The 95250-nt window shown below is 47.4% G+C and carries 71 protein-coding genes and 1 other RNA gene; 46 read left to right on the plus strand and 26 right to left on the minus strand.

The window, feature by feature from the left end:
• The 4 genes from L3C95_RS32525 to L3C95_RS32540 all read left to right on the plus strand — a co-directional run.
• Positions 1-1473 (plus strand): T9SS type A sorting domain-containing protein (locus tag L3C95_RS32525; protein ID WP_236394901.1); only part of this gene is annotated, 1473 nt, incomplete at its 5' end.
• 410 nt (positions 1474-1883) lie between these two features.
• Positions 1884-6971, plus strand: a complete 5088-nt coding sequence (locus L3C95_RS32530; RefSeq protein ID WP_236394891.1) for a gliding motility-associated C-terminal domain-containing protein — start codon at positions 1884-1886, stop codon at positions 6969-6971.
• 38 nt (positions 6972-7009) lie between these two features.
• Positions 7010-8008: a type IX secretion system membrane protein PorP/SprF gene (locus L3C95_RS32535; RefSeq protein WP_236394889.1), complete on the plus strand. Its 999-nt coding sequence runs from the start codon at positions 7010-7012 to the stop codon at positions 8006-8008.
• A gap of 15 nt (positions 8009-8023) precedes the next feature.
• A complete protein-coding gene (locus tag L3C95_RS32540) occupies positions 8024-9865 on the plus strand; it encodes an OmpA family protein (protein ID WP_236394887.1) in 1842 nt (613 codons plus the stop codon).
• On the opposite strand, the gene L3C95_RS32545 is transcribed toward L3C95_RS32540, so the two are convergent.
• Complete coding sequence (locus L3C95_RS32545) at positions 9856-11205, minus strand: sigma-54-dependent transcriptional regulator (RefSeq protein ID WP_236394895.1); 1350 nt, start codon at positions 11203-11205, stop codon at positions 9856-9858. The two genes, L3C95_RS32540 and L3C95_RS32545, sit on opposite strands and share 10 nt — an antisense overlap.
• A 98-nt stretch (positions 11206-11303) precedes the next feature.
• On the opposite strand from L3C95_RS32545, the gene L3C95_RS32550 reads away from it, so the two are divergent.
• From L3C95_RS32550 to L3C95_RS32565, 4 genes are all read left to right on the plus strand, one after another.
• On the plus strand, positions 11304-11987 hold the full coding sequence (locus tag L3C95_RS32550; protein WP_236394884.1) for a hypothetical protein: 684 nt from the start codon (positions 11304-11306) through the stop codon (positions 11985-11987).
• Between the two features lie 499 nt (positions 11988-12486).
• Entirely contained in the window at positions 12487-13713 is a 1227-nt protein-coding gene (locus L3C95_RS32555) for an acyltransferase family protein (RefSeq protein WP_236394883.1), read from the plus strand.
• Positions 13714-13728: 15 nt separating this feature from the next.
• The gene (locus tag L3C95_RS32560; protein ID WP_236394881.1) at positions 13729-14814 is read left to right on the plus strand and encodes a sensor histidine kinase; all 1086 of its coding nucleotides are present in this window, start codon (positions 13729-13731) and stop codon (positions 14812-14814) included.
• On the plus strand, positions 14786-15493 hold the full coding sequence (locus L3C95_RS32565; protein ID WP_236394878.1) for a LytR/AlgR family response regulator transcription factor: 708 nt from the start codon (positions 14786-14788) through the stop codon (positions 15491-15493). Before L3C95_RS32560 ends, L3C95_RS32565 begins: the two co-directional genes overlap by 29 nt.
• A 158-nt stretch (positions 15494-15651) precedes the next feature.
• On the opposite strand, the gene L3C95_RS32570 is transcribed toward L3C95_RS32565, so the two are convergent.
• Positions 15652-17115, minus strand: a complete 1464-nt coding sequence (locus L3C95_RS32570) for a S8 family peptidase (protein WP_236394876.1) — start codon at positions 17113-17115, stop codon at positions 15652-15654.
• 438 nt (positions 17116-17553) lie between these two features.
• Between L3C95_RS32570 and L3C95_RS32575 the strand changes: the two genes are divergently transcribed.
• The 6 genes from L3C95_RS32575 (at position 17554) to L3C95_RS32600 (ending at position 27963) form a co-directional block, all read left to right on the plus strand.
• The gene (locus L3C95_RS32575; protein WP_317207727.1) at positions 17554-18753 is read left to right on the plus strand and encodes a GTP-binding protein; all 1200 of its coding nucleotides are present in this window, start codon (positions 17554-17556) and stop codon (positions 18751-18753) included.
• 133 nt (positions 18754-18886) lie between these two features.
• On the plus strand, positions 18887-19492 hold the full coding sequence (locus tag L3C95_RS32580) for an RNA polymerase sigma factor (RefSeq protein WP_236394874.1): 606 nt from the start codon (positions 18887-18889) through the stop codon (positions 19490-19492).
• 15 nt (positions 19493-19507) lie between these two features.
• Positions 19508-20479 (plus strand): FecR family protein, encoded by a 972-nt coding sequence (locus L3C95_RS32585; protein WP_236394873.1) that lies wholly within the window; start codon positions 19508-19510, stop codon positions 20477-20479.
• Positions 20470-24024 (plus strand): SusC/RagA family TonB-linked outer membrane protein, encoded by a 3555-nt coding sequence (locus tag L3C95_RS32590; RefSeq protein ID WP_236394871.1) that lies wholly within the window; start codon positions 20470-20472, stop codon positions 24022-24024. The genes L3C95_RS32585 and L3C95_RS32590 overlap by 10 nt, the downstream gene beginning before the upstream one ends.
• Before the next feature lie 25 nt (positions 24025-24049).
• Positions 24050-25579 (plus strand): RagB/SusD family nutrient uptake outer membrane protein, encoded by a 1530-nt coding sequence (locus tag L3C95_RS32595; protein WP_236394869.1) that lies wholly within the window; start codon positions 24050-24052, stop codon positions 25577-25579.
• A gap of 662 nt (positions 25580-26241) precedes the next feature.
• Positions 26242-27963 carry a CocE/NonD family hydrolase gene (locus L3C95_RS32600; protein ID WP_236394867.1) on the plus strand — a complete coding sequence of 574 codons (1722 nt, stop codon included), beginning with the start codon at positions 26242-26244 and terminating at the stop codon, positions 27961-27963.
• 207 nt (positions 27964-28170) lie between these two features.
• Here L3C95_RS32600 and L3C95_RS32605 read toward each other — a convergent pair whose 3' ends face one another.
• A complete protein-coding gene (locus L3C95_RS32605) occupies positions 28171-28305 on the minus strand; it encodes an alanyl-tRNA synthetase (RefSeq protein WP_236394865.1) in 135 nt (44 codons plus the stop codon).
• Positions 28306-28452: 147 nt separating this feature from the next.
• Here L3C95_RS32605 and L3C95_RS32610 point away from each other — a divergent pair, with 147 nt between their 5' ends.
• The 4 genes from L3C95_RS32610 (at position 28453) to L3C95_RS32625 (ending at position 34476) form a co-directional block, all read left to right on the plus strand.
• Entirely contained in the window at positions 28453-29055 is a 603-nt protein-coding gene (locus L3C95_RS32610; protein ID WP_236394864.1) for a phospholipid scramblase-related protein, read from the plus strand.
• A gap of 148 nt (positions 29056-29203) precedes the next feature.
• Positions 29204-29800: a chemotaxis protein CheB gene (locus L3C95_RS32615; protein WP_236394862.1), complete on the plus strand. Its 597-nt coding sequence runs from the start codon at positions 29204-29206 to the stop codon at positions 29798-29800.
• A gap of 78 nt (positions 29801-29878) precedes the next feature.
• Positions 29879-33787, plus strand: a complete 3909-nt coding sequence (locus L3C95_RS32620) for a CheR family methyltransferase (RefSeq protein ID WP_236394860.1) — start codon at positions 29879-29881, stop codon at positions 33785-33787.
• Positions 33788-34014: 227 nt separating this feature from the next.
• Positions 34015-34476, plus strand: a complete 462-nt coding sequence (locus L3C95_RS32625) for a carbohydrate-binding protein (RefSeq protein ID WP_236394858.1) — start codon at positions 34015-34017, stop codon at positions 34474-34476.
• A 931-nt stretch (positions 34477-35407) separates the two neighbouring features.
• Here L3C95_RS32625 and L3C95_RS32630 read toward each other — a convergent pair.
• Positions 35408-35929 (minus strand): hypothetical protein, encoded by a 522-nt coding sequence (locus L3C95_RS32630; RefSeq protein WP_236394857.1) that lies wholly within the window; start codon positions 35927-35929, stop codon positions 35408-35410.
• A 427-nt stretch (positions 35930-36356) separates the two neighbouring features.
• Between L3C95_RS32630 and L3C95_RS32635 the strand changes: the two genes are divergently transcribed.
• Both L3C95_RS32635 and L3C95_RS32640 read left to right on the plus strand, forming a co-directional pair.
• Positions 36357-39617 (plus strand): SusC/RagA family TonB-linked outer membrane protein, encoded by a 3261-nt coding sequence (locus L3C95_RS32635; protein WP_236394855.1) that lies wholly within the window; start codon positions 36357-36359, stop codon positions 39615-39617.
• An 11-nt stretch (positions 39618-39628) separates the two neighbouring features.
• Entirely contained in the window at positions 39629-41476 is a 1848-nt protein-coding gene (locus tag L3C95_RS32640; protein ID WP_236394853.1) for a RagB/SusD family nutrient uptake outer membrane protein, read from the plus strand.
• Positions 41477-41785: 309 nt separating this feature from the next.
• Here the strand turns inward: L3C95_RS32640 and L3C95_RS32645 are convergent, their stop codons facing one another.
• Complete coding sequence (locus tag L3C95_RS32645) at positions 41786-43012, minus strand: NADH:flavin oxidoreductase (protein WP_236394851.1); 1227 nt, start codon at positions 43010-43012, stop codon at positions 41786-41788.
• A 496-nt stretch (positions 43013-43508) separates the two neighbouring features.
• On the opposite strand from L3C95_RS32645, the gene L3C95_RS32650 reads away from it, so the two are divergent.
• Positions 43509-44024: a hypothetical protein gene (locus tag L3C95_RS32650; RefSeq protein WP_236394850.1), complete on the plus strand. Its 516-nt coding sequence runs from the start codon at positions 43509-43511 to the stop codon at positions 44022-44024.
• A 112-nt stretch (positions 44025-44136) separates the two neighbouring features.
• Here the strand turns inward: L3C95_RS32650 and L3C95_RS32655 are convergent, their stop codons facing one another.
• Complete coding sequence (locus L3C95_RS32655) at positions 44137-44739, minus strand: Crp/Fnr family transcriptional regulator (protein WP_236394848.1); 603 nt, start codon at positions 44737-44739, stop codon at positions 44137-44139.
• A 149-nt stretch (positions 44740-44888) separates the two neighbouring features.
• Between L3C95_RS32655 and L3C95_RS32660 the strand changes: the two genes are divergently transcribed.
• The 11 genes from L3C95_RS32660 (at position 44889) to L3C95_RS32710 (ending at position 56708) form a co-directional block, all read left to right on the plus strand.
• Entirely contained in the window at positions 44889-46184 is a 1296-nt protein-coding gene (locus tag L3C95_RS32660) for a PQQ-dependent sugar dehydrogenase (RefSeq protein ID WP_236394846.1), read from the plus strand.
• Between the two features lie 2 nt (positions 46185-46186).
• Positions 46187-46660 (plus strand): c-type cytochrome, encoded by a 474-nt coding sequence (locus tag L3C95_RS32665; protein WP_236394844.1) that lies wholly within the window; start codon positions 46187-46189, stop codon positions 46658-46660.
• A 109-nt stretch (positions 46661-46769) separates the two neighbouring features.
• Entirely contained in the window at positions 46770-47705 is a 936-nt protein-coding gene (locus tag L3C95_RS32670) for a bifunctional helix-turn-helix transcriptional regulator/GNAT family N-acetyltransferase (RefSeq protein ID WP_236394842.1), read from the plus strand.
• 361 nt (positions 47706-48066) lie between these two features.
• The gene (locus L3C95_RS32675; protein WP_236394839.1) at positions 48067-49908 is read left to right on the plus strand and encodes a glycoside hydrolase family 76 protein; all 1842 of its coding nucleotides are present in this window, start codon (positions 48067-48069) and stop codon (positions 49906-49908) included.
• Positions 49909-50136: 228 nt separating this feature from the next.
• Complete coding sequence (locus L3C95_RS32680; RefSeq protein ID WP_236394838.1) at positions 50137-51318, plus strand: CapA family protein; 1182 nt, start codon at positions 50137-50139, stop codon at positions 51316-51318.
• Between the two features lie 12 nt (positions 51319-51330).
• Complete coding sequence (locus tag L3C95_RS35175) at positions 51331-52026, plus strand: C40 family peptidase (RefSeq protein ID WP_236394836.1); 696 nt, start codon at positions 51331-51333, stop codon at positions 52024-52026.
• 272 nt (positions 52027-52298) lie between these two features.
• A complete protein-coding gene (locus L3C95_RS32690) occupies positions 52299-53936 on the plus strand; it encodes an acyl-CoA carboxylase subunit beta (RefSeq protein ID WP_236394834.1) in 1638 nt (545 codons plus the stop codon).
• 33 nt (positions 53937-53969) lie between these two features.
• On the plus strand, positions 53970-54422 hold the full coding sequence (gene rnhA, locus L3C95_RS32695; protein WP_236394832.1) for a ribonuclease HI: 453 nt from the start codon (positions 53970-53972) through the stop codon (positions 54420-54422).
• Between the two features lie 196 nt (positions 54423-54618).
• Positions 54619-55173: a YceI family protein gene (locus L3C95_RS32700; protein WP_236394830.1), complete on the plus strand. Its 555-nt coding sequence runs from the start codon at positions 54619-54621 to the stop codon at positions 55171-55173.
• Between the two features lie 40 nt (positions 55174-55213).
• On the plus strand, positions 55214-56242 hold the full coding sequence (locus L3C95_RS32705) for an LLM class flavin-dependent oxidoreductase (RefSeq protein ID WP_236394828.1): 1029 nt from the start codon (positions 55214-55216) through the stop codon (positions 56240-56242).
• Positions 56243-56309: 67 nt separating this feature from the next.
• Positions 56310-56708, plus strand: a complete 399-nt coding sequence (locus L3C95_RS32710; protein WP_236394826.1) for a hypothetical protein — start codon at positions 56310-56312, stop codon at positions 56706-56708.
• Here the strand turns inward: L3C95_RS32710 and L3C95_RS32715 are convergent.
• Positions 56705-59116 (minus strand): ABC transporter permease, encoded by a 2412-nt coding sequence (locus tag L3C95_RS32715; RefSeq protein ID WP_236394824.1) that lies wholly within the window; start codon positions 59114-59116, stop codon positions 56705-56707. The two genes, L3C95_RS32710 and L3C95_RS32715, sit on opposite strands and share 4 nt — an antisense overlap.
• Before the next feature lie 183 nt (positions 59117-59299).
• Here L3C95_RS32715 and L3C95_RS32720 point away from each other — a divergent pair, with 183 nt between their 5' ends.
• On the plus strand, positions 59300-59941 hold the full coding sequence (locus L3C95_RS32720) for an START domain-containing protein (RefSeq protein ID WP_236394822.1): 642 nt from the start codon (positions 59300-59302) through the stop codon (positions 59939-59941).
• Between the two features lie 11 nt (positions 59942-59952).
• On the opposite strand, the gene L3C95_RS32725 is transcribed toward L3C95_RS32720, so the two are convergent.
• From L3C95_RS32725 to L3C95_RS32755, 7 genes are all read right to left on the minus strand, one after another.
• Positions 59953-60447, minus strand: coding sequence for a hypothetical protein (locus tag L3C95_RS32725; protein WP_236394820.1), 495 nt, complete (start codon positions 60445-60447; stop codon positions 59953-59955).
• 532 nt (positions 60448-60979) lie between these two features.
• Positions 60980-62116 carry a hypothetical protein gene (locus L3C95_RS32730; protein WP_236394818.1) on the minus strand — a complete coding sequence of 379 codons (1137 nt, stop codon included), beginning with the start codon at positions 62114-62116 and terminating at the stop codon, positions 60980-60982.
• Between the two features lie 20 nt (positions 62117-62136).
• Entirely contained in the window at positions 62137-62577 is a 441-nt protein-coding gene (gene smpB / locus L3C95_RS32735) for an SsrA-binding protein SmpB (protein ID WP_236394816.1), read from the minus strand.
• A 110-nt stretch (positions 62578-62687) separates the two neighbouring features.
• Positions 62688-63536 (minus strand): acetyl-CoA carboxylase, carboxyltransferase subunit beta, encoded by an 849-nt coding sequence (gene accD / locus L3C95_RS32740; RefSeq protein ID WP_236394815.1) that lies wholly within the window; start codon positions 63534-63536, stop codon positions 62688-62690.
• Between the two features lie 209 nt (positions 63537-63745).
• Positions 63746-64813: a class II fructose-bisphosphate aldolase gene (gene fbaA, locus L3C95_RS32745; protein ID WP_236394813.1), complete on the minus strand. Its 1068-nt coding sequence runs from the start codon at positions 64811-64813 to the stop codon at positions 63746-63748.
• Positions 64814-65056: 243 nt separating this feature from the next.
• Positions 65057-65878 (minus strand): helical backbone metal receptor, encoded by an 822-nt coding sequence (locus L3C95_RS32750; RefSeq protein WP_236394811.1) that lies wholly within the window; start codon positions 65876-65878, stop codon positions 65057-65059.
• A 27-nt stretch (positions 65879-65905) separates the two neighbouring features.
• Entirely contained in the window at positions 65906-67264 is a 1359-nt protein-coding gene (locus L3C95_RS32755) for a pyridoxal-phosphate dependent enzyme (RefSeq protein ID WP_236394810.1), read from the minus strand.
• Positions 67265-67792: 528 nt separating this feature from the next.
• Between L3C95_RS32755 and bioD the strand changes: the two genes are divergently transcribed.
• From bioD to L3C95_RS32810, 11 genes are all read left to right on the plus strand, one after another.
• Entirely contained in the window at positions 67793-68419 is a 627-nt protein-coding gene (gene bioD / locus L3C95_RS32760) for a dethiobiotin synthase (protein ID WP_236394808.1), read from the plus strand.
• A gap of 11 nt (positions 68420-68430) precedes the next feature.
• Positions 68431-69012, plus strand: a complete 582-nt coding sequence (locus L3C95_RS32765; RefSeq protein ID WP_236394806.1) for a 5-formyltetrahydrofolate cyclo-ligase — start codon at positions 68431-68433, stop codon at positions 69010-69012.
• 2 nt (positions 69013-69014) lie between these two features.
• Positions 69015-70082, plus strand: a complete 1068-nt coding sequence (gene lpxK / locus L3C95_RS32770; RefSeq protein WP_236394804.1) for a tetraacyldisaccharide 4'-kinase — start codon at positions 69015-69017, stop codon at positions 70080-70082.
• 11 nt (positions 70083-70093) lie between these two features.
• Positions 70094-72226, plus strand: a complete 2133-nt coding sequence (rnr, locus tag L3C95_RS32775) for a ribonuclease R (protein WP_236394802.1) — start codon at positions 70094-70096, stop codon at positions 72224-72226.
• Positions 72227-72264: 38 nt separating this feature from the next.
• Positions 72265-73236, plus strand: coding sequence for a polyprenyl synthetase family protein (locus L3C95_RS32780; protein WP_236394800.1), 972 nt, complete (start codon positions 72265-72267; stop codon positions 73234-73236).
• Positions 73237-73325: 89 nt separating this feature from the next.
• Positions 73326-74975 carry an amino acid permease gene (locus L3C95_RS32785; RefSeq protein ID WP_236394799.1) on the plus strand — a complete coding sequence of 550 codons (1650 nt, stop codon included), beginning with the start codon at positions 73326-73328 and terminating at the stop codon, positions 74973-74975.
• A 109-nt stretch (positions 74976-75084) separates the two neighbouring features.
• Positions 75085-75537: a DoxX family protein gene (locus tag L3C95_RS32790; protein WP_236394797.1), complete on the plus strand. Its 453-nt coding sequence runs from the start codon at positions 75085-75087 to the stop codon at positions 75535-75537.
• A 94-nt stretch (positions 75538-75631) separates the two neighbouring features.
• Positions 75632-76660 (plus strand): Smr/MutS family protein, encoded by a 1029-nt coding sequence (locus L3C95_RS32795; protein WP_236394795.1) that lies wholly within the window; start codon positions 75632-75634, stop codon positions 76658-76660.
• Positions 76661-76694: 34 nt separating this feature from the next.
• An RNA gene (gene rnpB / locus L3C95_RS32800) (RNase P RNA component class A) lies at positions 76695-77085 on the plus strand.
• A gap of 64 nt (positions 77086-77149) precedes the next feature.
• Positions 77150-77557, plus strand: coding sequence for a DUF4870 domain-containing protein (locus L3C95_RS32805; RefSeq protein ID WP_236394793.1), 408 nt, complete (start codon positions 77150-77152; stop codon positions 77555-77557).
• Positions 77558-77746: 189 nt separating this feature from the next.
• Positions 77747-78376, plus strand: coding sequence for a hypothetical protein (locus tag L3C95_RS32810; RefSeq protein ID WP_236394792.1), 630 nt, complete (start codon positions 77747-77749; stop codon positions 78374-78376).
• Positions 78377-78378: 2 nt separating this feature from the next.
• On the opposite strand, the gene L3C95_RS32815 is transcribed toward L3C95_RS32810, so the two are convergent.
• The 11 genes from L3C95_RS32815 to panC all read right to left on the minus strand — a co-directional run bounded on the left by L3C95_RS32815 (position 78379) and on the right by panC (position 92660).
• Positions 78379-79239, minus strand: a complete 861-nt coding sequence (locus tag L3C95_RS32815) for a sigma-70 family RNA polymerase sigma factor (protein ID WP_236394790.1) — start codon at positions 79237-79239, stop codon at positions 78379-78381.
• 65 nt (positions 79240-79304) lie between these two features.
• On the minus strand, positions 79305-80981 hold the full coding sequence (locus L3C95_RS32820; protein WP_236394788.1) for a hypothetical protein: 1677 nt from the start codon (positions 80979-80981) through the stop codon (positions 79305-79307).
• Positions 80982-81178: 197 nt separating this feature from the next.
• Positions 81179-82882: a S8 family serine peptidase gene (locus tag L3C95_RS32825; protein WP_236394786.1), complete on the minus strand. Its 1704-nt coding sequence runs from the start codon at positions 82880-82882 to the stop codon at positions 81179-81181.
• Between the two features lie 634 nt (positions 82883-83516).
• On the minus strand, positions 83517-85046 hold the full coding sequence (locus L3C95_RS32830; RefSeq protein WP_236394784.1) for an aldehyde dehydrogenase family protein: 1530 nt from the start codon (positions 85044-85046) through the stop codon (positions 83517-83519).
• Positions 85047-85170: 124 nt separating this feature from the next.
• Positions 85171-86058 (minus strand): DUF1338 domain-containing protein, encoded by an 888-nt coding sequence (locus L3C95_RS32835; RefSeq protein WP_236394782.1) that lies wholly within the window; start codon positions 86056-86058, stop codon positions 85171-85173.
• Positions 86059-86067: 9 nt separating this feature from the next.
• Positions 86068-86883, minus strand: coding sequence for a 3-methyl-2-oxobutanoate hydroxymethyltransferase (gene panB / locus L3C95_RS32840; protein WP_236394780.1), 816 nt, complete (start codon positions 86881-86883; stop codon positions 86068-86070).
• A gap of 59 nt (positions 86884-86942) precedes the next feature.
• Positions 86943-87824 carry an exopolyphosphatase gene (locus L3C95_RS32845; RefSeq protein ID WP_236394778.1) on the minus strand — a complete coding sequence of 294 codons (882 nt, stop codon included), beginning with the start codon at positions 87822-87824 and terminating at the stop codon, positions 86943-86945.
• Positions 87825-87900: 76 nt separating this feature from the next.
• Positions 87901-90057, minus strand: coding sequence for a polyphosphate kinase 1 (ppk1, locus tag L3C95_RS32850; protein WP_236394776.1), 2157 nt, complete (start codon positions 90055-90057; stop codon positions 87901-87903).
• Between the two features lie 227 nt (positions 90058-90284).
• Positions 90285-91307 carry a lysylphosphatidylglycerol synthase transmembrane domain-containing protein gene (locus L3C95_RS32855; protein ID WP_236394774.1) on the minus strand — a complete coding sequence of 341 codons (1023 nt, stop codon included), beginning with the start codon at positions 91305-91307 and terminating at the stop codon, positions 90285-90287.
• A gap of 25 nt (positions 91308-91332) precedes the next feature.
• On the minus strand, positions 91333-91677 hold the full coding sequence (gene panD, locus L3C95_RS32860; protein ID WP_199658714.1) for an aspartate 1-decarboxylase: 345 nt from the start codon (positions 91675-91677) through the stop codon (positions 91333-91335).
• A gap of 125 nt (positions 91678-91802) precedes the next feature.
• Positions 91803-92660: a pantoate--beta-alanine ligase gene (gene panC / locus L3C95_RS32865; RefSeq protein WP_236394772.1), complete on the minus strand. Its 858-nt coding sequence runs from the start codon at positions 92658-92660 to the stop codon at positions 91803-91805.
• A 109-nt stretch (positions 92661-92769) separates the two neighbouring features.
• On the opposite strand from panC, the gene L3C95_RS32870 reads away from it, so the two are divergent.
• Together L3C95_RS32870 and metK are read left to right on the plus strand one after the other, a co-directional pair.
• Positions 92770-93588, plus strand: coding sequence for a glycogen/starch synthase (locus L3C95_RS32870; RefSeq protein WP_236394770.1), 819 nt, complete (start codon positions 92770-92772; stop codon positions 93586-93588).
• A 179-nt stretch (positions 93589-93767) separates the two neighbouring features.
• Positions 93768-95021 (plus strand): methionine adenosyltransferase, encoded by a 1254-nt coding sequence (metK, locus tag L3C95_RS32875; RefSeq protein WP_236394768.1) that lies wholly within the window; start codon positions 93768-93770, stop codon positions 95019-95021.
• Here metK and L3C95_RS32880 read toward each other — a convergent pair.
• A partial coding sequence (locus tag L3C95_RS32880; protein ID WP_236394903.1) for a hypothetical protein occupies positions 94985-95250 on the minus strand: 266 nt, incomplete at its 5' end. The genes metK and L3C95_RS32880 overlap by 37 nt on opposite strands.

The raw sequence follows: 95250 nt of genomic DNA on the forward strand, positions 1-95250 counted from the left end.
CTGACCTGTGATAGGACAAGCATTAACTTAACGGCGTCATCTACTACAGTTGGTACCACCTTCACATGGACAGGTAGAACTGCAGGTCAGAACCCGATAAGTGTGACTGCTCCTGGTAAGTACTATGTGACCGCGACAACTGCTAATGGTTGCTCCAGCATAGATAGTGTAACTGTAGCTCAGGATATCAACAAACCAAACCTGACCATCGCTACACCGCAGGTACTGACATGTGACCTGAAGAGTATAAACTTAACCGCATCATCTGGTACGCCAAACACTACCATCACCTGGACAGGGTTTGCAGCTGGTCAGAATCCGGTAAGCGTAAATACTTATGGCAAATACTATGTAACCGCTACAGCTGCGAATGGTTGCTTTAAGAAGGATAGCGTAACAGTTATACAGAACATTACACTCCCTGCCGATGTACAGGCCAGCAACGACGGACCGCTGATTTGTACAAAGACGATGGTGAAGATTACAGGTAACACTACTACCGGAAATGTTTCTTACGCGTGGACCGGACCTGGTAATTTCAGTGTAACTACCAAAGATGCGAATGTAAATACGAAAGGTACCTATTCGTTGAAGGTTACCAACAATGCGAATGGATGTTATGTTACTACTTCCACAACAGTAGATCAGAACATTACACCTCCTGCAAACGTACAGGTAAGTAACGACGGGCCGCTGACCTGTGATAATGACATCGTTACACTGCAAGGCAGATCCGATCTCGGAGGCGCTACCTACCAATGGACCGGACCTGGAGTCAATAACGAATCGACAGCAACGATTTTTGTTACAAAACCCGGTACATATACACTGTTGGTAACAAATCCAGGCAACGGCTGCTTCGTCTCTACGAAAACAGAGGTAAAAGAAGATAAGAAACGGCCGGATGCAATTATTAATGCACCTGCAGCAATGCCTGAACCGCTGACCGAAGACGTGATCACAGCACAGACAGTTGTGAACGCAACGTATGCATGGACACTGACTTCGCCTGATGGTAGCTGGCAGATGATAGATGGCGATAAAGCCGCAACGCTGATATATCAGTCTGGTAATGCAGGTGTCAACGGAACATTTGAGCTCATCGTAACAGATAGAGGCAATGGATGTCAGAACACCGCACGACTGACGTTGACGGCAGTACCTGCTACCAATACTATGGCTTTAGCAGCGAAAGCCCCGAAAGCCCCGCCAGTGGAATACAAAACTTATCCTAACCCGTTTGTCGATAAAGCGTTCATCACGTTCAAGTCGCCGGTAAACGGAAAAGTGACAGTAGAGATCTATAACGCCCTCCAGGGACATATGGAGAAACTGTTATTCAATCAGCAGGTACGATCGGGAGAAACGTACAAGTTGACATTGGACGGCGGGACGCTGCCAGCAGGTGTACACTTCTGTGTCATAAAAGCTAACGGAATCACATATACGAGCAGGCTGTTACTCGTCAGATAAAATTATAACAGCCGGATATTTATTCTCTTGCATGCTTTGGACGCTTTCCTTTACAGGAGAGCGTTTGAAGCATGTGAGAAAATTGTCCATAATAGTATTTTATAGATGAGTTTTATTTCTTATTGTTAAGTAATTATATTATTTTTATATTAATAACAATAACAGCGAATAACCATCAGTTTTACACCTATAATACCCTTAATCTATGCACAACTTTACAAGTACCTGTATCCTGTTGACTTGCCTGCTGCCAGGTAAGGTTAGCGTTTTATAGACAAACTCATAGTAGCACCCAATGTTTGTCTGAAATAAATATTAACACTACGTATATTCTGTTACGTGATAGATGCTGATCATCCTGTCTGACCAGGATGCATGCTGCATACTATACGTTAAACTGCTGTTGCCTTATGTATCAGATATCTGGTTCTAACAACACTTGCCTGCCTGTATATTCGCGGCGGCTGCTTCCCCTGTTTATAAAGAAATGGTACAGTGCCGTAATACTATTGGCATTAAGTACACTCTTAGGTGGTTGGCTATTAGCCATGAATCGTCCGCCCGATGACAGAAAGATGAAACAACCAGCCGTCGCGCTTCCAAAAATGGCAGACGGTGTGGACATATTCGATGTGGCACGCGCCGAGGAAGGAGGCGGTCATGGTACTATTGCCTTTAGAATGCTGAATGGGGCAGTGGCGCCGGTTGACATAGAGATCATTTATACCATCAATGCCACAGTGACAAACGCCGCCATCGATGGTGTAGACATTTCCACCTTACAGACCACTATTATATTGCCTGCAGGACAAACAGAAGTGCTGCTGGATATTGCTGCTATAGATGATTCATTTATTGAAGGTGATGAGAACCTTGAAATTACAATGACATCAGCCCAGGGAACGGATGGTGTTGATTACCTGACACCACACCGCGGACTTACCACCACCGTCATAGATAATGATAACCGCATCAGCATTGAGAGAGTGAACAACGGACAGGAATTGGGTAGCGGTAACGCAAGTGACGGAAACTTCCTCATCAGTTTACCGCCGTCTCTTACATTCAATGAAGATATCCATGTGAAATATGCCATAGGCGGTACCACTACTGCTACTGGTGGCCCTGGCGCCACGTATGACTATAATAATACCACGCTGACAGGAGATGTAGTATTGCCTGCTAATACCAACAGCCTGACACTGCCGGTCAGGGTGAACGATGACCAGCTGGTGGAAGGAAATGAAATAGTGGAGATGACAATTCAGGACAACAGTTTCTCGGCGGTATCCAATATAAAATTCTCCTTTAATCCAACGAAGAAGACAGCCACTGTTCTCATTGAAGACGATGATATCAATGTCCCTATTGGCGTGCAGAGTACTGCCAACGGGAAAGAGCCTGGCGGCACTGGTAATGACGGTAGTTTCACAGTAGGCTGGCCAAACGGATATGCTGCTGCCGTAAGTGTGCTGGTGAGATATACAATAACCGGTACGGCAACAAATGGCGCGGACTATAATACGATCACGCTGACAAAAACAATTCTTGCAGGCACCAGCAATGTAACGATACCGGTAACAGTAAAGGATGACGCGACTATAGAGGGACCGGAAACCGTGATCCTGACTATCACTACCTTAACGGGTTTGTCAGGTCTGACAATAGGCAGCAGTAATAATCCAGGTACAGTTACAATAGCGGATAATGATGTGAAAGCATCGCAGCAATGGAAGAGCGCCAGCTATCCTGGTGCTGCTACCGGAGCTCCCGTGAAGGCGGGAGAGCTGATCACCTATACGGTGCATGTCCGCAATACAGGGAATGTTAATCTTACCAATGTAATCATCACTGATAATATCCCCGCCAATACACAGTTTGTTAGTGCGGATGGCGGTATAGTGCCTGACGGCACCGGTAAACTCACCTGGACAATCCCTGCGATAGCTGCAGGCGTAACAAATGAGGTCCGCCGTTTTACAGTAAGAGTGGCGAACGACCTGACGGGTGTTACTAATATTACAAATACCGCATCAGTGGACAATGGCGATGGCACGGGCGGTCATCCAACGACGCAGCCTGATCCAAACAATCCTGATAATCCGCATCCTACTCCTGACCCAAATATTCCATCTACAGACGTACCTGTTGATGGCGGCGGTAATAAATCCGCTAACTGGAAGAGCGCCAGCTACACAGGTTCCGGTGCTGCCGGAAAAGTGAAGTCAGGCGATCTTATTACTTATACTATACATGTACGCAACACCGGTCATATAACGATTCCCAGTGTTGTCATCAAGGATAATATACCAGCGTACACTGTATTTGTAAGCGCAGATGGTGGTGTTGTTCCCGATGCTACGGGTAAACTCACCTGGACCCTTACAAACATTCCTGTAGGTGCCGCTGATGTGACCCGCAGTTTTGTGGTAAGAGTGGCAAATGATCTGACTGGGGCAACCAGCATTATCAATACTGCTGGTGTTGATAATGGTGATGGCACCGGTGAACATCCAAGTACGCCACCCGATCCTAATAACCCGAATAATCCCCATCCGAGCCCTGATCCGAACGATCCTTCCACTGAAGTGCCCGTTGATCTGATTAAGAAATCTGCTAACTGGAAAAGTGCCAGTTACACGGGCACCGGCACAAATGGTAAGGTGAAGACAGGTGACGAGATCACATACACTATCCATATCCGCAATACCGGCAACGTGACGCTGACAAATGTATTGATCAGCGATATGATGCCTGCATATACCACCTTTGTGAGTGCCGACGGTGGTATAGTACCTGATGCTACCGGGAAACTCAGCTGGACGATCCCGACTATTGCAGTTGGCGCTGCCGATGTAGTGCGCAGCTTCACGGTAAGGGTAGCGGCTGATCTTACTGGTGCTACCACTATCGTCAATACAGCAGACGTAGATAATGGCGATGGCACCGGTGGGCATCCTACTACGCCGCCTGATCCGAACAATCCAAACGACCCACATCCGAACCCTGATCCGAACGATCCTTCTACAGAGGTACCGGTGGATAATAACAAGAGCTCTGCCAACTGGAAGAGCGCAACCTATACAGGTACCGGCGTCGGGGGAAAAGTAAAGGCAGGAGATGAGATCACCTACTTCATACATATCCGCAATACAGGTAACGAAGCGCTCACGAATGTGAACATCAGCGATCTGATCCCTGCTTATACTTCTTTTATCAGTGCAGATGGCGGTATCGTGCCTGATGCGGCGGGCAAACTAAGCTGGGTCATTCAGAGTATCGCCGTGGGCGCACCGGATGTTGTGCGTAGTTTCAAGGTGAGGGTGGTGAACGATCTGACCGGCGTTACCAGTATCGTCAATACAGCTGATGTAGACAACGGCGACGGCACAGGCGATCATCCTACCACGCCGCCTGATCCCAACGATCCTAATAACCCGCATCCGACTCCTGACCCGAATGAACCATCCACAGATATTCCGGCAGATGATGGCGGCAATAGATCTGTTAACTGGAAGAGCGCCAGCTACACTGGTTCCGGCACAAATGGAAAGGTAAGAACCGGAGATATTATCACCTATACAGTGCACGTCCGTAATACAGGTCATATCACGCTGGCAAGTGTCATCGTCACAGATAAGATCCCTGCCTATACGGAGTTTGTAAGCGCTGATGGCGGTATCGTACCGGATGCTACCGGTAAACTCACCTGGACCCTTACCAACATCCCGGTGGGTGGCGCAGATGTGACCCGCAGTTTTGTCGTAAGAGTGGCTACTGACCTCACAGGCGCTACCAGCATTATCAATACGGCCGGTATAGATAACGGAGACGGATCGGGTGAACATCCTAGTACACCACCAGACCCCAACGATCCTAACAATCCGCATCCGAACCCTGATCCAAACGATCCGTCCACAGAAGTGCCGGTTGAACAGGATAAACGTTCCGTGAACTGGAAGAGTGCGGCTTACACAGGTACAGGTATGAACGGTATGGTAAAGGCGGGCGATGAGATCACTTACACTGTTCACGTGCGTAATACCGGTAATGTGAAACTGGAGAATGTGCTGATCTCTGATCTTATTCCTGCTTATACGGCATTCATCAGTGCAGACGGTGGTATTACACCTGACGGCAACGGTAAACTTACCTGGACGATCCCTGAAGTTTTATTGGGCGCAGATGCTGTGCGTAGCTTCAAGGTACGGGTGGTAAACGATCTCACCGGTGCAGGATATATCACCAATACTGCGGATGTAGATAATGGTAATGGTACCGGTGGTCATCCTACCACACCATCTGATCCCAATGATCCTAATAACCCCCATCCGAATCCTGATCCGAATGATCCTTCTACGGAAGTGCCGGTAGATAATGGTAAGCACTCCGACAATTGGAAGAGCGCCAGCTATACCGGAACGGGAGCTAATGGAGGTGTTACAACCGGAGATGAGATCACCTATACCATTCATGTGAGGAACAGCGGCAATGCCACTTTGACGAACGTGGTGATCAGCGACGATATTCCTGCCTATACGGAATTTGTAAGTGCTGAGGAAGGTATAGTGCCTTCTGCCGGTAAACTGACCTGGACGATCGCGCAGATACCTGTTGGTGGCGCTGATGTTACCCGTTCATTTACGGTGAGAGTGGTGGAAGACCTGACAGGGGCAGTGAGTATTACCAATACTGCGGATGTAGATAATGGCAGTGGTAAAGGCAATGAGCCTACACACCCTGCCGATCCTAATGATCCGAATAACCCGATGCCCAATCCTCCGGCTGGTCCGTCGACAGATGTGAAGGTGGATACACTGGTGCGATTTGAAGCCTGGAAGGGAGTCGTTACCGCAAGCGGCGCAGATAAGGCTAGTCCGGGGGAAATACTGACCTATACCATCCACGTACGCAATACAGGCAACGTTAAGCTGCCGCTTATTACCGTGACGGATCCGGTACCTGCGCTCACTACTTTCGGGAGTGCCGGCGAGAATGGTGTCTTCAATGCAGGCAGCAACACGGTTACGTGGGAGGTCAGAGATATCGCTGTAGGCGCTGTTACAGACCTTACGTTTACCGTGAAGGTGGATGATAAGCTGGATTCCGGAGCGGTTATCACCAACACCGCTGTGGCATCTGACGGGAAGACAGATATACCTACATGGGGTTGCGATCCTCATGCGCCCGATTGCAGTGGTACACCGGGTACGGTTATAGGCACCCTGCCGGGAGGTGATCTTGAATTTGCGAATGCCATGAGTCCCAACGGGGATGGTAAGAATGAATACTTCGTGATCAGAGGATTGGAGAAATATCCGCCTGCTGCTTTATATGTATTCAATCGCTGGGGCAGTATGGTATACCAGTCGAAGGCATATCAGAATGACTGGTCGGCGAAGGGACTAAGTGAAGGCACTTATTATTATAAACTGGAGTTGAAATTAGCGGCAGGAATAAAATTATACAAAGGATGGATTGTGATAAAACGAAACTGATGAATAAGGACATTTTTTGTTTTACAAAACAAACAGTTATGTGCTTAAGAAAAGGACTGTTTACGGGTTTACTGATCATCGCCGGAATACACGCCGGCGCCCAGCAGAATGTGCAATTCAGCCAGTACGTATTTAATGGCCTGAGTGTAAATCCTGCCTATGCCGGGTATAAAGATGCCTGGTATCTTAACAATATCTACCGGCAGCAGTGGACAGGTTTTCCTGGTGCGCCGATCACTGCGGCAGTATCTTATGATGGTCCGTTTCGCCCGCTGAAAACAGGGGCAGGTGTAGGACTCGGGGTGCAGTTGATGGCAGATATGGCGGGACCACAAAAGTCATACTCTTTTTATGCTTCTTATGCCTACCGCATTCCGCTGGATGCGGAGCAGACACGCCGTTTATGCTTCGGTGTGGGAGCAGGGGTGACGCAGTATCATCTGGAAGGGAATACCCTGGCATACTTTGATGACGACGATCCCGTTTTCCCCGGAGGTGGGGTGAATGCCTATACACCCGATGCGAGGTTTGGCGTCTATTATCACGCGCCCTCATTTTATGTAGGGCTGTCAGTCATGGACCTGTTCAGCAGGTATACCAGTACTAAATATGCGTGGAAGGGATATAATTATCAGAATATCCGGAAGTCGCAGCATATCTACCTGACGACTGGTGTGATGCTGCCATTGTCCGAGCATCTGCAGTTGAAACCGTCTCTCATGATCAAGGATGATTTTAAGGGGCCTACCAACCTGGATGTAAATGCCATGTTGCTGATCGACCGGGTATTCTGGATCGGTGGTTCTTTCCGTACGGCCGTCCCTGTGTGGAAGAAACAATTGCCGGATGGACTGGAATCGCTGAACGCTGCGAGCGCCATTGTCGAATACTATATTGGAGGGAAATGGCGCGTAGGGTATGCTTATGATTTAAATATAAATGAACTGGCGGGAACACAGGGTGGATCGCATGAGATATCACTGGGTATTCTATTCCCGCAGAAGAAGTTTAGTACATCGAGTCCACGATATTTTTAAAAGGGGGGATTAAACATGTTACGTTGCAAGTTCGTTAAATTGATCATTTTACTTTGTTGCCCCGTGCTCTTATATGCACAGGAAGAGAAAAGCCTGATGGAATTGGGAGATGAGGCATTTATCCGGGAAGAATACGCCGTTGCGGTCAATCTGTATGGCAGGCTTGCAAATAAGAAAGGTAAAAGGGCGCCGCTTAAACTCCTGGAGAAGACAGCACAGTGTTACCGGGAAATGGCCCGCTTTGCAGAAGCAGGGTATTGGTATATGCGTATGATCGAGCATCCTGACTGCCCGTCTGCTGTTATGGCTGCATATGGTGAGATCCAGAAGAACCTGGGAGAATATGATACCGCCAGGTTATACCTGTCCCGTTTCAATCCTGCCAACGCAGATGAGACCCAGTGGAAGAATATGGCCATTGCGGGTTGTGACAGTGCACTGCTGTGGAAGAAAGATACGGTGGCAACCTATGCACTGGAAAATATCAGGGAACTGAGCACCGTAGGCGATGACTGGGTAAGCGGGGTGATGAAAGAGGGGCTTTTGCTTGAATCCAACGGGTACCGCAAAATGGCCCTGACGACAGGATCAGAGCGGAATCCTGACATGGACCCGAGGGTGAATCAACCTTACTTTAAACCATACCTTTTCAGGGAATATGCCCCGGGTAGCAGGGCAAATACCTTTCTGGAAGAAGTGTTACCTGATCTCCTGGGTAAGCTGCCCTACCATGTAGGTCCTGTATGTTATAATAACAGGAAGGATACTATATACGTCACGCTGAATGCAGACGATAAAGACATGGCGGACAAGAAAAAGAAAGGGCCTGTGAACGGACGCCGTTTAATGTCCCTTTACTGGTCTTTCAGGAAAGGGGACCAGTGGTCTCCGCTGGCTCCCGTTACGGCCTTGAACGCTGCCGGAAGTTATACCGGCAATGCCGTATTGAACAGTATCGGCAGTGTTATCTATTTTGTGTCTGACAGGCCGGGAAGTATTGGTAAAATGGATATCTGGTATAGTGAACGGTTACCCAATAACCAATGGGGCACGCCCGTTAACTGCGGACCGGTGATCAACACCCGGTATGATGAGACTTTTCCTACTATTAATGAGCAGGACGTACTTTATTTCTCCAGCAAAGGCCATCCCGGAATGGGCGGCTTTGACATTTTCCGGGCAGAAGGAAGCAGCGCAACGTGGGGCCAGCCCCGTAATCTCCGCAGCCCTTTTAACTCAGGCGCGGATGACCTGGGCTTTATTATGAAAGGCAATAACTATGAAGGCTATTTCGCATCTAATCGCCACGGCGGTGGAGGAGGGGATGATATCTATCGTTTCCTGGAAACACATTTTACAGAAAAGCTGAACGATCCGTCTGCCGGCAAACCGCCAGCACCGGTACCTGCTCCGGATACTACTACCAAAGCGCCTGATAGGACGGTTGCCGATAATACGCCCCCTAAGCCAACACTCAGTCCGACCGACAGTGCAGTGATACATAAGCTGCAGGAGCTACGCTTTCATTATGATTATAACAGCGCCATACTGCTCACCGAATCCAGGGAAATGCTGGATAGGGTAGCAGTGGTGCTATTACAGTATCCAGGCTGGAAACTGATGATACGCTCCTATGCGGATAGCCGTGGCACGGACGAGTACAATATCAAACTGTCGGCCCTGCGTTGTTATGCGGTGATAGATTACCTGATCAAAAAAGGTGTAGCGCCCCGCAGGCTCTATTATGAGAACCTGGGAGAAAAAGAACTGGTCAATCCCTGCGGAAATGGTGTGCCATGTCAGGAGACGGAACACCGGGAGAACAGAAGAACGATGCTGCGTGTAGTTTATAACTGAGTATTGATCCCGTATTCCTCGATCTTGCGATAGAGGGTAGCCAGGCCGATATTCAGCAGGCGGGCAGCTTCGGTTTTGTTGTTCCTGGTATGATGTAATACCTTGATAATATGCAGCTTCTCCACGCTGGCAAGATCAAAGGATGAAAGTCCTGAGGTCGATTTATCTGCAATCTGCAGATCGAGCGGGAGATGTTCTACGGATAAGTCAGCGCCTCCGGCAAGGATCACGGCTCTTTCGAGGACGTTCTTCAGCTCACGGATGTTACCTTTCCATTCGTGGAGCTGCAGCTTTTCGATAAAGGCAGGCGTGATCTGTGGTCTGCGCTGGTTAGTCTTGGCAGAGAAGAAACCTACAAAAAATTCGGCCAGCGCGGGGATGTCTTTCTTTCGCTCTCTTAGCGGAGGCAGGGTAATGGCAAAGACGTTCAGCCGATAGTAGAGATCTTCACGGAAATGCCCTTTTTCGGCCTCTTCTTTCAGATCGCGGTTAGTAGCTGCAATAATCCTGACGTTGACCTTAGTGGGCTTCGTATCGCCTACTTTGATGAATTCACTCGTTTCCAGTACCCTGAGCAACTTACTTTGGAGATCCGGAGGCATCTCTCCGATTTCGTCCAGGAAGATGGTGCCGGTGTTGGCCTCTTCGATCAGGCCTTTTTTATCGCGGTTGGCGTTAGTGAAGGCGCCGGCTTTATAACCGAAAAGCTCACTTTCCAGCAGCTCCCGGCTGAATGCACTACAGTTTAAAGCAACAAAAGGTTTACCTGCTCTCTTACTATTATTATGAATAGCTTGCGCAAATACTTCCTTACCGGTACCGGTTTCTCCCAGTAACAGAACAGTAGTATCCGCAGGAGCCACTTTATTGGCCTGCTCAATAGCGTCGCGGATAGGGCGGGAAGTACCGAGTATGCTGTCAAAACTGTACTTTTTGCCTACCTGGCTTTCCAGTTTTTCGATACGTTTCTGCAGCCGGACCTTTTCAACAGCCCTGTTCAGGAGCGGAATAATGCGGTTATTGTCATCACCCTTGGTGAGATAATCGAAGGCGCCATTCTTAATGGCCTGTACGCCGTCAGGGATATTCCCGTAGGCTGTCAGCAGGATGATTTCTATAGCAGGATATTTCTCTTTCAGCGTTTTGGAGAAGTCGACGCCAGTACCATCAGGCAGTTTCACGTCACAAAGCACCACGTCAATTTCCTCCTTGTCGATTATCTTCTGCGCACTTTTAATATTGCCTGCTTCCAGTACGTTAAAGCCTTCCAATGCAATAATCCTCTTCATGAGGCTACGCAGCTTCTCTTCGTCATCTATTATAAGAACAGTTCCGTTCATAAGATCATTTGCCGGCAAAATTACATATTCCTGGGGATCTTTATCTGATTCGGAAATGTCAGGGGAAATGATCATCTTGTGGCATTATCCTGATACTTATGAGAAACGTTCTAGTCATCATTGCGTTGTTTTGTGCGGGGTGTCTTAGTATGAAGATGCCGGAATTTATACCTGCCCACTCACGGAAAGTAGCCGTAAAATTAAAAGATACGCTTGGTGTAATGACGATGTATATACCGGAGCGGTATGATACTGGCTTCGCCTGGCTGCATCATTCAGATTGTGTGCCCTGCGATGAGATGAAATGTCGTTTTCAACCTAAGTCATCTCCGATAAAAATGGAACGGAGCTATCTCTGGTTCCTCCCGAAGGACTCAATAGATCAGCTTACCATCATTTATCATCCCTACCCCCATCCTTACGACCGTCCTGTTCGTAAGGGTGCGCACTTTGATCGACCTGAGATATATAAGGACAAGTCACGCTATGGAGATGATAGGGAAAATATGAAATTCTGGCCACCAGCCTTAAAATGTCTTGTGCTGGATACCACTTACAAAATTGGTGACAGGCCGTTGTTTGCATTTGGTACGTGTGAGTACGATCCCGAAACGAAAAGATACACCTATCTGCTGAAGGCAGAAACTTGTGTGAGAACTTCTCAAATAGAGTTTGAGTGTAAACTGATCACCGATAAACAGGATTCAATCAGCACTCACTTTATAGAGAATGCTGCAGATGTTCTTCGGACTATACGATTTTCCACGCCCTTATTCGAATAGTTGTTTCGTCGTTGTATCCTGACATTTATTAGATATGTTTTAATCGTCATTGTTCTGCAGGTACAAAGCGATTATTATGGTAGACATTTAATACCAACCACAACCATACTATCATAAGAAAAAATACTCATGATAGCATTTTGTTTTATTTGAGATTAAAAGATGGATAAACGGCATGTAAATTTTCAATCGTTTTCCATATATTTGATTTGCTAAATGGTTGTCGCAGACTGGCATAACCCTTTCATCTGCGCTACACCACCGTCTTACTTTTCATAGCCGCTGACTTCATGCCTATCGCCTTCACAGAGTTATATCCTATTTGAACCGTATTGGTGTTTATAACCAATTCCCATCTTCGGAGTTTATCTCTATAATAACCAGAAAACCGGTGCTCTCCAGGGTAAATAATGCTATTGACCCCGGGAAGCCTGCCATACGTCAAAGAAAGTTTAACAGGTATGCCGGCAGGGATACTTTTGGATAAAACATCCCCGCTATGCAAACTCATACCACTACCAGGCAAGCCTATCTCGACTGGCTGCGTATACTGGCCATCTTTGGCGTATTGGTTTTTCATTCTGCCATGCCCTTTGGAGCTGATCTGGAATGGCACATCCGGAACAGGGAAACCAGTAACCTTTTCCTCGAAATGGTATACTGGATGCACCTGTTCCGGATGCCATTACTGTTCTTCATTTCCGGTACCGTCAGTTACTTCATGCTGCAAAACCGTACAGGCGGTGGTTTTATCGGCCTGCGTGTCAGGAGGTTGCTTATACCGGTGATCCTTGGTATCCTCGTCATTGTTCCGCCGCAGGTTTACCTGGAACGTGTCACACAAGGCTTTAAGGGCAATTTCTGGCAGTTTTACGGCCAAATGTTTTCAACGGGGCCCTATCCTAAGGGAGACATCAGCTGGCATCACCTGTGGTTTGTAGTTTACCTGTTGATCTATGATATTCTTTTTGCACCCGTATTCGTCTGGATCGTCTCTGCCAAAGGCGCTGCCTTCCGCACTGCGCTGCAATGGCTGGAAAAGGGCAAAAGGGTATACCTGCTGGCAGTGCCCGGTATTGTGCTCTACGCATCGCTGGCAAGGCAGTATCCTGAAACGAACGACCTGGTGCATGACTGGTGTTATTTCTTCTACTGGTTATGTTTCCTGCTGCCGGGTTTTATCTGTATTGCACAACCTGCACTGATGAACAGCCTGGAAAATAACCGGAGCACTTCCTTCCTGGTCGCCTTTCTGTCTATTATAGCCCTCAATTACGTGCGCTGGAATGATCTGGAACCATGGGACACGCTGACCAACTGGGAACATGATCCGCGTACTTACGCGTTCCTTGCACTCCGGGCAATCTGTGCCTGGGGATGGGTGCTGACCGCTATCGGCTATGGTAAGAAATACCTCGACAAGCCACATTCCTCGCTGATCTATCTGAACCAGGCTGTTTATCCTTTTTATATCCTACATCAGACAATTATCGTTATCCTTGCATATTATGTTGTGCAAACGTCGGATACGATCGGTACAAAATACCTGTTCATCGTGATATGTACCTTTATCCTGTCAATGGGTATTTTCCATTTGCTGATAAAGCCTTACCCCGTTTGCCGCTTTTTATTCGGTATGAAACCACTGGCGAAAGCTAAAGACAGGAAACAACAACAGGAAAAAAAAGAAACAACAGAAGAGGGAATCTTGTTGCCAGTATCATAATGAAATAACTATTGCATGAGTAATTTCCGTCGATATTATTTCCCGGCCCTTTATGGCCTGATCACCTATTTCAGTATCCGGCTTTTGCTGGATACTGTTACTGGTATGAAATTCTGGGAAAGGACATTGGGTCTGAATATCATTGAGATCAGCGCCTCCATCTTTTTTGGATATCTCCTGATAGGCGCCCACCATTACCTGTACAGGTACTTTGATAAACATTGGGCAGAGATGGATTACCGGCAGCGGGTATGGAAAGAACCAGGTGTTATTACCCTGATGACTGTGCTGTTTCAGAACATTTTCATGCTGCCCATGGCCGCTTTTACTGATGACGGGGCGCAATGGTATGACGTGGCGGATATTAACGTAATACCCCTGTTATATTCACTGATCTATTACGGTATAAGCCGGAGTAATACTTTCCTGCAGGCGTATGTAAATAACAAGGTGAAGCTCCAGGAGGTAATGAATAATCAGCTGCAGGCCGAGCTGAAGTTCCTGAAGTCGCAGCTGCATCCCCACTTTCTCTTTAACGCGCTTAATACTATTTATTTCCAGATGGATGAAGACGTCAACGCTGCCAAGAAAAGTGTGGAGCAGTTCTCTGAATTGCTCCGTTACCAGTTGTACGATCAGCAGCAAACCGTTTCTATCCGGCATGAAATTCAATACCTGCACAGTTTCATCAATCTGCAGAAGGTAAGGGCCTCAGATAAGTTGGTACTAAACCTCCACCTGGACCCGGATCTGTACGATCAACAGGTCTATCCTTTACTGCTGTTCCCCCTGGTAGAAAATGCATTCAAGTATGTAGGCGGAGAATATTGGATCAATATACATGCATCACTGGAACAGAAACGGATACTTTTCAGTGTGGAGAACGCGATCCCTAAGATCAGGATGCCCGCAAAAGCTGGCGGTATAGGGCTGGAGAACCTGAAACGCCGGCTGGAACTTTTATACCCGGGAAAACATACATTTGAGATCAATAAGACAGAACGTACCTTCAGTGTGGCGTTATCTATAGAGACTGAACCTGTCGTTTACCAGACCATAATAACAGAAGCAGATGAAGATCAGATGCGTCATCACGGATGATGAGCCCTATGCAAGAAAAGGATTACAGGGGTACATAGGACAGATCGATTTTCTGGAACTTGTAAGTACCTGCGAGAGCGCCGTAGAGTTAAACACCTTCCTTAAACAGGAACAGGTAGACCTCTTATTCCTGGATATAGAAATGCCTTATCTCTCAGGCATCGACCTCCTGAAGACACTGGCCAATCCGCCTAAAGTGATCTTCACCACCGCTTACGAAAAATATGCTGTACAGGGCTACGAACTGGAGGTGCTGGATTATCTGCTGAAACCTGTTTCTTTCGATCGCTTTATGCGTGCTGCCAATAAGGCTTTTGACTATTTCAGCCTGCAACAGCAGGTAAAACCGCAGCAGGAGTACTTTTTCGTAAAGGTGGACAACAAGCTGGAGAAAGTAGTGATAGCAGATATACTATTTGCAGAAGGGATGGAAAACTACATCGTTATCTACACAAAAGAAAAGAAGCTGATCACACACCTTACGCTAAAGATGCTACAGGAACGCCTGCCGGCTGATAAATTTGTACAGCCGCACAAGTCTTACCTCGTCGCTGTCGACAAGATCGATGCCATTGAAGGCAATACGCTCGGACTTTCCGGATACCAGGTGCCCGTGTCCCGTTACCAGAAAGATGAGATCATGCAGCGCATCCTGCAGGATAAGATCCTTAAACGATGATCAGAAGCTAACGGTCACATGCTGCAGGATAAGAAAAATAGTCAGCAATACAGCACTGCTGCGATTCAATGCCTCTGTCGACAGCAGCATTGTTTGTCGTTACCTGATCACATACACCGGGGTTCGTCCTTAAAGGGGTATGTAGCTGCAAGCGATGATCACAAACCAACTGCCGCATCCGCATTAATAATCCCCCAGCCGAACTTACTGCTCCTGCTATTCGCAAAGCTGGATGCTCTCGCCATCCTGGCAATGATACTGTCCCGAGGATAGCCTGGATATTTACTCCATACAAGTGCTGCAATAGCCGAACAGCTGGCGGTTGCCACTGACGAACCGCCCACCGTGGAAGGAATGTCGCCACTCATGGCAATACTCAGCGGATTCCTGCCAGTAGAAGATTTCTGCATCACAATGGCGAAGTCCACTTTACTACCCGTGTGGCAATTGTCACACCTGTCTCTGAGATTATCTTTCATACCGGTCACTGCCACCACCTGTGGCTGATTAGCGGGGAAGATGACGCCTACAAAGCTGGCAAAGAAAGAAGTGGACGTACCCGCAGCACAGAACATCAGTTTCTGCTTACCGTATGCATAAACGAGGGCATCTTTGATCTGGCCTGAGCTAAAGACGGTACCCATACTCATGCTGATAATCCGTATTGCCGGATCATCAGCTCCCACTACATAGGCGTTGGTAACGCCATTGATAGCATCAGTAGAGAGCAGCACCACATTCTCGGCGGCATGTACAGTAATGAGGTCACAGTTATAGGCAATGCCCGCTGTGTTGCCATCGGTGCCTCGCGGACCTGCCAATACACCTGCCATGCTGGTGCCATGTCCGCAGGGATCGTCAGGACTACCGTTATAGTAAGTGCCGATCTTTTGTATGGTCCTGCCGGCAGACCAGCCCTGGTTGAACATACTGCCCAGATTTTCCTGCTGCGGACTCACACCTGTATCAATGATCATTACTTTGATATGCTGTCCGGTGGACCGCTGCCAGGCCTGTTCTATCCGATGATAGGGATAATTCCAGGAGAGTTTTGCGGCGGGGGATGTCACCGTATAATCAGCACCCGCTACAAGGTCAGTTTTAGCCGAATTATAGCCACAACCGGAGGCAAGGATGTCTGATGCCGCTGCGGCGTCTCTTGGGCTTATATCGCGCATAAATGCCCCATAACCGATGGGTTCTGCATAACGCACCTTAGAGGAGGTACGCAAAGCCCTGACTGTTTCAAAATGACTGATGCGTACGTTCAGGAACCGTAGTTTGTCGGCAGTGGAAGTACGCAGGTCCGTTCTTTGTATGCTGCCTTCCTTTTCTCCGATCATTTGTAGTATTTCGGCTGCGCCGGATGCCGTGGAATATCCTACAGATAAAATACTATCCCCATGCAGCAGTGCGCTCCAGACCATGGTGTCGCTGGCCATCTTCCAATCGAAATAACCATGTGTTTCCAGCTGCTGGTTCACAAAAGCATTGATAGCTGACTTGGGAATGATCTCCTGCGGGTCTTGCCGGGGAGGTGTGAATGGAAGGGTATCTGTTTTACGGCAGGAAGTGGACAGTATAACGACTACGCCCACCATTAGAAAATAAGGGGTCCTCATCTGTTACGTTTTATTTGATTAACAATCCTGACTGATAGATAACGTGGCTGTTGATACGTTTGGGTTCTTACTATTAATTTACGGAAAATTGTTGGGATATACCATTTCCGGACAGAAGTGGTGTGGCTTAGACACCAGTTACAACGACACCAGAAACAGCAAGAAACGTGGCAGCAAACTGCAACCCCAAGCCAGTGGCCGGTAAAAAGCCCCCCCGACCAACGCTTCCTGCACATTCCCCTGCCTTAACCACAATTTCTTTCTCGTCGCGAATTGCAAAGCAAAAATCATTTTAACAATGATTTGGTTTTAATGCTAAATAGTATACATTTGCAACAAAGATGCAAATGATATAGAGTGCAGTGCAGTAGCGCTGTACAGACGCTTCCGGGTACCCTTTATCCCGGTACGGACCTTCTATTTTAATAACTATAACATATGATCCCGAACAGACTGCCTGTTACGGTGCTGAGTGGCTTTCTCGGCGCTGGCAAGACTACTTTGCTCAATCATATCCTTCACAATAAAGAAGGATTGAAAGTAGCGGTTATTGTGAACGACATGAGCGAAGTCAATATCGATGCACAACTGGTGAGGAATGAACAGACACTCAGCCGCACGGAAGAGAAGCTGGTAGAAATGAGCAATGGTTGTATCTGCTGTACCCTGCGCGAAGACCTCCTGATAGCAGTAGAGAAGCTGGCAAAAGAGAGGAGGTTTGATTATCTGCTGATAGAAAGCTCCGGTATCAGTGAACCGCTGCCTGTTGCGCAGACATTCAGCTATCAGGATGAAGCGAACGCCATAGATCTTAGCCAGCTTTCAAGACTGGATACCCTTGTTACGGTAGTGGACTGTTTTAATTTCCTTCGTGATTTCAGCAGTGTTGAATCACTGCAGGACAGGCAGGTCACGGATATGGAAGGCGACCACAGGACGATCGTGAACCTGCTGACAGACCAGATCGAATTTGCCAATGTCATCATCCTCAATAAAACCGATCTTGTTACTCCTGAAGAACTGGGCATGTTACAGGCAGTGATCAGGAAGATGAATGCCAATGCCCGCATCATCCCTTCTTCTTTCGGTAAGGTACCGTTGCAGCATATATTGAACACCGGTCTCTTTGACTTTGAAGAAACCAGTCAGAGCGCAGGCTGGATCGAAGAACTGAACAAATCACATCATACGCCTGAAACAGAGGAATATGGTATCAGCAGTTTTGTGTACCGTAGCAGAAAGCCATTTCATCCGGAACGCTTCTGGCAATATCTGAACAACGACTGGCATTCTAATATCATCCGCAGTAAAGGCCTTTTCTGGCTGGCTTCACGTAAAGATGATGCCTTGAACTGGAGTCAGGCCGGCGGTAGCCTGCGTGCTGAACGTGCTGGGGTATGGTGGTCCAGCATGCCTTACGGTGAGCGGATACGTTATGCATCATTCCTTGATAACGAAGATGAGATCGAAGACAGATGGGACAAACGTTTTGGTGACCGGCACAACGAACTTGTCATCATTGGCAGCCGTCTTGATAAAGATACTATTATAAAGGAGTTGGAGGATTGTCTGTGTAATGAAGCAGAACTTGTAATAATGGAAAAAGGTGGAAGTTTTCCTGACGATTTCCCCCTGTAACCTGACAGAGATGATGAAGGAACGGGGCTGGTCTTTTGAGCCGGCCCCTTATTGTTTTTCGCCAGTTAACGTAAACATAACATATAAGTAAAAGGTCGCTTTATAATTTAGTGCCGCATATCGGCCAACAATTATGATAGAGAACCTGACAGACGCGGAATTGTTATCACTTTCACAAACTGGCGATGAGAAAGCATTTGAGGCGATCATGTATCGGTATAATGTACAGCTGTACAAGTATATCTACACGCGCATCCGTAGTGAACATGATGCAAAAGATCTGTTACAGGAGGTATTTATTTCCTGCTGGAAGAACCGGCATACTATTAATAATATAACAGCATATCTGAAAAGGTCTGTACACTATGCGATTATCGACTGGCAGATAGCAAACAAAAAGCTACTGGCCCGACAAACCACTCTACTGGAAAAGGACGAACCCACCACATACCCTGTAGAAGACCAGCTGATATCTATGGAGATCCGGGAAGAAGTAGAAACAGAGATCTCCCGGATGAATGAGACCATGCGTAAGATATTTGTATCCAGTCGCTGGGAATCCAAATCTATCCCTGAAATAGCCCGTGAGTACGGCCTTTCCGAGCAAACAGTAAAAAATAACCTCTCCCTTGCACTCAAACGCATCCGCCTGCGCCTGGCCGCTTTTTTCCTGATGCTTGTTTACGTTCTGGTAACATTGAGTTTACAATTCCTTAACGGTACCACTTTTCAGTTTTGAGGACTTTACTGATGAATGGGAACATCATCATCAGACAAAGCCGCGCTGTTAGCGCTTTTAGAAAAATACCGTGCCGGTGGGTGTACACCGGAGGAAACTGCCCGTATACAGGCGTGGTTCGACAGTTTTGAAGAACTGCCTGATAGCGGGGAGGTGAAAACTGCTGCTGATGAGGTGGTGGTCAATACGATGCACACGCTCTTCCCACGCAGGGGAGGATCTATAAGATATATCATGCTCAGCGCGGCTGCTGTACTGGTGGTAGCGCTTACCAGTCTGCTTTTTATATACAGGTTCTATATGAAAGCACCGGTCCCTGTCACTTATTCATCGTTTACAACAGGAAACGGTGAACGTAAAAAACTGACCCTGCCGGATGGTAGTACGCTGACCATGAACGGGGGCAGTACGCTGCGTATTCCCTCTAATTTTGGCGATAGTGCAAGAGAGCTGGTTTTTACAGGTCAGGGAACTTTTGATGTCAAACAGAATAGTAAACAGCCATTTATAGTACATACCGGAGATGTCCGCACAGTAGTACTGGGTACTGCTTTCGACGTGAAGGCATATCCTGGGGACAAGGCCTTACAGGTGGCAGTACTGAATGGTAAGGTGCGCATCGAGAAACAGGAGCAGGGCCATACGGAGGTGCTGGCTCCCGGTGTGACTAAAAACCAGCTGCTGACCTATGAAGCGACGTCGGGTAAGCATGAACTAAAGCCCTGTAAAGCCGATGAAATTGCAGGCTGGCAACAGAACAAATTATTCTTTGATCAGGCATCACTGGAAGAGATCGCAGTAATACTAGGGAGACAATACAATACACATATTACGCTCGCCGGCAAGGCGAAGCACAACTGCCGTTACACTTTGCAGTTAAAGAACGAACCGCTGGACAAAGCTTTGGTGCTGCTACAGCAGCTGTCGGGGATCTCTTATGTCGTAAACAACAATGAAATAAAAATCAATATTTCGTCATGCGAATAAAATGTAATGCGCCAACAACAAAGCGGCAGTTACGACTGCTCGTCTTATTTCTTTTTGCTCATGTGATCTGTTTTGCAAATGATGTGCAGAATCAGTATGTCACTGTTACCGTACGCAAAGCGCGTATCAGTTTAAACGTAAAAAATCAGCCCCTCAAAAATGTGTTCCTGCTTATCGAGCAGAAGACAGGCCTTTCCGTAGGCTACAATGCTACTGCAATCAATGCTATGGAACCTGTAAGCTACAAGGCAGATGACGAAATGTTGTCTACCGTATTTCAGGACCTGCTGAAAGATTACCAGGGTACAGTAAAGCAGGTGGATGAGAGCCACATCTTCCTGAAACTGGAAAAAAGAAAGGTGGTGGAAAAAGTAGTGCTGCCCGTGGCTGCCATTGCTGCTACGCCGATCGTAGTATCGGGTACAGTGACTGACGAAAACAATCAGCCGGTACCCGGTGTAAGCATTCATGAGAAAAATACTAGGAAAAATACGACCACCGATGCAGGTGGTAAATACAGCATTGCTGTCAATACCGGTGATGTGCTGGTATACAACTTTATCGGTTACGCTCAGCAGGAGATAACTGTAGGTGCTGAAAACATGATCAATGTACAACTGAAAGTGCAGAACAGTCAGTTGAAAGAGATCGTGGCTATCGGTTACCAGTCCGTCAGGAAGAGCGATGTAACCGGCGCTATTTCCAGTGTGAAAGCAAGTGAGTTGAACCTGACATCTCCTTCCGTAGGGCAGGCCCTGGTAGGTAAAGTAGCAGGCGTACAGGTATCGCAGGTGAGCGGTGCGCCTTATGCCAGCACGAAAATCCGTGTACGTGGTATCGGTTCCATCAATGCCGGTTCCAACCCGCTGTATGTAGTAGATGGTTATCCGATGGATAATGATATTTATATCAACCCGGAGGATATTGAGTCTATCGATATCCTGAAAGATGCTGCTTCTGCGGCTATCTATGGTTCCCGCGCTGCCGGCGGTGTGGTGATCATCACTACCAAACGTGGTAAGGAAGGCAAAGGTAAGTTTGAATATGATATTCAGTCAGGTGTAAACCAGCTGGCCAGGAAAGTAAAGCTCCTGAATGCAGACGAATTTGCACAGCTGATGATCGACGGCAGGAACAACTCCTACCAGGACCTGGTGGTAAACAGAGGGCTACAGTGGACTGATGCGATGTTCTCTGACGACAACGCCACGCGTGTGGCGAAAGTGGGTAACGCTAACTCTGTGCAGATCGATCCGACCTTTTACGACTTCGCCAGTCAGCAAATGATCAAGCCGAAATACAATACCGACTGGCAGGACCTGCTGTATCGCAATGCGATATTCAGCCGTCATAACCTGTCATTCTCCGGCGGTAGCAAAGAAGTAAAATACTATATCAGCGGCGGCTATCAGAACCAGGATGGTATTATCCTGAATACTGGCATTAAAAAGATCAACTTCCGTGCAAACATTGACGGTCAGATCAACTCAAAGCTGAGAGCGGGTATGAACGTTTCCTATACTAACAACCAGAACAAGGAAACAGAGGAAGGTCGCTGGGACCATAACCCGATTATGGCTGCATTGCTGATGCTGCCTACTTACCGTGCATATGACGACAATGGCAGGATTGTGAAGAATGAAGTGGCTGCGCTGTCTGCTACCTACGGTTATAACAGCTTTGAAAATCCATTAGCCATTGCGCAGGAGATCAACATCCGTCGTAAAGGCAATCGCAGTACCTACAATGGTTATGCTGTTTACCAGCTGCTGCCGGAATTGTCTGTGAAGGCCAACCTGGGTATGACCAATTATGCTGAGAAGTATGACTATTATTATCCGACCAGTCTGAGTAGCGGTGTAAATGCACCTTACTCCACACAGGCAAAGGCTGCCGCGAACGCAAAAGCGAAGAACACCGGCATCACCGATCAGCTGGGTGAGTTCACCGCCAACTATAGCAAACAGTTTAACAAGCATAAGTTAGATGTGCTGGGTGGTTATACCGTACAGAAAACGACCGGCGACATCCTGGAAGTAAAAGCCCAGGGATTCCAGGACGATCGTATCCAGGAGTTGAACGCTAAAGGTGCGGACGCTGCACTCTTCACGCTGACAACGGCCTCTAAGTATACCTATACACTGGTGTCTTACCTGGGTCGTATCAACTACAATTATGATAACCGTTATTACCTGACTGCCTCATTCCGTACTGATGCATCTTCCCGCTTTGGGCCTGAAAATCGTTGGGGTAACTTCCCTTCAGTAGCAGCGGGCTGGAACATCTCCAATGAATCATTCTACCATGATTGGTTAGGACAGCATTCTACACTGAAACTGCGTGCCAGCTGGGGCTTGAGCGGTAATAATAACATCGGTAACTACAACTCTATCCAGGTAATGGGTACGCCTACCGGTGTGCCATTGGGTAACGGTACCGTGAATACCGGCACTTTCGCAGGTGGTATCAAAGATCCGAAGATTGGCTGGGAGTCTACTTCACAGTATAACGGTGGTCTGGACATCGGATTGTTCAATGGCCGTCTGAATGTGATCGCTAACTACTACCTCAGTTATTCTTATAACCTGTTGTTCAATCAGCCCATCTCCGCTATTGCCGGTGCTACCACCGTGCTGACCAACCTGCGTGATTCCAAGATCCGTAACAGGGGTATTGACTTACAGCTGGATGCAAGAGTGATAGATGGCAATGATTTCCGCCTGAACTTCGCCGGTAACATCTCCGTGAACCGTAACAAGGTACTGGACATGGGAGGTGCAAATACGATCCTCACCGCAGGTGCGGAGCGTTCTTATCTGACGCACATTACACAGGCCGGACAGCCGGTAGGTATGTTCTACGGTTTCAGGGTGCTGGGCGTGGCTACAGAGGCCAATTATAAAACACTGGCGCCTTCAGCTTCCAGCTCTAACCCTTTACATCCGGGCGACCTGTACTTCTATGACAAGAATGGCGATCATGTGGTGAACGATGCTGACAAAGATGTGATCGGCAATCCTTATCCGAAGTTTACTTACGGCTTTAACCTGTCTGCTACTTATAAAGACTTTTATTTCTCTTCTTCCTTCAATGGTTCTTACGGCAACCAGGTGCTGGACGGGCAGGATTATTACCTGTACAACATGGAAGGTTCCGGCAACCAGTATGCCGATGTAGCACAGCGCTTCCGTTCTGTTAGTCAGCCGGGCAATGGCAAAGTATACCGTGCTTCCCGCGCAGGCACACAGAGTAACAGCACCCGCTTGTCTACCTTCTACCTGCAGGATGCATCATATTTCAGGTGTACCAATATTGTGCTGGGTTACAACTTCAGGTTCCGCAGCTTACAGGAGAAACTGGGTGTGACAAAGGCAACCATATTCGCGAGCGTAGACAACGCATTCACCATCACCAAATACAAAGGGTATAACCCGGAAGTAGATTTTAACGGAAACAGTACTAACCCGAACCTGGCGCCTGGCGTTGATTACGGTATGTATCCGCTGGTGCGTGCCTATAATGCCGGTGTTAAACTTGCTTTCTGATCTATTGACGCTTAAACAAAAAAGAATGAAGAAGAATATTTCGATTATACTGGGTTTTGCAGCTCTGCTGGCAACATCCGCATGTAACAAGGATTTCCTCAACCAGACGGATCCAAACAGCCAGACGGTGGGTAATTATTTCCAGACTGAGAACGACGTACTGCTGGCCGTGAATGGTGTTTACCAGGCCCTGAGAAGCAATAATGCGCTCGGGGAGAGCAGTGGACTGTTTTCGGAAGAACGTTCTGACAATACCGGCCGTAACGACAACCAGTCGAACGCCGGTGAGCCTTTCCAGTTTGGCGATTTTTCGCTGCTGCCAAGCAATACCTATCTGAAGTCGCACTGGGTAGACATGTACCAGGTGATCTCCAGGGCCAATCTGGTGTTATCCAACATCGATAACGTCACTTTCGCCAGTGAGGATACAAAGAAAGGTTATGCTGCTGAGGCGAAGTTCGTGCGTGCACTGATCTATTTCCACATGGTGCGCAAATGGGGCGATGTGCCTTTGGTAACAAAACAAATGACGCTCGATGAGGTGAGGGCTAATACCTTCCGTTCAAAAGATACTGCCGTGTACAGCCAGATCGTTGCCGATCTGCTGGATGTGGTGAACAGTTCCCTGCCCAATTTCCAGACAGGCACTAATGTTGGCAGGGTATCCAAAGCTGCGGGTAACGCATTACTGGGTCAGGTATATCTGACCATGGCGCTTACCATCGATAATGGCAAGCGTGACGAAAATCTCGCGAAGGCAAAACAATACCTGATGGCATGTTACGACATGCGTAAGTTCGGCGCGCTGAAAGAGATCCCTTATACGGACGTTTTCAGTGTAGATAAAAAAGGCACTTGTCCTGAGCTGATCCTCCAGATCGTGTACAAACAAGGCGATGCAACGTATGCTTCCAATATTGCAGCCAGTAACCAGGCGAACGGCGAGACCATCAACTCACAGAAAACCGCCAGCGGTGTAGGTGGTAACGTAACCGGAGACCTGATCAATGAGTATGAGAACAATGATCTGAGAAAGGATTTCTCCGTACACTTCGCCAATGCGAGCAACGTGAAGGACTGGTACATCACCAAATACCGTGACGTCAGCGATGCCGCAGGCAAGAACGGGTATGGCGGTAACGACTTTATCCTGATCCGTTATGCAGACGTCATCCTGATGTTGGCGGAGGTGAATATGTACCTGGGCGACAATGCCACAGCTATCCAGTTCCTCGATATGGTGCGTGAAAGAGCTGGCATGCCGGCTTATGCAACCGCTATGCAGGATGCGGCCTACAGCGCAAAATTCCCCACACTGAAACTGGCTATTCTGCATGAGCGCCGTGTGGAGCTGGCGTTTGAAAATCACCGCTGGTTCGACCTGCTGCGCACGTTCACCACACAGGAGCTGGTGGATTATTTCCATGCAAAAGACCAGGCGTCTTTTGGTATTGCAAAGTTGAGCAATTTCTCAACAAAAGACCGGTATTATCCGATTCCGTTTGACGAGTATAAACTAGATCCTGTAAGAATGTATCAGAATACAGGATATTAATACGATAGATGAATGCAACAGGGGACGCTTCCGTAAAAGGGGCGCCCCCTTTTTTATGCGTATTATTGACCGGGGAAATTGTATTCCGGACCCTCGGGGCGTTGCATTTTCGTTTTGGGGTTGTGCCCATTTTTGGGAACCGGGTGGTTGAAACCCCGCGCTACAAACACACAACCCCTGGCGGGGTTGATTGATGTTTTGTTACCCGGTTTATTGTGTAAGGGTTCGGTACCAACGGTGTACCAATGGCCTCATCTTATGTTCATCCTACGTTTTGAACGTAAGATGAACATAAGATGAGGCCATTGGTACACCGTTGGTACCGGATTGGTACCGGAGTGGATCGGATTACTTTTATGTACCTGATACTCGCTTTCATACCGCTTTGATACCGCTAATCCTACGTTGATCCTACGTTCATGAACGTAGGATCAACGTAGGATTAGCGGTATCAAAGCGGTATCAAGACGGCATTAAACAGCATGGTTTACTACAGAAAAACTTTACAGTTTTATTGCGGAGGTGCAGAATTGACTTTACAGCTGATGGTACATTCAGTGTTCCTTTTCCACCGGCCATAAAGACCTCCCTTGCTTTTTATCATCTTTTCACTATATTCATCGCAGATAAACCTACTCCTGTTGATCAGCCAAATCGAAACTATGCGTAAATGTCTGTTGTTCATTTCCTTAGCCCTCTTTATCTTTCCTTGTAGCCCACTTTCCGCGCAAACGAAACAGTATGTCACTGACAGTAGTTTACAGGTACCATTGAAGGATGGTACGATGCTGAGCTGTATGCTGGTGTATCAGAAGGGTGCTAAATGGCCTTTACCGGTTGTTTTAAGGATTAGTTGTTATCCAATGGCTGCTGATACCACCCGGGCACAGTTCGTGGCAGATAGCGGCTATGCAGGCGTTTTTGTCTATAACAGGGGGAAAGCCCGTTCAGGGGGTAGTTTTTATCCTATGGAGAATGATGCGGCAGATAATTACCAGGTGATCGACTGGATCAGTAAACAGGCCTGGTGTAACGGCAAGGTGGGTATGTACGGAGGTTCCTACCTGGGATTTGCGCAATGGGCCACGGTGAAGAAAGTACATCCTGCCCTCAAGACCATTGTGCCGCAGGTAGCAGTAGGACCGGGCATCGATTATCCTAATCCGGGCGGGATATTTCTTACCTACAGCCTGCAATGGCTGAAACTGGTGAGGAACAATCACTACATGGACCTGGCCACCTTCCAGAACGAAAAAAAATGGAAGGACCTTAACACCGAATATCTCTTGCGGGGCCTGCCTTTTAATAAGCTGGATTCCCTGGAAGGAGACGGAACGGATACGGTGTTTCAACGCTGGATCACCCATCCCGGCAATGACGATTTCTGGCAGCGGATGACGCCAACAGTGGAGGAGTTCTCCCGGATCGGCATCCCCATCCTGACCACAACCGGTTATTTCGATGATGACCAGCGGGGTGCTATGCACTATTACAACATGCATAACCGATACGGACCGAAAGAAGGGGTTAATCAGCACTACCTTTTCATCGGGCCTTTTGATCACGCCGGCGGACAGGGAGGTCCACGGAGGAATGTCATTCCCCCGTACCAGATCGATACGGTTGCCATGGTAGACCAGAAACAGCTGGTGCTGGACTGGTTTAATTATACGCTGAAAGGAGGGAAGAAACCGGCCTTCCTGCAGGACAGGATCGCGGTATTTGCAATGGGAGAGAACAAGTGGCATTACTTTCCTTCGATAGAAAAAATGAACCGCGATACGCTGTCTTTCTATCTCCCTGTTAAGTCGGGAGAAACCTTACACACAAGGAAAAGAGGAGGGAGGCCGCTGACATTCTCCTATGATGCTGCTGATCCTGTTGATGATACTATTGTGATCTATGACGGCGCCAGTTCTATCATTACAGAAGGGGTTTTCAGGAAGAAATATCTGCTGACTTTCAGCACTCCGCCTTTAAAGGAAGATATGATCATCAATGGGTCCATCACTGCAAACCTTTGGTTGTCTTCAGGTACACCCGATGCAGACATCATGATCAGTTGGTGGGAGATAGATGCCAACGGAAACAAATGGCCGCTTTCACATACTGTACAACGCTTGTCTTTAAGTATCGATAAGACAAAACCTGTTTACTGGAAGCAAAACGAAGTACATCATATCACGCTGGATGACAGCCACTGGATCTGTAAACAATTGAAAAAGGGGAGCCGTATTGTAATGACTATCAGTCCGGCGTCAAACCTGTACTGGCAGAAGAACTACGGTGCGGCAAAAGATGTGAGCCAACAGACTTTGCTCGATACCTTACTGCAGGAACTGAAGTTTTATCCTGAGTCTCATTTCAGTGTACCCCTCATGTAGCAGTATGTCCTATGCTGTTCGGTTGTACTTGTCATGTGGCAGCGGGGCATTTGGCAGTATGCCATATGCTGTTCAATTGTACCGCCATATGGCAGGATGGGCATGTAGCGGTATCCCGTATGCTGTTCGATTGTACCTGTCATGTGGTAGGGGCATGTAGCGACTTATCATATACCGATCGGATGGTATACTTGTCAGGTGGATATCCTATTTAAAAACATAGTAACCCAAAGCCAGCCACAGAAGGCCTTTCAGGAGGAAGAAGATAAAACCCCAGAAGCCGATACGCTTGATCCATTTAACAAAGTTCTTCCTGGGAGCGGGTTTAGACTGTTGTTCCATATACGTTAACATGAATGGCAATACCCTGCAAGTTACGGGATTGCAGCTATTGTATAAAATAAGTAAGGAAAAATAACAAAACATCCTGATATTCAGGAATTGTTGTATATATTTGTGCCCATTCTATAACCAACTTGATAAAACCTCATGGGACAAACGAAATTACCCGAATTCTTTCACTGTGATGATTATTTTATAGACGAGAAAGTAGGCCTGTTGAAATTTGCGAATGCTTATAAAGTATTTAACCAGGACGGTCAGCAGATCGGAAACATCCGTCAGGTCGTACCGCTGTGGCACAAGTTCCTGCGTCTTTTACTCGATAAAAGAATGTTCCCGTTTACACTGAACATTGCGGATGCAAATGAGCAGGTGGTGGCTTCTATTCACCGCGGCTGGACGTTCTGGATGTCGAAGATCGAGATCCGTGATATGAACGGTGTTGTAGTGGGTGGTATCAAACAGAAGTTTAAGTTTATGAAACCGCTGTTTCACATCCTGGATGCCAATGGTGCTGTACTGGCTGAGATCAAGGGCGACTGGAAAGCATGGAATTTCCAGATCGTTGATTCCGCTGACAGGGAATTGGGCGCTATCAGTAAGAAATGGGCCGGCGCTTTCAAGGAAGTGTTCACTACTGCGGATAAATACCGTGTTACCATAGCAAAGGAGTGTCCTGAAGATGTCAATAAGATGGCCATTGTAGCGGGCGCTATCACTATTGATATGGTGCTGAAGGAATCTAAGTAACAAAAGATATGAAGAAAGGGATGGTACATTACGGTGTATCATCCCTTTTCTATTATATCGGGCTCTCCGGGTCGATTCCACGCATTTCCATGGCCTGATATTTGACGAGGTTGCTTTTTAACATGATCCGTATTTTAAATCATGTCTTATGAATATAACCAGGCAGGAGCCATTGTTTTGTATCGGAATCGGGTGTTCGGCCGGAGGACTGACACCGGCATGTGAGTTTTTTCAACAGGTCGTGGAAAAAACAGGCGCTGCCTTTGTCGTAATTCCCCACCTCGGCAGAGAACATAAGAGCAGATTCAGCGCTATTTTAAAAAAGTTTACCAATATGCCGGTACACCGGGTGGAAGATGATATAAAGCTGGAGACGGACCACATATATGTACTTGCTGAAGACAGGATGATGATCGTGGAGGACGGTTATCTCAAAGTTCGGAGGCGTTATTCCCGGGAGATCATTAACAAGTCGATCGACATCTTTTTTAAATCCATGGCGAAAGCCTACAGGGAAAATGGTATTGGCGTTATACTGTCAGGTATGGGCAACGATGGCATTGAAGGTATTAAGGTGATTGAAGATTATCACGGACTGGTCATTGTGCAGGACCCGGACACGACCGATTTTAACATCCTGCCGCAGGCAGCCATTACTAAAGACGATCCGCATGCGATCCTGCCACCGGCAGACATCGCGCGTTTCCTGTTAAGGCACCTGAAAATGGATACCAGTGTGAATTGAACGGATTTGTTTTTTACATATCTTTAGCTGTTTTAAAGTATTGGTTGAAAAGACCAGAGATTAAGTAAAGCTGTTTGCATGTCGGATACACATACTGAAGGGGAGGTGAACAGGAGGCGATCTGGTTCTGCACCCAATGCCGCATTGAAAAGTATTTTAGCGATCCTGTCAGAATCTTCGGGTGTGGACTTCCTCCAATACAAGCTTTCCACGATCACCCGGAGGCTGCAACGGAGAATGTCGCTTGTGAATGTTCAGAGCTTTGAAGAGTATCTTACGTTTATAAAAGACAATGAAGATGAACAAAATATAGTTTATGCGGACCTGCTGATCCACGTCTCTTCCTTTTTTCGCGATGAAAGCAGCTTTGAATACCTGTTGCGGTATGTACTGCCACAGGTAGTAAAGCAGGCCCGTGAAAAGGAAGAACAGGTGCGTATATGGGTAGCGGGATGCGCTACAGGAGAAGAAGCCTATTCCATCGCTATCTGCCTTTATGAGTTAATGGGAGATGAGCACTTCTCCAACAAGGTGAAGATCTTTGCAACAGACCTTTCTGAAGCCGTGATTGCTACCGCACGTAAAGCCATTTATTCAAAGACACAGGTAGCGGGAATATCAGCAGCACGGCTGGCGCAATTTTTTGCAGAAAGGGAACAAGGTTACGAAATATCGGCCATCATCAGGGATGCATGCGTATTTGCCTGCCATAATATGCTGACAGATCCTCCGTTTGCAAATCTGCACCTGATCAGTTGTCGTAACGTGCTTATTTACATGCAACCGGTATTGCAGAAAAAAATGCTGAGCATATTCAACTATGCGCTGACAGACCGTGGTTTTCTGTGGCTGGGCAAATCCGAAACCAACAGATCTCCCGATCTCTTCGATATGCCATCGAAGAAAACGAAGATCTACCTGAAAAAGAATGTAGATAAATGGACGCTCAGGAATGCGTTCCCGACTAATAAAAAAATAAAGCATATGACACCAAGCTTTGATCAGGAGAGGGATGAGAATATTGATGCTCAGAAAGCGGCCGACAGTATTATACTTTCGATGTATGCACCGTCTGCTGTGCTGCTCAATGAGAAGTTCGATATTATTGAGTTCAGAGGTGTTACCATGCAGTTTTTTGAACATGGCCCTGGAAAAGCCAGTCTGAACATTCTCAAACTTGCGCACAGGGATCTCGTACATAGTCTGCGGAGTGCGCTCAGCCATGCGCAATCTGCCAAAAGGAATGTACGGAAAGAGGGACTGACCGTCACAACGGGTAATACAACACTCCATGTCTCATTCGAAGTGGTACCTATCAGCAACCTGAATGAAAGTTACTACCTGGTGATCTTCAATCAGCAGCAACAGCAGGAGTTGAGCGGGGAGCTCCAGGCAAGGAAGCCTGATGTGCCGGAAACGACTGACGAAAAGAACCTGCGCATTCTGCAACTGGAGCGTGAAGTGCAACGCTATAAGGAAGAGTTACGTGCGGTTGCGGAAGCATATGAGGCTACCAACGAAGAATTGCAGTCTGCCAATGAAGAGCTCAAAAGTCTGAATGAGGAACTGGAAGTGTCGCAGGAGGAGCTGCAGGTGATCAATGATGAACTCAGCACCCGCAACAATGACCTGGTTGACAGAAATAATCAGCTGAACAATGCCCGGTTGTACGCCGAATCTATCGTGAATACTGTACACGAATCCCTGCTGATCCTCGATACAAATATCCGCGTAGTAAGCGCAAATGCTTCTTTCTATCGTACGTTCAAAATGGAAAGGAAAGAGACGGAAGGAAAACTGCTGTATGAACTGGGCAACAAGCAATGGAACACGTCAGAGCTGCGTTCGCTGATGGAGAACCTGATGACTTCCAGGACACCCTTCGCGAATTATGAACTGACATACAAGGCTACCGGCAATGGCCTGAGAACCATTAAGATGAATGGTCAGTTAATTATTTCTCAGGACCTGAAAGAAGAACTGATCCTCATCGCCATAGAAGACATCACCGAGGTAAGGGAAGCCAGGGAGCGCATTGCGCGCAAACAGGAAATAGTGCGTAACAACGAGGAAAGGCTTCGTCTGGCGCTGGAGGGGACAAAGACAGGTACCTGGGATTTTAACCCGCTTTCACAAGAGCTGTTACTGTCTGACAGAAGCAGGGAGCTGTTTGGTATCACATCTTCCACACCATTGGAATTTGAGAGCTTTATCAAAGCTATTCACCCTGCGGATGCACCGGGTGTACGGGGGCGCATCGCTGCAGCCCTGGCAGGTAAAGACAACGGATATCTCCATTTTGACTTCCGCATTAACCTTGCCGAAGATAAAGTGGTTTGGATATCCTGCAAGGCGCAGGTCTTCTACGACGAGAATGGCACGGCAGTACGTATCCTGGGCGTGGTGACGGACATTACAGAAAGCAAACAGTTTGAGAAGCACCTGCAGGAAGTGAACAATAAACTAAACTTCGCCCTGCAGACCGGACGGCTGGGTTCCTGGGAACTGGAGCTGTCTTCCGGTATGATGCATTGTAATGAACAGTTCAGAAGCAATTTCGGGTTGTCTTCACAAACACAGCTGACCTATGAGAAATTGTTATCGCTGATATTACCGGAAGATGCGCAGCGTGCAGACGAATCGTTTCAATATGCATTGAATAACCGGGTATTGTATGTGGAGGAATACCGTATTAAATGGCCGGACAATTCCATTCACTGGATAGCGGCTACCGGACAGGGTGTCTACGATGAAGAAGGTACGCCGAAAAGAGTGATAGGTGTAGCGCTCGATATTACCGAGAGAAAACAGGCCCAGCTGAATCTGCAGCAAAGTGAGGCCTACTTCCGTATGATTGCCGATACGGCGCCAGCAATGATCTGGATTGCAGAAAAAGACGGCTCCTTCTCTTTCTTTAACAAGGCCTGGCAGAAATATACAGGGCGTTCGCTCTACCAGAATACGGATAGCGGGTGGTATGATATTATGCACCCGGAGGATATCGATAAATGGAAGATCAGTTTCAGCCGCTCCTCCCGCGACAGGAAGAATTTCTATGCAGAGTTCCGCCTCAAAAGGCATGACGGTACTTACCACTGGCTGGCCTGTTCAGGTATACCACGCTTCAATTCACAGGATGAATTTGTGGGCTTTATTGGTGCCTGTACAGATATTGACGATCAGAAGATGGTGGAAGATGCATTGGAGCGGAAGGTGCGGGAAAGGACCATTGCCCTCGAAGATGCCAATGCCAATCTCTCGAAGCGGAACCATGAACTGGAGCAGTTCGTTTTCATCACTTCCCATGATCTGCAGGAACCATTACGTAAGATCCGCCTGTTTGCCGACATGCTGGAAAGCGTGAAGCCCGGCACCACTAAGATTGATACGGCGCTCTACCTGCGCAAGGTAAAGCAATCGGCTATACGCATGTCTGACCTGATCCGTGACCTGATCGCATATTCCCGGCTGGAACTGGGTGAGAATGCATTTCTGCCGGTGGATCTCAACCAGATCGTGACGAACGTCATAGAAGATTTCGAGCTGCTGATCAAAGACAAGAACGCAGTAATAGAAGTGAACGAACTGCCGGTGATAGATGCAGTGCCGTTACAGATGAACCAATTGTTCTATAACCTGATCGGTAATGCCCTGAAATTTTCCGGCACAGATGGCGACAGCCGGGTTACCATCACCGCCAATAAGATCTCGGATGCGGAATTAAAGGACCTGCCTTCGCTGTCCGAGGGTCCTACCTATTACCGGATCGTCGTGGCCGATAACGGCATTGGGTTCAACCAGGTCTATGCGGATAAACTGTTTGTCATATTCCAGCGTCTGAACCAGAAAGAGAAATTTGAAGGAACAGGTATTGGTCTGGCGCTTTGCCGGAAGATCATGGATATCCATAACGGGGATATTCAGGCGTTTGGGGTGGAGCACCAGGGAGCTTCTTTCCATGTTATTATTCCTGAAACACAACAGTAAGACACAATAAAATAACTTTTCCAGCGTAATATACCCACAGAAATGGCTCCCCCGGGGGGCCATTACTATTTCCAGCATTATGCAAACAGCCCGCGTTTAACATATTGGGAATCAGAGTTTATTATTATTGTAATTTTTAATATAAATTTGCGTAATTTTTCGACCTAATTAGTATTTTAGACACTGGTTGGGCTGCTTGTAAAAGACGCCGACCTACCATATTTGTTATGAGGCCTATCCTATGTCTTTTTTTCATTATTGTGCAGCTCATCGCCCGGGGACAGACGGCGCCTGCACCTCCGTCTACAGCACCGCCTCCGGCGGGCACAGTAGCTCCGGCAGGTCCGGTGAAAAAAGGCAATTTTGAAACAGAATTTAAAATGAAATCGGGAAGTTACCTGGGCTTCGGACAGGTGAATCTCGGTATGGGGGAAATAGGGTTTAAGGTGGTTGTGTTCTGCCAGAATAAGGATAAGAAGAACGGCCGTCTTGAATTTCGCATTGACCGTCCTAAAGGAAAGAAAAGCAGGCGTATCGGTACGCTGAAGATCCCTTTTACGGGAGATACGACCTATGCATTAAAGTTAACCGGTAATCCCAAATACTCCTATGGGATACACGATCTTTATCTTGTAGCGAAAGGTAATCCCTTCAGTATTACTTCCATCACTTTTGTGCAGGATTATTGACGAGCGTCCTCTGACTTGATAACATTTTCATTATTCATGTGAAGTAGCTGGTTCAGTGTCTGCCCTCGGTGCACTCAATGCTGTTTTTATTATTCACGCTAAGTACCCCGGTTTCAGTATGGGATGCCGGTCGGCGCCTCTCTGGAATGCTATTGGGCGCTGTCGGGCGAATAGGATTTGGGATGTAGATTGAACTGCACTTGTCGTGTCGCCGGAGAGCCGAAGGCCCGACATTCCCATCTGAAACCGTTGCTACTTCCGCTCTCCCTACTATGGCATATGGGGAGCTGCTTGTTAGGACGATTGCGACGGAGGTTTTCTTAATACTGTTTTTATTATTCACGCTAAGTAGCCGGCTTCAGTATGGGATGCCGGTCGGCGCCTCTCTGGAATGCTATTGGGCGCTGTCAAGCGAATAGGATTTGGGATTTAGATTGAACTGCACTTGTCGTGTCGCCGGAGAGCCGAAGGCCCGACATTCCCATCTGAAACCGCTGCTACTTCCGCTCTCCCTATGACTAGTTATGGCGCCATACTTGTCGGGAGGTAATTGCCTATTGCTCATACAGTGTAAGGATATAAGGATAATCTTAACAATGAGGACAGACGTTTCTCAACGTCCTGCAGTTCCTTACTATAAGCGGATGCCAATGAGTATAACGGTTTCAGGTGGGAATCACTGGCCTTAGTTATTTGAAGTGCTCACGCGTCGCACCAGGGGTTTAATAGTCCCCCAACGCCAACCCGCCTTCCCAAAGCTGACAGTAAGGAACTTCAAAGAACTACAGCCAGTGATCCCAGCCTGAAACCGAGGTATCGCCAATCTCGAAGACAGGCATTACGGATACAAGCAATAACAAGGAACTCAATTGGGATACACGCAATTGTCGTTGGAATTCAACGTGAATGCAGACAACTCCCTGCAATAGGATCACTGGGGTAATCCCTGTAATGCGTAAGCCGATACAGACAATTGCGGCTGTATTTTCAGCATGAATGTCTGCACTTCCTGTTGGTCAGGATTGCTTAGCAGCTCACCTGTTGTCAGAAGCATATAGTCGCCCAGGACACCAAGCAGTGTAAGCGTCGCTGTTGTATACACGATCGCGACTTTGTGAGCAGCCTTGTTGGTGATATCGGAGGCAACGATCTCGAACCGGTGGCTTTCAAAAGGAACAGGATTTCCCAGGTTATCCGTCAGCCCCGGGATCTGTTGCTGCAGTTCCTTCACAAATAATCCTATCGAGAAACCCACTTTATAATTGAGCGACCCCGCTTTGGGGTTGGCGCCCCGCACCTGTTCCCAGGTACTGAACTGGTGATCCCGGTTGTAGGCCTGTACCTGCATGAGGAATTCGTTATAGCTCTCGTGAAACACATCCTTTTCGAAGGAGGTCCTTGCATGCATATCGATGATCTGTCGGAAAGAAAGTTTTATCAGCGCTTTTTCCATTGTTCAGCATTTATGTCTAAGGTAGTGTTTTCACGGCAGCCGGCCATGGTGGCCGCCGTACTTAGCGGTAAACAGGCGGTTTTTGTAGGTTAACCGTAACTTGATAAGCATTTTTTCACTCCGATATTATCGCAGTATGTTAAAAGAAATATAAATCTTGATTATTTTTTCTATTTTAGGTGTGAAATTGACACGTTGCGAAAAGTATCGTTATGAAAATCAGGCTGCACACTATGTAAATTGAAAACCTATGTAGTTGTACTGTGCTATTGACCCGCTACCATGTATTCTTTAACTAGCAAAAAACACATTTTAAATGATGATGACGACCAGTAGTGTCTAGGGACGGAGGTGCTATTGCATTGTCCGTCGTAACCAAAATCAGCGATAGGAGTTCGCCTTTCTTTTAACCACACAATTTAAACGTATGAAAAATGTAGACCTGTTGAAGGTCAGGCCCCCTCATGCCTGGCAGTCAGCACTATTGCGCATGAAATTTACTCTACTGCTTTTTTTGCCCGCACTGTATCCGCTTATGGCTGTTGCGGATGGCTATTCAAACTCATTTTCAATCCGACAGGATATCATATTAAAGGGGAAGATCGTTGACAAAAATAAAGAGCCGGTGATCGGCGCCACTATCAAAGTTGTAGGGACTTCAAAAGGGACAACCACATTACCCGATGGCTCTTTTTCGTTGAGCGTCGCAAATGGCGCTCAGGTGACTATTAGTGCAATCGGTTTCCTTCCACAAACACTGACTGTCAACGGCAGCGCTCCGTTGAACGTAACACTCGATGCAGACACCAAAGGCCTCAGTGAGGTAGTGGTGGTAGGTTATGGCGCCCAGAAGAGAGAAGCTGTATCCGGTTCCATTGCAACGGTAAAAGGTGCTGATCTTGTCAAGTCGCCGGCTACCAACCTGTCCAACTCCATCGCCGGACGTATGCCAGGTGTAACTGCCATGCAGAACAGCGGCGAGCCTGGTGCTGACGGTTCTTCCCTCCGCATCCGTGGTTCCAACACCCTCGGAAACAACGACCCGCTGATCGTAATAGATGGTGTGGCTGGTCGTACCGGCGGTCTGGAGCGATTAAATCCGCAGGATGTCGAGAGCATATCCGTACTGAAAGACGCTTCCGCTGCGATCTATGGCGCCCGTGCAGCCAACGGTGTTATTCTCGTAACAACCAAACGCGGTAAGAGCGGCAAACCTCAACTGTCTTATTCCTTTAACCAGGGCTGGTCACAACCCACACACATCCCCGAAATGTCCAACGCTGCCGAGTATGCGCAACTGAGGGATGAGCTGAGCCTTTACCGTGATGTACCCGGAAGAGAGTGGGCGGCTGCCTGGGACGTATACAAACAAAACGGTACCTATACTTCCCCGACTACCAACAAGAAATGGGACGTGGCTTTCGGTCAGACGGAGATAGAGAAATTCCGCAACAGTACCGACCCCTGGCTGTATCCGAACACAAACTGGTACAAATCCACTTTTAAGACATGGTCGCCGCAATCCAACCATAGCGTACAGGTGTCTGGTGGTAATGAGAACATGCGTTACCTCACCTCCTTCGGTTACCAGTCGCAGGATGCTTACTATAAAAAATCCGCCACCGGTTACGATCAGTACAGCCTGCGTGTCAACCTGGATGGAAAGATCAATAAATTCGTGAATGTCAGCGTAGACATGTTAGGTCGCCAGGAGGAGCGTAATTATCCTACCCGTAGCGCCAGTGACATCTTCCGTATGCTGATGCGTGGTAAACCTACTGAGCCCGCCTTCTGGCCGAATGGTCTGCCTGGTCCGGACATCGAGTACGGTAACAACCCAGTGGTGATCACTACCGACCAGACAGGATACGACAAGGATAAACGTTACTATGTACAGACCAATGCCCGCCTGGATGTGTTAATCCCCGGGGTGAATGGTCTGAAGCTGAGCGGTAACGTGGCATTCGATAAGTATATCAAGAGTACTAAACGCTGGATGACACCCTGGTACCTGTATACCTGGGACAAGAAAACCTATGAGCAGGATGGTAAAACGCCGCTGTTAGTAAGGGGCAAACGTGGTACTGATCAGGCTACCCTCAATCAGGGAGATGAAGATCAGAGCAACCTGTTATTACGTGGTTTGCTGACCTACGACCGTACCTTCAACAAAGATCATACAGTGAACTTTGTGTTCGGTGTAGAAAGGGAAACTGTCAATTCTGAGACTTTCAGCGCCTTCCGCAGGTATTTCATTTCTCCATTGATCGACCAGATGTTTGCCGGCGGCGATGCAGAGAAAGACAATGCCGGTAGCGCCTGGGACCGTGCCCGTCTCAACTATTTCGGTCGTGTGGCCTACAACTATAAAGAGAAATACCTGGCGGAGTTTGTATGGAGGAATGATGGCTCCTACATGTTCCCCAGCAATTCCCGTTTTGGTTTCTTCCCTGGTCTGATGCTGGGCTGGCGTATATCTGAAGAAAACTTCTTCAAAGAGAACGTGAAGTTCATGAGTTACCTGAAACTGCGTGCATCATGGGGTAAACTGGGTAACGACCAGGTATACTTCGACGATAACGGCGATGGTACGCTCACGCTGCAGGAATATCAGTATTATTCCACTTATGGTTTCGGCAGTTACATCCTGGGAGGCAATGTTGTAAAATCACTCTTTGAAGCACGTATACCTAACCCGTACATCACCTGGGAGGTAGCCAACAACTACAACGTTGGTCTGGATGGCGCCCTGTTGAATGGTAAGATCTACTTCGAACTGGACGCGTTCATGAACAAGCGTTCCGGCATCCTGGTAAGAAGAAATGCATCCGTACCACAAACAACGGGTATGACGCTGCCTGCAGAGAACATCGGTAAGGTAGATAACAAAGGTTTTGAATTCCGCGTTGGCTACAACGATAATGTTGGCAGTAAGTTCCGTTATGACGTTAGCGTGAACGGCGGTTATTCGAAGAACAAGATCGTGTTCTGGGATGAAGCACCTGGTGCTCCAACCTGGCAGCGTTCTACCGGCAAGCCGATGAATACTAACCTGTATTATGAATATGATGGTGTATTCAAAGACTATGCAGAGATAGATAAGAATGGTATAGACTATACTGCGCTGACAAATAACCTGCGTCCGGGCGATATGAAGTTTAAAGATATAGATGGTAACGGAAAGATCGATGGTGATGACAAGGTAAGATATGGAAAGAGCAATCAGCCGACCTTTACCGGTGGTCTGAACGTGAACATGCAATATGGTAACTTCGATATGGCCATTCTCGTGCAGGGAGCTACGGGCGGTGCATTGCACATCAATACAGAATCCGGTGAGATCGGCAACTTTACGAAAGATTACTATGACAACCGCTGGAGCCCTGACAATCCAAATGGCGAACACCCACGTGTAAATGACCGTAATGATACCTATTGGGCCACAGGTAACACGTATTGGGTCCGCAGTACTAACTACGTACGTCTGAAGAACCTGGAGATCGGCTACAGCATACCCGATTTCCTGAAGAAGAGAAGCGGTATCACTACGCTGAGATTATATGCAAACTGTCTGAACCTTTTCACCCTGGACAATCTGAAGATCCTTGATCCTGAATCTGTGAGTGGTAATGGTCAGTATTATCCGCAGTCAAGGGTATTGAATGCAGGTTTCAATTTAACTTTTTAATCAGCAGTATCATGAAACAACTACTTAAGAAAATATACATCTGTATTGGGATGGCAGGCGCGTTGACTGTTGCTGCGTGTAATACCGATTTCCTGAATACAAGACCTTTAGGGGAAGCTACCAAAGATGATGTGTGGCAGGACCAGGCATTGACGGAAGCCTTCGTAAATGAAATCTATAATGGCCTGAGCAGCGGTGGTTTCCTGGAAACCATGTTATCATCTGCCACCGACGAGACCATGTTCACGCACAACTACGGTATGAAGAACATGGGAGAGGCGACTATCAGTCCTACGGATGCTGAGTACGTGAACAACCGCGGTACTTTCCAGTGGGATGATATGTACAAACGCATACGCGCATGTAACGTATTTTTCCAGAACATACAGAAAGTACCTTTTGATAAAGCGGGAATGGGAGACCGTCTGAAGGGAGAGGTATACTTCCTGCGTGCTTACTATTATCATCAGCTGGTGCGCGCTTATGGTGGTGTGCCATTGATAGATACGGTGTATACTTTGGCGGATAAGGATTATACTATCGCCCGTAACTCTTTCTCTGATTGTGTGGAGCATATTGTGCGGGACTGCGATTCTGCTGCCCATTTACTGCAGGGTAAGGAGAGCATCACTGTAAAGGGCCGTGCTACAGAAGGAGCGGCGCTTGCGCTGAAATCACGTATACTGATCTATGCGGCAAGTGATTTGTATGACTTCCCTACTGCCAGTGTCAAAGCCCAGGTGATGAAAAATATCGAGACACCTGATGTATTAGGCTATACGAGCGGCGATCGTCCTGCACGCTGGAGGCGCGCCAAGGCTGCTGCCCAGGCGGTGATAGCACTCGGCCGTTATTCGCTGGCATTTGCTACACCTGCGTCACCTGAAGAGGCGAGCACTAATTATCAGCAGATGTTCCTGAAGGATAATTCTGAAAGTATTTTCTCCCGTTACTTTGTGAATGCCAAGTCAGAAGCTGGCGGACAGATCGGGCTTTACAATGGTTTGAATGGTTATCACAACTGGTCCGGTAATACGCCTACCCAGCTGCTGATAGACGACTATGAAATGGCGGATGGTACACCTTTTAACTGGGGCAATCCTATGCATAAGGCGCAACCATACTTAAACCGTGATCCGCGTTTCTATGCAAGCATCCTGTATGATGGGGCGAACTGGCGTCAGCGTCCTTCTGACGTTGCGGCGAAAGATCCGGCTAACCAGGCACAGACGGGTATTTACCAGGTGTGGGACGCGGAGCGTTCACAGGTGATCACTATGCCTGGACTGGATACCCGCCAGGGACCGATAGAAAACTGGAATGGTAGTTTCACGGGATATTATATGAAGAAGTTCATTGATCCTGCTGTGGATGCACAGTATTTCCGTCAGGAGGTGCCATATCCATTCTTCCGGTATACGGAGGTGTTGTTCAACTATGCAGAGGCTTGTATGGAGCTGGGTGAAGAAGATGAGGCACGCAGGACACTGAATGAGATCCGTACCCGTGCAGGCATGCCGGCGATCACAGAATCGGGGGCGGAGCTGAAAGCGCGGTTCCAGCGTGAGAAGGAGATAGAGATGGTGTTTGAAGAGCAGCGGTTCTTCGATGTGCGTCGCTGGATGGTGGCGCCGGCAACTGTAGGACGTGCGTTACGCGGGATAAATGTAGTGGGTAAATTAAAGCCGAATGTCAAGGTAACTTTGTATCAGCATGATGAGAACAGTTATGACTATACTTATACGCCGGTGACGTTGGTGAATGAGAACAGGATGTGGTTGGATAAGATGTATTTTATGCCGTTGCAGCGGGATGAGATGAATAGGAATAATAAGTTAGTGCAGAACCCGGGGTATTAATCCTCGACTTGCTGCGGTTTCCTGAAGCAGTTATTTCACAAGGGAAGTTCTATACTGTGCGGCAAGCGGTATAGGACTTCCTGCATTAGTCATGGCCTGGCTTTGTGCTGACGCGAACCAGTTGTGTTATCTGGGCGGCATTCGCAGGATGTACTATACTGTGCTGCAAAACGCTCTTTAGAACGTTGATTTGGCGACGGTGAGCGTGTGGGATTGGGAGCGCTATTTACCTTCGTCAATCGTATCACGCGTCTTGAAGGCACAGTATAGTACTTCCTGCTGCGCCTACACAATGGGCGGTAGACGGCTTTAGTTAATTGTCGTCGCTGCCGCGGTTGCTGTTGTTGTGGAAGTGGCTGTAGCTGTAGCTGCTGTTGCGGATGTTGCGGATGTTGCTGCAGCTGGTGTCGTTGTCGTTATTGCCTTAGCCTTGAGCACTTCTTTGGTGTGGGCGAGGGTCAGGCTGTCTTTAATTAATTCTTTGAAGAATGGGGCTATTGCTGTTCCATTCTTTATTTTTTCAGGAAGGTCAGGATTGGTAATCGCTGTTCTGCCGATGGAGATCAGGTCTGCTTCGTGATTGGATATCAATTTGGTAGCCAGAGCTGTGTCGTGCATGCCGCCATTTACAATGACTGGCTTTCCTGTGATTTGTTTTGCTATACCATTTGAGGAACTTCCATTGTCGTATAATGATTCTCTTGCCCAGTTCCCGCCCTCGGATGCGATGTGGATGTAGCTGACGTCCACTTGTTTTAGAATGTTGAATATTTCCTTCGCTGTTGCTGCGCCGCCCGGCCATCTGTAAGTGAGGTCGTTCACTTTGCTTTCTGAGAGGCGTATGCCTACGATGAAGTCTTTCGGGACAGCGGCCTTGATGGCGGTGAATACTTCAATCGGGAATCGTAGTCTTTTTTCATAATTACCTCCATATTCATCCTCTCTTACATTCGTGTGCGGAGTGATAAACTGGTCCAGCAGGTAGCCATTGGCTGCATGTATCTCTACGCCGTCGAATCCCGCTATTAATGCTCTGATGGCCGTTTGTACAAAACCGTCTTTTGCCTCCTGCATGTCTTTTCTGCTCATGGCTGAAGGCAGGGGGAATGGGCCCTGCAGACCTCCGGGTTCTGTGTTTCGGAGGCCCTTGGGCTGTATGGCGGAAGGAGCAATTGTTTTAGCACTATGCTGAGATAGTGCGCCTCCGTGCATTAATTGGAGGATAATGAGCGCGTTGGGATCTGCCTGGTGTACTTTGTCGGTTACCTTTTTCCAGCCTTCTACCTGTTCATGGGTAACGAGGCCCGGCTGATGGTTGTCGGTCTTGCTGAAAAGATTGTCTGTGTAAGTGCCTTCAGTAATGATAAGACCGAAGCCACCTGCTGCGAAGGCTGCATAGTAGTCTGCCATTTCGTTCGTTGGTACACCGGTAGCTGTAGCGCTTCTGCGCGTCATGGGAGCAACGGTGAACCTGTTCTTTAGTGTATGGCTTCCTAATTTTATTGGCTGAAATAGTATGTCTGTATTTGTGTTCATAGATCGTTTGATTAGGATACAAAGATGAGATGGAGGAGGGGAGATGGACGTATAACTAATTTAATATTTGGGGTTAAAATTGTTTAATATCGTATGTTCAATGCCTGTACGTGTGTTGATCATTCGCTGCAATCGGCTCCGTAGGTGCCGCGTGTTTGTAGCGCGGGGTTTTCAACCCCGGGAATTTTGAATATATTGCGCACGAAAGAGAATAGGAAAAGCGATTGATTTTTGCATATTCGTTTGCATTTTTGCCATTTGCATTGGTTTTGGCGCTGCTTTCTTTGCTAAGAATTGTCCCTGTATATTTTAATGAAATTCCCTATTATGGCTTGAAGGTTTTTTTTGTATCAATACTTTTGGTTCCTTTTTTCGGATTTATTATGGGTGCTGTAAATTGGGTCTTTTTGAACTTCGGAGATTATTTGTATTCCTGTATGCTTAATATCTGGGGCAAGGGGAAAGGCAGAAACTAATGACTGCTATAACTATTAAAATGAATAAAAAGTATGTTTTAGATAATACCACTTCATCTACTCAAATGGGTGTGATCGTGGCGTCATTATCATTGGGTTGCTTCTTCTTTCTCTTTTTTTTTATAGACTGGGATTGGGGATCTATAGTTCTGGGAATCATCGCCATGCTGTTTTCTGTCCCACTCAACATGTTTATGAAACTGTTTTCGGAAGTTTATACCGATGGAACCTCCTTTTTTATAAAAAATATTTATCAAAAAGAACAGCGGATAGATGCTGCACTTTTCGATAGAATAATAGATATGCGAACTGTTATCCCGTACCGTGACAGCCGGTATTATACTATTCTTTTCAAAAACGGAATGAAATTCCATTTTATGAAGAAAACGACTAGTTTGCTGGGACCTCCCCCGAAAGATAAAGCCAAACTCGCGGAGGAGTTAACCAAAGCAGTAAATGACTTTCTTAAGGCGAAAACAACACTCTCTTTTTTATTTTTTATCTTTTGGGTTAATCAGACTCAATTTTCTCTCTGATTAATGTATAACAATGAAAATATTCACTTTTGTTTCTTATTTGGCGGCTTTAATATTGGCCTATTTGGCAACTTATGGGTGGGTTATATTTTTTCGAAGACCGGCATAGGTTTCACCGCTTCCCGCCCTTCCTGATCTGACTCAAAAACACCGGCGTTATCCCTAAAAACGAGGCTATATGCTTCTGCGGCATGCGCTGCTCCAGTGTCGGATATTTCTTTACCAGCGCCTCATAGCGCTCGGCTCCCGTCATTGAAATTGAGTTTAGAATGCGCTGATCCTGAGAGATCATTGCCTGCTGATTCAATATCCGCCAGAACTTTTCAAAAGCGGGAATGTCCGTGAAAAGCTGTTCCAGCCCGTTCCTGTCTATTTGCAGTACGACGGTTGCTTCCTGTGCGATGATATTGATCCTGGAGGGGACCTGTGGTATGAAGCTGCTGGCATCGCTGATCCACCAGTCTTCCATGGCAAAGTGGAGGGTGTGCTCATCGCCATTATCATCTACATAAAAGGAGCGGAGGAAACCGGAACACACGTAGCTCTCGTGCTTACATATTTCGCCCTGTTGCAGGAGGTACTGCCGTGGCAGCAGCTTGCGCAAAGTAAGGAAGCTGCAGAAATGTTCCTGTTCTTCCGCAGAAAGGTGGATCCGTTTCTGAACGTGATGTAAGATAAGCTGATGCAGATCAGATAGTGGCGGCGTAGCACTCATAAGACTGGTTTCTTCTTAAACAAATATAGTAACCATCTTAAAAAATAGTAAGGCGAATCAACCTTTTATAGAATTCCTCCCAACTTTCCCTGTTAGTTTTTGTAATTTTCCCCTGGCTTTATTCAATAAAACCCAATTACCATATGCTGATGCAAAAGACAAAGGTGTGTCTGATCGTTGCCCTGGCAATGACAGCCATCACCACTTCCGTATTTGCCGGCGGTCCGGGCAAACCCGGCGCCATTGACGTTAAACCGGATGCCAACAATGCCGGACTGAAATTACCCGCCGGTTTCGGTGCACTGAAAGTAGCCGACAGCCTGGGCAGGGCCCGCCATATCGCCGTAACCAGCAATGGTGGTATCTACATCAAACTGGACAGGGCAAAGAACAATAATGGTATTCTCTTTCTCCAGGATGCAAACGGCGACGGTAAGATTGATAAGAAGACCGGCTTTGGCGTCTACGGCGGTACAGGTATCTATGTAAAAGGCGATTACCTGTATGCTTCTTCCAACGAAGACATCTATCGTTATAAACTGGATGCGCAACAGCAGGTGATCGATCCTGAACATCCGCAAACGGTGGTGAGCGGCCTGATCAACCGCAGACAACATGAATCGAAATCGATCGTGCTGGACGATAACGGAAATATCTATGTTAATATCGGAGCATATTCCAACTCCTGCCAGACGAAAGACAGAACAGCAGGTTCCCTGGGTATGCAGCCTTGTCCGGTACTGGATTCTGCAGCCGGTATCTGGCAGTTCAAGGCCGATAAACAGAACCAGACCTACGGCGATGGCGTACGCTATGCCACCGGTCTGAGGAACGTGGTGGGACTTGACTGGAATAAGTCCCTCAACCAGCTGTTCGTTATGCAGCACGGCCGCGATCAGCTGCACGACCTGTTCCCGAATCTGTATACTGAGAAACAGTCGGCCGACCTGCCGGCAGAATGTATGTATGCGCTGAAACAGGGTTCTGACTGTGGCTGGCCATATATTTACTACGATCCGTTCCAGCATAAAAAGATGCTCGCGCCCGAGTATGGCGGCGACGGCAAAAAGACTGGTGGCGATAATATAGAGGAGCCTGTAGTGGCTTTTCCTGCCCATATGGCGCCTAACGGCTTACTGTTCTATACAGGTACTCAGTTCCCCGAAAAATACCGTAACGGGGCTTTTGTGGCCTTCCATGGGTCATGGAACCGCTCTCCTGAGAACCAGGCCGGTTTTTATGTAGTGTTCGTGCCGTTCAAAGATGGTAAGCCTTCCGGTAAATGGGAAGTGTTTGCAGATGGATTCGCAGGTCCCGGCCCGATAAAATCGCCCGGCGATGCAGCACACCGTCCGTGCGGACTGGCACAGGGACCGGATGGTTCACTGTACGTAACTGATGATGTGAAAGGAACTGTTTACAGGATCGTATATAAGACTAAATAGACATGAGAAAATGGATACTGGCAGTTATGCCACTGATCGTTGGAGCACTGGCTGTGCATGCGCAGGTGAAGAAACCTGCTTCGGCAAAACCGGCAGCTAAGCAGGCCACCGGAGCCACCGCCAAACAAGCCGCCGGCGCCGGCGCTCAGATAGCAAAAGGTAAGGTACTTTATAAACAGTACTGCATGTCCTGTCACCAGGAAAACGGAACGGGTGTACCCCGTATGAATCCGCCGTTGGTGAAGACCGAGTATGTGCTGGGCGACAAGACAAGATTGATCGGGATATTACTGAACGGACTAAACGAAGACGTGGAGATCGACGGGGAATATTACTCCAATCCGATGCCTTCACAGGCGGCCCTGAAAGACCAGGAGATCGCCGATATACTGTCTTATGTCAGGAATAGCTTCGGCAATAAGGCCAGCACCGTTTCCGCAGCAGAAGTGACTGCGGTGCGTGCAACCGTAAAGTAAAGAATGTGAATATTTTAACAGCGGCATTTATCCAGTGTGGGTAAATGCCGCTGTTTTTTAATTGCTTTTGTCAAACAGATTTCTAACATTTGCGGAAAATTTTAGGGACATGTCAGTGAATCCAGAAGTGGTGCGGGAGGTTAGTGAATTCAATAATTATTACAACAGCCTGGCGGAATTGTTAAACAGGCACTTAGCGGACAACAATCTATCATTATCAGCATTACGTGTACTGATAAAGTTAAAGGAGGAAGAAGATCAATGCACTGCAGGTAAACTGATTGCGACCCTTGGTATAGACGGCGGATATCTCAGCCGCATCCTGAAGACCTTTGAAACGAATCAGCTCATTTCCAAGCGTAAATCCACCATGGATGGCCGTACCTGGTATCTGCAGCTGACCCCCAAAGGACGTAAATTGCTCGAGATCCTGGAAGAAGGGTCCGCGCAGCAAATATCCCAATTGCTGGAGCCACTGGGCACAGAACAACAACTGGCGCTGGCCGGGGCTATGAAAACGGTAAGGCATATCCTCTCTGACGACGCTAAGATCTCTGCGGATGATATTACCTACAGACGCGACCTCCAACCGGGGGATGCCGGCTTTATCATGCACATGCACGGCTCTCTGTATGCGAAGGAAGCAGGGTACAACCTCGAATATGAGACGCATATCTGCAAGACCTTCTATGAGTTCCTGGAAGCTTATAATTCCTCGAAAGACCAGGTGTTCCTGGCCATGCATGGCAACCAGATCATCGGTTCCATCGCTGTATTGGGGCACTCGCGTTATGCTACGCAGATGCGCTGGTTCCTGGTGCATCCCGATTATCGCGGACTCGGTATCGGACAGCGTCTGCTGACAGAAGCGATCAATGCTGCGAAAGAAAAGCTGTTCCAGAAGATCTATCTCATTACCACTGCCCAGCAGGTGGCCGCCACAACATTGTTTAAGAAGAATGGCTTCCGTAAGTCAGGCGAAAAACATATGCCAATGTGGGGACTGCAGCTCACGGAAGAACGCTATGAAATAGACCTGATTTAGCAAGAAAGACTTTTATTGTTAACCCCTTGCTTTATTTAAAACATTTAAATATTTTTAGTACGCTGTAGTTTATCCAGGGTTCATTGTAATCATTACATAAAACCCTTTAAATGAAACATCTGCTAACCCGTATGCCGGTTTTGCGATGCAAAACGGCTATGATTTGTGTAAAGACACACATATTAGCAAGGTCTCTCTTCCCCTCCATTTACAATCAATCAGTCGATTATGGCCCATAACCCGTAAGGTCAATGGCGTCTCTATACCATTAACTGCCTTCGCAGGCAGATAGGCTGTGTTTACTTATAAAAACCACGTTCACATTATTCCTCATCCTTCAAAATTCAAAACCATTTTAAACATGAAAACACTTTTACAGGTGGCAGTACTGGTGCTGTGCTTACAATTCAGCAGCGCAGGTCAGCTTACCAATTTCAATGCAACAGCAGAAGCATTACAAACCAGCATGTACAACACTTTCGGCGTGCCTAATGAAAACTACTGGTGGTGCGCGCATGGTGTGGATGCACTGCTGGACGGTTACATGCGTACGCGTTCCGAGACCTATAAGACACGTATGAAATCATTGTTGCTGGGCATCAGGAGTTTCAATGGTAATACCTACATCAACTATTTCTACGACGACATGGAATGGCTGGGTATATCCACTTTACGCGCCTGGCATGAAACAGGTGATGCTGATTATTACAACGTAGCCAGTACACTGTGGACGGATATTAAAGGTGGTTACAGCAATGGCGCTATAGACTGGAATAAAGGTTGTGCCGGATGTAAGAACTCCTGCGCTAATGCGCCGGCGATCATCCTGGGAGCAAGGATGTACCGCATCAACAACTCCGCAGCAGATCTGCAATTAATAAAAGACATCTACACCTTTATGAAAGCCCACCTGGTAGATCCGGTAACCGGGGCTGTATGGGATAATATCAATCTGAATACCGGTGTTACCAACAAGGATTGGATCTTCTCCTACAATGTCGGCACTTTCATTGGTGCAGGCTGGGAACTGTATAAGGTGACCGGCGATGTTAACTATCTGAATGATGCGGTAAAAACTGCTGAATATGCGATGAACAGCAGGCGTACCAACGGTATGTTCTTTGCCAATGAAACAGGTGGTGGTGATGGCGGTCTTTTTAAAGGGATCTTCATCCGCTATCTTTCTGAGCTGGCCCGCGAAGGGAATATACCCGCAGAGACAAGAGCACGTTACAAGGAAGCTATCCGCTTTAATGCACAAACCTTAAAGACCAGTGGTATCAATCCTTCTACCAACCTGGTAGGCACTGTATGGTCGCAGCAGCCATCCGGCAGCACAGATTACGCTACGCAACTGAGTGGCGTAAAAGTTATAGAGGCAGCTGCTACTTTGGATCAATCATTCTTCTACAAGGATATTAATTATGGTGGCAGTTACTGGGGATTGAATGTAGGTAGTTATAATACTGCTGCACTGGTAGCAAAAGGCATCCTCAATAATGATATTACTGGTTTTGCCATTCCTGCAGGTTACCAGGTAAGGCTGTTTAAGAATGACAATTACCAGGGGGAAAGCCTGACTGTTTCCGGCAACAGTGCATGGATCGGCGGCGCCTGGAATGACAGTGTTTCTTCGCTGATTATCAACTATACAGCCGGCGCCAGTTTCTTTAAAGACTGTAACTATACTGGTGATGTGATAAGTCTGGAGGCGGGCGATTATACCGTGACACAGTTACAGGCAAGGGGTATATCGAATGATGCGATATCTTCTCTAAAAGTGAGCAGTGGTTACCAGGTAATACTATATGAGCACGACAATTTCGCTGGCACTTCTGTGACTACTTCCACAGATCTCAGCTGCCTGGTGAGCCAGAATTTCAATGACCTGACAAGCTCTTTGCGGATCATTGCAACAGGTGCTGCGCCTGTCGCATCAACGCTGGCACAGATGGCTCCTGCAGAAAAAACCACGATCAAAGGATTGATATTATATCCTAACCCTGCAGGCAACACGCTGTATGTAAAGACACAGGATGATCTTAATGGTGCAGATATAACGGTAACGGATCTCAGCGGCAGGATGAGGATGAGAAACCGGTTGACAGGTAACAGTATTAACGTATCTGGTTTATCGTCGGGTGTATACTGGATCACGATAGTGAAAAACGGAAAAAAGATCACACTTTCTTTTGTGAAATAACTGCTTGTAACAGAATCATCTATTCAATTGCATGCCGGTTCCGATGATCAGGGACCGGCATGCTTATTGTAAATTACAAGAGGATTAATATATATTTGCTGCCGTAAACCCCTAAGGGACGGTTCGTGAATGCATAAAGAGGATGTTCTGAATATCTTATTGTTCCCCTTGGACAACATTATTGTTTATTAAGCGACTGAATTTCAATTTTAATATATTATCTACTGTATGCCGAAGCGTGCCAAAAAGAGCATTTATTTATTTTCTTTCAATGTTGTCATATTCTTTTCAATGGCGTACATGTTGTCAGGAAACAGGAGGGATGTGCCATGGTTTAAGCAGAATGTTTTCCAACAGCTGGTTGATACAGGAGGCATAGGGGCAACAAATGGATATTCGCTGGCGGGCAATAAAGTTTTCGCTTCCCGTAACAATACCGATACTTTACCTGATACGATCAGTTTTTCTATAGTGGGAGATATGATGGTAGGTTCTTCCTATCCTTCCGCTTTTTTTCTGCCGCCGGCAGAAGAAGGGAATATTCTCCAACACGCGATGCCGCTTTTACAGCAGACAGACCTGCGTATCGGCAACCTGGAAAGCGCAGTCTCCGATAGTGCTAAAGTGTACAAGAACTGTGGCCCCAATCCCAGCCAGTGCTTCGCGTTCCGCACGCCCTATAAGTGTGCCATTTGGTACAAGGAGGCCGGTTTTGAATACCTGAACATGGCCAATAACCACTCTTTCGATTTTGGTATGGCGGGAGTGAAACATACCCTGGCATTCCTGGATAGTAACAATATTAAGACGAGTGGTGTGCCGCAGCGCCGTTTTGATACCCTGACCGTCAGGAATACCAGGATAGGTTTCGTATCCTTCGCTCCTCACAGCAATTGCCTGGACATGAACGACGACTCCCTCGTAAGGGCAACTATTGCTGAGGTACGTCCCCTCTGCCAGCTGCTGGTGGTATTCTTCCATGGTGGCGCGGAAGGCTCAGCCCGCATGCACACGCCTAAAGGCAGGGAGTTCTTCTACGGACAGAACAGGGGAGATGTAAGACATTTTTCACATATGTGTATTCAGGAGGGAGCAGACCTCGTAATCGGCTCCGGTCCCCATGTGGTAAGGGGTATGGAGACATACAAAGGAAAATTAATTGCTTACAGCTTAGGAAATTTTGCAACTTATCATCAATTCAATTTAAAATATCCCAATAATATTGCACCTTTGCTGCAGGTAAAAATCACCAGTGAGGGAAACCTGGTGGAGCATAAAGTGTTTTCTTTCCTGCAAGAGGGGGAAGGCATACCTAAACCGGATACAACATTGAGAGCTTTCAAAATGATCCGTACCTTATCTGTTGAGGACTTCAAATACTCGGAGGTGGAGGCGGGGACATTTGATTAAAACCTTGTTACTGTGAAGAAGTTATTGCCGATAATCATATCCATTGCCAGCATCGCCACAGCAGGCGCACAAGTAAAGAAGAAACCAGTTAAACACGTACCAGTAAAGAAACATACTGCCTATCATAAAAAAGCAACCGTCCGCAAGCCTGTTGCTCATAAGAAAGTGGTGACGCCACCGCCGCTGCCTGATAGTTTATATTTTCCTAATTCCGACATCACCCTCAATACATACGATACTTCCGGTCTTAAAACCAATATCAAGCAGCTGCTTGCTGTCCTGGAGGCCGAGTTGGGCAAACCATATATCCGCGGCGCTATCGGGCCTTTCGCCTTTGATTGCAGTGGATTGATGAAGTTCGGGTTCTCCGTTATCGGTATGACCCTGCCCCGTACTGCGGCCGATATGAGCTCACTGGGTAATATCATTACCCCCTCCGACTGGAGTCCCGGCGATCTGCTGTTCTTTGCCGGCAGAAGAAGCACCAAATCCAAAGTGAAAAGGATCGCACATGTAGGCTGTGTCTATAAAGTAGACAACGGTAAGGTGCTGATGATCCATTCCAGCAACCAGGGGGTGAATATTGTCGATATCACCAACAGCGAGTATTACAAGAAACGCTTTATCGCCGCCCGCAGAGTGATCCAGGTAGATTCTACCAACATGGTCGTACCACCGGCGCAGGAGGGTAATTCGAGCGATTATTAAGCTGTAATCACATTCTCTTAAAAATATCAATATCCCGCAATAAACACAGGTGAGATCTCGCGTACCTGTGGTAGTCTGATATTGGATATATCTGATGCTGATCTGGCACAGGGAAAAAGGCCGTTTCATTTTTTCTTTCGTCCGGAGGGCGATGGCTGGAAAAATATTTTACCAAAAGACGCGCTACCCGGCTGCCGGATGTGCAGATGACATGCTGTTTTTCCTTATTTTTAGTCACGGCCAATAAAAGGTCGTGAACCAAAAACAATCATATGGATGCACAGCAACTGGACATGAACCGGAACGAAGATGCGATGCGCAGATCTCTCAGCGCGCTAAAACAACGCCTCTCCGTCATAGAACAGGGAGGAGGCAAAAAGAACCTCGAAAAAGTCCGCCAGAAAGGCAAATTAACCCCGCGTGAACGTATTGCCTACCTTCTGGACAAAGACACTCCATTTAACGAAATAGGCGCCTTTGCGGCCTATGAAATGTACCCCGAACATGGCGGTTGTCCTGCAGCCGGCACCGTAGGTGGCATCGGTTATATCAGCGGCCGTCAGTGTATGATCGTGGCAAATGATATGACGGTAAAAGCAGGCGCCTGGTTTCCTATGACGGGAAAGAAGAACCTGCGCCTCCAGGAGATCGCGATGGAAAACAGGTTGCCGGTCATTTACCTGGTAGACAGTGCCGGCGTATACCTGCCTATGCAGGATGAAATATTCCCCGACAAAGAGCATTTCGGCCGTATTTTCCGCAACAATGCACGCATGAGCGCTATGGGCATCACCCAGATCGCCGCTGTAATGGGCAGCTGTGTGGCCGGCGGCGCTTATCTGCCTATTATGAGCGATGAAGTGCTGATGGTGGAAGGCAATGGCTCTATTTTCCTGGCAGGCCCTTACCTGGTGAAGGCGGCTATCGGAGAGACCGTTGATGCCGAAACCCTTGGAGGCGCCGTGACCCATACCGAGATCTCCGGTATTGCCGACTACAAATTTGATACGGATGAGGAATGCCTGGATCATATCAAAAAGATCGTCAGTAAGATAGGCGAACCTGCCAGTGCAGGCTTCAACCGTGCTACTCCAGCGCTGCCAGAGAAGGACCCGGCAGAATTATACAGTATGATCCCTGAAGACAGTACCCGTCCGTATGATATGCTGGAGATCATCCACCGGCTGGTAGACCGCTCGGAGTTTGACCAGTATAAGGAAGATTACGGCAAGACGATCCTCTGCGGCTATGCCCGTATTGATGGCTGGGCAGTGGGCATCGTGGCCAACCAGCGTAAGATGGTCAAAAGTAAAAAGGGGGAAATGCAGATGGGAGGCGTGATCTATAACGACAGCGCTGATAAAGCCGCCCGTTTTATCATGAACTGTAACCAGAAGAAGATACCGCTGGTGTTCCTGCAGGATGTGACCGGTTTTATGGTAGGCAGTCGCAGCGAACATGCCGGCATCATTAAAGACGGGGCCAAACTGGTGAATGCAGTAGCTAATTCCGTTGTGCCCAAATTCACTGTAATAGTGGGCAATTCCTATGGCGCGGGCAACTACGCCATGTGTGGTAAGGCTTACGATCCCAGGTTCATATTTGCATGGCCTAACGCTAAGATCGCGGTAATGGGCGGCGAGCAGGCCGCAAAGACCCTGTTGCAGATACAGGTGGCTTCCCTGAAGGCGAAAGGTGAGGAGATCACCCCGGAACAGGAGAAAAGCCTGCTCAACGAGATCACAGCACGCTATAACAGCCAGACCACTCCTTATTATGCAGCGGCACGTATGTGGGTAGATGAGATCATAGATCCGCTGGATACACGTAACATACTTTCCGAAAGCATTGCAGCGGCCAATAATGCACCTGTGGAAGATACGTTCAGCTTAGGCGTTTTCCAGGTGTAAAAGCATAGCGCTTAATCCTTATCTTTGCCCGCTATGTCGGAAGTTATTATTTACACGGACGGTTCCTCCCGTGGTAACCCTGGCCCTGGTGGCTACGGCGTTATCCTGATGTGGAACAGCGTCCGCAAGGAATTATCACAAGGATACCGTCTCACCACCAACAACAGGATGGAGCTCATGGCCGTGATCGTGGCCCTGGAAGCCCTGAAAAAAGATGGACTGCAGGTGAAGATCTTCACAGACAGCCAGTATGTGGTCAACAGTATTGAGAAAGGCTGGTTATGGAGCTGGGTGAAGACCGGTTTTAAAGACAAGAAGAACAAGGATCTCTGGCAACGTTTCATTCCTGCTTTCAAGAAACATCAGGTGAAGTTTCAATGGGTAAAAGGACACTCTACAAATCCCATGAACAACCGTTGTGATGAACTGGCCACGCAGGCCGCAGATAGTGGTAACTGGCTGGAAGATGTTGGTTTTGAAGGATAGTGTTATCTGATCATAAACGTTTATAGATATTGAAGGGCTGTTCGCTATTGCGAATGGCCCTTTTTGCGTTTCTCTTTAACATTTATTTAATGATTTGTCGAAATTAGTCCACCAATAACAAAATTCTGTGCAACCACTGAAAGCATATCGCTGCTTACTTTTAGGGTATTAAATCAATGCCTTAAACGACTAAGTTATGACACACTGGAAGATTGATGAATCACACAGCGAAATTGGATTCAAAGTAAAGCACCTGATGATCACTAACGTGAGTGGCTATTTTACACAGTTCACCGGAAGTATAGAGACCGACAGCGAGGATTTCCACGATGCAAGCATTACTTTTGAAGCAGCTACAGACAGTATCAGCACCCTGAATAAACAAAGGGATGAGCATTTAAGAGGCAGCGATTTCTTCGACACAGCGCATCATCCGAAGATCACTTTCGTATCTAAAAAGATCAAAAAGATTACTGAGGAAGATTATAAGGTGGTGGGAGACCTTACCATCAAAGGGCATACACATGCAATTGAACTGGAGGTAGTGCGTAATGGTGTTGTGACAGATCCTTATGGCCAGGAGAAAGAAGGCTTTTCCATCAAGGGACGCCTGCACCGCGCTGATTATGGTCTACGCTGGAATGCAGCTACAGAAGCAGGCAGTATTGTGTTGAGTGATGAGGTGAAACTGCATATGGAGATCCAGCTGGTAAAGGTGACTGAACCTGTATTGGTTGCAGTGGCGCAGTAATACCAGGAACAGCTAAATAGAATTTTCTCTGATAAAAGATATGATAGAAATAGGAATAGACAGTTTTGCAGCCCGGTTTACCGACAACGCGGCGGCAGCATTGAGTGACAAGGACGCGATGTTCCAGTTGCTGGAAAGAATGGAACACGCGGACAAGTCGGGCCTGGATGTATTTGGTATTGGTGAGCATCACCGGAAAGGCTTCCTGGACGCAGCGCCTACACATATACTGGCGGCGGCCGCTTCCCGTACAAAGCGGATAAAGCTGGCCAGCGCAGTGACGGTATTAAGCGCAATAGACCCGGTCAGGGCATTTCAGAACTTCGCTACATTGGACTTAATTTCCGGTGGCCGTGCGGAAATGGTGGTAGGCAGAGGCTCATTTACAGATGCTTTCCCCTTGTTCGGTTACAACCTGGATGATTATGATGATCTCTTCGCGGAGAAACTGGAACTCTTACTGGAAATAAGAGACAATGAATATGTGACCTGGTCAGGTAAATTCAGGCCTGCATTAAAGAACCAGCCGGTTTACCCAAGACCAATACAGGAACAATTGCCGATCTGGCTGGGCGTGGGAGGAACACCGCAATCGTTCGTACGTGCAGGAGCACTGGGATTACCATTGATGGTAGCGATCATCGGCGGGGAAACACACCGTTTCCGTCCGCTAATAGATCTCTATCGGGAAGCAGGACGAAGGGCAGGACACGCGCCTGAAAAGCTGACTGTAGGTCTGCACTCCCTGGGATATCTGGCTGAGACGACTGAACAGGCAATAGAAGATTTCTATCCAGGCTATGCTGCCAGCATGACGAAAGTGGGAAAGGAACGTGGCTGGCCTCCGATGACGAAAGAACGTTTTATGAGCCAGATGGGTCCCACAGGCGCCTTGCTGGTAGGCGGAGTGGAAGAGATCGCGGAAAAGGTATTGCGTCATGCCAATGCGCTGGGAGGCATATCCAGGCTTACTTTTCAGATGGACTCTGCGGAAGTATCGCATGAGAAATTGATGAATGCTATTGAGTTGATAGGAAAGAAGCTGAAGTCATTGGTAAATGCCAAATAATAAATGATTCCTGGTTCATCAGATTTAGGGAAAGTATTAGTATATTAGTTGAAATACCCTGAACCTGATGAAACCAGGAAAATTCCTTGATTATGTTATCCCGTTAATCCTTTTGGTGGTACAGCTTTACACGTTGTATCTGATTAACACAACGAATTATGTAGTGAATAACGACAGTAAATTCTACATCGGTATCGGCGCTGTGCTGTCAAGCATAGTTATAATGCGCTTTAATCCCCGGATAGGGAAACTGATTACACTGGCCGTATTGGTGGCCGGGCTTTTCGGTTGGATTGTCTTCACATCTACGCGCACGGTTTTCTCAACAAATATCTTTTTCGGAATAGAATACCGGCTTGAATTCCTCTCGCTTGGGCTATTGCTCCTGTTTACGATCCTCAATTTCAGGTCACTTAAGCGATATTTGAAGTGGTTGCTGCAGGAAGAATCCAACTCCACTCCTTAATCCGCTTTTAAATACTTCACCGGATTTGTCAGCGCTATTTTCAGCGCCTGATAGCTTACCGTCAGTACTGCCACCACCAACGCAAATACACCTGCCAGTACAAACATCCAGCCACTGATCGGAATGCGGTAAGCAAAATTATTGAGCCATTTATCCATGGCCCACCAGGCTATAGGGCAGGACAAAAGAATAGCGATGAATACCAGTTTTACAAAATCCCTCGAAAGCAATAATGCGATATAGGAAGACGACGCACCCAGTACTTTCCTTATGCTCACTTCTTTGATGCGCAATTGTGCGGCATAAGCCGATAATCCGAACAGGCCCATACAGGATATAAATATTGCAAAGGCCGCGAAGGCTTTGAATATAGTGCTCATCTGATTCTCAGATGCATAGAGCCGGTTAAGTTTATCGTCAATGAAGGTATACGTGAATGTACCGGTTGGTGTCAGCGTCTTTATTTTCTTCTCCATGAAAGCAAGGGCGGGCTGTATACGTCCGGGCCTTATTTTCAACAGCAGATAATTGGCGCGATAAGGGTCATATTTGATCACCAGCGGATCTACAGGCGTATGCAGGGATGCGAAGTTGAAATTCTTCACTACACCTACCACAGTGCCGGTATCGCCATCGAGCACGAAACGCTCACCGATGGGCGATGTCAGGTGATAAGCCTTCACTGCTGATTCATTGATGATATACTCTTTGTGCTTTACTGCCGGCATCTGGTTGAGAAAGTTCCTGCCTTCCAGCAAAGGGATCTGCAGCGTCGGTAGAAGCCGTTCGTCCGACCACATGATGCGGCTGTTGTCAAATTCCTGTTTGGGATCTGAAGACAAAGGCATGAAAGGCTGTGAACTGAACCGGTCGCCGGGAAGTGTGGAAACTATAGAGAAATCGGCTATATCAGGGCTTTGATTAATGTCATTGATCAGTGAACCGAAGCGTTGCCACATAGGTCCGTAGATAGTGACAGCCGCAAGTTGAGTGCGGTCGAACCCAAGGTCCTTGTCATGGAAAAATCTGATCTGCCGGTAGATCACGATCGTACTGATGATCATAAACACGGATACTACAAACTGAAAAATCACCAGTCCTTTCCTGATCGCATTCACAGAAGATCCCGGCGTACCCTTGCCTTTCAGTGCTGTAACAGGATGGAAGCGCGCCACACTCCACGCAGGATAGCTTCCGGCCAGCAAACCGATAAAGATGATCAGTAATGCAATGATGCCGAGATTCGAAAAGGTGAAAAGTTCACCGGCGTAAAGTGAGCGGGATGCTATTACGTTGTAGAAAGGGATCGCTGCTTTGAACAGGATCAAAGCCAATACACTGGCGGCCAGCGAGGTTATTAACGATTCTGCCAGGATCTGTATGATCACCTGTTGCCGTGTAGCGCCTACTACTTTGCGCATACCTATTTCCTTCATCCTGCCGAAGGCTTGCGCGGTATAGAGGTTGATAAAATTGACTGCAGCTATGAGTAGTATGAATAAGGCTGCCAGGGAAAAGATCCTGACATAGGTAATGTCACTGTTAGGCGCCATTTCCTTCTCCAGCTTGGAGTGGAGGTGGATGTCGGTGATGGGTTGCAGACCGATCTCCCTGTCTGCCAATATCTCTTCACGTGTTTCACCCGTTGGCAGAAAAAATTTTACGGTAAGATCATTGAGGCGCGATCTTACCTTTTCAAAGGAAGCGGCTTTGTCCAGCACTACATAGGTGTAAAAGCCATTCCAGGTCCTGTTAGCCAGCGACTGATCGTTCTGATGATGGCGAATGGTAGCCATCGACAGCAGGTAATCAAACTGCAGGTGGGATGGGTAAGTATGCTCGCGGATGACGCCTGTTACCTTTAAGGGAGCGTTGTTCACATCATCGCGCAGTACTTTGCCAACAGGATCGGTGTCGCCGAAGTACCGCTGTGCCATTTTCTCTGTAATAACAATGTTATCAGGCCCCTGCAGTGCCGTAGCCTTATCTCCGGCCACAAAATCCAGGTCAAATACGTCCGTTACAGTTGGATCGGCGAAGAAGCCGTTTTTCTCCTCAAACTTGTTTATAACGCCATTGGGAGCAGTGTAACTGAACACCTGGAGCGGGTAGGGCCGGTGAAAGCGTACGATATTAACCACTTCAGGAAATTCTTCCTGCAGGGCAGGACCGGTAGGAAAAGAGGTGGCAGCCCAGTGACGGGCGCCTTCTCCCTTACCCTGTAAGGTGACACGGAAGATGCGGTCGGCTTTGGAGTACCCCTCGTCATAACTCAGTTCCTGTTTTACATGAAATATGATGAGCAGGGCGCAGGCCATTCCCAGTGCGAGACCGGCTATGTTGATGGTGGTGAAGATCTTATTCTTCCACAGGTTGCGTAAGGCTATTTTAAGATAACTCTTTAACATACAATGATGAAATATACTAAGTATCATCCAAGTAAGTGCCGGATTGTTAATGCGTTAATAATCAGTAAAGTATTTATAGGGGTAAGGACCAAAATGTCCGTTTTTAATACAATATCTGTCCACTTTTAAAAAAGTTCGCCGTAGTTCGGTAGTTTTGTGACGGATTTCAACCTATAGATGAACATGAAACATTTATCGATCGTTAGCCTGGCCCTGCTTTTCAGCCTGGTGAGTTTTGGACAGGAAACCTGGACATTAAAGAGTAACAAAGATGGCATCGCCATCTATACCAAGACTATAGAAAACTCTAATTACAAGGGCATCAGGGTAAAGTGTTCTTTACCAGCTACTTTGTCCCAGTTTGTAGCGGTGATTATGGATGTGAATACGGCCACTGAATGGCTGTACAGCACTAAATCGAGCACTTTACTGAAACAGGTATCTCCCGCTGAGGTTTACTACTATTCCGAAGTTGGACTGCCCTGGCCGCTAAGTAACAGGGATTTCGTTTGTCATCTGACGGCGAAGCAGGACCCACGTACCAAAATAGTGACTATTGACGGTCCTGTAGTACCGGACTATATGCCGGAGAAAAGCGGTATTGTACGTGTAACACGTTCTTCCGGAAAATGGATCATTGCGCCCGGAGAGAACAATACAGTGAATATTGAGTATACATTGGAGGCTGATCCTGGTGGAAGCATTCCTGCCTGGCTGGTGAACCTGTTTGCCACCAAAGGCCCGATGGAGTCTTTCAGGAAACTGAAAACCCAGATCAACAAACCGCAGTACAAGAAAGTGCAGTATGCCTTTATAAAGAACTGACGGTTACCTGATTAAAATTTCTTCCCTGCAACTTTCCCTACATAAGTGCCCTGCATTTGTCGGCCAGCTACGGTGATGTCGAAATCTATTGTGAAGGTTTCTCCGTTATTGCTGACATTCATAGTGCCTGCTGTTACACCCGTAATCTCAAATCCATTACCATATATGCCGCTGGGCGTATACTTTACTACCGCATTGGAAAAATGCTTTCTTTTATCGTAAGCAGCGTCATTACGATCCAGGTACGTATACTTATGAGAGAAATAAAGGCTGTCAACGAAGATCTGTACAGCGTTTTGAATATATGTGGGAGCTTGCGGAACATTGGTGAGTACTAATCCGTCATTACCTGTCCAGTAAGTATAGTCGGACAGGTAAGATTTCCCTTCTATCGTAAATTCCCCGCCTGTTGGTCTGACTTCATTTTCCTTTTCCACTTGCCCGTCTTTTCTGCATGCGCTGGCAAAAGTGCTTGCCGCAAGCAGGAACAATGCGAGTTTTTTCATTGATCTATGGTTTGCTATATTGTTGTTGTGGTAACAGGCTGATGCAGACCTGTTTGCGTTTGCAAATATACATATTAATTTATTATTTATATCCCTGGGGTTTCACCCCGCGCTACAAACACTGGACTCCTGACGGAGTCCTATTGTGTTTTGTTGATGGCGATGGTTGCCGCGGGGCGTTGGTCGCCGGGGTTCCGTGGGGCGTGGCTTTCCCGTGGTTTTCGGGGGACGCGGTTTCCCGGGGTTTCCCGGCGGGACGCGGTTTCCCGTGGTTTCCCCGTGGTTTCACCCCGCGCTACAAACACTGGACTCCTGACGGAGTCCTATTGTGTTTTGTTGATGGCGATGGTTGTGGGGGGGCGCCGGGTGGGCCTGGTTTCCCGTGGTTTTCCCGGGGCAGTGGTTCCTCGCGGTTGACGGGGTTTCACCCCGCGTTATAAACAATAGGCCCGCCGCGGCGAGCCTATTGTTTATAGAATGATGTTCCGTTCCGCGGTTGCATCTCTACTGAGATTACACCTGGGATCTCTCCTTACATATTGTTGTAGATATTCTGCATATCACGTGTCAGCTGATCATAGATCGGTCTGGTGAACTGCAGGAACAATTCCTGCGGAGGAGGTGGAGCTACGTCTTCTCCAACCATCAGCGCCTTGTCCTCATCGCTCAGCGCACGTTCGTCACCTTTAAAATACCCGTATTGATTCAGCCAGGTGTAGCTGCCCGGGAGTCTGTCGGTACGGATGATATTGTTAGTCGCCACATCGATCAGCTGATAGTCCAGCAGGCCTTTGGATACAACGGTCGCCTTTACAACGTACACTTTGGCTTTTACGGTGCCATAGCGATTGATAGTAGCTTTACCAGTGCTGTCTTTTACAGTTGCCACGACGATCTGTTTGGACACTTCTCTTTCTGAGCGGTCTACGTAGGTTTGTCCTACTACGAAATCGTTGAAACTCATTTCCAGGAACTGGTCGGGTTGTATTTTATTGTTCCGGGCGATGCGCTCGTCCGTAAATTTCACAAACCGGTTGATGTTCCGCTGTTGCAGGTTACGGATCAGTACATCCCGGAACTGGTCGGCGCTGAACTGATAGTAGGGAGAGCGCACGTCTACGTGTCTCACTACCACATTCACAAGGCCTCTCTGGTAAGATTCGTCCATGAGCTGCGCCGAATTGCGGTAGTTAGGGATCAGGTTCAGGGCGGCCTGGAATTCATCAAAGGCTTGTCTGGCGGCGGCTTTATCGCCCTGTTCAAGCAGGGAGACGCCTCTGTCATACCTTACCTGGGCCGCATTTTCCTGGGCGCCGGTAATGGCATTCCGATAATCTTTCGGTTTTACAATGGCCAGGGCTGCAGGAGAGGCATGGATGCCATCGTACAGACGCTGGAGCGCACGGTATTCCGAGCGGATGTATTCCCATTTCAAAGGGTCGTTGGAGACCATGTAGCCATTGACTTTATCTTCGTGGGAACGTTGGGCCTGTGAATAGGCCTGAGGAAGTAGTTGTAGTGAGACAGTGTGTTCAGGTCTTTTCTGTAATTTTTTTACGAACGACATTACCGCTTCATCGTAGCGGCCTTTGTTGTAGAGTTTTTCACCCGATTTACAGGACAGGATCAATAGGATAGGGGCTATGAGCCACCAGAAACGGTTTTGCATATGCTCGAATATAAATTTTCTTATTTCAGGAACCTTCTGATCTCCCTGTCCGTTTCACGCTGTTTAATGCTTTCACGTTTATCATGCAGCTTTTTACCTTTACCGAGGCCGATCTCGATCTTTGCGAGGCTTTTGTCGGTAATAAAAATGCGAAGCGGGATAATGCTATAGCCGCGTTCTTTTATCTTATTCTCAAGTTTCCGCAGTTCCCGCTTGGTCAGCAGTAACTTGCGTTCACGCAGGGGATCATGATTAGCATAAGTGCCGTGTGAATACTCGGCGATATGCAGGCTTTTAACAAACAATTCTCCTTTTGAGAAATAGCAGAATGAATCGTTGAAGCTTACCCTGCTTCCACGGATGGACTTGATCTCTGTGCCTGTCAACACCATGCCGGCAATATACTTATCCTCTATTGCGTACTCGAAATATGCCGATCTGTTCTTGAGTTCTGCTGCCATCTTCTTATTAGTTAGGAGCTAAAAATTAGGAATTAAAAATTGAAATCCGGAAGCGCTGCCCCAATTCCAATCCTTAATTCCTAATTTCCTGATTTCTTCAGTTTTGGTGCTTAGTGTTTAAATAATTCCAATAACACTGCCAGACGTTGTTTCATCTCCTTACGGTCGATGATCAGGTCCAGGAAGCCATGTTCCAGCAGGAATTCTGCACTCTGGAAACCTTCAGGCAGGTCTTTTTTAATTGTTTCCTTGATAACACGCGGACCGGCAAAACCGATCAGTGCTTTAGGCTCTGCAACATTCAGGTCGCCCAGCATTGCGAAAGACGCCGTCACACCACCGGTGGTAGGGTCTGTCATCAGGGAAATATAAGGCAGCTTTGCTTCTGCCAGCTGTGTCAGTTTTGCGGACGTTTTTGCCATCTGCATCAGGGAAAAAGCGCTTTCCATCATACGGGCGCCTCCTGATTTGGAGATGATCATCAACGGCATTTTGTTTGCGATACAATGATCGATAGAACGGGCGATTTTTTCACCTACTACGGAACCCATGGATCCACCAATGAAGGCGAAGTCCATACAGGCGATCACCAGGTCGTTACCCTGTACCTTACCTGCACCTACCCGCATCGCATCTTTCAGTCCTGACTTCTTCTGTGCATCTACCAGTCTCGCACCATAAGGCTTGAGGTCTTTAAATCCGAGAAAGTCTTTCGGATAGATGTTTTCAAAAAGCTCTTCGAACTGATTATTGTCAAATAGTATTTCGAAATACTCAGCCGAATTAATGCGATTGTGGTAATTACACTTGTCGCATACATAATAGTGCTCCTTCAGATCCTTTACTGTAGAGGTTTTTTTGCAGTTAGGACATTTGTGCCACAACCCATCCGGCGCCTCTTTCTTTTCACTTGTAGACGTTTGAATGCCTTGTTTAATGCGCTTAAACCAGCTTGACATATTGTGCTATTAGGTTACAAAATAGTTGTGCAAGATACAAATTATATTAACTTCCAAAGTATTCTACCCCGAGATTTATACTTAAAGTACCTGGCAACCAATAATTTGATTGGAAAGATATATATATAAGTGCTATAATAAAAGTGTATTTACAAAAAAATCCTCAGGAATGACTTCCTGAGGATCGATAAATTGTACCGCTTCGCGGATTATGCGTTCCTGTTCAGACAGTTCAGGTCAGCAAAGGCTTCTTCCAGACGTTTAACGAAAGTTTCTTCGCCTTTACGCAGCCATACGCGTGGGTCATAGTATTTTTTATTTGGTTTATCTGCACCTTCAGGGTTACCCAGCTGGCCCTGCAGATAATCTCTCTTCGCTTCGTAGAAGTCATGTACACCTTCCCAGAATGCCCACTGCATGTCGGTATCGATGTTCATTTTGATCACACCGTAACCCAGTGCTTCGTTGATCTGGTGTTTAGGTGAACCGGAACCACCATGGAATACATAGTATACCGGTTTAGGAGCAGTACCGTGTTTCTTCTGGATGAATTCCTGGCTGTTGTGCAGGATCACAGGACGCAGTTCCACGTTACCTGGAGAGTATACACCGTGTACGTTACCGAATGCAGCAGCTACAGTGAAACGGCTACCTACTTTAGACAGTGTTTCGTAAGCGTAAGCTACTTCTTCAGGTTGTGTATACAGTTTGTGGTTTTCAACGCCGGAGTTGTCCACGCCATCTTCTTCACCACCAGTTACGCCCAGTTCGATCTCGATGGACATACCCAGCTTGTTCATTCTCTCGAAATATTTCAGGGAAGTTTCTATATTCTCGTGCAGTGGCTCTTCGGAGAGGTCCAGCATGTGGGAGCTGTACAGTGGCTGACCAGTCTGTTTCATGAACGCTTCACCAGCATCCAGCAGACCGTCGATCCATGGCAGCCATTTTTTAGCAGCGTGGTCGGTGTGCAGTACTACAGGAACGCCATAGTATTTTGCCACCTCGTGTACGTGTTTTGCACCGGAAATACCACCGGCTATATTTGCCTGCAGTTTGTCGTTCGGCATTCCTTTACCCGCAAAGAACTGCGCGCCACCATTGGAAAACTGAATAATTACAGGTGAATTTACTTTGGCAGCGGTTTCCAGTACTGCGTTTACGGAATTGGTACCTACTACGTTAACAGCAGGCATTGCCCATGCGTTATTCTTGGCATCATTGTACAGCGCATCCAGCTCTTCGCCGAATAACACGCCAGCTCTGTATTTTCCCATAGCTTTCGGATTGTTTTACATTTAAGGAACGCAAATATAAGTACTAAAGATTAACTATTATAGTAGATTTCTGATTTAGAATTGTATGAATCACAAAAAATCTGGTGATTTTTATATGAATTCGTCATTTTTTGAGGCAAATTCTTATTGCTGGTCATTGATTTGGCCCTTATAATTCGATATTGTGCGATGCATCCTACGCTCTCTTCCGGTTGTCTGAGGTTGTTCTCCTTGTATCGCCTGTCAGGATACCCTATGAGGCAATTCTTCCAGCTTTTGCCTGAATTCATGTAAATACACAGCCGCTTTCTCCAGCCGGCTGCCATACCAGGAAAACATTTCTCCGTCCACCAGTTCAATACGAACGCCTGGCAGTACATCCTGCAACTCTCTGATATGTTTCTCTTTGAATGGGTAAGGCTCGGAAGAAAGCAATATCAGCTGGCAATTGCTTTTCAGTTGGTCAAGGTCAATGGTCGGGTAACGTGCCGTCCCGGCAAAAACATTCTCCAGCCGGCAATACGCCAACATGGTATGGATGAAAGTATCGCCGCCCGCTACCATCCACGGTTCCCGCCAGATGAAATAAGCGGTGTGCAATGGTGGCCGGGCCTGCAATGTTGTGGCCAGTTGTCTGAAACTGAGGTCGATATTGCCGGCTATTTCAGCAGCGCGTTCTATTTTACCGGTGATGTTACCGATGCTCCTGATCATATCCAGCGCATCTTCCAGGCATTGGATATCACTGACCCATACCGGTACGTGCTGCATCAGGAATTGCACCTGTTCAGCAGTATTTTCCTCCTTATTGGCAATCACCAGGTCGGGCTGTAAGGCCAGGATTTCTTCCAGGTGCAGTTGTTTAGTGCCGCCTATGCGTGTCTTATGCCGGAACCATGCCTCCGGATGAATGCAGAATTTTGTAATGCCGATCACCTCTTCATCCAGTCCGAGGTCGTACAGTAATTCTGTTTGCGAGGGAACCAGTGAGATGATCCGGCGGGGCGGGTAAGCGATGCTCACTTCCCGTCCCAGCTGGTCATTGTAAGTATTTGTTGCCGGCATCAGCTGCCTGTTGTTTTTAGTAGTTTATCAACTTCCAAGGGCCTGAATGATGTCGTATTTCGTCACAATATGCGGTTTGCCGCCATCATCTTTGGTAATCACTGCTCCGTTCTCCTTGTTGATGTAAACGCTCAGTTTCTCTATCGGCGTATCCATGCTCACTTCCGGGAAAGCAGCCTGCATCACCTGTTTGATCTGGGCGTCTTTCAGGTTCACATCGTCGATCAGGCGATTGAAAAGTCCTCCTTCGGAAATAGCCCCAACGATCTGGTTATTATGCAGTACCGGCAGGTGTTCAATGTCGTACTTCTTCATCTTCACAATGGCCTCACTCACTTTCTCCTCCTGGTCAATCGTTACCAGCGGCTGATTACGGCGGCCATTCACTACATCCTTCACAGTCTTCACATCCAGGAAGCCACGCTCCATCATCCACTGGTCATTGTAGACCTTCCCTACATAACGGCTGCCATGGTCATGGAAAACAACTACTACCAGGTCAGTCGGTTTCAACCTGCTTTTCAGCTGCATTAAGCCCGATATGGCCGATCCTGCAGAGTAGCCTACAAAAATGCCTTCCTCCTTGGAAATGCGGCGGGCCATTACAGCACCATCCTTATCGGTCACTTTTTCAAAATGATCGATCACGCCCATATCGTAGTTCTGCGGAATGAAGTCTTCGCCAATACCTTCCGTGATGTAAGGATAAACCTCGGTCATGTCCAGTTCGCCGGTTTCATGGTATTTCTTCAGCAGGGAGCCGTAACTATCTATTGCCCATACCTGGATGTTCGGATTCTTTTCTTTCAGGAACTTACCAGCGCCGGTAATGGTACCTCCGGTGCCGGTGGCCACCACCAGGTGCGTGATCTTTCCGTCCGTCTGTTCCCAGATCTCCGGGCCGGTCTGCTCATAGTGAGCGTCCCTGTTGGCCAGGTTGTCGTACTGGTTCACGTAGAACGCATTCGGGATCTCCTTCGCCAGCCTGCGAGCTACTGAATAATAGGAACGGGGATCTTCGGGTTCTACATTCGTAGGGCAAACGATCACTTCTGCGCCTACCGCTTTCAGTATATCTACTTTTTCCTTGGATTGCTTATCTGTGGTAGTAAAGATGCATTTATATCCTTTGATCACTGCGGCCAGTGCCAGGCCCATACCGGTATTACCGGATGTTCCTTCAATGATGGTGCCGCCGGGCTTCAGCAGGCCCTGTTTCTCTGCCTCTTCGACCATTTTTACGGCCATACGGTCCTTGATAGAGTTGCCGGGGTTAAAAAATTCAACTTTTGCCAGTACCGGACATGGAAGGCCGGCGGTAACGCGGTGTAATTTAACGAGGGGGGTGTTTCCGATTGTTTCGAGTATGTTGTTGCAAAATTTCATATGAATCTTGTTGGACTCTGGCGAAAGTAAGGAATTTCCGGTTGTCACGTTGTCCTGGCTGATACCGCCGCGCTACAAACACAGCCCACCTACGGAGGGCTATTGCCGCGGATGATTCCCGTATTGGTAATATGCGTTTACCATGGCGTTGATATGCCTTTGATATGCCTTTGATGTGGACTTATAACAATTCCCTGTGCTGTTTCCTCATGCTTTCAAACCTTCCGTTATTACCGACCTATTTCGGTTCAATCCCGTATTGAATACGCTTTGATCCCTATATCTCCATATCCTTATAAGCTCATCTGGATATCACTTCACCGTCATATGTATATCCCTTCGATATAGAGATGTAGGTAAAGTGATATAGAAATGACGGTAAAGCGATATGGAAATGATGGTGAAGTGATATGAACGGTACAGGTTTCAAACAATACCAGAGCGGATCCTGAACCGCAACAATAGCTAACGGTTTCTTAACAGGAATTGATTATCAAAGTAATTCCTATTATACTATCTTTGCATGTCATGAGTGAACGGATTTTTATAACCGGGATAGGTACCGGGGTCGGGAAAACAGTCACTTCGGCCTGTGTAGTGGAAGCACTGCAGGCAGATTACTGGAAACCCGTACAAACAGGATTAACAGAAGGGACAGACACAGATACGGTAAAAAGTTTAATATCAAATCCGGTGTCGGTATGTCACCGGGAAGCCTACTGTCTGGAAGCGCCAGCCTCGCCACACCTGGCCGCCAGACTGGAAAATGTGAGCATTAACGTAAAGGAGATACTTGCGCTGGCAAACAGTATTCAGCCATCCAACCGGCCGCTGGTCATAGAAGGGGCCGGCGGACTAATGGTTCCGCTGACGGAACAGGTCTTCACCATCGATTTCATAGAGCAACTGGAGGCAAAGGTCATTATTGTAGCCCAGAATTACCTGGGTAGCATCAACCATGCGCTATTGACCGCACAGGTACTGAAACAACGCGGTATCCCTGTACTGGGCTGGATTTTTAGCGGAGAATACCACAGTAATGAAACCGAGGTGGTAGGGTGGAGCGGCTATCCGCTGCTGGGAAGGATACCTCACACTGCACTGGTTGACAGGGCTTTTGTGAAGGAACAGGCAGAAAAGCTATCTTTGTGGTAATACAGATCCACTTGTTAACAAAAAAGGATATACGAAAGCAATACCTGGAAAAACGTTTGAATCTTCCGGATGATGTGATTGCCACCCTGAACAGGGAGTTACTGGACCAATGCCGGCGGCTGGACTTCAGCGCTTACAGAATGGCACACATTTTTCTTCCTATCACTGAAAAGAAAGAAGCAGACACATACGCACTGGTGCACTGGGCCCGGGAGGCTTATCCTAAACTGCAGTGGGCGCTGTCCAGGTCAGACATGCGCAATGCAACGATGGAGCACTTCCTGTGGAAAGAGGAAACCGTGTTGGTCAGGAACGACTATGGCATACCGGAGCCTGCCGGTGGAATACCTTTGATGTCTGCCGAGATGGACCTGGTTTTTGTACCTATGCTCGCATTTGACAAAAGCGGACAGCGGGTGGGATACGGGAAGGGGATGTATGACCGTTTCCTGAAGGAATGCCTGCCAACGGCGACCACTATCGGACTGTCATTGTTTGAACCGGTAGACGCTATCGCAGATGTGAACGAGAACGATGTTCCCCTGCAGATGGTCATCACGCCACAAACAATTTATGATTTCAAAAAAAGCTAAGAATGCTGAAACACCTGAAAATCTTATTATACCCTTTTTCACTGTTGTACGGCCTCGTGATGTGGGTCCGCAACCGTTTCTATGATACCAATGTACTGACTGCCGTAGAGTTTGACCTGCCCGTTGTTGCTGTAGGCAACCTTTCCGTGGGAGGTACCGGCAAAACCCCGCATGTAGAACATCTTATCAGGATATTAAAGGATAAATACCGTATAGCCACACTCAGCCGGGGATACAACCGGCGTAGCAGCGGCTACCTGCTGGCAGATGCTGCCAGCACAGCGGCGCAACTGGGCGATGAACCGATGCAGTTCCATCGTAAATTCCCGGATATAGAGGTCTGCGTAGGTGAAGAACGCATGCTGGCCATACCCCAGCTGCTGGGAGAACGCCCGGAAACAGAAGTGATTCTGCTGGACGACGCCTTCCAGCACCGTTCTGTGAAACCGGGCATGAACATCCTGATCACCGAATACAGCCGCCGCTTTACCAAAGATCATGTAGTGCCTTTCGGTCGTCTGCGCGAAGGCCGCAAAGGCTATGAGAGGGCCAATTGTATCATTGTGTCCAAATGTCCGCCGCAACTGTCGGCAACAGAAAAAGCCGCCATCAGGCAGGAAATCAAGCCCCTGCCACATCAGCAACTGTTCTTTACTTCTCTGAAATATGGCGAGCTATACGACATGTTCAGCGGCAGCCCGGTTACCGCGCCTGCAGATACCACGGTTCTCCTCGTCTGTGGTATTGCCCGTCCGGAACCGCTTTTACAACAACTGAAGGAAAGCTATAAAAACGTGTTCCTCCTGCCTTTTCCGGATCATTATTACTATTCCGTCCCTGATCTGGAGAAAATAAACAGGGAACTCAGCAACCTTCCCGGCAACCGCAAACTGGTGGTAACTACGGAAAAGGACGCGGTAAGACTACAACTGCTCGAAGACCGCCTGCGTCCCATGAACATACCCATCGCCGTTATGCCGGTTGAAATATCTTTCCTCAATGGGGAAGGAGAATCATTTAATAATTATATTTTTACTTACGTGGATCAGTTTGGAAGTAACCATGATTAAACGTTACGAGAATGACTAAAAAGAAGAAACCTCAAAAACACAGCAGCCAGAAGAAAACCTTCCGTGGCACTGTACAGATAACCCGCTCCGGGATGTCCTTTGTTATTATTGAAGGACAGGAGAAGGACATTATGGTCCGCCAGAAGAACCTCAATACTGCTCTTGATGGAGATGACGTGCTTGTTGATGTGATCAAACAGGGCAAGAATGAAGGACGTATGGAAGGGGTTATAACGGAAATCGTTAAACGCAAGAAGATTGAATTCACCGGTACCCTGCAGGTCAACAAAGGCTTCGCTTTCCTGGTACCGGAAAAAGGGCTGTTCATGCCCGATATATACATCCCTGCCAATTCCATGAAAGATGCGAAGAACGGGGATAAAGCCGTAGTACGTGTCGTGGCCTGGGGCGAAAAAACACGTAAGCCGGTGGGCGAGATCGTGGAAGTGCTGGACGCCAGCAATACCAACGACCTGGCCATGAAAGAGATCCTGATAGAAAGCGGATTCCCGCTCAGCTTTCCCGACGAAGTCACAAAAGAGCTGGGGCATATCGCTGAGAACATTGACGCAGAAGAGATCAAAAAGAGGAAGGACTTCCGTAAGATCCTGACTTTTACGATCGACCCTGTGGATGCAAAGGATTTTGATGATGCGATCTCCATCCGTAAACTGCGTGGCGCCTGGTATGAAGTAGGCGTGCATATTGCGGACGTCAGCCATTATGTGCTGCCTGACACCGCATTGGATAAGGAAGCTGACAAACGTGCCACCTCTGTATATCTGCCGGACCGCGTACTGCCAATGCTGCCTGAAAAGATCTCCAACGAGCTGTGCTCCCTGCGCCCGCATGAAGACAAGCTGACCTTTTCTGCCGTTTTCAAGATGAATGAGAAGGGCGAGATCAAAGAACACTGGCTGGGCAGAACGGTGATACATTCCAACCACCGCTTCACGTATGAAGAGGTGCAGGACGTCATTGAGTCCGGCGAAGGCCCTTACCAGGAGGAAGTGCTGTTGCTGAACAAGATTGCGCAGATACTGCGTAAACAACGTTTTGAGAATGGTGCTATCAATTTCTCATCCCAGGAAGTACGCTTCCAGCTGGATGAAAATGCGAAGCCGGTCGGCATTATCGTAAAAGAGAGCAAGGAAGCCCACCAGCTGATCGAAGAGCTGATGCTGCTGGCCAACAGGACAGTGGCGGAATATGTATATAATATCCGCATAGGTACTAATCAGCATGTGCCATTCCCATACCGTGTGCATGATACACCTGATGAGGAAAAGCTGAAGGTATTCTCCGGTTTCGCCCGTAAGTTCGGTCACAAACTGGAGATCGATAATCCGGATAAACTGGCCCGTTCCTTCAATGAAATGCTGCAGCTGGCCCATGGCAAGCCGGAACAGCATGTATTGGAAACCCTGGGCATCCGTACCATGGCGAAGGCCGCCTATACGGTGGAGGACATTGGCCACTACGGACTGGGATTTGATCACTATTGTCACTTTACCTCACCGATACGCCGTTACCCGGATGTACTCGTACACCGCGTACTGCAGCAATGTCTGACACACGATATCCATCCTGATAAGCAGATGGAGAAAAAGTGTAAGCACTCCTCTGAAATGGAGCGTAAGGCCATGGATGCGGAAAGAGCTGCGAATAAATACAAGCAGGTAGAATACATGCAACAGTACATCGGTGAAGAATTTGACGGTGTGGTGAGTGGTGTGGCACACTTCGGATTCTGGGTGGAAACGGTAGACACCAAATGTGAAGGCCTGGTGAGCATTCACAATATGACTACCAAAGACGAGTTCAAATACGATGAGAACGAGTATGCACTGATCGGTATGTATACCGGCAGAAGGATCCGTATAGGTGATAAAGTGAGGATTCAGGTGGTGGCCGCCAACCTGGTGAAGCGCCAGCTGGACTACGACCTGATAGAGGATGGAGAAGAAGAACAGGCGCCATTACGGAAGTCAGTCCGTAAGAGCGTAGCCGCTGAAAGACCAGGACGGAAACCTGCTGCTGGCCGAAAGGAAACTAAGACCAAAGGGAAAAAGAAAGAAACGGCTAGTAAGAAGAAACCTGCATCTGCAAAGAAGCAGGCTTCCTCTTCCCGTAAAAAGCCATAATTTATATAACTTACAGCCGCTTATTCGAAAAATACACCATGCATTCATTTAAAGACCTGACTATCCGGTTTGGAGAACATTTCAGTAAAGAACAATTCCCTGAGCAGCCGAAGAAACTGTATAATGCTGCCAGCCATATCCTTAATATAGGCGGAAAGCGTATCAGACCAGTGCTGAGTATTATGGGCAATGAACTGTTTGACGAGATCCACCCGGATGCATTTGAGGTGGGCACCGCCGTGGAACTGTTCCATAACTTCACACTGGTGCATGATGATATTATGGACAAAGCGCCGCTGCGCCGTAACCAGCCTACCGTACATACGCTGTATGGTGAGACCGCAGCTATACTGGCCGGAGATGTGATGCTGATCAAAGTATACGAATACCTGAACAGGGTACAGCCACAGTATAAGCAGAAACTGATCAGCGCTTTCAACAAGGCTGCTATAGAGGTATGCGAGGGACAGCAGATAGATATGGACTTTGAAGAGATGGAGCCGGAGCAGGTGCGTTATGATGATTATGTGAATATGATTGCCCTGAAAACGTCCGTATTGCTGGCCGCCAGCCTGAAAATGGGTGCTATCATCGGTGGAGGCAGTGAGTATAACCAGCAGCATTTATATGAATTCGGTAAAAATATAGGGATCGCTTTCCAGATCCAGGACGACTACCTGGATGCATTCGGCGACCCTGAGAAATTCGGCAAACAACAGGGAGGGGATATCCTGGTAAATAAGAAGACCTTCCTGTTGTTAAAAGCCCTGGAACTGTGTAACCCTGCGCAGCATAAAAAACTGAAAGAACTGCTGGCCACCAGCCCGGATGACAAGGTGGGGCAGGTACTGGAACTGTTCCATGACTGTAAGGTGGACGCCTGGGCAGAAAAGGAGAAAGAACGTTTCCAGCAGCTCGCTTTTGAACACCTTGAGCATATTGCAGTGATCTCAAACCGTAAGAAACCGCTGACGGAACTAGCCAACTACCTGTTGAACAGGGAACATTAAGGGGAAGACTATCTGCTTCCTCCAAATTTGTGTATCGGTTAATTTATATATATTCGCGCATTAGCTAAACCTGTAACCAAAATACCTAAATGTCCAAATCGCTTTTTCGTAAGAAATCTATTATCAGTATACTGCAGGATAGTCAAGATGGTTTGACGGATGCGCATGGAGGAGGAGGATTAAACAAGGTATTACGGGTGCGGGACCTGACCGCTTTAGGTATCGCCGCGGTGATCGGCGCGGGTATCTTCTCTACCATCGGGGAAGCCTCTTATCACGGAGGTCCCGGTGTTTCCTTACTTTTTATTATTACTGCTGTTACCTGCGGGTTTTCTGCGCTCTGTTATGCGGAGTTTGCATCCCGTGTACCGGTATCCGGCAGCGCCTATACTTATTCCTATGTGACTTTCGGGGAACTGGCCGCCTGGGTGATCGGGTGGGCGCTCATCCTTGAATATGCCATCGGGAATATAGCCGTGGCCATTTCCTGGAGCGGGTATTTCAATAACCTGCTGGCGGGGATTGGAAATGCAATGGGGGTGAACCTTTCATTCCCTGACTGGCTGACCAGCAACTATGATAGTGCATCGCCTGAATTGTATGCCGCCGCGCCACGTATAGCAGGTATCCCTGTGATATTGAACCTGCCGGCATTTATTATTGTGGTGCTGGTCACTTACCTGGCCTACGTGGGCATCCGGGAGAGTAAAAAGAGCGCCAATTTCATGGTCGGCCTCAAGATACTGGTGATCCTCTTTGTGATCGTGGTGGGTGCTTTTTATGTGAATGTCGACAACTGGTCGCCTTTTATGCCTAATGGATTTTCGGGTGTATTAAAGGGGGTATCTGCTGTGTTCTTTGCCTATATCGGATTTGATGCTATTAGTACTACGGCGGAAGAGTGTGCCAATCCACAGCGCGATCTTCCTAAGGGAATGATCTATTCACTGGTTATCTGTACGGTGTTGTATGTGCTCATTGCCTTTGTGCTGACCGGAATGGTGTCTTATTCCCAATTGAAGGTAGATGACCCGCTGGCCTTTGTATTCAATGCGGTAAACCTGCCTAAGGTAAGCTTTCTGATTTCGGTAAGTGCGGTGATAGCTACTACCAGTGTACTGCTGGTGTTCCAGATCGGGCAGCCCCGTATCTGGATGAGTATGAGCCGTGATGGGCTGCTGCCGAAGAAATTCAGTATCATTCATCCGAGGTTCAAAACGCCATCGTTTGCTACTATTATAACGGGTTTCCTGGTGGGGGTACCGGCTTTGTTCCTGAACCTGACCATTGTGACAGACCTGACCAGCATAGGTACCCTGTTTGCCTTTATTCTCGTGTGTGGCGGGGTGTTGTTACTGCCACCCCAGGAGAAAGATCCTCATTCCAAACGTTTCAGACTGCCGTACATCAACGGGCAGTTTATCGTACCTGCTGTTATCATCCTTTTTGCTTACCTGTTCCGCAATGAATTGCCGCAGCGTTTTTCTTTTGCGGGCGGCTGGGACGAGTGGAAGCATAATATTCCCTTCTTCTTCTTCGTGGTGGCGGCTTTGCTGTTCACCGTACTTTCCTTCCTTAAAAAGCTGTCACTGATCCCGGTACTGGGATTGCTGAGCTGTTTCTACCTGATGACAGAGATCGGGTTCAGGAACTGGGTGGTATTTTTCATCTGGTTGCTGATCGGTCTGACCATTTACTTCCTTTACGGCTATAAAAGAAGTAAGTTAGCGCAAGCATAACAAAATCATGGTTTTAGGTCGTTTGTTGCTGCCGTCAAGTTAAATGTTGCTATGGTCAAGTTTATTTCGTATATTCGGATAAGCTCTTTGATCATTAAAATCATGTGTTATGAATCTGCTACAACGAATCGACCGTTGGGGCGAACGCCATCATCCCCGCTGGCTTGATGGCATCCGTGTCCTGTTAGGGGTATTTTTATTCTACAAAGGGGTGGTTTTCATACAAAATATCGATGTACTCAAAACTGTGATCGACCAAAGCCCGTGGCTCACAGTAATGTCTTTCTGGATTGCTCATTATATCGTATTTGCTCATTTGCTCGGAGGTCTCCTTATTGTTTTCGGTTTACTTACACGTGTGGCCATTCTGGCTCAGATTCCAATTCTTCTAGGCGCAATCTTCTTTGTACATACCGCAGCCGCGTTGAACGCTACGGGAATATTTAATGTACATGCAGAGACCGGCCTTTCTATCCTTGTTCTGCTGCTTCTGATCTTCTTCCTGGTGGAAGGCAGCGGCCCCATTTCATTTGACGATTATATGCGCCGCCATCCGGCTTGAGGATTATTTGTCTTACCTTTGCCCTCCGCGATGCGGACTGCTTTGTATTGGCAGTTCACGTTAAAACTGTATTTTCTATCGCGGGCCTGCAAGTATGAAGTTTGAGATTGGCGATAAAATATTACTGCTACATTCCAAGGAGGAAGGGACAGTTGTTGACATTATCAACGCCGATATGGTAATGGTAGAGGTGGGCAAGGTCACCTTTCCGGTGTATCTTGACCAGATAGATTTCCCGTATTTTCATCGCTTTACTACGCCTAAGCCGACTCCTCCGCCACAGCGGATCCAGGGGTATGATATTAAGCCCGAGAAGAAGAAGTATGAAGATAATATCCGGATGAGCCGGGGGATGTTCCTCTCAATATTGCCAGTTTTCAGGATGGACGCTTATGAAGAGCACGTCCAGTCGCTTAAATTTCATCTGCTGAACGAGACCAGCGAAGCCTACCGTTTTAACTTCCAGGTATGGTTGCGGAACAGCATGGAACTGGAGATCCGTAATGAGATCCAGCCATTCAGCAACTTCTACCTGTCTGATCTGTTGTTTGAATCGCTGAACGACAGTCCCAGACTGGAATTCGTTTTCTTCCCGAAAGAGAAAAACGATAAACTGGCGCCTTCCTTCCCGAAAACCTGGAAGCCGAAGGTAAAACAGCTCTTTCTGCAGCTTTCAGAACTGCAGGCGAGGAGGGATGCTACGCTTAGCCAAGTGCTGTTCGAAAAGTATCCGGAAAAGAGTAAAAACGACAAACCTTATTTCGACGCCAGCAGTATCGGTTCATTATCAGCGGGCAGTACGCCTGCAGCTCCTGTAGCACCAGAACCGCCTGCACAGCCTAAATATGAGCTGGACCTGCATATAGAAATGCTGGTAAAGGAGTGGCGCGGGCTCAAGAATATCGAAATACTGGCTATACAACTCAACGAGTTCGTACATTACCTGGAGCTGGCTATTGTGCATCATCAGCACAGTATGATCGTCATCCATGGGGTAGGGAAGGGCAAGCTGAAGGACGAGATCCATGCCATTCTGCGGGATACGCCCGAAGTGGAGCGGTTTATCAATGAATACCATCCCCGTTATGGCTATGGCGCTACCGAGATATTTTTTCGGTACTAGCCCATATGCCGTCTTTTCTATTACATTTGCAGAAACTACAGACCGTGCTATCGCTTCCGCCGAAAGGTGGATGAGGAAAGTCCGGACAGCATAGAGCAACGCACCACCTAACGGGTGGGGCTTTTCTTTCTCCGTTAAAAGAGCGAAGAAAGGCACAGATAGTGCCACAGAAAATTACCGCCTTGTTCCGCGCAAGCGGGCAGGGTAAGGGTGAAAATGTGGGGTAAGAGCCCACGTCTGGGTGTGGTAACATGCCTGGAGGGTAAACCTTGCGTGCTGAAATGCCATGTATACGGTCGCTTAAGGGCTGCTCGTCCAATGACCGAGGGTAGGCAGATACAGGTGCCGTGTGAACGGCATCGAAGATAAATGATAGCATCCTCCGTAAGGGGGAACAGAATCCGGCTTACAGGTTTGTAGTTTTATTTTTAGCTTATCAACCAACGGGACAAAGCCCTAAAAAATATAACCCGAAACTATATAATCTCTATGCAACAACAAGAAGAAAGAAACTGGGCGCTCGCCATGCACCTGGGCGGTCTTGCCGGTATGCTGTTCATTCCGCCTGCTGGTAATATCATCGTTGCGCTGGTCCTCTGGCTGATCAAACGCAACGAATCAGACTTCCTGAATCACACCGGAAAAGAAGCCCTTAACTTCCAGATCACATTGAGTATTGTCAACGTCGCCCTTAATCTGTTCGGTATGCTCAACCATTGGGACTGGGCCTGGGGAAGACCTGGCTTTCACTATTGGGACGTAACGGATATATCCATTTTCCATGGCACACGCGGCATTATTTACCTGTTGAATATCATCTTTTCTGTGATTGCGGCCACGAAGGTGCATAACGGGGTGTTTTACCGGTACCCGGTGAGCTGGAGGATAGTGAAGTAAGGAGGCCTGCTTTTGTTATAAAGCCAGATGCAGTGAAGATTGTTCTCAGAAGTGTATAAATGACTACCTGATCCGTCAGGTATCCGATAAAAGAGCTTGTATCTTATTCAGATACAGGCTCTTTGCTTTTTTATAGAAATTTTTGTCACAAAATTCCGCTAATGCACTCTATCTGCAAAAGCATATTTCATGACAACAGAAAGTAAACGACAGGCTGTTAAAACGCTACACTATTTTTCGGGCATTACGCTTTCCCTATTTATTGGTATTCATCTGCTTAATCATTTGTTCTCGTTCGCCGGGCCGGAGGCGCATATGGCATTGATGGAGAAATTCAGGAAGGTATACCGGCATCCTGTGATTGAGACCATTTTGGTGTTGGTGGTGCTGGTCCAGGTGGTATCAGGTGTTAAACTATTATTTAACCGGAAGCCTAAGATACTGGCAGAGAAAATACAGATATATTCAGGGCTTTATCTTTCGCTTTTCCTGGTAGGTCATGTGGGGGCTGTCTTTGCCAGCAGAATGTTTGAGCACCTGGATACCAATTTCTATTACACGGTTGCAGGGTTCAATCTTCATCCTGCGACCTTGTTCTTCATACCCTATTATTTTCTGGATGTTTGTGCCATCAGCCTGCATGTAGCAGCGATACATTACCTGAAAACCAGGTCGAAGTGGAGCGCCCGGCTGATAGGAGGGACCGGCATCGTAGTAGCCATGCTCATCGTTGCAGGATATACAAACTGGTTTCAATGGCGGGAAACACCTCCGAAAGAGCGCGCGTTTATAGAGAAATACTTTGGTAAAGGATATTGATATCAGGTAAGGTATTTCATTTTATCGGGGTTTCTGATGCCGAACAATTGCGAGATCTGTCCATCCTGATTGAAAACGGGTATCAGGACTGTGTCAAGATCGGCTGTCAGTGTGTTCTCAAACAGAACCCCGGTTTCCATATTCACTGCTTTGATCGTGTAGGAGATGTTCGCGCCAAATTTAATAGCGCCCCTTGTCAGGTACAGCATTACGTTTTCGAAACCAGCAATAGGTTTGGTGGCAGTAGCAGCCTTGCCGCCGCCGTCCATAAAGAGGGTGATCTCTTTTGACAGATAGGTTTCCAGCTGTTTGACATCGCCGTTTAAACATGCCAGCAGAAATGCTTTTGTCATTTCTTCTCTTTCCAGACTGGTAGGACTATATCGTGCATTGCCGGTTTTCAACTTTTCTTTAGCGCGATGTAAGTGTTGCCGGCAGTTGGCTTCACTGATACCTATTAAAGAAGCCACTTCATCATAATCGTAATCAAAGCTTTCGCGTAGCAGGAAAACAGCTCTTTCCACAGCATTTAGTTTCTGCAGCAGCACTAACAATGCATAAGAGATATCATTCTTTTGAAGGTCCGGAAAACGGTCATAGGCCAATGGTTCAGGAAGATTGATCCCTGGGTAAACCACGTTCTTTCTTTTTTCAAGTATGGCGAAGCATGCGTGAATTACTGAGCGGACAAGGTATCTTTCAGGTTCTCTTATCTGGTCAAAAGGTTGACGGGAAAAGGAGATGTATACATCGCTTAAAATATCCTCAGCATCAGTTACGCTTTCGGTCATTTTGTAGGCGAGTCCATGTAATCTGGATCTCTGTTGTAGAGAGAATGATAAATGAGCCTGGTCTTCTGACATTAGAATACGATAATGAGGCGCAAAAATAATTCTAATTGTTGATGTTATTTCTCCAAAAAAGTTACTTATAGCCTGACACCTGATATGAAGGATAATCTTTGGATATCATTGACTACCGCATAATTATTCAGCTGCCCGTCGTTATCTGTATTTCCATTTTGTCTCTTTGTTTCAGAATTACAAATGATTTTGTTAGGAACAGATTCTTCTTCCTCTATAAATACGTCGCTGACGGCATCAACGCGATCCAATAATTGCTGCAGTGTTACCGTGGCCCTGTCGGTGTAATTTGGAATGAAGAAATTGACCGCAGGTTGTAACAATGCCCATGCCTGCAAATCGTTCAATTGTAATCCTTTGACTGTATGTGGCATATAATTACCCAGGGTCAGGTTATTCCTGAAAGCAGCTACTGTTGTACTGCCTTTAATAGCAGGCAGAGAGCCTATCAGCGCGTTCAGGAAGTTGAATACATCGATCCACTTTTGGGTAGCCTCTCTTCGCGGATGTCCGGAGAAATCGGCTCTTACATCATAGCTGATCGTTTTGATCGGATTTAAAATGGGGCTGAAGCCTAATCCCTGACTTTTTTGTTCCCATATCATCTCCAATACTTTCTTTTTCACAAATGTCTCGACAAGATAGAGGTGTATATGATTGGCATCACTTGTCAATGGCACAATGTTGTAGGGCGCGGCGGGTCCTCCCAGGTTATCGTTTAACAAATGTCCTTCAATATAGTAGGAGCCGGTGGTAGCTATTCTTTTGTCCAGTCGCTCTAACCATGGTGGCCGGAACTGGGTTTTATCGGCCTTGGAGCCTGTTACGACGCTTTGTTTTTGATCACCATGGAAAGTTGCAGTCACACGGGTGCCCATACCTTTATGCAGTGCGCCCCATCTTGGCAAGATAGCCTGGGCAAGGGTATCTCTCGATACAGTAGTTTCCCTCGCTACCAGGTCCCACATCTCATTTACACATTGTTCCACAGCCACACCGGCCCAGACATTATTCGCATCAGACATGCGCAAACTGGTATTCTTGTCTACGAATTGATGGTCCATCTTTTCGGCGAATTTGAGGCCTTTTTCGTATAACGCCTTCATGTCAGTCCTGGGTTGGCCTTTCCACAATCCCGCTTTCTCAAGCTTGCTTTGCGCGCCGTCATAGTGTGTTTCTACGAAGTTGGCCCAGTTGCTTTTGTGTGATAGGGTATCTCCAAACTGGTAAGCATTCTGGAAGCCCAGTATGCCTGTTGGCCTGGTGATGGTTAGTCCTCCGGTTGCATCCTCAGCATGATTATCCACAAAGACATCCTCTAATCCATAAGGACTGGTATGAGTGCCACCTCCCTGTTTACGTAAATGTGCTTTTTCTTTGGTAGGTTCGGCCTTACCATTCATGTAATTCAGGAAATGTTTATAGTCCTTGAAATAGTAGGCGCGATAAGGATCGTGCATCAGTCGTAGTGCCCTTGTCTGTTGCTTTTCCGTCAGTGCATTCCAGGTAGGGCCACTCATTTTTGGATTCATAAGACCTCCTCCGTCCTTCCTGAGCACTCTTTGGACAACTGCAACATTACCAGCATGATCATTGGCCGGCAATGTTTCTTTCATCTGTATGGAACCGGCTTTGAGCACCGGAGAAACAGCTGGCATGGCAGCACCTGACGAAGTGGAATGATATGCTGCTGCGCGTTGGGGGGCCTGGGGTGTTTGCTGGCGTCTGTGAAGCTCTGGCATAGCGGATTTGGATTTGATCTTAGGATGTAAGCGTAACGAAGTTACGTGTTTATATGTGGGAATAGCGAACTTTTTCTTCACAAGAAAGGCGTTCGGGAGGGGCTGGATACCGTACAGGACCCTTTTTAGTTAGCAAAAAAAGAGAGCCAACGAGCATCCCGCCCGTTGGCTCTCTTTGATTATTGTCTTACAGATGTTTACCCTTTCTTAATGGCCTCCATCTTTACTTTCTTCTTTTTCTTCGGCTTCAGCTCTTTATTCCCCTCAATACTATCCGCCAGTTTCAAAGCCTCATACGCATTCACCAATCCACCGGAAATAGACAGATCCGCAAAAGGAACCTTCACATCAGGCGTTCCCGGCTTTGTCACTTCTGTAGTGCCATCAGGCAGAGGAGTGGCTGATTTCACAAGGATGTACTTTAACTGTTGAGCAGTTAACTGAGGATGGTAGGAGAGCACCAGGGCTGCAACACCTGCTACAACAGGAGCTGCCATACTCGTACCGCTGGCATTACCATATTTATTACCACCAGGAACGGTAGAATAGATCTGTACACCGGGAGCGAAGATGTCTACGTTCTTTTTACCGTAGTTGGAGAAGCTGGCTACTTTTCCGTTTTTGCCGCTACCGCTGGCGCCTACAGTAATGTAGTTGCTCGCTCTGGCAGAATGATCTGCATAATCAGGGTTAGGGAAGTTGTCTACTACATCATTATCATTGCCATCATTACCTGCAGCATGTACGAGTAATACGCCTTTCTCTTCCGCATATTTCACAGCAGCATCTACCCAATCCTTATGAGGGGAGAAGCCTTTACCAAAACTCATATTGATAACCCTTGCACCATTGTCTACCGCATAACGGATGGCCAGGGCTACGTCCTTATCACGTTCATCACCATCAGGAACAGCTTTCACCATCATGATGCGCACGTTGTCATTAATACCGTCTATACCAACACCATTGTTCCTTGCTGCCGCAATGATACCAGAAACGTGTGTACCGTGGAAACCGAATTGCCCCATCACATCGCTGTTACCGTAGTATTTGTCGTTGATGTCGTTCACATTGTCCCCTACGATGTCTGCACGTTTATCAACCGGTGCTTCACTGTCAGCCAGTTCCGCTTTCTTTTTCAGATCCGCCAGGTATTCGTCAAATTCTGATTTCAGTTCAGAGTAATTGAGGTTTTCCTCGCCTGTATTCTGGAAAATGCGCAGCAGGAACTTCTTGGCCACCATTACATCCTGGTCAGGAGTTTGTATACTATCCAGCTTTGCTGCATTGAAATCACTCTGGTGCAGGTAACCGGTAATAAGCGCTTCGCATTTGCGCAGGCTTTCCTGCAGTTTCAGCATGGTCTTGTACGTAACCTTGCTTTCACCGGAAGGCTTGGCTACTTTACCCTGCAGTTTCTGCCAGTAAGTATATTCCTTGGATTGTTTGTCGAGTGCAGAATCAGGATTACCGTAAAGGCTCTTATAGCGGTAATATTCGCGGGTCGCTTCGTCAGAATCTTCTTTCACACTACGGCCGTCTTTACCACCCAGGAAATTCCATCCGTGGATGTCGTCGACATAACCATTTCCATCATCATCCTTGCCGTTGCCGGGAATCTCCTTCGGGTTCACCCAAAGGATGGATTTCAGATCTTCATGAAGCGTATCAATACCGGAATCTATCACAGCTACCAGTATAGGGCTGCCTTTCTTTCCTTTCAGCAATTCATTATATGCTTTCTCAACACCAGTTCCATACACACTGTCCTGCGCATAGTTCAATAGATGCCAGTTCCTGGGAGTCGCTGAAGATTGTGCATGAGTCGGGTTAGCGGTAGTAAGAGCAGCCATCAACACAACACCACCAGCCATGACTGCCATAGCTCTGTTAGATTTCATCAGTCTGTTTTTTTCTCAATAAGCTTTACAAAATCAAAAACCAAATTAGAATAAAGGTACGCAAAATGTCAGGGAATCACTTGCGTTAAATGATGAGCGAGATATACAATATGCCAGTAGCTCATTAGGTGGATAGCCGTTCACGTAACAACAACCGCTGAGATAGAAGTGCCTGTAACTCAATAATATTCGCTCATCTACTGTTAATTTAACAATTCTACAAATATGAGCGAAATTTTTCTTTTAGAAAATGAGGAAGAATGTTGTCACAGAAGTCGCTACTGCATTGAAGTCAGCCTATGAAAATGACCGTTCGTCAAAAAATAGTTGCAAATACCACAAAAGTAGAATATGAAATTCCGGAAAAAAGTGTAATATTTAGAGCTGGAAGAGTACTTGATAACTTTCCAAAAAGTTATAGTTACTTTTCTCATAAGCATGGTTTCCGTTTAACGAAAAAGCGAGGTTATCTAACCTCGCTATTCTTTTTGATCTACATTGTTCGCTCACAGCATTGTAAAAGAACGGTACCGCTTCTACAAGCTAATAATATATTGCGATTAATATCAGTTTAAAAGTTATCCGCATATTAAACGGTCTATTATTCCAGTTATTGTGTAAGGAAAAAAAGTTTTTACAGGTCAAACTTAATACCCTGTGCCAGTGGCAGCTGAGTGGAATAATTGATCGTATTCGTCTGTCTGCGCATATAATTTTTCCAGGCGTCTGAACCGCTTTCCCTGCCGCCACCGGTTTCCTTTTCTCCGCCAAACGCGCCACCGATCTCGGCTCCGGAGGTACCGATATTGACATTAGCGATACCGCAGTCAGAACCGGATTGTGACAGGAACAATTCGGCTTCCCGCAGGTTTAGCGTCATAATAGCAGATGACAGGCCCTGTGGTACCCCATTCTGCATAGCGATGGCATCCTCGATGTTGCTGTATTTCATCACGTAGAGGATGGGAGCAAAGGTTTCATGCTGCACGATGGCATAACTGTTCTCTACTGCGGCAATACAGGGTTTTACATAACAACCGGACGCATAGGCATCGCCTGACAGTACGCCTCCTTCCACCAGGAAAGTACCGCCTTGTGCCTTCACCTTTTCGATGGATTCCTGGTAAAGACGTACCGCGTCTTTATCGATCAACGGCCCTACGTGGTTTTGTTCGTCCAGCGGATTGCCGATACGTAGCTGCTGGTATGCTTTCGCCAGTTTCTGTGTAAATGCGTCATATACACTGTCGTGGATGATCAGCCTTCTGGTACTGGTACAACGCTGGCCGGCGGTACCTACAGCACCGAATACACACCCGATAAGGGACATGTCGAGGTCTGCATTGGCGGTGATGATGATCGCGTTATTACCGCCCAGTTCCAGTAGGGCGCGTCCCAGACGGGCGCCTACTACGCTGCTTACCGCTTTACCCATACGGGTGGAACCGGTAGCAGAGATCAGCGGTACGCGGGTATCGGCCGCCATCCATTCGCCCACCTCACGACCACCTGTTACCAGGCAGCATACACCTTCCGGTACGTTATTCGTTTTGAGCACATCCTGTATGATCTGCAGACAGGCAATGGCTGACAAAGGTGTCTTTTCTGAGGGTTTCCAGACGCATACGTCGCCGCAAACCCATGCAAGCATAGCATTCCAACTCCACACCGCAACAGGGAAATTAAAGGCTGAAATGATGCCTGTAATGCCCAGCGGATGCCATTGCTCGTACATCCTGTGACCCGGACGTTCAGAGTGCATGCTTAGCCCGTGCAACTGACGGGAAAGACCTACTGCAAAGTCGCAGATATCGATCATTTCCTGTACTTCCCCGTAACCTTCCTGCAGGCTTTTTCCCATTTCGTAAGACACCAGTTTGCCCAGTGCGGCTTTATTTTTCCGCAGTGCTTCTCCCATCTGACGCACTATCTCGCCACGACGGGGAGCAGGCCATGAACGCCATTCCTTAAACGCTTCCTGCGCTTTTTCGATCACTGCATCATAGTCGGTACGGCTGGCTGCTTTGACGGTTGAAATTTCTTTCCCGTCTACGGGTGAAGACGCCGGAATACTTTCTCCTTTTGCATCCAGCCAGGTAGTTCCTGTGCTGACGCCACTGTTTACATTGCTGATATTTAATTGCTGCAGAATATCCTGGATCATGTTGTACTGTTTATGCCGTGCGGGACACGGCGTGTTTTGATGTATGTCTGAGTTAACGGCAATAGTCTGTAATATATTGGCTGTTGGCAGCGCGGCAGGACGCTGCTGCGCTGCCAACCACTAGTTATTGCTTGTTTGTCTGTGAGCTGTAGGTACTTTCGAAAATGCGGTCCGCATTGCCGGCTTCAAAACCTTCCCGGCGATGTGCACGGGTAATCTGATCGGCCGGAAGATCGGCAAACTGTGGCAGCACCTTGCGCTCGGCAAATTCTACGTAGGAGCCTGCTATCTTATGAACCTCAGCACCGGCAAAGGTGGCGGGAATCATTTTGGCCACCGTGCTACTCTGTAAGAGCAAACCATCCGGACTGGTCTTGATCTTGCCGCCGGCGTTGTTTAGTACAAATCCTTGTTTTTCAAGGAAATTATTGAAATCTGCTACCGTATTGTAACCGGCAGGCAGGTTCTGTACACTGATCGTAAAATGGTTCAGGTAATACCTGTTGTAGATCACCCAGGCTGCATATTCGCTCTCGGCTGCCAGTGCCTGATAATCCTCCAGCGTAGGCGTGCGCCACAGTGAACTATGCAGGAATTCATCCACTACAGGCCCGTCGTCCAGGTTAAGATTGAGCACCGGGTCTACCAGTACTTCTTTGGTATAACTTTTAATGATCTCTTGCGCAGCAGGGCTCAGGTCCTGTACCCTCAGTTCGCTGATAAAGATTCGCGGATAGTTGGGTGATGGCGGTGCATACCAATAAGCGTCCAGCTTCTTTTCCTTGAAATGGTAGGCATCTCTTCTGGTGTAACCGTAGTGGAGGAAGATCTTCTCCAGCGACTGTATCCCGAGCTCGGGTACGCCTATTGTGCGGAAGGCAATATGATCATTTTCAATGTCTTCCGGAACCTTGATCAGATTTTCACTGATCATGGCGGCAATAATAGCTGCAACGTCGGGAACCCGGTCCTGGTAACGCTGCATCAGACCGCTAAGAACATAGTCTAACATAAAACAATTTTAATATTGTTCGCTATCGTTCGGAAAGTCTTTGGCTTTCACATCGTGGATATATTGCTGCGATGCCTTGTAAATTTCGTCATATAAATTGAGATAGCGACGCAGGAAACGTGGTTTAAAATCCTTGTTAATGCCCAGCATGTCATGCATAACTAATACCTGGCCGTCAACATACTTGCCGGCGCCGATACCAATTGTAGGGATGCGCAGTGCTTCAGCCACCTTTTTACCCAGTTGGGCGGGGATCTTTTCCAGTACAATGGCAAAGCAACCCGCTTCCTCGAGCAGGCGGGCGTCGTTGATCAGTTTCTGGGCTTCTGCCTCTTCGGTAGCCCTTACGGTGTAGGTACCAAATTTATTGATAGACTGGGGGGTTAGTCCCAGGTGTCCCATCACGGGTACACCGGCTGAGATAATTCGTTTTACCGATTCAATAATCTCTTCGCCGCCTTCTATTTTTACGCCATGAGCGCTGGTTTCTTTCATAATACGGATGGTAGATGCCAGTGCTTCTTTGGAATTGCCCTGGTAAGTACCAAAAGGAAGGTCGACCACCACAAAGGCCCGTTTGATAGCCCTTACCACAGAAGCACCGTGATAGATCATCTGGTCAAGCGTTATGGGAAGTGTTGTTTCAAAGCCGGCCATCACATTAGATGCAGAATCGCCTACCAGCAGGATATCCATACCTGCATCATCAAAGATGCGGGCCATGGAATAGTCGTAAGCGGTAATCATGGAGATCTTCTCTCCGTCGTCTTTCATTTTCTGCAATATATGTGTCGTTATCCGTTTAACTTCTTTGTGCGTAGACATCCTAATGACTGTTATATGTGATAAGTAAAAGCGCGCGTAAGGTAACCAATATTTGGAAATTACCTGCTGATCTCTGCATAGAGTGACTGGATAAGGCCATCTGCCAGACCGATCTTGGGTACAAAGATCTCTTCGGCATCCGCCCAGCGCATAATGTTGATGTAGATCTGAAGGGCGGGCACGATCACATCGGCGCGGTCTTCCCGGAGATTATAAATATGGATACGCTCTTCGACGGTGAAGCTGTTAAATTCCTTGTAGTAGTCTTTCAGGACGTCCAGCGTAAGCGGTTTGCCTTCTTTACGCTTGGAAAGGGAGAAGATCTTGTTGATATTACCGCCTGAACCGATGGCTGTCACATTGTTGATGCCCCGGAGACGGGATTTAATGGTATCCTTCATATACTGCCACTGGTCTTCCTTTACCTGGTTCTGCATCAGGCGGATAGTGCCGATATTGAAGGACTCTTTATGTTTAAGGCTGTTGTTGCTGAAGATAGTGACTTCAGTACTACCACCCCCTACATCGATATACATGTAGGAGCGGGTCTTGTCCAGGTTTTCTGCGATGTGGCTCTCGTACAGGAAAGAGGCTTCTTCCTGTCCGGATATGATTTTGATATCTATTCCCGTCTGCTGCCTGACGTTGTGCAGGATCGCTGCTGAATTGGATGCATCGCGCATAGCTGATGTGGCGCAGGCTTTCAGGTACCTGACTTCATATACCTCCAGTAAAAGCTTATACGCTTTAATGGTATTCAGCAGGTGATCAGCTCTTTTTTCAGAAATAGCGCCTTCGGTGAACACATCAAGACCGAGGCGTAAAGGCACCCTGACCAGGTTTACTTTGGTGAAATCCATCCGGCCCTGGCTGTTGGGAGATGCTTCTGAGATGAGCAGCCTGGCAGCGTTGGACCCGATATCAATGGCAGCAAGCTTCATGGGCGCAAATGTATACAATTAGAATCAGGAATCAGGAATTAATCAATACTCAAATCCTGATCCCCGCTTCCGGTTCCTAGCTATTATATTGTTTCTCGTGGAGATATTTGAAAATCTCTACCTGTGACCTGATCTTCTTGCCACTGTCACGTTTATACTCATTTTTCTGATCGTTATCGAGTATACGGGCTTTTACATTGCCACTGAGTTGTATGGCCAGTATATCTTTCAACTCCTGCTGGATGCCCGGGTCTGTGATGGGAATAGCCACTTCCACACGGTAGTCGAGGTTACGCAGCATCCAGTCGCAGGAGGCAATGTATACCTTTTCCTGTCCCTCTTTACCGAATACAAATACACGGGCATGTTCCAGGTATTCATCCACAATGCTGACAGCGGTGATATCTTTCTTCCACTTCTTGTTGTCCGTATAGGCACAGCAGATACCGCGGATGATCATCTTAACGTCCACACCCTCTTTTGCTGCTTCATATAAGAGGTTGATCATTTCCGGATCGGAGAGGGAGTTCATTTTAATGATCATGGAGCCGCCTTTCTTATGACGGGCGTTCTTGATCTCTTTCTCGACCTGGCGCACAAAGAATGAACGCATGCTGTAAGGGCTTACCGGAAGGGTATGACATGCTTCCAGCATCTTGATATCATGTTTGCTGTTCTCCAGGTAGGCGAAAATACGGTTGATATCTGCCATGATGTTCCTGTTGGCTGTCAGCAGACAGTGATCTCCATACACCCTTGCTGTTTTCTCATTCAGGTTGCCGGTGCTGACAAAGCCACACTGCACTGTCTTGGTACCGATACGTTTCTTGATCACACAGAGCTTGGCATGGATCTTCAGGCCGGGAATACCGATCAGCACTTTTACGCCTTCATCTTCCAGGCGGGTCTTCCATTCCAGGTTGTCTGCCTCATTAAAACGGGCTCTTAACTCGAGGGCGACTGTTACCTGTTTACCGTTGCGTACGGCGTTCACCAGGGCATTCACGATCTTGGAGTTGCGGGCCAGCCTGTAGGCCGTGATCTTGATGCTGGTCACATTAGGATCGATGGCAGCTTCCCTGAGCAGGTCTATGATAGTATCGAAAGAGTGGTAGGGGAAATGGAGCATCACATCCTGCAGCTGTATGACGTGCATCACGCTGGATGCATTGGCAAACAGCGGATGGATGAAGCTCTTGCGCTGTGAGTGCGTTCTTTCTTTGAATACGCTTGTCGGGAAGTCCATAAAGTCCTTGAAATTATGGATACGGGCTCCCGGAATGAGGTTGTCCTTGCTGGACAGGCCCAGGCGCCGCATCAGGTATTCCAGCAGCAGCGGATCAATGTCCTTATCGTATACAAACCGTACCGGCTTTCCCTTACGGCGGTCTTTCAGGCCTTTTTCAATCTGGTGTATCAGGCTCGTCGAAATATCATTATCGATGTCCAGTTCCGCATCTCTCGTTACCTTGATGATATGTGCCGTGAACTTGTCAAAGCCGAAGTAAGAGAAGATATGCGGCAGGCAGTAGCGGATCACGTCTTCCAGCAGGATAATATCTTCTTCACCTTCTTTGGAAGGGAGGATGATGAAACGGGGCAGGATAGAGGTCGGAATCTCTATCAGCGCAAACTTCTGTCTGACGGAGTTATCCTGCCTGGCCAGTACTACCGCCAGATAGATGGATTTATCCCGGAGGAAGGGAAAGTGCTGGATACTTTCGATCATCAGCGGGATGATATTGGTACGTACTTCTTCATTGAAGTAGTTGAGTACAAATTTCTGCTGATCCTTATTTAAATGTTTTTCCGTGCGGATGAAGATCTTCTGCGCCTTCAGTTCGTCTTCGATACCCTCCCAGATGCGGTCAAACTCACGCTGCTGGTCTATCACCATGCTCTGTATCTCATCGAGGATCTCGTCGGGGTTCTCTTCCATATGCATACGGGTGGACTTGCCAACCAGCAGCATTCTTTTAAGGGTGGCAACGCGTACGCGGAAAAATTCGTCCAGGTTGTTCGAAAAAATACCGAGAAAACGGATACGTTCATGAAGAGGAACGGTGTTATCAGCCGCTTCCTGCAGAACTCTTGCATTAAAGGCCAGCCAGCTGATGTCCCGGGGGATCATCTTAACTTTCTTAATCGGCACAATCTTTTTGCTATTGCTTTTCTTTTCCATCACCGGATCTTGTGTGTTTATGTCTATTGGCTCACTAAGTGACAATCGCATCTGAAAGGTAATTAACGGTTGTGGTTATACTGGTTTAATACTGCTAATCACAACAATACAGATTTTTGGAATAGATCTTATGTTAAATTTCTGATACGCATTCTTAAAGATAAGGAATTATAAAGCGATAGCGAATAGCGTATAGACGATAATCTATAGTATATTTCTTAGATATACTTGTATATATCATTTATAGGGGAATGATCCGGAGCTGATTAACGCTTGTATCAGGTAGTCTGACCGGCATCGGAGGATGGGGTTTGTGCCTTGTCCTTGTTCAGCAAGGGGAGGGCAATCAGGCTGCCCAGGCCAACGATAAGTACCAGCAGGGTCTGGGCCGACCATACGATCCATCCGAAGGCATATGCTGTTGTATCGAGTACGCCGTATACCATGAGGGTCCTTTGTACCAGGAACTGGTAGGCGCCCGTACCGCCGGGTGTTACGATCATACCTACACTGCCGATGATGAGTACTGCAAGCGCGGCTTTCAGTCCCAGGTAACGGGTTTCTTCCATACAATAGAAGCCCAGGTACATCATAGCAAAGTACATCATCCAGATCAGTATGGAGTAGAAGATGAACCAGCCTTTCTTTTCCATCTGACCGATAGAGCGGATACCATCCCATACGCCATGGGCCAGTGCACGGATCTTGATCCCGATTTTGGAACGGGAAATGAGGCGGAAAACAATATAGGTAAGTAATATAAATATGACTAAAGCGCCGATGATGATCAGTGAACGGGCACTGCCTGCATTCCCGAGTTTATTCTCAATGGGATGCCAGATCTCTGCGACGAATAAGCCACCGATCACGTCTATTTGAATAACAACGGTGATCACCATGAGGATGAGGAGCAGCAGCATGTCAACAGCGCGTTCTGCGATCATGGTGCCTACCAGTTTATCTACCGGGATCTTCTCATAACGGGCTACGATACCGCAGCGGGTCACTTCTCCCAGGCGGGGCACCGCCAGGTTGGCCAGATAGCCGACCATTACCGCAAAGAATGTATTCAGTGTGCTAGGATGATAGCCCATGGGCTCCATGATGAGCTTCCAGCGGACAGCCCGGTACCAGTGGCTGGCAATACCGACTATGATAACAGGGATCAGCAGCCAGTAATTGGCATGCTCCAAAGAGTTGAAGATGTCATCTTTCTCCTTATCAGTAAGGTTGTGCGTAACAAGCCAGACTAATCCTAGCCCAATGGCTAAAAAGCAGATGAACTTCAAAAATTTGGGCATAGTAAGTCTTTTTTGGGATCAGCAGTTACAGTTTATTATTTTCTTTCGGGAATATGGCGATCGGAGTATGCTTCTTAGCCTCCTCAAAGTCCATAGATGCGTAAGAGATAATGATTACAATATCGCCAACCGCACAGAGGCGGGCAGCGGGGCCATTCATACAAACAACACCTGAACCGCGTTTCCCTTTGATGATATAGGTCTCCAGGCGTTCTCCGTTATTTACGTTCACTACCTGTACTTTTTCATATTCGATGAGATTAGCAGCATCCAGCAGATCTTCATCAATAGTAATACTGCCTACGTATTGCAAGTTTGCTTCGGTAATAACTGCTCTGTGTATTTTACTTTTCAGTACTTCGATGTGCATGATAGAAATAACCCACTATTGTGGTCTGGTGTAGCGCAAAATTAGGGAAAAAATACAATACGACGCTTCAGCGCGGTCAGCGCGCGCCGTGGAGAAGGCCGGTCTGTTGACAGCCGTCCGGCTGGTCAGTTCACCTGCATATTGTCAATCAGCCTGACGTTGCTGCTGATCTCTCTGGCAGCTACCACCGCATAAAGCGGATCTTTGCCGGCAGTTGCAGGAAAATTAATGTTCCCGTCAGGTGCTACAGATACCATATCGAGGTAGTCAACATCGAAACCATTGCCTTTCAGCTCGTTAATGGCCTTATCGGCGATTTCCTTTAATGGGGCGTGGTTAAGATTGTCTTTTATATAATATAGTGCACGGGATATGTGCAGGGCGTTTTGCCTTTCGGTAGGATTGAGACGCAGGTTACGGCTGCTCATGGCCAGGCCATCCTGTTCACGGAGGGTAGGACAGATAACCAGCTCGACCTTTAAGTGTAGCAGTTTGATGAGTCGGTTGATTATCAGGCACTGCTGAAAGTCCTTTTGTCCCATGAAGAGTTTGTCCGGCTGCACCAGGTCTAACAGCTTATGTACCACCTGTCCAACACCCTGGAAGTGTCCGGGGCGGTGTGCACCTTCCAGTACCGTTTCCAGCTGACCGAAGTCATAATGCATGTCCGGGGTCAGTCCCTTAGGGTACATTTCCTGCACAGATGGCAGGAACAGTACATCGTTGCCGGCGGCGGTAAGCTGGAGAATGTCCTGGTCTATGGTAATGGGATATTTCTCAAAATCGGCCGGATCGTTAAACTGGGTCGGGTTGACAAATATGCTGCACACGACGAGGTCGGTGTTTTCTTTTGCGGCCGCAATAAGGGACAGATGCCCCTGATGCAATGCGCCCATAGTAGGCACAAAACCAATACGTTTACCCTCTTTCCGTGCTGTTGATAAATGCCTTTCGAGATCGTCTTTCCGCTTGAACAGATACATAATTTATTGCTTAAAAGGATGTTAAAAGTGCCAATTTGTCTTTTCTTCCGTTAAAAATCCGTAATTTTGCAAACCAAATTTAAAATTACTGCATTAATATCAGCATTAGATGTCCACAAAGAAACGAATTCTTTTTATTGCTCAGGAAATGTCGCCTTATCTGGAATTAACAGAGTATGCGAATATGGTCAATAAAATGGCAATTAAGTCCAATGAGTCCGGGCTGGAAGTGCGGGTGATCATGCCCCGGTTTGGCATTATCAACGAGAGAAGGCACCGGTTACACGAGGTGGTAAGACTGTCTGGCATTAACATTGTGATAGAGGGCGACGATTATCCGTTGATTATCAAGGTGGCATCATTGCCAAACGCCCGTTTGCAGGTTTATTTCCTGGACAATGAAGATTACTTCAAGCGTAAAACGCTGTTCACGGACGAAAACGAGCAATTCTATGACGATAATGCAGCCCGTGCAGTATTTTTCTGTAAAGGAGCGCTGGAAACAGTAAAGAAGTTTGGCTGGCCGCCGGACATTATTCACTGTAGCGGATGGATGACTTCACTGATCCCTTTATACCTGAAAACTGCTTACAAAAAAGAACCGGTATTTGCTCATTCCAAAGTGGTATATTCCATGGAGCCCAATTCCTTCAAGGAGAAACTGGGCGCCGGCTTTGTGAAGAAAGCTACTATCAGCACCCAGATCAAAGAAAAGGACCTGGAGCTATATAAAGAAGGTACCAACAGTGCACTGAACAGAGGCGCCGGTAAATATGCCGATGCCGTAGTACTGGCAGGTGAAAAGACAGAAAAGAAAGTAGTGGATGAACTGAAAGCGGAAAAAGGCAAGATCATTCTCCCTTACAAAAAGGAAAATGAAGACCTCGCGGATTATCTGCAATTGTATACCCAGCTACTTGGAAAATAGTTTTTCTCTACAGAAAAAAGCCCCGCTTCAAACGGGGCTTTTTTTATTCGCTGAAAGTTCATTCTCAAACTATTTTCCTATTTTTGCCGCAGTTTACCATGAGGCATACCACCAAAATGCAAAAAGTTGGTAAATTGTACTAAATCAATACTAATCTAAAAGCGAAATTCAATTATTTTATGCCTTATTTATTTACCTCAGAATCTGTTTCCGAAGGCCATCCGGATAAAGTGGCCGATCAGATATCCGACGCATTGATTGATCATTTCCTTGCTTATGATACTACCTCTAAAGTAGCTTGCGAAACGTTGGTGACAACCGGTCAGGTGGTTCTGGCGGGTGAAGTAAAATCTGAAGCTTACCTGGATGTGCAGGAAATTGCCCGTGAGGTAATCCGTAAGATAGGCTATACAAAGAGCGAATACATGTTCGAGGCTAACTCCTGTGGTATCTTCTCTGCTATTCATGAGCAGTCTCCTGATATCAACCAGGGCGTTGAGCGTAAGAACCCGGAAGAACAGGGCGCAGGCGACCAGGGTATGATGTTCGGTTACGCTACCCGCGAAACTGAGAACTATATGCCACTGGCTCTGGACCTCGCTCATAAACTGCTGATCGAGCTGGCTGCTATCCGTCGCGAAAATAAAGAGATCGCTTACCTGCGTCCTGACGCTAAGTCACAGGTAACTATCGAATACTCCGACGATAACAAACCTGTTCGTATCGACACCATCGTTATCTCTACACAGCACGATGATTTCGATTCTGAAGACAAGATGCTGGCCAAGATCAAGAGTGACATGATCAACATCCTGATCCCTCGCGTAAAGGCACAGCTGAAACCAGAATTACAGTCGCTGTTCAATGACAAGATCACTTATCATATCAACCCTACCGGTAAATTCGTGATCGGTGGTCCTCACGGTGATACCGGCTTAACCGGCCGTAAGATCATCGTTGATACCTACGGTGGTAAAGGTGCTCACGGTGGTGGTGCTTTCTCTGGTAAAGATCCTTCCAAAGTAGACCGTTCTGCTGCTTACGCTACCCGTCACATTGCTAAAAACCTGGTAGCTGCAGGTCTTTGCGATGAAGCACTGGTACAGGTATCTTACGCGATCGGTGTGGCTAAACCTTGTGGTCTCTTCATCGATACCCGTGGTACTTCCAAAGTTAAAATGACGGATGGTGAGATCGCAAGAAAGGTAGAACAGATCTTTGACCTGCGTCCTTACGCTATCGAGCAGCGTCTGAAACTGCGTAATCCTATCTATAGCGATACAGCTGCTTATGGTCATATGGGCCGCGACAGCAAGGTAGTTACCAAGGTGTTCAACAAGGGCAAGAAGAATGAGAAGAAAGTAGAAGTTGAGCTGTTTACCTGGGAGAAACTGGATTATGTTGAAAAAGTAAAATCAGCTTTCGGATTGTAATAGCATCCGCTGAGAAATAATTTTTGAAGAACCGTCTCGTATGAGGCGGTTTTTTTGTTATTGCTGATTGACATTGCTTCGGTTCCTGGGGACCATTGACTGCGTTGTTTGGAGGTTGCTTGGAAAGTCGTATTGGGCGATTGCTTCGGTTCCAGGTGGGACCACTGGCTGCGTTCTTTGAAGTTGCTTGCTATGGAACGATGGGAGGTCGTGTTGGGCGATTGGATAT

Origin of the sequence: Chitinophaga filiformis (assembly GCF_021646545.1) — a bacterium.
In the GTDB taxonomy this organism is placed as follows: Bacteria; Bacteroidota; Bacteroidia; order Chitinophagales; family Chitinophagaceae; genus Chitinophaga; species Chitinophaga filiformis_A.

What these genes read in the sequence shown, in the direction of transcription:
- L3C95_RS32530 (WP_236394891.1), top strand. Translation starts at nt 1,884, where the DNA reads ATGTATCAGATATCTGGTTCTAACAACACTTGCCTGCCTGTATATTCG.
- L3C95_RS32535 (WP_236394889.1), top strand. Translation starts at nt 7,010, where the DNA reads ATGTGCTTAAGAAAAGGACTGTTTACGGGTTTACTGATCATCGCCGGA.
- L3C95_RS32540 (WP_236394887.1), top strand. Translation starts at nt 8,024, where the DNA reads ATGTTACGTTGCAAGTTCGTTAAATTGATCATTTTACTTTGTTGCCCC.
- L3C95_RS32545 (WP_236394895.1), bottom strand. Translation starts at nt 11,205, where the DNA reads ATGAACGGAACTGTTCTTATAATAGATGACGAAGAGAAGCTGCGTAGC.
- L3C95_RS32550 (WP_236394884.1), top strand. Translation starts at nt 11,304, where the DNA reads ATGAGAAACGTTCTAGTCATCATTGCGTTGTTTTGTGCGGGGTGTCTT.
- L3C95_RS32555 (WP_236394883.1), top strand. Translation starts at nt 12,487, where the DNA reads ATGCAAACTCATACCACTACCAGGCAAGCCTATCTCGACTGGCTGCGT.
- L3C95_RS32560 (WP_236394881.1), top strand. Translation starts at nt 13,729, where the DNA reads ATGAGTAATTTCCGTCGATATTATTTCCCGGCCCTTTATGGCCTGATC.
- L3C95_RS32565 (WP_236394878.1), top strand. Translation starts at nt 14,786, where the DNA reads ATGAAGATCAGATGCGTCATCACGGATGATGAGCCCTATGCAAGAAAA.
- L3C95_RS32570 (WP_236394876.1), bottom strand. Translation starts at nt 17,115, where the DNA reads ATGAGGACCCCTTATTTTCTAATGGTGGGCGTAGTCGTTATACTGTCC.
- L3C95_RS32575 (WP_317207727.1), top strand. Translation starts at nt 17,554, where the DNA reads ATGATCCCGAACAGACTGCCTGTTACGGTGCTGAGTGGCTTTCTCGGC.
- L3C95_RS32580 (WP_236394874.1), top strand. Translation starts at nt 18,887, where the DNA reads ATGATAGAGAACCTGACAGACGCGGAATTGTTATCACTTTCACAAACT.
- L3C95_RS32585 (WP_236394873.1), top strand. Translation starts at nt 19,508, where the DNA reads ATGGGAACATCATCATCAGACAAAGCCGCGCTGTTAGCGCTTTTAGAA.
- L3C95_RS32590 (WP_236394871.1), top strand. Translation starts at nt 20,470, where the DNA reads ATGCGAATAAAATGTAATGCGCCAACAACAAAGCGGCAGTTACGACTG.
- L3C95_RS32595 (WP_236394869.1), top strand. Translation starts at nt 24,050, where the DNA reads ATGAAGAAGAATATTTCGATTATACTGGGTTTTGCAGCTCTGCTGGCA.
- L3C95_RS32600 (WP_236394867.1), top strand. Translation starts at nt 26,242, where the DNA reads ATGCGTAAATGTCTGTTGTTCATTTCCTTAGCCCTCTTTATCTTTCCT.
- L3C95_RS32605 (WP_236394865.1), bottom strand. Translation starts at nt 28,305, where the DNA reads ATGGAACAACAGTCTAAACCCGCTCCCAGGAAGAACTTTGTTAAATGG.
- L3C95_RS32610 (WP_236394864.1), top strand. Translation starts at nt 28,453, where the DNA reads ATGGGACAAACGAAATTACCCGAATTCTTTCACTGTGATGATTATTTT.
- L3C95_RS32615 (WP_236394862.1), top strand. Translation starts at nt 29,204, where the DNA reads ATGAATATAACCAGGCAGGAGCCATTGTTTTGTATCGGAATCGGGTGT.
- L3C95_RS32620 (WP_236394860.1), top strand. Translation starts at nt 29,879, where the DNA reads ATGTCGGATACACATACTGAAGGGGAGGTGAACAGGAGGCGATCTGGT.
- L3C95_RS32625 (WP_236394858.1), top strand. Translation starts at nt 34,015, where the DNA reads ATGAGGCCTATCCTATGTCTTTTTTTCATTATTGTGCAGCTCATCGCC.
- L3C95_RS32630 (WP_236394857.1), bottom strand. Translation starts at nt 35,929, where the DNA reads ATGGAAAAAGCGCTGATAAAACTTTCTTTCCGACAGATCATCGATATG.
- L3C95_RS32635 (WP_236394855.1), top strand. Translation starts at nt 36,357, where the DNA reads ATGAAAAATGTAGACCTGTTGAAGGTCAGGCCCCCTCATGCCTGGCAG.
- L3C95_RS32640 (WP_236394853.1), top strand. Translation starts at nt 39,629, where the DNA reads ATGAAACAACTACTTAAGAAAATATACATCTGTATTGGGATGGCAGGC.
- L3C95_RS32645 (WP_236394851.1), bottom strand. Translation starts at nt 43,012, where the DNA reads ATGAACACAAATACAGACATACTATTTCAGCCAATAAAATTAGGAAGC.
- L3C95_RS32650 (WP_236394850.1), top strand. Translation starts at nt 43,509, where the DNA reads ATGAATAAAAAGTATGTTTTAGATAATACCACTTCATCTACTCAAATG.
- L3C95_RS32655 (WP_236394848.1), bottom strand. Translation starts at nt 44,739, where the DNA reads ATGAGTGCTACGCCGCCACTATCTGATCTGCATCAGCTTATCTTACAT.
- L3C95_RS32660 (WP_236394846.1), top strand. Translation starts at nt 44,889, where the DNA reads ATGCAAAAGACAAAGGTGTGTCTGATCGTTGCCCTGGCAATGACAGCC.
- L3C95_RS32665 (WP_236394844.1), top strand. Translation starts at nt 46,187, where the DNA reads ATGAGAAAATGGATACTGGCAGTTATGCCACTGATCGTTGGAGCACTG.
- L3C95_RS32670 (WP_236394842.1), top strand. Translation starts at nt 46,770, where the DNA reads ATGTCAGTGAATCCAGAAGTGGTGCGGGAGGTTAGTGAATTCAATAAT.
- L3C95_RS32675 (WP_236394839.1), top strand. Translation starts at nt 48,067, where the DNA reads ATGAAAACACTTTTACAGGTGGCAGTACTGGTGCTGTGCTTACAATTC.
- L3C95_RS32680 (WP_236394838.1), top strand. Translation starts at nt 50,137, where the DNA reads ATGCCGAAGCGTGCCAAAAAGAGCATTTATTTATTTTCTTTCAATGTT.
- L3C95_RS32690 (WP_236394834.1), top strand. Translation starts at nt 52,299, where the DNA reads ATGGATGCACAGCAACTGGACATGAACCGGAACGAAGATGCGATGCGC.
- rnhA (WP_236394832.1), top strand. Translation starts at nt 53,970, where the DNA reads ATGTCGGAAGTTATTATTTACACGGACGGTTCCTCCCGTGGTAACCCT.
- L3C95_RS32700 (WP_236394830.1), top strand. Translation starts at nt 54,619, where the DNA reads ATGACACACTGGAAGATTGATGAATCACACAGCGAAATTGGATTCAAA.
- L3C95_RS32705 (WP_236394828.1), top strand. Translation starts at nt 55,214, where the DNA reads ATGATAGAAATAGGAATAGACAGTTTTGCAGCCCGGTTTACCGACAAC.
- L3C95_RS32710 (WP_236394826.1), top strand. Translation starts at nt 56,310, where the DNA reads ATGAAACCAGGAAAATTCCTTGATTATGTTATCCCGTTAATCCTTTTG.
- L3C95_RS32715 (WP_236394824.1), bottom strand. Translation starts at nt 59,116, where the DNA reads ATGTTAAAGAGTTATCTTAAAATAGCCTTACGCAACCTGTGGAAGAAT.
- L3C95_RS32720 (WP_236394822.1), top strand. Translation starts at nt 59,300, where the DNA reads ATGAAACATTTATCGATCGTTAGCCTGGCCCTGCTTTTCAGCCTGGTG.
- L3C95_RS32725 (WP_236394820.1), bottom strand. Translation starts at nt 60,447, where the DNA reads ATGAAAAAACTCGCATTGTTCCTGCTTGCGGCAAGCACTTTTGCCAGC.
- L3C95_RS32730 (WP_236394818.1), bottom strand. Translation starts at nt 62,116, where the DNA reads ATGCAAAACCGTTTCTGGTGGCTCATAGCCCCTATCCTATTGATCCTG.
- smpB (WP_236394816.1), bottom strand. Translation starts at nt 62,577, where the DNA reads ATGGCAGCAGAACTCAAGAACAGATCGGCATATTTCGAGTACGCAATA.
- accD (WP_236394815.1), bottom strand. Translation starts at nt 63,536, where the DNA reads ATGTCAAGCTGGTTTAAGCGCATTAAACAAGGCATTCAAACGTCTACA.
- fbaA (WP_236394813.1), bottom strand. Translation starts at nt 64,813, where the DNA reads ATGGGAAAATACAGAGCTGGCGTGTTATTCGGCGAAGAGCTGGATGCG.
- L3C95_RS32750 (WP_236394811.1), bottom strand. Translation starts at nt 65,878, where the DNA reads ATGCCGGCAACAAATACTTACAATGACCAGCTGGGACGGGAAGTGAGC.
- L3C95_RS32755 (WP_236394810.1), bottom strand. Translation starts at nt 67,264, where the DNA reads ATGAAATTTTGCAACAACATACTCGAAACAATCGGAAACACCCCCCTC.
- bioD (WP_236394808.1), top strand. Translation starts at nt 67,793, where the DNA reads ATGAGTGAACGGATTTTTATAACCGGGATAGGTACCGGGGTCGGGAAA.
- lpxK (WP_236394804.1), top strand. Translation starts at nt 69,015, where the DNA reads ATGCTGAAACACCTGAAAATCTTATTATACCCTTTTTCACTGTTGTAC.
- rnr (WP_236394802.1), top strand. Translation starts at nt 70,094, where the DNA reads ATGACTAAAAAGAAGAAACCTCAAAAACACAGCAGCCAGAAGAAAACC.
- L3C95_RS32780 (WP_236394800.1), top strand. Translation starts at nt 72,265, where the DNA reads ATGCATTCATTTAAAGACCTGACTATCCGGTTTGGAGAACATTTCAGT.
- L3C95_RS32785 (WP_236394799.1), top strand. Translation starts at nt 73,326, where the DNA reads ATGTCCAAATCGCTTTTTCGTAAGAAATCTATTATCAGTATACTGCAG.
- L3C95_RS32790 (WP_236394797.1), top strand. Translation starts at nt 75,085, where the DNA reads ATGAATCTGCTACAACGAATCGACCGTTGGGGCGAACGCCATCATCCC.
- L3C95_RS32795 (WP_236394795.1), top strand. Translation starts at nt 75,632, where the DNA reads ATGAAGTTTGAGATTGGCGATAAAATATTACTGCTACATTCCAAGGAG.
- L3C95_RS32805 (WP_236394793.1), top strand. Translation starts at nt 77,150, where the DNA reads ATGCAACAACAAGAAGAAAGAAACTGGGCGCTCGCCATGCACCTGGGC.
- L3C95_RS32810 (WP_236394792.1), top strand. Translation starts at nt 77,747, where the DNA reads ATGACAACAGAAAGTAAACGACAGGCTGTTAAAACGCTACACTATTTT.
- L3C95_RS32815 (WP_236394790.1), bottom strand. Translation starts at nt 79,239, where the DNA reads ATGTCAGAAGACCAGGCTCATTTATCATTCTCTCTACAACAGAGATCC.
- L3C95_RS32820 (WP_236394788.1), bottom strand. Translation starts at nt 80,981, where the DNA reads ATGCCAGAGCTTCACAGACGCCAGCAAACACCCCAGGCCCCCCAACGC.
- L3C95_RS32825 (WP_236394786.1), bottom strand. Translation starts at nt 82,882, where the DNA reads ATGAAATCTAACAGAGCTATGGCAGTCATGGCTGGTGGTGTTGTGTTG.
- L3C95_RS32830 (WP_236394784.1), bottom strand. Translation starts at nt 85,046, where the DNA reads ATGATCCAGGATATTCTGCAGCAATTAAATATCAGCAATGTAAACAGT.
- L3C95_RS32835 (WP_236394782.1), bottom strand. Translation starts at nt 86,058, where the DNA reads ATGTTAGACTATGTTCTTAGCGGTCTGATGCAGCGTTACCAGGACCGG.
- panB (WP_236394780.1), bottom strand. Translation starts at nt 86,883, where the DNA reads ATGTCTACGCACAAAGAAGTTAAACGGATAACGACACATATATTGCAG.
- L3C95_RS32845 (WP_236394778.1), bottom strand. Translation starts at nt 87,824, where the DNA reads ATGAAGCTTGCTGCCATTGATATCGGGTCCAACGCTGCCAGGCTGCTC.
- ppk1 (WP_236394776.1), bottom strand. Translation starts at nt 90,057, where the DNA reads ATGCGATTGTCACTTAGTGAGCCAATAGACATAAACACACAAGATCCG.
- L3C95_RS32855 (WP_236394774.1), bottom strand. Translation starts at nt 91,307, where the DNA reads ATGCCCAAATTTTTGAAGTTCATCTGCTTTTTAGCCATTGGGCTAGGA.
- panD (WP_199658714.1), bottom strand. Translation starts at nt 91,677, where the DNA reads ATGCACATCGAAGTACTGAAAAGTAAAATACACAGAGCAGTTATTACC.
- panC (WP_236394772.1), bottom strand. Translation starts at nt 92,660, where the DNA reads ATGTATCTGTTCAAGCGGAAAGACGATCTCGAAAGGCATTTATCAACA.
- L3C95_RS32870 (WP_236394770.1), top strand. Translation starts at nt 92,770, where the DNA reads ATGTCCACAAAGAAACGAATTCTTTTTATTGCTCAGGAAATGTCGCCT.
- metK (WP_236394768.1), top strand. Translation starts at nt 93,768, where the DNA reads ATGCCTTATTTATTTACCTCAGAATCTGTTTCCGAAGGCCATCCGGAT.